Origin of the sequence: Salinisphaera sp. C84B14, from assembly GCF_040361435.1 — a bacterium.
In the GTDB taxonomy this organism is placed as follows: domain Bacteria; phylum Pseudomonadota; class Gammaproteobacteria; order Nevskiales; family Salinisphaeraceae; genus Salinisphaera.
In genome coordinates, this window is the sequence record NZ_APNL01000005.1 from 114748 (window position 1) to 230090 (window position 115343).

General features: G+C 64.0%; 102 protein-coding genes and 1 tRNA gene (2 of these 103 only partly in view). 53 read left to right on the forward strand and 50 right to left on the reverse strand.

Features of this window, described 5'->3' with window-relative positions; all coding sequences use genetic code 11:
* On the forward strand, positions 1-104 hold the final stretch of the coding sequence (locus tag C84B14_RS05855; RefSeq protein WP_353222539.1) for a DNA ligase. The gene continues 790 nt to the left of window position 1, outside the view; only the last 104 of its 894 coding nucleotides appear in the window; its start codon lies beyond the left edge, outside the window; the stop codon is at positions 102-104.
* Here C84B14_RS05855 and C84B14_RS05860 read toward each other — a convergent pair.
* Both C84B14_RS05860 and hmuQ read right to left on the reverse strand, forming a co-directional pair.
* Positions 93-635 (reverse strand): MAPEG family protein, encoded by a 543-nt coding sequence (locus C84B14_RS05860; protein WP_348765141.1) that lies wholly within the window; start codon positions 633-635, stop codon positions 93-95. The two genes, C84B14_RS05855 and C84B14_RS05860, sit on opposite strands and share 12 nt — an antisense overlap.
* 18 nt (positions 636-653) lie before the next feature.
* Positions 654-956 (reverse strand): heme-degrading protein HmuQ, encoded by a 303-nt coding sequence (hmuQ, locus tag C84B14_RS05865; RefSeq protein ID WP_353222541.1) that lies wholly within the window; start codon positions 954-956, stop codon positions 654-656.
* A gap of 143 nt (positions 957-1099) precedes the next feature.
* On the opposite strand from hmuQ, the gene C84B14_RS05870 reads away from it, so the two are divergent.
* Positions 1100-1972 carry an AEC family transporter gene (locus C84B14_RS05870; RefSeq protein ID WP_353222543.1) on the forward strand — a complete coding sequence of 291 codons (873 nt, stop codon included), beginning with the start codon at positions 1100-1102 and terminating at the stop codon, positions 1970-1972.
* Between the two features lie 50 nt (positions 1973-2022).
* Here C84B14_RS05870 and C84B14_RS05875 read toward each other — a convergent pair whose 3' ends face one another.
* The 6 genes from C84B14_RS05875 to C84B14_RS05900 all read right to left on the reverse strand — a co-directional run bounded on the left by C84B14_RS05875 (position 2023) and on the right by C84B14_RS05900 (position 6125).
* A complete protein-coding gene (locus C84B14_RS05875) occupies positions 2023-2253 on the reverse strand; it encodes a type II toxin-antitoxin system RelE/ParE family toxin (RefSeq protein ID WP_353222544.1) in 231 nt (76 codons plus the stop codon).
* A 26-nt stretch (positions 2254-2279) separates the two neighbouring features.
* Positions 2280-2501, reverse strand: coding sequence for an addiction module protein (locus tag C84B14_RS05880; protein ID WP_353222546.1), 222 nt, complete (start codon positions 2499-2501; stop codon positions 2280-2282).
* A gap of 57 nt (positions 2502-2558) precedes the next feature.
* On the reverse strand, positions 2559-2933 hold the full coding sequence (locus tag C84B14_RS05885; protein ID WP_348765136.1) for a GFA family protein: 375 nt from the start codon (positions 2931-2933) through the stop codon (positions 2559-2561).
* A gap of 170 nt (positions 2934-3103) precedes the next feature.
* Positions 3104-4213, reverse strand: coding sequence for an alkene reductase (locus C84B14_RS05890; RefSeq protein WP_353222547.1), 1110 nt, complete (start codon positions 4211-4213; stop codon positions 3104-3106).
* A 162-nt stretch (positions 4214-4375) separates the two neighbouring features.
* A complete protein-coding gene (locus tag C84B14_RS05895) occupies positions 4376-4828 on the reverse strand; it encodes a plastocyanin/azurin family copper-binding protein (protein WP_348765134.1) in 453 nt (150 codons plus the stop codon).
* Positions 4829-5000: 172 nt separating this feature from the next.
* Entirely contained in the window at positions 5001-6125 is a 1125-nt protein-coding gene (locus C84B14_RS05900; protein WP_353222549.1) for a zinc-dependent alcohol dehydrogenase family protein, read from the reverse strand.
* Between the two features lie 199 nt (positions 6126-6324).
* On the opposite strand from C84B14_RS05900, the gene C84B14_RS05905 reads away from it, so the two are divergent.
* Positions 6325-6891 (forward strand): type I phosphoribosyltransferase, encoded by a 567-nt coding sequence (locus C84B14_RS05905; RefSeq protein ID WP_348765132.1) that lies wholly within the window; start codon positions 6325-6327, stop codon positions 6889-6891.
* Here C84B14_RS05905 and C84B14_RS05910 read toward each other — a convergent pair.
* From C84B14_RS05910 to C84B14_RS05925, 4 genes are all read right to left on the reverse strand, one after another.
* Positions 6888-7922, reverse strand: a complete 1035-nt coding sequence (locus C84B14_RS05910; protein WP_353222551.1) for a sodium:calcium antiporter — start codon at positions 7920-7922, stop codon at positions 6888-6890. The two genes, C84B14_RS05905 and C84B14_RS05910, sit on opposite strands and share 4 nt — an antisense overlap.
* Positions 7919-8731 carry a crotonase/enoyl-CoA hydratase family protein gene (locus C84B14_RS05915; RefSeq protein ID WP_353222553.1) on the reverse strand — a complete coding sequence of 271 codons (813 nt, stop codon included), beginning with the start codon at positions 8729-8731 and terminating at the stop codon, positions 7919-7921. The genes C84B14_RS05910 and C84B14_RS05915 overlap by 4 nt, the downstream gene beginning before the upstream one ends.
* A gap of 171 nt (positions 8732-8902) precedes the next feature.
* Positions 8903-9571, reverse strand: coding sequence for a dienelactone hydrolase family protein (locus tag C84B14_RS05920; protein WP_353222555.1), 669 nt, complete (start codon positions 9569-9571; stop codon positions 8903-8905).
* A gap of 98 nt (positions 9572-9669) precedes the next feature.
* Entirely contained in the window at positions 9670-10146 is a 477-nt protein-coding gene (locus C84B14_RS05925) for a hypothetical protein (protein ID WP_353222557.1), read from the reverse strand.
* 319 nt (positions 10147-10465) lie between these two features.
* On the opposite strand from C84B14_RS05925, the gene C84B14_RS05930 reads away from it, so the two are divergent.
* Positions 10466-10996 (forward strand): pilin, encoded by a 531-nt coding sequence (locus tag C84B14_RS05930; RefSeq protein WP_353222559.1) that lies wholly within the window; start codon positions 10466-10468, stop codon positions 10994-10996.
* A 19-nt stretch (positions 10997-11015) separates the two neighbouring features.
* Here C84B14_RS05930 and C84B14_RS05935 read toward each other — a convergent pair whose 3' ends face one another.
* Positions 11016-11414 carry an RNA-binding S4 domain-containing protein gene (locus C84B14_RS05935; RefSeq protein WP_348765126.1) on the reverse strand — a complete coding sequence of 133 codons (399 nt, stop codon included), beginning with the start codon at positions 11412-11414 and terminating at the stop codon, positions 11016-11018.
* A 42-nt stretch (positions 11415-11456) separates the two neighbouring features.
* Between C84B14_RS05935 and C84B14_RS05940 the strand changes: the two genes are divergently transcribed.
* Both C84B14_RS05940 and C84B14_RS05945 read left to right on the forward strand, forming a co-directional pair.
* A complete protein-coding gene (locus C84B14_RS05940) occupies positions 11457-11735 on the forward strand; it encodes a DUF3634 family protein (RefSeq protein WP_353222561.1) in 279 nt (92 codons plus the stop codon).
* A gap of 89 nt (positions 11736-11824) precedes the next feature.
* Positions 11825-12490 (forward strand): glutathione S-transferase, encoded by a 666-nt coding sequence (locus C84B14_RS05945; protein ID WP_353222563.1) that lies wholly within the window; start codon positions 11825-11827, stop codon positions 12488-12490.
* Positions 12491-12545: 55 nt separating this feature from the next.
* Here C84B14_RS05945 and C84B14_RS05950 read toward each other — a convergent pair whose 3' ends face one another.
* The 6 genes from C84B14_RS05950 to C84B14_RS05975 form a co-directional block, all read right to left on the reverse strand.
* The gene (locus tag C84B14_RS05950) at positions 12546-12833 is read right to left on the reverse strand and encodes a ComEA family DNA-binding protein (protein ID WP_353222565.1); all 288 of its coding nucleotides are present in this window, start codon (positions 12831-12833) and stop codon (positions 12546-12548) included.
* 566 nt (positions 12834-13399) lie between these two features.
* Positions 13400-14332 carry a histone deacetylase family protein gene (locus tag C84B14_RS05955; protein ID WP_353222567.1) on the reverse strand — a complete coding sequence of 311 codons (933 nt, stop codon included), beginning with the start codon at positions 14330-14332 and terminating at the stop codon, positions 13400-13402.
* Between the two features lie 232 nt (positions 14333-14564).
* Positions 14565-14954 carry a DUF3015 family protein gene (locus tag C84B14_RS05960; protein ID WP_348765121.1) on the reverse strand — a complete coding sequence of 130 codons (390 nt, stop codon included), beginning with the start codon at positions 14952-14954 and terminating at the stop codon, positions 14565-14567.
* 86 nt (positions 14955-15040) lie between these two features.
* Entirely contained in the window at positions 15041-16912 is a 1872-nt protein-coding gene (gene thiC / locus C84B14_RS05965; protein WP_353222568.1) for a phosphomethylpyrimidine synthase ThiC, read from the reverse strand.
* Between the two features lie 96 nt (positions 16913-17008).
* A complete protein-coding gene (gene pncA / locus C84B14_RS05970; protein ID WP_353222570.1) occupies positions 17009-17635 on the reverse strand; it encodes a bifunctional nicotinamidase/pyrazinamidase in 627 nt (208 codons plus the stop codon).
* Between the two features lie 7 nt (positions 17636-17642).
* Positions 17643-19115 carry a nicotinate phosphoribosyltransferase gene (locus C84B14_RS05975; RefSeq protein WP_353222572.1) on the reverse strand — a complete coding sequence of 491 codons (1473 nt, stop codon included), beginning with the start codon at positions 19113-19115 and terminating at the stop codon, positions 17643-17645.
* Between the two features lie 237 nt (positions 19116-19352).
* On the opposite strand from C84B14_RS05975, the gene C84B14_RS05980 reads away from it, so the two are divergent.
* Together C84B14_RS05980 and C84B14_RS05985 are read left to right on the forward strand one after the other, a co-directional pair.
* A complete protein-coding gene (locus C84B14_RS05980; protein ID WP_353222574.1) occupies positions 19353-19979 on the forward strand; it encodes a lysophospholipid acyltransferase family protein in 627 nt (208 codons plus the stop codon).
* A 12-nt stretch (positions 19980-19991) separates the two neighbouring features.
* The gene (locus C84B14_RS05985) at positions 19992-20753 is read left to right on the forward strand and encodes a lysophospholipid acyltransferase family protein (protein WP_353222576.1); all 762 of its coding nucleotides are present in this window, start codon (positions 19992-19994) and stop codon (positions 20751-20753) included.
* A gap of 278 nt (positions 20754-21031) precedes the next feature.
* Here C84B14_RS05985 and C84B14_RS05990 read toward each other — a convergent pair whose 3' ends face one another.
* On the reverse strand, positions 21032-22987 hold the full coding sequence (locus C84B14_RS05990) for a non-ribosomal peptide synthetase (protein ID WP_353222578.1): 1956 nt from the start codon (positions 22985-22987) through the stop codon (positions 21032-21034).
* Between the two features lie 9 nt (positions 22988-22996).
* On the reverse strand, positions 22997-24325 hold the full coding sequence (locus C84B14_RS05995) for a cytochrome P450 (RefSeq protein WP_353222580.1): 1329 nt from the start codon (positions 24323-24325) through the stop codon (positions 22997-22999).
* A gap of 80 nt (positions 24326-24405) precedes the next feature.
* On the opposite strand from C84B14_RS05995, the gene C84B14_RS06000 reads away from it, so the two are divergent.
* Positions 24406-25071: a 4'-phosphopantetheinyl transferase family protein gene (locus C84B14_RS06000; protein WP_353222582.1), complete on the forward strand. Its 666-nt coding sequence runs from the start codon at positions 24406-24408 to the stop codon at positions 25069-25071.
* Here the strand turns inward: C84B14_RS06000 and C84B14_RS06005 are convergent.
* Positions 25019-25543 (reverse strand): NUDIX hydrolase, encoded by a 525-nt coding sequence (locus C84B14_RS06005; RefSeq protein WP_353222584.1) that lies wholly within the window; start codon positions 25541-25543, stop codon positions 25019-25021. The genes C84B14_RS06000 and C84B14_RS06005 overlap by 53 nt on opposite strands.
* Before the next feature lie 83 nt (positions 25544-25626).
* Positions 25627-26439, reverse strand: a complete 813-nt coding sequence (locus C84B14_RS06010; RefSeq protein ID WP_353222586.1) for a UDP-2,3-diacylglucosamine diphosphatase — start codon at positions 26437-26439, stop codon at positions 25627-25629.
* A 185-nt stretch (positions 26440-26624) separates the two neighbouring features.
* Between C84B14_RS06010 and purD the strand changes: the two genes are divergently transcribed.
* The 4 genes from purD to C84B14_RS06030 are packed head-to-tail and all read left to right on the forward strand — an operon-like array spanning position 26625 to position 31114.
* A complete protein-coding gene (gene purD / locus C84B14_RS06015) occupies positions 26625-27941 on the forward strand; it encodes a phosphoribosylamine--glycine ligase (RefSeq protein ID WP_353222588.1) in 1317 nt (438 codons plus the stop codon).
* A 56-nt stretch (positions 27942-27997) separates the two neighbouring features.
* Positions 27998-28558 (forward strand): retropepsin-like aspartic peptidase RloA3, encoded by a 561-nt coding sequence (rloA3, locus tag C84B14_RS06020; protein WP_353222590.1) that lies wholly within the window; start codon positions 27998-28000, stop codon positions 28556-28558.
* A 16-nt stretch (positions 28559-28574) separates the two neighbouring features.
* On the forward strand, positions 28575-30116 hold the full coding sequence (locus tag C84B14_RS06025; protein WP_348765109.1) for an inactive transglutaminase family protein: 1542 nt from the start codon (positions 28575-28577) through the stop codon (positions 30114-30116).
* Entirely contained in the window at positions 30113-31114 is a 1002-nt protein-coding gene (locus C84B14_RS06030; RefSeq protein ID WP_353222592.1) for an alpha-L-glutamate ligase-like protein, read from the forward strand. Before C84B14_RS06025 ends, C84B14_RS06030 begins: the two co-directional genes overlap by 4 nt.
* 54 nt (positions 31115-31168) lie before the next feature.
* Here the strand turns inward: C84B14_RS06030 and C84B14_RS06035 are convergent, their stop codons facing one another.
* The 3 genes from C84B14_RS06035 to C84B14_RS06045 all read right to left on the reverse strand — a co-directional run bounded on the left by C84B14_RS06035 (position 31169) and on the right by C84B14_RS06045 (position 34552).
* Positions 31169-31786, reverse strand: coding sequence for a class I SAM-dependent methyltransferase (locus C84B14_RS06035; protein WP_348765107.1), 618 nt, complete (start codon positions 31784-31786; stop codon positions 31169-31171).
* A 95-nt stretch (positions 31787-31881) separates the two neighbouring features.
* Positions 31882-32457, reverse strand: a complete 576-nt coding sequence (locus C84B14_RS06040; protein ID WP_353222594.1) for a hypothetical protein — start codon at positions 32455-32457, stop codon at positions 31882-31884.
* Between the two features lie 163 nt (positions 32458-32620).
* Complete coding sequence (locus tag C84B14_RS06045) at positions 32621-34552, reverse strand: aconitate hydratase (protein WP_348765105.1); 1932 nt, start codon at positions 34550-34552, stop codon at positions 32621-32623.
* 300 nt (positions 34553-34852) lie between these two features.
* On the opposite strand from C84B14_RS06045, the gene ndhC reads away from it, so the two are divergent.
* From ndhC to C84B14_RS06115, 14 genes are all read left to right on the forward strand, one after another.
* On the forward strand, positions 34853-35302 hold the full coding sequence (gene ndhC, locus C84B14_RS06050) for an NADH-quinone oxidoreductase subunit A (protein ID WP_348765104.1): 450 nt from the start codon (positions 34853-34855) through the stop codon (positions 35300-35302).
* Positions 35303-35357: 55 nt separating this feature from the next.
* On the forward strand, positions 35358-36014 hold the full coding sequence (locus C84B14_RS06055; protein WP_348765103.1) for a NuoB/complex I 20 kDa subunit family protein: 657 nt from the start codon (positions 35358-35360) through the stop codon (positions 36012-36014).
* Complete coding sequence (nuoC, locus tag C84B14_RS06060) at positions 36014-37762, forward strand: NADH-quinone oxidoreductase subunit C/D (protein ID WP_353222597.1); 1749 nt, start codon at positions 36014-36016, stop codon at positions 37760-37762. Before C84B14_RS06055 ends, nuoC begins: the two co-directional genes overlap by 1 nt.
* Entirely contained in the window at positions 37759-38226 is a 468-nt protein-coding gene (gene nuoE, locus C84B14_RS06065) for an NADH-quinone oxidoreductase subunit NuoE (RefSeq protein ID WP_348765101.1), read from the forward strand. The genes nuoC and nuoE overlap by 4 nt, the downstream gene beginning before the upstream one ends.
* 23 nt (positions 38227-38249) lie before the next feature.
* Positions 38250-39566, forward strand: a complete 1317-nt coding sequence (gene nuoF, locus C84B14_RS06070; protein ID WP_353222599.1) for an NADH-quinone oxidoreductase subunit NuoF — start codon at positions 38250-38252, stop codon at positions 39564-39566.
* A gap of 14 nt (positions 39567-39580) precedes the next feature.
* On the forward strand, positions 39581-42265 hold the full coding sequence (nuoG, locus tag C84B14_RS06075) for an NADH-quinone oxidoreductase subunit NuoG (protein ID WP_353222601.1): 2685 nt from the start codon (positions 39581-39583) through the stop codon (positions 42263-42265).
* Complete coding sequence (gene nuoH / locus C84B14_RS06080) at positions 42265-43242, forward strand: NADH-quinone oxidoreductase subunit NuoH (protein ID WP_348765098.1); 978 nt, start codon at positions 42265-42267, stop codon at positions 43240-43242. Before nuoG ends, nuoH begins: the two co-directional genes overlap by 1 nt.
* Before the next feature lie 46 nt (positions 43243-43288).
* Entirely contained in the window at positions 43289-43804 is a 516-nt protein-coding gene (gene nuoI / locus C84B14_RS06085) for an NADH-quinone oxidoreductase subunit NuoI (protein WP_348765097.1), read from the forward strand.
* A gap of 13 nt (positions 43805-43817) precedes the next feature.
* A complete protein-coding gene (gene nuoJ, locus C84B14_RS06090; RefSeq protein WP_348765096.1) occupies positions 43818-44375 on the forward strand; it encodes an NADH-quinone oxidoreductase subunit J in 558 nt (185 codons plus the stop codon).
* The gene (gene nuoK, locus C84B14_RS06095; protein WP_353222604.1) at positions 44372-44680 is read left to right on the forward strand and encodes an NADH-quinone oxidoreductase subunit NuoK; all 309 of its coding nucleotides are present in this window, start codon (positions 44372-44374) and stop codon (positions 44678-44680) included. Before nuoJ ends, nuoK begins: the two co-directional genes overlap by 4 nt.
* A complete protein-coding gene (nuoL, locus tag C84B14_RS06100; RefSeq protein WP_353222606.1) occupies positions 44677-46527 on the forward strand; it encodes an NADH-quinone oxidoreductase subunit L in 1851 nt (616 codons plus the stop codon). Before nuoK ends, nuoL begins: the two co-directional genes overlap by 4 nt.
* 70 nt (positions 46528-46597) lie before the next feature.
* Positions 46598-48127, forward strand: coding sequence for an NADH-quinone oxidoreductase subunit M (gene nuoM, locus C84B14_RS06105; RefSeq protein ID WP_293623877.1), 1530 nt, complete (start codon positions 46598-46600; stop codon positions 48125-48127).
* Between the two features lie 12 nt (positions 48128-48139).
* Positions 48140-49591, forward strand: a complete 1452-nt coding sequence (gene nuoN, locus C84B14_RS06110; protein ID WP_348765092.1) for an NADH-quinone oxidoreductase subunit NuoN — start codon at positions 48140-48142, stop codon at positions 49589-49591.
* Positions 49591-50031, forward strand: coding sequence for a DUF4019 domain-containing protein (locus tag C84B14_RS06115; RefSeq protein WP_353222608.1), 441 nt, complete (start codon positions 49591-49593; stop codon positions 50029-50031). The genes nuoN and C84B14_RS06115 overlap by 1 nt, the downstream gene beginning before the upstream one ends.
* Before the next feature lie 12 nt (positions 50032-50043).
* Here C84B14_RS06115 and C84B14_RS06120 read toward each other — a convergent pair whose 3' ends face one another.
* Genes C84B14_RS06120 through C84B14_RS06130 form a run of 3 tightly spaced genes read right to left on the reverse strand, consistent with a single transcriptional unit; the run spans position 50044 to position 52871 of the window.
* Positions 50044-50559: a GNAT family N-acetyltransferase gene (locus C84B14_RS06120; RefSeq protein ID WP_353222610.1), complete on the reverse strand. Its 516-nt coding sequence runs from the start codon at positions 50557-50559 to the stop codon at positions 50044-50046.
* Positions 50560-50561: 2 nt separating this feature from the next.
* Positions 50562-51974, reverse strand: a complete 1413-nt coding sequence (locus C84B14_RS06125; RefSeq protein WP_353222612.1) for an FAD-binding oxidoreductase — start codon at positions 51972-51974, stop codon at positions 50562-50564.
* Positions 51975-52871, reverse strand: coding sequence for a TIGR01777 family oxidoreductase (locus C84B14_RS06130; protein WP_353222614.1), 897 nt, complete (start codon positions 52869-52871; stop codon positions 51975-51977). It abuts the gene before it with no gap.
* 182 nt (positions 52872-53053) lie between these two features.
* On the opposite strand from C84B14_RS06130, the gene C84B14_RS06135 reads away from it, so the two are divergent.
* A tRNA-Gly gene (locus C84B14_RS06135) sits at positions 53054-53129 on the forward strand.
* A 30-nt stretch (positions 53130-53159) separates the two neighbouring features.
* On the opposite strand, the gene C84B14_RS06140 is transcribed toward C84B14_RS06135, so the two are convergent.
* On the reverse strand, positions 53160-53702 hold the full coding sequence (locus C84B14_RS06140; protein WP_353222616.1) for a hypothetical protein: 543 nt from the start codon (positions 53700-53702) through the stop codon (positions 53160-53162).
* Between the two features lie 342 nt (positions 53703-54044).
* Here C84B14_RS06140 and C84B14_RS06145 point away from each other — a divergent pair, with 342 nt between their 5' ends.
* The 4 genes from C84B14_RS06145 to C84B14_RS06160 all read left to right on the forward strand — a co-directional run bounded on the left by C84B14_RS06145 (position 54045) and on the right by C84B14_RS06160 (position 58563).
* Positions 54045-55025, forward strand: coding sequence for an NADPH:quinone oxidoreductase family protein (locus C84B14_RS06145; protein ID WP_353222618.1), 981 nt, complete (start codon positions 54045-54047; stop codon positions 55023-55025).
* 186 nt (positions 55026-55211) lie between these two features.
* The gene (locus tag C84B14_RS06150) at positions 55212-56258 is read left to right on the forward strand and encodes a glycosyltransferase family 4 protein (RefSeq protein WP_348765085.1); all 1047 of its coding nucleotides are present in this window, start codon (positions 55212-55214) and stop codon (positions 56256-56258) included.
* On the forward strand, positions 56255-57448 hold the full coding sequence (locus C84B14_RS06155; protein ID WP_353222620.1) for an NAD-dependent epimerase/dehydratase family protein: 1194 nt from the start codon (positions 56255-56257) through the stop codon (positions 57446-57448). Before C84B14_RS06150 ends, C84B14_RS06155 begins: the two co-directional genes overlap by 4 nt.
* 80 nt (positions 57449-57528) lie before the next feature.
* Entirely contained in the window at positions 57529-58563 is a 1035-nt protein-coding gene (locus tag C84B14_RS06160) for a hypothetical protein (protein WP_353222622.1), read from the forward strand.
* 30 nt (positions 58564-58593) lie between these two features.
* Here the strand turns inward: C84B14_RS06160 and C84B14_RS06165 are convergent, their stop codons facing one another.
* The 6 genes from C84B14_RS06165 to C84B14_RS06190 form a co-directional block, all read right to left on the reverse strand.
* Positions 58594-59565, reverse strand: a complete 972-nt coding sequence (locus tag C84B14_RS06165; RefSeq protein ID WP_353222624.1) for an ArsA family ATPase — start codon at positions 59563-59565, stop codon at positions 58594-58596.
* Between the two features lie 128 nt (positions 59566-59693).
* Positions 59694-59954 (reverse strand): cory-CC-star protein, encoded by a 261-nt coding sequence (locus C84B14_RS06170; protein WP_293626578.1) that lies wholly within the window; start codon positions 59952-59954, stop codon positions 59694-59696.
* Entirely contained in the window at positions 59951-60448 is a 498-nt protein-coding gene (locus C84B14_RS06175) for a hypothetical protein (RefSeq protein ID WP_353222626.1), read from the reverse strand. Before C84B14_RS06175 ends, C84B14_RS06170 begins: the two co-directional genes overlap by 4 nt.
* Positions 60445-62151: a carbon starvation CstA family protein gene (locus tag C84B14_RS06180; RefSeq protein WP_353222628.1), complete on the reverse strand. Its 1707-nt coding sequence runs from the start codon at positions 62149-62151 to the stop codon at positions 60445-60447. The genes C84B14_RS06175 and C84B14_RS06180 overlap by 4 nt, the downstream gene beginning before the upstream one ends.
* Before the next feature lie 143 nt (positions 62152-62294).
* Positions 62295-63395: a molybdopterin-synthase adenylyltransferase MoeB gene (gene moeB / locus C84B14_RS06185; protein WP_348767093.1), complete on the reverse strand. Its 1101-nt coding sequence runs from the start codon at positions 63393-63395 to the stop codon at positions 62295-62297.
* Positions 63385-64752 carry a DNA recombination protein RmuC gene (locus C84B14_RS06190; protein ID WP_353222629.1) on the reverse strand — a complete coding sequence of 456 codons (1368 nt, stop codon included), beginning with the start codon at positions 64750-64752 and terminating at the stop codon, positions 63385-63387. The genes moeB and C84B14_RS06190 overlap by 11 nt, the downstream gene beginning before the upstream one ends.
* Positions 64753-64899: 147 nt before the next feature.
* On the opposite strand from C84B14_RS06190, the gene C84B14_RS06195 reads away from it, so the two are divergent.
* Positions 64900-66807, forward strand: a complete 1908-nt coding sequence (locus C84B14_RS06195; protein ID WP_353222631.1) for an ATP-binding cassette domain-containing protein — start codon at positions 64900-64902, stop codon at positions 66805-66807.
* Between the two features lie 171 nt (positions 66808-66978).
* On the opposite strand, the gene C84B14_RS06200 is transcribed toward C84B14_RS06195, so the two are convergent.
* The 3 genes from C84B14_RS06200 to htpG all read right to left on the reverse strand — a co-directional run bounded on the left by C84B14_RS06200 (position 66979) and on the right by htpG (position 70129).
* Entirely contained in the window at positions 66979-67473 is a 495-nt protein-coding gene (locus C84B14_RS06200) for a DUF2489 domain-containing protein (protein ID WP_353222633.1), read from the reverse strand.
* 6 nt (positions 67474-67479) lie between these two features.
* A complete protein-coding gene (locus C84B14_RS06205; RefSeq protein WP_353222635.1) occupies positions 67480-68052 on the reverse strand; it encodes a hypothetical protein in 573 nt (190 codons plus the stop codon).
* 157 nt (positions 68053-68209) lie between these two features.
* Entirely contained in the window at positions 68210-70129 is a 1920-nt protein-coding gene (gene htpG / locus C84B14_RS06210; protein WP_353222636.1) for a molecular chaperone HtpG, read from the reverse strand.
* Between the two features lie 189 nt (positions 70130-70318).
* Here htpG and C84B14_RS06215 point away from each other — a divergent pair, with 189 nt between their 5' ends.
* On the forward strand, positions 70319-70735 hold the full coding sequence (locus C84B14_RS06215; protein WP_353222637.1) for a hypothetical protein: 417 nt from the start codon (positions 70319-70321) through the stop codon (positions 70733-70735).
* 6 nt (positions 70736-70741) lie between these two features.
* Positions 70742-71071, forward strand: coding sequence for a VOC family protein (locus C84B14_RS06220; protein ID WP_353222638.1), 330 nt, complete (start codon positions 70742-70744; stop codon positions 71069-71071).
* A gap of 88 nt (positions 71072-71159) precedes the next feature.
* Here C84B14_RS06220 and C84B14_RS06225 read toward each other — a convergent pair whose 3' ends face one another.
* Positions 71160-72176, reverse strand: a complete 1017-nt coding sequence (locus tag C84B14_RS06225) for an alcohol dehydrogenase (protein ID WP_353222639.1) — start codon at positions 72174-72176, stop codon at positions 71160-71162.
* Positions 72177-72302: 126 nt separating this feature from the next.
* On the opposite strand from C84B14_RS06225, the gene C84B14_RS06230 reads away from it, so the two are divergent.
* Positions 72303-73364 carry a DUF429 domain-containing protein gene (locus C84B14_RS06230; RefSeq protein WP_353222640.1) on the forward strand — a complete coding sequence of 354 codons (1062 nt, stop codon included), beginning with the start codon at positions 72303-72305 and terminating at the stop codon, positions 73362-73364.
* A 236-nt stretch (positions 73365-73600) separates the two neighbouring features.
* Here C84B14_RS06230 and C84B14_RS06235 read toward each other — a convergent pair whose 3' ends face one another.
* Complete coding sequence (locus tag C84B14_RS06235; RefSeq protein WP_502949895.1) at positions 73601-74815, reverse strand: TraB/GumN family protein; 1215 nt, start codon at positions 74813-74815, stop codon at positions 73601-73603.
* Positions 74816-74875: 60 nt separating this feature from the next.
* The gene (locus tag C84B14_RS06240; protein WP_353222642.1) at positions 74876-75334 is read right to left on the reverse strand and encodes a hypothetical protein; all 459 of its coding nucleotides are present in this window, start codon (positions 75332-75334) and stop codon (positions 74876-74878) included.
* A gap of 194 nt (positions 75335-75528) precedes the next feature.
* Here C84B14_RS06240 and C84B14_RS06245 point away from each other — a divergent pair, with 194 nt between their 5' ends.
* The 3 genes from C84B14_RS06245 to C84B14_RS06255 all read left to right on the forward strand — a co-directional run bounded on the left by C84B14_RS06245 (position 75529) and on the right by C84B14_RS06255 (position 83077).
* Entirely contained in the window at positions 75529-77682 is a 2154-nt protein-coding gene (locus tag C84B14_RS06245) for a TonB-dependent siderophore receptor (RefSeq protein ID WP_353222644.1), read from the forward strand.
* A gap of 400 nt (positions 77683-78082) precedes the next feature.
* Positions 78083-80608 (forward strand): PepSY domain-containing protein, encoded by a 2526-nt coding sequence (locus C84B14_RS06250; protein WP_353222646.1) that lies wholly within the window; start codon positions 78083-78085, stop codon positions 80606-80608.
* A gap of 267 nt (positions 80609-80875) precedes the next feature.
* Entirely contained in the window at positions 80876-83077 is a 2202-nt protein-coding gene (locus tag C84B14_RS06255; protein WP_353222647.1) for a TonB-dependent siderophore receptor, read from the forward strand.
* Positions 83078-83116: 39 nt separating this feature from the next.
* On the opposite strand, the gene C84B14_RS06260 is transcribed toward C84B14_RS06255, so the two are convergent.
* Complete coding sequence (locus C84B14_RS06260) at positions 83117-83710, reverse strand: GNAT family N-acetyltransferase (protein ID WP_353222649.1); 594 nt, start codon at positions 83708-83710, stop codon at positions 83117-83119.
* A gap of 234 nt (positions 83711-83944) precedes the next feature.
* On the opposite strand from C84B14_RS06260, the gene C84B14_RS06265 reads away from it, so the two are divergent.
* The 10 genes from C84B14_RS06265 (at position 83945) to C84B14_RS06310 (ending at position 102376) form a co-directional block, all read left to right on the forward strand.
* Positions 83945-86323, forward strand: a complete 2379-nt coding sequence (locus tag C84B14_RS06265; protein WP_353222651.1) for a hypothetical protein — start codon at positions 83945-83947, stop codon at positions 86321-86323.
* A complete protein-coding gene (locus C84B14_RS06270; protein ID WP_353222653.1) occupies positions 86320-87915 on the forward strand; it encodes a hypothetical protein in 1596 nt (531 codons plus the stop codon). The genes C84B14_RS06265 and C84B14_RS06270 overlap by 4 nt, the downstream gene beginning before the upstream one ends.
* 174 nt (positions 87916-88089) lie before the next feature.
* Positions 88090-89634, forward strand: a complete 1545-nt coding sequence (locus C84B14_RS06275) for a hypothetical protein (RefSeq protein ID WP_353222654.1) — start codon at positions 88090-88092, stop codon at positions 89632-89634.
* 121 nt (positions 89635-89755) lie between these two features.
* Positions 89756-92113 (forward strand): P-loop NTPase family protein, encoded by a 2358-nt coding sequence (locus C84B14_RS06280; protein ID WP_353222656.1) that lies wholly within the window; start codon positions 89756-89758, stop codon positions 92111-92113.
* The gene (locus tag C84B14_RS06285) at positions 92110-93384 is read left to right on the forward strand and encodes a toxin-antitoxin system YwqK family antitoxin (protein WP_353222658.1); all 1275 of its coding nucleotides are present in this window, start codon (positions 92110-92112) and stop codon (positions 93382-93384) included. Before C84B14_RS06280 ends, C84B14_RS06285 begins: the two co-directional genes overlap by 4 nt.
* Before the next feature lie 29 nt (positions 93385-93413).
* Positions 93414-95153 (forward strand): toxin-antitoxin system YwqK family antitoxin, encoded by a 1740-nt coding sequence (locus tag C84B14_RS06290; RefSeq protein ID WP_353222659.1) that lies wholly within the window; start codon positions 93414-93416, stop codon positions 95151-95153.
* A 112-nt stretch (positions 95154-95265) separates the two neighbouring features.
* Positions 95266-97635 carry a hypothetical protein gene (locus C84B14_RS06295; protein WP_353222661.1) on the forward strand — a complete coding sequence of 790 codons (2370 nt, stop codon included), beginning with the start codon at positions 95266-95268 and terminating at the stop codon, positions 97633-97635.
* Positions 97632-99374, forward strand: coding sequence for a toxin-antitoxin system YwqK family antitoxin (locus tag C84B14_RS06300; protein ID WP_353222663.1), 1743 nt, complete (start codon positions 97632-97634; stop codon positions 99372-99374). The genes C84B14_RS06295 and C84B14_RS06300 overlap by 4 nt, the downstream gene beginning before the upstream one ends.
* A 696-nt stretch (positions 99375-100070) precedes the next feature.
* On the forward strand, positions 100071-101267 hold the full coding sequence (locus C84B14_RS06305) for an SO_0444 family Cu/Zn efflux transporter (RefSeq protein WP_353222665.1): 1197 nt from the start codon (positions 100071-100073) through the stop codon (positions 101265-101267).
* Positions 101264-102376, forward strand: coding sequence for a DUF6607 family protein (locus C84B14_RS06310; RefSeq protein WP_353222667.1), 1113 nt, complete (start codon positions 101264-101266; stop codon positions 102374-102376). Before C84B14_RS06305 ends, C84B14_RS06310 begins: the two co-directional genes overlap by 4 nt.
* 70 nt (positions 102377-102446) lie before the next feature.
* Here C84B14_RS06310 and C84B14_RS06315 read toward each other — a convergent pair whose 3' ends face one another.
* The 4 genes from C84B14_RS06315 to C84B14_RS06330 are packed head-to-tail and all read right to left on the reverse strand — an operon-like array spanning position 102447 to position 106095.
* Positions 102447-103316, reverse strand: a complete 870-nt coding sequence (locus C84B14_RS06315; RefSeq protein WP_353222669.1) for a metal ABC transporter permease — start codon at positions 103314-103316, stop codon at positions 102447-102449.
* On the reverse strand, positions 103313-104215 hold the full coding sequence (locus C84B14_RS06320; protein WP_353222671.1) for a metal ABC transporter permease: 903 nt from the start codon (positions 104213-104215) through the stop codon (positions 103313-103315). Before C84B14_RS06320 ends, C84B14_RS06315 begins: the two co-directional genes overlap by 4 nt.
* A complete protein-coding gene (locus C84B14_RS06325) occupies positions 104212-105147 on the reverse strand; it encodes a manganese/iron ABC transporter ATP-binding protein (RefSeq protein ID WP_353222673.1) in 936 nt (311 codons plus the stop codon). Before C84B14_RS06325 ends, C84B14_RS06320 begins: the two co-directional genes overlap by 4 nt.
* A 39-nt stretch (positions 105148-105186) precedes the next feature.
* On the reverse strand, positions 105187-106095 hold the full coding sequence (locus C84B14_RS06330; protein WP_353222675.1) for a metal ABC transporter substrate-binding protein: 909 nt from the start codon (positions 106093-106095) through the stop codon (positions 105187-105189).
* Positions 106096-106309: 214 nt separating this feature from the next.
* Between C84B14_RS06330 and C84B14_RS06335 the strand changes: the two genes are divergently transcribed.
* Both C84B14_RS06335 and C84B14_RS06340 read left to right on the forward strand, forming a co-directional pair.
* Positions 106310-107554: a carbohydrate porin gene (locus C84B14_RS06335; RefSeq protein ID WP_353222677.1), complete on the forward strand. Its 1245-nt coding sequence runs from the start codon at positions 106310-106312 to the stop codon at positions 107552-107554.
* 66 nt (positions 107555-107620) lie between these two features.
* Positions 107621-108517 (forward strand): metallophosphoesterase, encoded by an 897-nt coding sequence (locus C84B14_RS06340; RefSeq protein WP_353222679.1) that lies wholly within the window; start codon positions 107621-107623, stop codon positions 108515-108517.
* A gap of 79 nt (positions 108518-108596) precedes the next feature.
* On the opposite strand, the gene C84B14_RS06345 is transcribed toward C84B14_RS06340, so the two are convergent.
* The 3 genes from C84B14_RS06345 to C84B14_RS06355 all read right to left on the reverse strand — a co-directional run bounded on the left by C84B14_RS06345 (position 108597) and on the right by C84B14_RS06355 (position 113278).
* Positions 108597-110822 carry a TonB-dependent siderophore receptor gene (locus C84B14_RS06345; protein ID WP_353222681.1) on the reverse strand — a complete coding sequence of 742 codons (2226 nt, stop codon included), beginning with the start codon at positions 110820-110822 and terminating at the stop codon, positions 108597-108599.
* 183 nt (positions 110823-111005) lie between these two features.
* Complete coding sequence (locus C84B14_RS06350; RefSeq protein ID WP_353222709.1) at positions 111006-112274, reverse strand: MFS transporter; 1269 nt, start codon at positions 112272-112274, stop codon at positions 111006-111008.
* Positions 112256-113278, reverse strand: coding sequence for a bile acid:sodium symporter family protein (locus C84B14_RS06355; RefSeq protein ID WP_353222683.1), 1023 nt, complete (start codon positions 113276-113278; stop codon positions 112256-112258). Before C84B14_RS06355 ends, C84B14_RS06350 begins: the two co-directional genes overlap by 19 nt.
* A 119-nt stretch (positions 113279-113397) precedes the next feature.
* On the opposite strand from C84B14_RS06355, the gene mutM reads away from it, so the two are divergent.
* Positions 113398-114213, forward strand: a complete 816-nt coding sequence (gene mutM / locus C84B14_RS06360; protein WP_353222685.1) for a bifunctional DNA-formamidopyrimidine glycosylase/DNA-(apurinic or apyrimidinic site) lyase — start codon at positions 113398-113400, stop codon at positions 114211-114213.
* A gap of 45 nt (positions 114214-114258) precedes the next feature.
* A protein-coding gene (locus C84B14_RS06365; RefSeq protein WP_348765901.1) for an FMN-binding glutamate synthase family protein crosses the window boundary here: on the forward strand, positions 114259-115343 show its 5' portion. It continues 505 nt past the right edge of the window; 1085 of the gene's 1590 nt are visible here — the first part of the coding sequence; its start codon is at positions 114259-114261; its stop codon lies off the right edge, out of view.

The following is a 115343-nucleotide window of genomic DNA, read 5'->3' on the forward strand; positions in this document are numbered from 1 at the left end:
ACGGCGAAACCGCGACCGGCCTGCCGCGGTTTGCCCGTTTTCTCCGGCGACGACCCGACGGGCCACCGCCCGAACCGCAATCAAGCCCTGGCTCAAGCGAATAGCCACCGCGAAGTGCCGACCACCGCAACCGTGGCCAGCATCAGCGCCGTGGGGTAGAAACAGGCAGTGAAACCCAGCGAGCGCGCCGGCGCGCCGCGTTCGTAGCCGGTGAAAAACAGAATACGGCCGAGCACGAACGCGATGGCCGCGAGCACCACGGACGACAGTGTGTCGATAGGCATGAGCAGCGCCCAGGCAAAATACGCGACCACGGCCAGCATCACCTGCTCGTGCGTGTTCTGGGCCAGCGCGCGCAACAACTGCACGCGCGACGAGCCCTCGGTGAGACCGGCGCCGTCGATATCTGCCGCATGAAAGAAGCGATGCTTTGCGATGCGCCCAATCGCGACCATAAGGCAGAGTGCCGGCAATAAGGACGCACCGCTGGCAATCGACAACCGCGTGGCCAGGTCGTTGTCGAACGGGCCGAATACATCGACGAACGCGCCGCCCCACACCACGACAGCCGCCACGATGGCACCTGCGGCCATGCCGCGAAGCACGCCGCGCTGATGGGCCGATAAGTGCCGCATAGAAGCGCCGGACGCGTATTAGATTTTGACGTCGAATCCCTCGAACTGGGGCGGGCCGAGATAGATATCGCGGCGTGCGCCCGCATTCGCATGGGCCTTGCGAAAGGCCTCGCTCTGGGTCCAGGCCTCGAAGGCCGCGCGCGATTCCCACTCCGAGTGCGAAGCAAACAGGGTGTACTCGTCGTTGGTCGCGCCCTGCAACATATTGAACTGCTTGAAGCCAGGTACGCCCTCCAGATGACTGTCGCGCTCACGCCAGATCGCGAGAAACTCTTCTTCGCAGCCGGGCTTGATCTTGAAACGGTTCATGGCGATGAACATGGCCTGCTCCCATCTATGAAAAACCGTTGCGAGTATACGCATCGCCCGGCGGCCCATGACACGACGATCATTGCGCAATACAGCTACAATGGCGCGCTTTGTGAACGGGCCTCGCCGTCGCGCCTGCCCTACCAGGAGCCGTTTTGCTGATTCGTATTCTCGAAATCACGGTGCCGGTGTTCGGCATCATCGCCCTGGCCTATGCCTACGGTCGCCGGCGCCCGACCGATCTACGCGACGCGAACCGGCTCAACATCAACATCTTCACCCCGGCGCTGATCTTTCATGCCCTGACCGAGCGCTCACAGGGCGGGGACCACTTCATCAGTGCCGCGATCGGCGCCACGGTCATCGTACTCGGCTCGGGCCTGCTGGCCTGGGCCTGGGTACGATTCACGAAACGTGACCCGGCGGTCTATATCGGCCCGACAATGTTCAACAACTGCGGCAACCTGGGCCTGCCGCTGGCCATTCTCGCCTTCGGCGAAGACGCCCTGCCGTTGGCCGTGGTGCTGCTGGTCACCGAAAACCTGCTGCAATTCACCGTTGGCCTGTGGCTGCTGGGCGACTCGATTCATATCAAGCGTCTGGCGACCAACCCGATGCTGGTGGCCACCTTTGCCGGCGTGCTCGGCATGGTCATGGACTGGCATGCCCCCGCGATGATCGAGCCCGGTATTCGCATGCTCGGCGAGATATCCATCCCGCTCATGCTTGTCGCGCTGGGCGTGCGCCTGGCCGACGGCGCGCCGGGCCAGTGGTCTGCCGGCTTCTGGGGTGGGCTGGCCTGCCCGCTCACCGGCCTGATCGTGGCCGTGCCCTGGGTATTGATCACCCAGCCCGCCCCGCCGCTGGCCGCCCTGCTGATCGTATTCGGCGCCCTGCCGCCGGCCGTGCTCAACTACATGCTCGCCGAACAGTTCGAGATCGCCCCGCAACAGGTCGCCGCAATCGTGGCCGTTGGTCATGTAATCGCGCTGGCGGTCATACCGATTGCGCTTTATTGCGTGCTATAGCGCCTGGATTGCGATCGCTTGCCCGGTTACGCTTCATGCTGGAAAAGACGTCAGCGAAGCCGCGAGGGTAATTTGCTCGGATTCGCCTTGCCGTGCGTACACGCGAGTATCGTAATTCGGCTTTCTTGCACCTGATACCAAACCAGAAACGGAAATCGGCGCAGCACTGCTCGCCGTATACGGCGGTATTTCTGCGGGTCCATTAGGGCGTCGAATTCAGCGTTGAACTCGGCTGCCAAGCCGGCCTGCTGCTGTTCGTACCACTGCTGCGCTTCAACCACATCGCGTCGACGCTAGACGTTGTAGATCAAGGCAGCTGGCGTTTGAGGCGCTCGCGAACGTCGGACCACGGACTTTCGTCAACCGGATCAGCTTCAGCATCGGCGATACGCGCGTCCAGTAACGACTGCTCGGCAGCTGTTACAGGCACCTCTTCCGTACCAATCGTTTCCCACACCGCCTCAATGAACTCCAATCGTTCAGCAAGCGAGAGTTCTTTGACCTTGGATATTAGGTTCGTATCGATCATGGGTAGCGAATAGCGTAATCAACGCATCCGCAATACGCCCACAACGGACTGCCCGATTCAAACCGGCGGCAGCGCACGATTCATGTGGCCATTACCGATCGGCACGGGGTCGAACGCCAGCGCGTTCACGCCCTCGATACAGGCAATATTCAGCCCATACTCCGACGGGTTGCTACGTCGTTTGTGGTGGGTATACACGCCGCACAGGCTGCAGAAGAAATGTTCGGCCACCCGCGTGCCCCAGCGATAGACCGAAAGTACGTCTTCGCCTTTGACGACGGTGACATGGGTCGTGGGCACGCTGGCCATCACATACCCTTTTCGGCTGCAAAGCGAGCAATCACATCGTCTGAGATTCTCGAGGCCGTTATCGAATTCAATCGTCAGCTCGACCGCGCCGCAATGGCAGGCGGCCTTTCGAAATTCCGTCATGACGTTTCCTCACGGGCACTAACCTTCAACCGCGTCAAGATAGCGCATGTGTACCCGCACGCCGCAGCTCGGCTGCGACCGGGCGCTGTCATACCTGAACAACTGACATAAAAAAACCGACCGATCACACGACCGGCCGGCTTTTTTGACGTGGGCTGTGAGTTAACCGATCAGTTCTGTTCGCTCAGGAACGGATAGTCGGTATAGCCCTTTTCGTCGCCGCCGTAGTAGGTGGCTTCGTCCGGCTTGTTGAGTTCGGCCCCTACTCGGAAGCGTTCGACCAGGTCCGGGTTGGCGATATAGGGACGACCGAAGGCCGCACCGTCGCCGAGACCCTTCTCGATAAGCGCCTCGGTGCTTTCGGCGGTGTAGTGGCCGCAGAAGATCAAGGCGCCGTCGGCGAAGCGTTCACGCATGGCCTGGCGGAACTCGTCGGTGAGCTTGATATCGCCGCCGGCCCAGTCGGGCTCGTTGATATGCAGATAGGCCAGACCGCGCTTGTTGAGCTGTTCGGCCATGTAGAAGGCCATCGCCTTGGGCTCGTCGTCGGTGAGCCCGAAGATTTCGATGAACGGCGACAGGCGAATACCCACGCGATCGGCGCCCATCACTTCGACGACGGCATCGACGACTTCGAGCGGCAGACGGGCCCGGTTTTCGATCGAGCCACCGTAAGCGTCGGTACGCTTGTTGGAGCCGGTGGCCATGAACTGCTGGAGCAGATAGGCGTTGGCGGCATGCACTTCGACCATATCGAAGCCGGCCCGCTTGGCCCGGATGGCGGCCTGGCGATATTCCTCGACCACTTCGGGGATTTCCTTGGTTTCCAGCGCGCGCGGCGTGGAGGAATCCTGCAGGCCTTCGCTGCCGTCCTCGAACTGGACATAGGACTGGGCGCCTTCGCCACGAATGGCGCTCGGCGCGACCGGCTTGCGCCCGTCCGGATGCACCATTTCATGGCCCACGCGCCCGACGTGCCACAGCTGCAGGCACATGCGACCGCCAGCGTCATGCACGGCGTCCACCACGCCTTTCCAGCCGGCTTCCTGTTCGTCGGTGAAGATGCTCGGCGTGAATACATAGCCGCGCGCGGACTCCGAGATGTTGGTCGCCTCGGAGATGATCATGCCCGCACCGGCGCGCTGGGAATAATAGGTGCGCTGCATTTCGCCCGGCACCTGATCGCGACAGCGCGCGCGAGTCAGCGGCGCCATGATCACGCGGTTGGGCAACTGGAGGGCGCCGAAATCGATCGGCGAGAGAAGTTTGTCGACAGCCATTGGATTTCCTTGATCGAAAGATCGTGTGATAGCCAAGGAATTGGTGGTCGCGAATGACAAATCAAGTCGGTCGTGCACAACGCTTTCTTGCGCCGAACGCAAAGCCGGGCACAAAAAAGGCCCTGCCGCAGCGCGACAGGGCCTGAACTCGCCTGGCTGCGCTTATTCGGCCTTAACCGTCAGCGTGCCCTTCATGCCGGCCTGGAAGTGGCCCGGGAAGGTGCAGATATAGGTGTAGTCGCCCGGCTCTTCCGGCGCGGTGAACGTCACCGTATCGGATTCGCCGCCGCCGACGAGGCCGGTATGGGCGACGATCTGGTCGCTCATTTCTTCCGGCACATAATCGTTGGCCTTGGCGCTCATCGCGGCTTCGTCGACCTTGGCCGCATCGGCATCCGCCTTGAGCAGAATCCAGTTATGCGCCATCGCCGCAGCCGGCAGCTTGCTGTTGTTGACCAGCTTGACCGTGACTTCTTCACCCGGCTTGACGGTGATCGATTCCTGGCTGAAACGCAGGCTGTTGGTGCCTTCGATCTCGACCGTCTTGGCCTGGGCAGCAACCGCCAGGGTAGACAGCGCAGCGAACAGCGTGAACAGGATCGTCTTCTTCAACATGTCGTTTATCTCCATTGATTTTGTTTATGCACAATGCAAGCAATACCGGCGATACGCAAGCTGTGACGGGTTCGCCACGGCATCAGCAAAGGCCACCCTATCGCCGCCCCAATCGCAACAAAGTCTAGTGAAGGCGGCTGAATCGGGGCTGACGCATCGCCATTGACCGCGGCTAGAACACGATCACTTGGCGGATGGCCTCGCCGGCCGCCAGCCGTTCGAAGCCGGTATTGATTTCGTCGAGCGTGAGCCGGTGCGTAAGCAGCCGATCCACCGGCAGACGCCCGGCCTGGTAGAGCGCGATGTATTCGGGGATATCGAGCTTGGGCACATGGCCACCCAGATACGAGCCCATGAGGGTGCGCTCCTGGGCCACGAGCTGCGTCGGGGACACCGGCAGGCGCACGTCCGGATGCGGCAGGCCGGCGGTGACCGTCTTGCCGCCCTTGCCGGTCGCGGCGAAAGCGAACTCCAGGGCTGGCTGTACGCCGGCGAATTCCGCGGCCACGTCCACTCCGCCGTTCGTCCATTCCTTGATCTTGTCGAGGGCGTCCTCGTCCTTGGTATTGACCGTGGCGGTGGCGCCCAGCTCGCGCGCACGCTCGAGCTTGTCGTCGTCGATATCGGCGGCGATCACCTGCGCGGCGCCGCCGGCAATGGCACCCAGCACCGCGGAAAGCCCCACACCGCCCAGGCCGACGACCAGCACCGTCTGGCCCAGCCTTAGGCCGGCGGTATGGACCATGGCGCCCACGCCGGTCAGCACGGCACAGCCGAAGATAGCGGCGATCTCGAAGTCGAGGTTCTTATCGATCTTGACCAACGATTCGGTGCGTACCACGGCATGTTCGGCAAAGCCGGACACACCCAGATGGTGATACACGTCGTTGCCCTGCTCCTTGATACGAATGCCGTCATCGAGGAGCGTGCCGGCATTGTTGGCCTGTGCGCCCGGCGTGCACAGCGCGGCGCGGCCGTCGGCACAGTAGTCGCAGTGGCCGCAGCTGGGCACGAAGGAACACACGATATGATCGCCGACCTCGAAGCCCTTGACGTTCGGGCCGACTTCGATGATTTCGCCGGCCGCTTCATGACCCAGCACCATGGGCGTGGGCCGGGGACGGTTGCCGTCGATGGTGGATAGATCGGAATGACACAGCCCGGCCGCATGAACCTTGATGAGCACTTCGCCCGCCTGCGGCGCATCGAGCTCGAAGGTCTCGATCTTGAGCGGCTGGGAATCACTGTAGGGGCGTTGCGCGGACATTTCGCGCAATACGGCAGCTCGGGTCTGCATAAGAACTCCTGGTCCTGGGAATAAGACGGCGCCGGCGGCAGCCTGTGCCCAAATCTATCATTTGAAATGACGTTTCGGGGGTATGGATTTTACCGACGGGCTTCGAGTGCGGGCAGCAGTCGTGCAAGACTATGCGCATCACGACATCACCCGACGATCGCTGCGCTTTGCGTGTGCAGCGTTTCGCAAAGGCTTTGACATGACCCCCAGCACCGAAACCTACCCCATTGATATTGCCGGCCTGCACCGCGAACTGCCCCTGTTCGAAGTGGCCGCGGGTACCCGTATCGCGGTGCTCAACGTACTCGGCGATACCGAGCTGGTGGAGACCGCCAGCCGGGCGCTGGCGGCAAAGCTCGAAGCCGTGGACTACAGCGTGCTGGTCACCGCCGAGGCGAAGTCGATCCCGCTGGTGCATGCGCTGTCGGTCGCCACGGGCAAGCCCTATATCGTGCTGCGCAAGAACTACAAGCCGTATATGGGCGACGCGCTCAAGGCCGAGACGCTGTCGATCACCACCGGTCAGCCACAGACGCTGTTCCTCGACGCCAAGGATCGTGCGCTGGTCGACAGTGCCAATATCGTGCTGCTCGACGACGTGATCAGCTCGGGCTCCACCCTCCAGGCCATGCGCGCGATCATGGATCGCGCGGGCGCGCACGTGGCCGCCGAAACCGCGATCCTCACCGAAGGCGAGCGCGAAAACTGGCACCACATCATTTCGCTGGGCCATTTGCCGGTTTTCACCGACGAGACAGCCCGCTAGGCTGCGAACACGGCGGTGGCGATGCCAAAACCGTAGAGCACGATCAACGCCGCACTTTCGAAACCGATATTCCCCACCCCGTTCTTCTCGCGCCGGATCAACCCCAGCAGCAGAACGCCCGTCATCAGAATCGACAGGCCCATCCAGAGCAGGGTCTGCTCGGGAATCGCGTGGTAGATCGAGCCATCCCGATAGGCCAGATCGGCGGCGCCGGCAAACAGGCAGTCGAAGGCATTGCCGCCGATGATGCCGCCCACCGCCAGCTGTAGCGCGCCCCGGCGTACTGCGGCGACCGAGGTCACCAGCTCCGGCAACGAGGTGCAGATGGCGGTGAGTATCACCCCCACCGCGGTCGCTCCGAGCCCGGTTTGGGCGCCGATACGGCTGGCCACGATCTCCAGCACGAAACCACTCACACCGAGCAGCGCCGCGAGTGCCAGAAAGCTCAGCCAGAGCGAGGCCAGCGGGCGCGCCAGCGCTTCGTCGTCGGGTTCGTCATCGCGGGTTTCGCCGGTTTCGCGCGGGGCCCACATGCGCAGCTGCTGGGCGTCGTTGACCACGCGCAGACCAAAGCCATAGCCGGCAAACAGCACCAGCGTAGCCGGGTGAATGCCGGCCACGGTATAGGCCGGCGTATAGGGCGCGACCAACAGCAGGGCCAGCAGGCAGATCAGCAGCGCGCTCTGGGCAAGATTGGCGGTCGAGGCCGCCGCATGTTCGAGATTGGCGCGCTGGTAGACGGCATCGGCGATGGCCAGGAACACCGTCTGTACCGCGATACCGCCCAGCGCATTGCTCATCGCCAGCTCGGGCTCGCCCTTGAGCGCCGCGGTGACCGATACGACGATGCCGGATAACGACGTGGCCGCCCCCAGCAGGACCGCGCCGGCGATCGCTTCGCCCAAGCCCGTGCGATCGGCCAGATCGTCGGCGATATGGGTCAGGCGGGTGCCGACCACGGCGATCACCGCCGCGATCAGCGCAAAGACCCCCAGGCTGGCTTCGAGGCCCAGCGTCGACAGCCAGCTCACTTGCTCACGCTTCGCCGTTTGAAGGGTTTGTCGCTGTCCTTGCCGTTACGCATCACGCTGATGCGTTGGTTGGCGCGGCCGATCAGCCGGCGTTGCCAGCGCCGCTCGGCGGCGGTGACCGACGACTCGCTGGCATCCCAGGATTCCTGCAGCAAGAACTTGCTCGCCGCGACCGCATCGGGCGAATAGGCGCTCATCTCCAGCGCGATATCACGCGCGGCCTCGGCGGGGTTGTCGTCGAGATGGGTGACAAGGCCGAGTTCGTGCGCTTCGCGCGCGCTGATGATCTTGGCGCTCATGACCAGTTGCTTGGCTACGTCGATACGCACCAGCTCGCGAAGCAGGGCCACGCCGCCCATATCCGGCACCAGGCCCCATTTGGTCTCCATGACCGACAGGCGGGCGTCGGGCGCGGCCACGCGCACATCCGCCCCCAGCGCGAGCTGTATGCCCGCACCGAAGCAGTTGCCATGAATAGCGGCCACCACCGGCACGCCGATATCCCGCCAGGCCAGGCTCCAGCGCTGAAAGCGATTGGCGTAGGGCAGCCACAGCTGAGCCATCAGGGGCGCGACCGCCAACGGCCCGTTCATCACCGACCCGAAATCCAACCCGGCACAGAAAGACGGCCCGTTGCCCTGGATGACGATCGCGCGCACGTCGCGATCCTTGGCCAGCGTGCTCGCGGTGTCGTTGACCGCATCCAGCATGGCCATGTTCATGCCGTTGTGCTTGCGCGGGCGATTCAGACAGACCCGTGCCAGCCTGCCCTCGTGTTCGACGACAACGGTTTCGTCCGATTCGCTCATGCGCATTCTCCGGCGTAAAAGCACACACTCTGCAGGGTTTTACCGCAATCGACCAGCGCGCGCCGGCCCCACGACGTGCCGGTTTCGTCAACCGGACAAGCAACACGGCAAGCGCAACAAAAAGGCGGCCCCTGAAAGAGGCCGCCCTGATCGCCGTTCAAGCGGGGCCGTTCAGCCTTTCAGATGCTTTTCGAAAAAGGCCATGCTGCGCTCCCACGCCTTTTTGCTCGCTTCGGGATCGTAGTAGTCCCAGTCTTCGTTGCCGAAAGCGTGCGGCGCATCGTAGCGATAGGCTTCATAGGGGACGTTCGCCGCCTTGAGCTTCTGTTCGAACGCGTCGGCCTGGTCGATGGGGAAGAACGTGTCCTGCTCGGCGAAATGACACTGCAGCGGGATGGCGATCGAGCTTGGGTCCCCGGCCTCTTCCGGCGGAATGCCATACCAGGACACGGCCGCGCCGGTTTCGTCGTTGTGCATGGCCGAAAGCACGGCCAGAACGCCGCCCATGCAAAAACCAATCACGCCGACCTTGTCGCTATCGGCCTTGAGATACTGCAGCGCGCCGCGAATATCCTGGGTGGCCGCATCGCCGAAGTCGAGCTCGTTCATCTTGTGCTCGGCTTCCTTTTCATCCAGCGCTTTGTCGCCGTGGTACAGGTCCGGCACCAGCACGCGATAGCCGGCTTCGGTCCACTGCTGGCCCACACGCTTGATCTGGTCGTTGAGGCCCCACCATTCCTGGATGACGACGATGCCGGGCGCGTTCGCGCTCGCCGGTTCGGCATAAAAGCCGCTGGCCGTACCGCCGTCAGGGCGCTTGTATTCGATCTGTTGAGACATGAGTACGTTACTCGATGAGGATACGTACCCGCATGCTACCGCGCCCGACCGCCGTTTTTAAACGCGGCCATGCCGGGCACGCGCCGCGGAGCGCGCGATCATCGCGCTGCCTGTTGACGAACGCCGGTGAGCGCCGCGAACTGGGTATCGTTGAGCATGGCATCCAGCGGCAGCCAGGCCTGGCTGTCCGGGCGGCGGGCACGCAGCGCCGGGTCGGCCAGCGACACTTTCTCGCCGGTTTTTTCTTCGATCATGCGTTCGATGGTCGCGGCATCCATCTCGCCGTTTTTGAGCTTGACCAGTTCCGCCTCGTCCAGGTCCAGCGTGGTGTTGCTGGCACTGCCCGGCAGGTAGATGGCACCCGTCGCGAAATCCACCGCAAAGGCAATCACGCCCGGCACGATGAAAAACAGCAGGCCGATACCATCGAGCACCGCCACGGCCGGATCGATACGGCCATCGACCTGGCCCTTGCGTTCGGGGTAGAGGATCACGCCGCAGGCGGTCGTGCCAACGAGCGTGACTGCCATCGCGGCGGCGATACCGAGACGGCGGGCATTTCTAAGATCGGCCATAGCATGTTCTCCTCAGTGGACCGGGTGGGCTCGACCTCCAAGGTCGTCCACGATTTCGCAATTATTAACCCAGTATAAAAATACACAATTTTCCGGGCTGATAACGCGTGTATGCGAATGCCCGCACGCGCCGCGGCCGTGAAGCCATTGGAGCAAACGACGGCCAGGCGCCGGCGTTTCAGTCGATGGCATTGAAAACAGCTGACACGGGCAGCCGTCTTGTTGCCGAATCAATAATAAATAACCCTACACCTACTCAGGATTGCCGCCCGCGGCCGATGCAGTAGAGACGGGCCCGCGAGTCGACCTACCCAAGATCATGGCAGCATTCCATCTGGCGGCAACACCGTGCACCGACACGTTCACCCGCCCGCCGCCGGCCCGTCGAGCGGATAGCGGTTTTACGCTCGTCGAGCTTATGATCGTGGTCGCGATCATCGGTGTTCTGGCCGCGATCGCGACGCCCGTTTATATCGACTACGTTGCCCGCGCACGTGTCAGTGAAGGACTGGCATTGGCAGCGCCGGTGAAAACGGCCGTCGGCGAGTACTACAGCGTCAACGGCGAGCTACCCACGGTGGCCAACAACAACTGGACCGACGTGCTCGCCGCGCTGAACCTGCCTAACAGCTCCGATACCGGCGCGGCCTCGGGTAACAACGTCAAACGGATCTGGTGGCATAACAGCGCCGATGATCCGTCGATCCGGATCCGCTACAGCGGCTTGCCGATCGAAGACGACCTGCTCTATCTGGAAGCGGATTTCAACAACGGCTCGATCAGCTGGAACTGTGTGGCGCCCGCTAGCGGCGGTGTGCCCGATCGTTATCTGCCGGCAAGCTGTCGCTGAGCCGAGCACGCGGCTTGCTTCATTCGCCCTGCTTGAAGCGCCGTAGCTCGCGACGCTGTTTCTTGTCCGGCCTGAGCGACGGTCGCGGCATGGTCATGCGCGCGGCGCGTCGTTCGCCGGCCTGGGCCTCACGATGCTCGCGACTGGCCGGCGTTTCCTCATACAGCTGCACGGCCTGGGCGGCCGGGCCGCGCTGCTCGGACAGCGCGCGCACATCCACCTCGAACGCCGTCTCGCCCTTGGTGATTTCCAGGCGATCGTCGATCTTGACCCCGGTGCTGGCCTTGGCCCGATTGCCGTTGACGTGCACCTTGCCGCCCTTGACCGCCTTGGCGGCCATGGAACGGGTCTTGAAGAACCGGGCCGCCCAGAGCCATTTATCGACCCGGACGGGGTTATTGTGCGCGGATTGCGTCATCCGCAGACTGTGACATCAAATTCACGGCTGGCAAACCATCGCGTGTTCGACCGATTTCGTCTGATCTACCGACTTCGCGCCACGCCCGAGGGCGTCGAGGTCGTAGCCGGCCGTGTGCCACCACGCTTTCTTGCCGCGGTCCGCGATGTGGTGCGCCTGCACGGCATCGACCGGGGAGAAATCGAATGCAAGGGTGCCGGGCGCAAGGCACGCCTGCGCTTTTCCAGCGATTTTCCGAGCAAGGGGCGCCAGGCCATACGCAACGTATGGTCGCCGCCGACCACGCCTGGCCCCGGCGGCGGTCGTCGCGCAAGCGGCTAGAACCGTCTCGCGCTTTAGACCAAGGTCTGACACGCCGATACCGAATGCCGTATGTTTACGCCCGGTGTCTTTTCGGCAGGAACAATCGCATGATCACGGTTCACCATCTCGAGGACTCGCGCTCGCAGCGGGTGCTCTGGCTACTCGAAGAGCTGGAACTGCCCTACGAGGTTCGACACTACAAGCGCGATCCCAGGACCATGCTGGCACCGGCCGAACTCAGGAAAGTGCACCCACTGGGCAAATCGCCGCTGATCACCGACGATGACCGTACCGTGGCCGAAACCGGCCTGATTATCGATTACATCGTCGAAACCCACGGCAACGGCCGGCTGGCCCCGCCGCGCGGCAGCGACCAACGCATGAATTATGACTACTGGCTGCATTACGCCGAAGGATCGGCCATGCCGCCGCTATTGCTACATCTGGTGTTCGATACCGTCGAGAAGCGGGCGCCGTTTCTCATAAGGCCCATCGCCAAGGCGATTTCGATGAACGTAAAGAAACAGTTCATCTGGCCACAGCTCAACCTTCATATGGACTATATCGAGCACAAGCTACGCCAGAAGGAATGGTTCGTGGATCACCATTTCACGGCCGCCGATATCATGATGAGCTTTCCCCTGGAGGCCGCTTGCGCACGCGTAGATCTCCAGGCCCGCTGTCCGAATATCACCGCCTTCCTCAAACGCATTCACGAGCGCCCGGCCTATCAGCGAGCGCTCGAAGCCGGCGGGCCCTACGCCTACGCCTGATGCGACAAGGCCCGCGCGTCGGCGGGCCTTGTCGATCTCTTTGGGCGTTGCCGTATCAGCTACCGCCGTCGGTCGTAGCCGTACTGGCGTCGACCGTAACCTCATCTCGAATACGATCGACCGTCGCGCTGCCGATACCGCTGACACGGGTCAGATCGTCCACGGATTCGAAGTCGCCGTGTGCCTCGCGCTCTTCGATGATCGCAGCCGATTTGGCTTCACCGATATACGGCAGTTCGCTCAGCGCTTCGGCATCCGCGGTATTGACGTTGACAGCCGCCATGGCGACAGCGCTCATCACCAAAGCACAGACGAGAACCAGAACCTGTAACAAATTCTTCATTTTAAAAACCCCAATTTTCAAAAGAAGCTTTAACCTAGCGAGGCTGGTTCGAGGACGCAAATTGAACCTTTGTTACACCTGGAACAGCTTTTCATTGAACGAAGCATCAATTATTTAGCGCGATTTTCAATTCAATATCGAAACAGCGTTCCGAAGCGACAACTTGTCACCGCGCATCGTTGGCGGTTTCAGGCCGCGGCGACGTCCCGAGCGGGCAATGTCTTGAGGGTATCCCGGCGCAGGGGCATATAACCCGGCTCGGCGCAGGCCAACAGCCTGGATTGCGGCGGGATTTCGAAGGTGCGTTCGTCAGGGCTTCGTACACGCGCCGAACCGGTACGGACTATCAGCACCATGCGAATGAGGCACCTACGACGGTGCTTCGTGATCTGGTGGGATCGTGTTCGAGATCGCAAGCTCGCTTGCGATCAGCCTTCAGCTGCAGCCGATCGCGTCTGGCGCGTCTTATTCTACCCTGGCTTTGCGCGTGCTGCCCCGATGTCCACTATGAGCCGCGTCAGCACACCCGGCCCCTCGCTGCACACGACAGGCCGCAAGTGAAGCCGTCAGCGCTCTCCGGCTTCGCACAGGGCCTGGATATGTACCGCCGCGCTGGCGGCGAGTGCGTCGAGAGCGTAGCCACCTTCCAGCGTGGACACTACCCGCCCGTCGCAGAGACGATCGGCGGCCTCGACGATGCGCTCGGTCACCCACTGGTAATCCTCGGCCTCGAGCATGAGGTCGGCCAGCGGATCCGAGCGATGGGCATCGAAGCCGGCCGACACGAAGATCATCTCGGGCGCGAATGCATCCAGGGCCGGCAGCCAGTCACGCTCGACCGCCTGGCGGAACACGCTGCCCGGGGTGCCGGCCTTGAGGGGCGTCTTGACCAGCGTGTCGTGGCCGTTGTCATCCGAAGTGAAGGGAAAAAGCGGGCTCTGATAACTGGAACAGAACAGCGCGCGCGGTTCGTTGCCGAGCACGTCTTCGGTGCCGTTGCCGTGGTGCACGTCGAAGTCGAGAATCGCCACGCGCCGCAGCCCGTGGGCATGCAATGCGTGCGCCGCGCCCACCGCGACGTTGTCGAAGAAACAAAAGCCCATCGCCCGGTCGCGCTCGGCATGGTGGCCGGGCGGGCGCACGGCACAGAAGGCGTTGGCCGCCTCGCCTGCCAGCACGGCATCCGTCGCGGCCACCACCGCACCGGCTGAATGCAGCGCGGCGGTCAGGCTATGGCCATTCATGTAGGTGTCGTCATCCAGACGCACGCGGCCACGCGTGGGCGCGAAAGTCACGAGTTCGTCGACGTAGGCCGGACTGTGCACCCGTTTGATGGCGTCCAGGGGTGCCTGCGGCGCATCCCGGCGGGCCACACGGCGGTCTGCCCCGACCACGCTCATGCCTTTTTCGATAGCGACCAGTCGTGCCGGCGCCTCGGGGTGGCCACGCCCCATATCGTGCAGCGGGCAACTCGAATGGCTGAAGTACGCAGTGGTCATAGAGGAATCGTCCGAATACCGACAGGTAGTACGGCGCCAGACTTCGGCGCCGAGATATCCTGCGCATCGAACAACACCGCACGGCGCAATGCAAGTCAGCCGAAAGTCGGTACGGGCCTGGGCAAAATCCGCCGGCCCTGCTCCGGCCATAAAAAAAACGCCGCACAAGGCGGCGTTTTTCGGCTGACGCTTACCCGGCTCGCGCGTTCGCGGCCGGCGTTGGCGTCACTGGCTAACGCATGGCCACGATACGATCGACCACGTTGCTCTCAGCCGCTACGTCAGGGCCATACAGCGTGCTGTAGTTGCTCTGCATCCACTGGCCGAAGGCGTCCGGGTTTTCTTCGTGCAGCAGGGCCGCGAGCGCATCGAGATTCTCGCCTTCACCCGTGGCTGCTTCACGGCGCAGGGCCACCGACTGCGTATCGGCGAAGTCCTGGGCCTGGGCGAAATCGTCGTCGATGTTCTTGCCCACGATATAGGCCGTGGTGCCGGCCGTGCTGGCGGTGGTGATCAAATCATCGCGATCACGGGCGGAACTGCTGGTGGCAAGGCCGAGGCCTATCGCGGCCACGCCGCAAAGGGCAAGACCACGCGTCCAGCTGCTGGTTTTTTTATTCATTCGTTACTCCCACTAGGCTTTTGGCGATTACGCAGGCGAGGCTAGGCACCTGCGCATGAACTATTACTGAATCGGCCAGCATCGACTCACTTGTACAGCGCGTTGCCGCCGTCGCGAAATTCTTCGGCCTTTTCCGCCAGGCCGGCATCGATCGCATCCTGCGGGGTTTCGATACCGCGCTCGGCCGCGAATTCGCGTACTTCCTGCGAGATACGCATGGAACAGAACTTAGGCCCGCACATGGAACAGAAATGCGCCACCTTGGCGCTGTCCTTGGGCAGGGTTTCGTCGTGGAACTGACGCGCCTTCATCGGGTCGAGCCCGAGATTGAACTGATCCTCCCAGCGGAATTCGAAGCGTGCCTTGGACAGCGCGTTGTCGCGAATCTGCGCCCCCGGATGCCCCTTGGCCAGATCCGCGGCGTGGGCGGCGATCTTGTAGGTGATGATGCCTTCACGGACATCGTCCTTGTCGGGCAGCCCCAGATGCTCCTTGGGCGTGACGTAACAAAGCATCGCGGTGCCATACCAGCCGATCTGGGCCGCACCAATCGCCGAGGTAATGTGATCGTAGCCGGGGCCGATATCGGTGGTCAGCGGGCCGAGCGTGTAAAACGGCGCTTCGTGGCAGTCGGCCAGCTCGGCGTCCATGTTCTCCTTGATGCGCTGCATGGGAACATGGCCGGGGCCTTCGATCATCACCTGCACGTCGTGCTTCCAGGCGATCTGGGTCAGCTCGCCGAGCGTACGCAGTTCGGCCATCTGGGCTTCGTCGTTGGCGTCGGCAATCGCGCCCGGGCGCAGGCCGTCGCCCAACGAGAAGGCAACGTCATAGGCCTTCATGATTTCGCAGATCTCTTCGAAATGCGTATAGAGAAACGACTCGGTGTGATGGGCCAGACACCATTTGGCCATGATCGAGCCACCGCGGGAGACGATGCCGGTCACCCGATTGGCGGTCATCGGCACGAACGGCAAGCGCACGCCGGCATGGATGGTGAAGTAATCGACGCCCTGCTCGGCCTGTTCGATGAGCGTGTCGCGATACATCTCCCAGGTCAGTTCTTCGGCCTTGCCGTCGACCTTTTCCAGCGCCTGGTAGATTGGCACCGTACCCACCGGCACCGGCGCGTTGCGGATGATCCATTCGCGAGTTTCGTGGATGTGCTTGCCGGTGGACAGATCCATGATCGTGTCGCCGCCCCAGCGCGCGGCCCAGACCATCTTTTCGACTTCCTCGGCGATCGAACTCGTCACCGCCGAGGTGCCCATATTGGCGTTGATCTTCACCCGGAAATTGCGGCCGATAATCATCGGCTCGGATTCCGGGTGGTTGATGTTGTTGGGAATGATGGCCCGCCCGGCGGCGATCTCGTCGCGCACGAATTCGGGCGTGACATGTTCGGGCAGATTGGCGCCGAAGCCCTCACCCGGATGACGACGCAGCAGGCGCGAGTCCTTTATCGCGTCGATCTTCGCGTTTTCGCGAATCGCCACGAACTCCATTTCCGGGGTGACGATCCCCTGACGCGCATAGTGCATCTGGCTGACGTTGGCGCCGGCTTTGGCCTTGCGCGGCACCCGCACATCGGGAAAGCGCAGGTGGCCGGTCGAGGCATCCTCGGCGCGGGCGCGGCCGAACTGCGACGACAGGCCCTCGAGTAGCTCGGTATCGCCCCGCTCTTCGATCCAGGCTGCACGCAGTGCGGGCAGACCGCGGGTGAGATCGATGGCGGCTTCGGGGTCGGTATAAGGCCCGGAACAGTCGTAGATGGTAATCGGCGGGTTCTTTTCCACGCCGAACGTCGCCGGCGTGTTCGACTGGCTGACCTCGCGCATGGGCACACGAATATCCGGCCGCGAGCCGGTTTCGTGAATCTTGCGGGAATTGGGAAACGGCTCGCGCATTTCGTCGGCCAGACGCGCGGACACCGCCAGATCTTTGGGAACAGCGCTCATATCGGTTTGCCGTCGGGGGAGTAGTCTTTCAATCTACCAACCTGCAATGTGCAATAAAAGCCGCGCACAAGCGTGTGGGCGCCGCTGTGCGGGTCATTAGCCGGCGCGCGACAGGCTCGCACTGTCCACGATTGCCGCCCCGGCGGCCTGCATGGCCTCGATCGCGGCCTCGCAATCGCCGGGCTGCATATCCACGCCGCGTACGCCATCGCGCACCAGCGTCACGCCGAATCCTTCGGCCAGCGCATCCAGCACGGTGAACTTCACACACACATCGGTGGCCAGCCCGAGTACCACCACATGATCGATTTGCGCGTTGCGCAGATGCGCCGTCAGCCCGGTGGCCTGGCGGTGGTGGTTGTCGTAGAAGGCGGAGTAACTGTCGATCCGCGGGTCCGTGCCCTTGCGCACCACGTGATCGATACCGGCCACATCCAGCGCTGCTGCAAAGCCGGCCCCGGGCGTGCCCTGCACACAGTGCTCGGGCCACAAAATCTGGTCGTAGCCGTCCAGCTGCGTGACCTGAAACGGCTCGTAGCCGGCATGCTCGGCTGCGAACGACAGATGGCGCGGCGGATGCCAATCCTGGCTCGCCACCACGTGGTCGAAACGCGGCATCAGGGCATTGGCCACCGGTACCACCGCATCGCCTTCGGCGACCGCGAGCGCGCCGCCTGGCAGGAAATCGTTCTGGATATCGACGAGTAGCAGCGCCTGTTTCATATCGGATTCACTCCGCAATCTTGCCGGAACGCGAGGCCGGCGGATTGTCTCTGCGTGCCAGCCAGTCACGCAGCGCGTCCGTCGATTCTTCCAGATAACGATCGATCAATGCCGGGTAGTCGCTACGCTCGGCGAAGTAGGCAAACTGTTCTGCCGCGTGGGCACGTACATCGGCCAGAGCCGGCGCGCTGCCGGTACGCTGGCCGTTACGCACCACGCCGGTGAGCAGGTCGATATGTGGCGCCTGCGGGTCGAACTGGTGGCAGCTTTCGCCCGACGTGCCGGCCCAGGCGGTTTTCGGCGCGGCCTCGTCGAACAGCAGATCGGCAAACGGCGCGCCCTCGTCGGTAAAGCGGCGTACCTGATGCACGCCGGGACGGGTGAGCTTGCCGGGCGTGTCCGAGAGCTTCATCCGATACGACCAGGTGCCGCGATCGCTGCGAATCGCGGCCAGCTTGTAGACGCCATCGAGGGCAGCATCGGGCTGGGCGGTGGTCAGACGCGTGCCGACCCCCCAGAGCACGATCGGCGCGCCTTCGCGCTTGAGCTCGGCGACGACGTTCTCGTCCAGGCTCGAACTGGCCGCGATGCGTACGTTCTCGAAGCCGGCCGCATCGAGCATGCGCCGCGCGGTTTTCGACAGCTCGGCCAGATCGCCCGAATCCAGGCGGATTCCGGCCATTTCGTGGCCGCTTTCGCGCAGCTTCAAGCCGGCGCGAATCGCGTTTTTGATGCCGTCGATGGTGTTGTAGGTATCCACCAGAAAGACGCAGTTTTCCGGCAGCGCGGCCGCATAGGCATCGAAGGCATCGATTTCGTCGTCGAAGGCCATGACCCAGCCGTGCGCATGGGTGCCGGATACCGGAATGCCGAAAAGCTGCCCGGCCAGCACGTTCGAAGTGCCCGCACAGCCGCCGATATAGGCCGCCCGTGCCGCCGATACGCCCCCGTCGATGCCCTGGGCCTTGCGCAGCCCGAAATCGAGCACCGGATCGTCGCCGGCGGCATGGGCTATCCGGGCAGCCTTGGTCGCGACCAGGGTCGGGAAATTCATCATGTTCAACAGCGCGCTTTCGAGCAGCTGCGCCTGCAGGATGGGCGCACGCACGCGCAGCATCGGCTGATGCGCGAATACCGCCGTGCCCTCGGGCACGGCGTCGATATCCCCGGTAAAACGCAGATTGCGCAGATAGTCCAGAAATGCCGGGTCGAACAGCGCGCCGCCGGCGTTGTCCTCAAGCGTTGCCAGATAGGCAATATCGGCCTCGGAAAACGACATCTGGGTCACGTATTCGACCGCCGTTTCCAGCCCGCAGGCGATCGCAAACCCGTTGTCGAACGGTGCTTCGCGAAAGAACAGATGAAACACGGCTTCACGTTCGCTCGAGCCGTTATGCCAGTGGGCATAGGCCATGGTGAGCTGATACAGGTCGGTCAGCAGCGCGGGCGCACGACCATAGAGTTGCCCCAGCAAGGACATAAGCGAAACATTCCGGGATGGTCCGATTAGAATGCGAACGTTTGCCGGCACTTTCAACTCGCCATCCGGCACACGAACTTGCACGGGCTACGCTCGAGCCGCAAGCTCGCTGCGATGGAGAAAAACAAACGCAGCCCGGCCGCGATCGATCGACCGCAATCGCCGCCTCGAAAGGCGCGTAAGCGGCGCCCCCCGACGCGGTGGCAACGCCTGACCCGAGCAGCGGCGCAATGGGGCATGGCCGGCTATATCTGGCTGCTGCGTCTGAGCTGTCGCATCGAGATCGTGGCCGGCGGCGAGTACCTGGAAAAAGTGCTCGCCGATGGGCGGCCCGTGGTGCCCTGTGCCTGGCATCAGCGCCTGGTCCCCAGCGGCCTGTTTCTGCGCTCGCTGGTGGATCGAGGCATGAATATCGGCTTTCTGATCAGTCCATCGCGAGAAGGCGAATTCATGTCGCGCGTCGCCCACAACCATCGCGTGACCCCGATCCGAGGCTCCTCCAGCCGAAGCGGCCGCGAAGCCATGCAGGCACTCACCGCTGCCGTGGCCGAGGGCATATCGCCCATGATGTACGGCGACGGCCCTCGTGGTCCGGCCCGCGTGTTCAAGACCGGTGCCGTGATCCTGGCCAGTCGAACCGGCTCACCGCTGTTGCTCGTGGGCGCTGCCAGCAGCCGTTTCTGGCAGGTGAACTCCTGGGACAGTTTTCAGGTGCCCTTGCCGTTCTGTCGGTTTAAAATCGCCTTGGGCGAGCCGTGGCCCATTGGCCCGCTGCACGACAAGCACGAGGCCGAGGCCATTTCAGAACAACTCGGCCGGCGCCTCGATGCGCTGTGCGAAACCGCCCGGAATGCACCCCCGTAGGATCGGTTATCGATGAATCAAGACAGTGAGCGCCAGGCCGGCGTCGCCCGCCGGCTTGGCCTGGGTATTGGCGTATCCCTGCTCAGGCCCACCGCGCGTGCCCTGCTGGCAAGCTGGCGTATCCAGCATGTCAGCGGCGACGCCCAGCTTTCGCAGGCGATCGATAGCGGGCGGCCGCTGCTGGCGTGCTGCTGGCACCAGCGTTTGAGCGCAAGCGTGGGTTATCTGCTGCAGGCACGGGCACGCGGACTGCGACCCGGATTTCTGGTATCGCCCTCACGCGATGGTGAAATCACGGCGCGCGTGGTCGAGGGCATGGGCGCACATATCATCCGCGGCTCGGCCACGCGTACCGGCGCCCGCGCTATGCGCGATCTCTACGGCGTAATGAAAACCGGCGTGTCGCCGATCATCCATCCGGACGGGCCGCACGGGCCGGGCTTCGTTGCCAAGCCGGGCACGCTCATGCTCGCCCAGATGACGCAGGCCACCCTGTTGCCGCTGTCGTTTTCGGCCGACCGCTACTGGCAGCTCGACTCATGGGATCGATTGATCATTCCCAAGCCCTTCGCGCGGGTGACGATCACCATTGGCGAGCCGTTCAGCATTGCCCGCGGCGACAACATCGAGGCCGCCGCCGAGTCCCTGGGCTCGCAATTGGACGCGCTGACCCGCGAGGCCGATCGTTTGGCCGGAACGACGCCGCGGCCGCCGAAGAAACTGGGCAAGCCGCGCAGCTCCACCTCAGGCGCCGAAACCACCCGCAACGACTAGGGCGTGTGAACGCGGACGAAATCGCCGCGCCGCGGCCCGCTTTCGTGCAAGACACTGCGCGGTGAGCGGGCTGTCGCTTTGCGACATGAGCGAGCTGCAATGCCTGATGGCGCGCCTTGAATAACGACGCGGGGGCCGCGTCCCGACGGCTCGCGTCCGAAAAATCCACGACGCAACGTTGCGCGTCGCTCGTTTGGCGCACCCAACATCTGGCCTCTCGCCTTGCCCGGCGAATGTCTGCAGGGCAAGGCGACGATTGGCGCTCGGGTTAACCGGCCCTACGCCGTGGCGGTATCGGCCTGCAGGTAGGCTGCCAGGGCGTTGATGGTCGGGTAATCGAACAGATCGGTCATCTCCAGCCGGTTCGGCCAACGCGTTTCGATGCCTTCGTGAATCTGGGCGAGCTCCAGCGAGGACAGGCCGATTTCGAACAGATCGTCTTCGAAACCGATGTCCCGGCCGGGCACGACTTCGTCGCAAATCGCCTTGAGCTCGACGGCAAGATCGGTGCTCTCGGCCGCCGTGTCGCCGCCGTCTTCGCAATCGAGCAAGGTATCGAGTTGCTCCGCGATCTGGTCGAATTCGCCCTCGGCATACTGGCGTGCGAGCAGCGAACGCTGCAGTTTGCCGCTGGTGGTCTTGGGCATGCGCGCAATCGGCAGCACCTGCGATGCCACGAGGCCCGCGCGCTGGTTGAGCGCACCCCGCAGCCCCCGGGCGATGTCGGCGAAATCCTCCAGATGACCGCGAAACACCACGAACAGCACCAGCGCCTGCTCGGTGGTGCTCGGCGCCTGTACGCCAGCCGCCGCAAGCTTGTTGAGCTCTGCGCCGGGCAGATCCTGCAGCAACGCCTCGATATCCTGCGGATAGTGGTTCTGGCCGTTGACGAAGATGATTTCCTTCGCCCGGCCGGTGATCACGAGTTCGCCCTCGTGACGAAAGCCCAGATCGCCGGTATCCAGCCAGCCGTCGCCCATCAGCGCCTCGGCGTTCGCCCGCGGATTGTCGTGATAGCCGCCGGTGACGTTGGCACCGCGAATAAGTACCCGGCCGACCACGCCGTCGGCGACGGCCTGGCCCTGGGCATCGGCGAGCGCCAGCTCGGTCGATTTAACCGGCGTGCCCAGGCATACGAGTTCCAGCGCATGCGCGCCGTCGTCGTAGCGCACCGTATCGCCCACGCCCAGTTCACCACGGGCCACGGATACGCTGCGCAGGCCGCGCCCCGGCTTCGGGAATGTGGCTGCGAGACTCGCTTCGGCCAGGCCGTAGACGGCGAACATGGTCGTCGCCTTCAGGCCGGTGGGCGCCAGCGTATCGAGGAATTCGCGCACCAGCGCCGGCGCGATCGGCTCGGCACCGTTGTAGATCAGGCGCACGTACGACAGGTCCAGATCCGGCCGCCCCTTTGCCGAAATCGCCCGCAGCGTGTGGCGATAGCCGAAATTCGGCGAACACAGCAGCGTGGCCCGCGTTTCGGCCGCCTTTTCGAGCCATAGCAGCGGGCGGCGCGCGAACAGATCCGGCGTCATCAAATAGTGGGCAAAGCCGTTGCAGACCAGGGTGAGATGAAAACCGATCAGCCCCATATCGTGGGTAAGCGGCATCCACGACAACGCCACCTCGTCGGCGCCGAACCGGGAACCGCTGCTGATCGCCTCGATATTGGCCAGCACGTTGGCATGGGTGAGCACGACGCCTTTCGGATCGCCGGTGGAACCCGAGGAAAACTGGATGAACGCCGTATGCTCGGGCGTCAGCGTAGCCCGCCGGGCCGGAACGTCCACGGCCGGCGGCTCATCGGAGAGTGCGCGCTCGCCCAGGCGCTCGCTCGCGGCCTGCTCGCCGCGCTGTTCGAGCAGCTCACGCAGGCGCTCGATATGTTTTGGCGCGGCCACCAGCCGCGGTTCGTCGAGATGCCGCCAGACGCGCAGCAGCTTGTCCATCTGGGCCGCGGTCGCGCCGGCCGCGATCGGTACCGGCACGATGCCGCCATAGATCGCGCCCCAGAAGAACTGCAGGAAACGTAGGTTGTCTTCCACGAACAGAATCAGCGGCTCGCCGGTCGTCATGCCCAGCTGCTGCAGCACGGCCAGACGGTCCTCGGCTGACCGGGTCAGCATGCGGTAGTTGAGACCGCGCTCTTCGTCGGCGCCGTCGATGAAGACAATGCCGTGCGGCGAGTCGTTATGCGTATCCAGTGCGTCGGCGAGCGTATTGAAAACGGGCATGAGAAACCTCTAGGACAATTCCTGTCTGACGCGCCAACGAATTGGCACGCCGTCGCCGGGCCGCAGATTGATCCGCGATTCCAGCATGGGTGGATGTTCGCCGGCATAAACCGGCGTAAAACGGCGCAGCATCGTGACCAGATGCGCCCGCATTTCGGTCATGGCCATATGTTCGCCCACGCAGTGGCGCGGGCCGGCGGCAAACGGCATATAGGCAAAGCGTTGTGAAGGCACGCCCTGTTGTAGAAAACGCGCCGGCGAAAAGCAATCCGGCATGCTCCAGTAGGTCGGATCGCGATGCAGAACATAGGGGCTGATCAGAATCTGATCGCCTGCCGCGATCTCGTAATCACCGAATGCGTCGGCTTCGACGGCGCGGCGCGACAGCAGCCAGCCCGGCGGATACAGCCGCAGCGTCTCATGGATCACGGCATCGATGAAGCGCAGCCGATCACTGGCGTGGTCGACCAGACCGGGGATGTCCTGCTCGTCCAGCGCGTCGACCTCTGCCTGAGCCCGCGCGCAGACCTCGGGGTGGCGCGCGATTTCGTACCAGGCCCAGGCCAGAGCGCTGGCCGTGGTTTCATGGCCGGCCACGATCAGCGTCATCACCTCATCGACCAACGCACGCCGGCTCATGGCCTCGCCATCCCGGTCGCGGGCAGCCAGCAGATGCCCCAGAAAATCGAAGGGCCGCTCGTCGCTGTCTTCGCGCGTATCGATAATCGATTCCACGACCCGGCCGAGCCGATGAAAGCGGGCGGCGAAACGCAGATCCCGGGTCGCCTCTTCGCTGAGCAGCGAAAAGGGGTTGCTCGCGCCCTCGACCAGCCGGGAGTAGTCGGCGCCGAAGATGGATTTGAGCACGATCACCAGCGTTAGTTCACTGATATGCGCAGCGACATCGACCGCTGTATCGTCGCATGCCGCTGCACGCCATCGCTCGGCCAGGGCAAGGTTCTCGTGCCCGATCATGGCGTTGAAGTCGGCCAGCCGACGCGGCTTGAACGCAGGCTGGATGAGCCGACGCTGGCGCGTCCAGAACGCGCCCTCACTGACCATGATGCCTTCGCCGAGCAGCAGCCGAACGCGATCCAGACCCAGGCCCTTGCCATAGCGTGCGGCGCGCCGAACCATGATGTGCTGCACGAAGGCCGGGTCATGCACGACCCAGCGGCGCGCGCCGCCCTGCGGCGCGGGGATGCGATACACCGGCCCGTATACGTGCTGCCAACGCACGAGCATGCGCCGCGTTGCATCATCCGGCGCGACATCGAACGGCGCGCCCGGGCCGGCCTTATCGGCGGCGCAGACAATATCGGATAGGCTGCTGGACATCTGGGTACGACCCGGTCGATACGCGGCCCCTGTCTCCTGGGCAAACGGCTGCGCGGCTTGGACTCAAATCGATTGTTTTTATGTTACGTGTATTTTACACCTTCCTGGGTACGCACGATCAAGTACTGCTGGCCGAACGGCGACGGTACGACCCGCCGGCCTACCGAGAACGCATCGATCGCATGGCAGACGACGGCGCACGCAGCCGCACGCGGGCCGGGCTTTGGTTACTGGATCAGCTGCTGACTGCGGCCGGCCATGCCGAGAACACGCTAGAACACATCGGTTTCAGCGCCAGTGGCCAGCCGCGCATTCACGGCGTCCCGTCATTCAGCATTTCCCACAGCGAGCGGCTCGTCGCCTGTGCGCTGAGCGATGAGGCAAGCATTGGTCTGGACGTGGAATACCGGCGCCTGCGCGACATGAAGCGCATGGCGCGACTGCTCGACACGGCTGAACGCGCCCACGTCGAACATACGCCGCTGGCGTTCTTCGACTACTGGTGTGCCCGCGAGGCCACGGTCAAGGCCAGTGGCCGGGTCGGCCTCAAGCGCATTCGGGCATTGAAGCTGGCCGGTGAGACGGCCAGGCTCGACGAACGGGACTGGCACCTGCAGGCGCTGGATCTGGATGCCGGCTATGCGGCCTGTCTGGCCAGCGACCGCCCGATCGGACCGGTCGATCTACGTGAACTCAGTCTTCCCGGCCGAGAAAATACAGGCCCGCATAAATCTTCGGATCAATGATCTTGCCCTGGGCCTCGCATTCGACCAGCCAGGCCTCCACCTCGCCCAGCGGTATCGCATGCGGAATGATGTCTTCGCTGTCATCGCCGCCGCCGGCATCGACCCGCGTGACCCGACCGGCCCGATAGAAGCTCAGTGTTTCGCTGGACAACCCGGCGCTGGGCGGGCCTTCGGCAAGAAACGTCATGCCCTGCGCGCGATAGCCGGTTTCCTCTTCCAGCTCGCGTATCGCGGCCAGCTCCATGGCTTCGTCTTCGGCACCCGCGATGTCGCCGACCAGACCGGCTGGCAGCTCGATCACATCGGCCTGAAGCGGCAGCCGCGGCTGCTCGACGAGCAGCAGTTCGTCATCATCGGTCACGGCCACGATCACGACCACGCCGCGGGCATTGACGCGTTCCACATATTCCCAGTGGTCGCGCCGTTTGAGACGCAGGAATTCGCCTTCATAAAGGGTGCGATCGGCAGACATATCGGTGTTGGGCTCGTGAACAACACCGCCAGTTTAACCGCAGCCGCCCGCGCGTTGGTGCTGCTAGGCCGTGCCGTGCGTGGTCAGGCCACGCGCAGCGGGTGGACGTTGCTGGGCTTGATCATGTCCTTGATATCGTTCCAGTAGACGATTTCCATGCGCCCGTCGAAGTGCTCGACCAGCGCGCTGGCCGATTCCACCCAGTCGCCGGAGTTGTAATAGCTCACGCCTTCGATGGTCTTCATCTCGGCATGGTGAATATGCCCACAGACCACGCCGTCGAAGCCGCGACGCCGACACTCGTGGGCCACCGCCTTTTCGAACTCGCTGATGAAGTTCACTGCCGACTTGACCTTGTGCTTGGCATAGGCCGACAGAGAGAAATACGGGTAGCCCAGCCGTGCCCGCGCATTGTTGAAGTAGCGATTGACGCGCAGCAGCGTCACATAGGCAACGTCGCCGATACGGGCCACCCAGCGGTGGTAGCGGGTCACCACGTCGAACAGATCGCCATGGATGATGAACAGCTTGCGGTCGTCGGCGGTCACGTGGACGGCATCGTTGACGATCTGGATATTGCCCATCTTCAGTTCGTAGTCGACGAACTTGCGCAGGAAATCGTCGTGGTTGCCGGTTACATAGTAGACCTGCGTACCGCGTCGCGACTTGGTCAGGATACGGCGGATGACGTTGGTATGCTCCTGCGGCCAGAAGAACGTCGAGCGCAGCCGCCAGCCGTCGATGATATCGCCGACCAGATACAGCTTCTCGCACTCGCAGTGCTTGAGAAACGACGACAGCGCCTCGGGCTGGCTGCCGGCCGTGCCCAGATGTGCGTCCGAGATGAATACGCTGCGATAACGTAGCGGCGGGCGTTGCGTGTTGTCTTTTGGCATGGCCTGTTCCGGTAACGGATTCGGTTGCAGCCTAGAACGCACAAATCACGGTTCGGTGACGCTTTAATGGCGTTTTCATGACAGGCCGGAACGAACTCTTTCAGAAACGCTTTTGCTAAGCTTCGCCGCAGGCGCCGCTCGGGCCGCGCCGCGGCAGCATTTCTTTCTCGACGACAAGACAACAGATGACAGCGAAACGACACCGGGTTCTTATCGTGGGTAACGGCGGGCGCGAACATGCGCTGGCAACCAAGATCGCGGCCTCGCCGCGGGTCGATCAGCTGTATGTGGCACCCGGCAATGCCGGCACGGCCCGTATGCCCGGCGTCGAGAATATTGCGCTTGCCGCCACCGATATCGATGCGCTGCGCGATTTCGCCCTAGACAACGCCATATCCCTGACCGTAGTCGGCCCCGAAGCGCCGCTGGCCGCGGGCATCGTGGACTGCTTCGAGCAGGCTGGCCTGGCTTGTTTCGGCCCGGGCCGCGACGCGGCGCGCCTGGAAGCCAGCAAGGCGTTCTCGAAGGATTTCCTGGCCCGCCACGCGATTCCGACCGCCGACTATGCGGTTTTCAGCGAATACGATCAGGCGGCCGCCTATATTCGCGACGTGGGCGCGCCCATCGTGGTCAAGGCCGACGGCTTGGCCGCCGGCAAGGGTGTTTTCCTCGCCGATAGCGAACAGACAGCCCTCGCCGCGGCGCGCGACATGCTCGAAGACAACGCCTTTGGCGACTCCGGCGCCCGTATCGTGGTCGAACGCTTCCTCACCGGCGAAGAAGCCAGCTTCATTGCCCTGGTCGACGGCAAGAACATCCTGCCGCTGGCCAGCTCCCAGGATCACAAGGCCGCCTACGATGGCGATACCGGCCCCAATACCGGCGGCATGGGCGCCTATTCTCCGGCCCCGGTCATGACCGACGCCATTTTCGAGCGCGTGATGGCCGACGTCATCGAACCGACCGTGGCCGGCATGGCGGCCGACGGCAACGCCTTTACCGGCTTTCTCTATGCCGGCCTGATGATCGACGAGGCCGGCGACGCCCGCGTGCTCGAATTCAACGTTCGTCTGGGCGACCCCGAAACCCAGCCCATCCTCATGCGCCTGCAAAGCGATCTGGTAGACCTTATCGAAGCGGCACTGGATGCCCGACTCGACCAGGTAGAAGCCGAATGGGATACGCGCGCCGCGCTGGGCGTGGTGATGGCGGCCGGCGGCTACCCCGGCAGCTATGACAAGGGTGACGAAATCACCGGCCTGGAGGCCGCCGAGGCGGCCGGCGCACAGGTATTTCATGCCGGCACCCGACTGGCCGATAACGATAGGGTGGTGACCGACGGTGGACGCGTACTATGTGTCTGCGCCCTCGGCGATGACGTTGCCCAGGCCCAGTCACGCGCCTATGCTGGGGTCGAAAAAATAAGCTGGCGCAAGGCGATGTATCGTCGTGATATCGGTCATCGGGCGATATCGCGCGATGACTCGTCGGCGCCACAATGAACGATAATCAACAAGACCTGCCTTTTCGCGATCAGACTGTTCCAAGGAATCTAGCGATGAAATCGACTCGTTTCGTGAGCCGTATGTGCCTCTTGTGTGTTCTGCTCGTTATGGCAGCAACCAGCCAGGCAGCCACCGAAAAGACGGTCTACGGCTGGGTGGAGAAGGCGCAGCTCGTGCCCTGGGGCGTGACCCTCAAGGCCAAGCTCGATACCGGCGCGCTCACTTCGTCGCTACACGCCACGAATATCGAAAAGTTCGAAAAGGACGACGACACCTGGGTGCGATTCACGACGCGCGTGGAAGATCAGCGCACCAAGGAAATGGTGGAAAAGAAGTTCGAGCGCCCGCTCTATCGCGAACTCGAGGTTACCGGCGCCGGCGGTAGCGACGAGCGCCCGGTCGTGCTGCTCGATGTCTGCATGAACAACACGATCTACGAAGAACAGTTTTCTCTGCGCGATCGCGGCGACATGATCTACCCGCTGCTGCTGGGCCGGCGCACCATTCGCCATCTCGGGCTCATCGACGTCAGCAAGAGCTTTCTCAACGAGCCCGAATGCGACCACGACTCCAAGGTCGTCGAACACAAGAAAGATTCCGATTCCGACGACTGAACGGCCCGACATTTAAGTGAAAGACCTTCATCTCAAGACGCTCGCGCTGTTTCTCAGCGTCGTTGCCATCGCGCTGTGCTTCTACAAGACGGAACGTCTCGGCGTGCCGCTGACGCCGCAGTCAAGCGCCCAGGTGTGGACCGCCGAAGCCACGGTTCGATTCGATGGCCAGGATCGATCCGCCAAGATCAATCTGGCGGTGCCCAAGGCGCCACCGGGTTTCTCGGTACTCGACGAGAACTTCATCTCGGCCGGCTACGGCCTGGCCACCAACGATCTCGGCGCCAATCGGGTGGTTCAATGGGCCGCACGTAACCTCAGCGGCCAGCAGACGCTCTACTACCGCGTCGTGCTCACCGAAGACAGCGACGCGCATCGCGATCGAACCGAGCCTACGCCGACCTATCCCGACATTCCCGAGTATTCGGACCCGGAACGGGCAGCGGTGTTCACCCTGCTCGACAGCGTGCGCTCGCGCTCGGCGGATACGGCCTCCTTCGCCCACGAGCTGCTGCGCCGCTTCAACGATCCCACCCCGGAAGCCGAGGTGAAGGTTCTGCGCGATGAGTCCTCGGATGCGACCGCCCAGGTCAAGCAGATCCAGCATATCCTTGCCGGCGCCCGCATCCCCTCGCGTATCGCCCATGTGCTGCCGCTGGCCGGCAGTCTGCGCCACGGCAGCCTGACGCCCTGGCTCGAGGTCTACAACGGCGAACGCTGGCTGGCCTTCAACCCGCGCACCGGCGCCGCCGGTTTTCCGGCCGATGCGCTGGTGTGGTATTCCGGTGACATGCCGCTGGTGGATATCGAAGGCGCCGACAACGCCAGCGTACAATTCTCGGCCCTGCGCACGTCCCGCGATGTGATGGGCCTGGCACAGCAGCGTGCCCGGCTGATCAACTCCGACGTGCTCGAATACTCGCTGCTGTCGCTGCCGATCGCGACCCAGAACACCTACAAGATTCTGCTCACCGTGCCGCTGGGCGCGCTGGTGGTGGTACTGCTGCGCAACTTCATCGGCCTGCGCACCTTCGGCACGTTCATGCCGGTACTTATCGCGCTGGCCTTTCGCGAGACCGAACTGCTCTGGGGCTGCATCCTGTTCACGGTGCTCGTCGCCCTGGGTCTGATCGTGCGCTTCTATCTCGAGCGGTTGAAACTGCTGCTCGTGCCCAGACTGGCCTCCATGCTCACGATCGTGATTCTGCTCATGGCCGGCGTGTCGGTCATCAGCCACAAGCTCGGCATGGAGCACGGGCTCTCGATCGCGTTGTTCCCGATGGTGATTCTGGCGATGACCATCGAACGCATGTCGATCGTCTGGGACGAAAACGGTCCGAAGGATGCCCTGCTGTCCGGCTTCGGCAGCCTGGCGGTCGCAGCCGTCGGTTTCGTGGTGATGACCCACCCGCTGGCGGAGTATCTGGCCTTCGTCTTCCCCGAGCTGCTGCTGCTGGTACTGGCGTTCACCCTGCTGGCCGGGCGCTATACCGGCTATCGTGTCTCCGAGCTGTGGCGCTTCCGCGCCTCGGCCCGGGCGATCACGAACAAGCAATGAGCGGCTTGGGACGCGGTTGGCGCAGCCGGCTGCGGCTGCTGCGGCGCAACCCGCCGCTGCGCATGCCGTCGACGCTCAGGGAGCTGGGCATCCTCGGAATGAACGAGCGCAACGGCGACTACATCAGCATCTACAACAAGCGCAAGTACTATCCGCTGGTCGACGACAAGCTCAAGACCAAACAGCTGGCGCTGGAAGCCGGCATCGCCACGCCGCAGCTGTATGGCGTAATCGAGATCGAACATCAGGTGCGCGAGCTCGACACGATTCTGGGCGATCACCAGGACTTCGTGATCAAGCCGGCCCAGGGCTCGGGCGGCAGCGGCATCATGGTTATCGGCGGCCGACGCGGCAATCAGTTCCTGCGCTCTTCGGGCGTGAGCGTGTCCCGCAGCGAGCTCGAGCACTTCATCTCGAACGTGCTGTCGGGCATGTACAGCCTGGGCGGCCTGCCCGACAAGGCGATCATCGAGTATCGCGTCAAACCGCATGCGGTCTTCGACGCCGTGAGCTTTCAAGGGGTGCCCGATATTCGCACGATCGTGTTCCGCGGCATCCCGATCGCCAGCATGGTGCGTCTACCCACGCGTCAGTCGGACGGCAAGGCCAATCTGCATCAGGGCGCGATCGGCGCCGGCATCGATCTGGCCAGCGGCTGCACGGTCGACGGGGTATGGTTCAACAGCGTGCTGGATTCGCACCCGGATTCGGGCAACGCCGTACGCGGTATCCAGGTACCCGACTGGCAGCTGCTGCTGGAACTGGCGGCGCGCTCCTACGACCTCACCCAGCTGGGGTATCTGGGCGTGGACGTGGTGCTGGATGCCGAGCACGGGCCGCTGGTACTCGAGTACAACGCCCGGCCGGGCTTGAATATCCAGCTGGCCAACCAGATGGGCCTGCGTCACCGGCTCGAGAAAGTGCGCGCGATCGAAAAGATACCCAGCTCGGCGGCAGCACGCGTCGCCCTGGGCCAGAAATTGTTCGGGGAAGGCTAGCCCGGCGCCGTCGTTGATCGACGAGCGCCGGGCCACGTCTGCGGCGGTCCGGCTTCAGCCGGCCCGATTACGCGCGTGAATGAACGTCCAGTAGCCGAAGGCGTTCACCGGGCGGGTCTCGACCACGTCGAGATCGGCCATTTCGAGGAAATCGTCCAGCGGGAACGAGGGCCGGAAACCGACCAGCTTCGACAGCGGCGATACCATCCGCTCTAGCGAGGCCATCGCCCCCTTGCCCTGGCTGAAGTGGTTGACGATGAACAGGTCGCCGCCGGGCTTGCAGACGCGCTTCATCTCCTCGACCACCTTCTTCGGATCCGGGGCGACGGATACGACGTACATCGCCACGACCTTGTCGAAGCTGTTGTCGGCGTACTCGAGCGCCTGTGCATCCATCAACGCCAGCGAGATGCGATCGGCGTTGCCGTTGACGCGCGCCTTGGCGTACTCGAGCATTTCCGGCGACACGTCGATACCCACGACTTCGACATCGTCGGCGTAGTGGTCGAGCGACAGCCCGGTTCCCACGCCTACCTCGAGTACGCGATCACCGGCGTTGCAGTCCATCTTGCGCACCGCCACTTCGCGCCCCTGCTCGAACACCGGGCCGAAGAAACGATCGTATTGTCGCGACAGACGGCGATACGCGGTTACGACGGATTTTTCATCCATGAATAGGTTCCCGTAGATTAGTCGTGCGGCCAGTCAGGCGAGCGAAGAATACGCCTGTGTCGTCGCCGACACAAAAATCGCGCGCACAACGAAGCCTAGAGCGCGCCGCGCGACGTTGCGCGCACCTTTTGTCCGACGAGTTCGAACAGCCCACGCATATCGCCACCGCGATGACAAAGCCGCGGACGTGTTTCGTGCTCGAAGAAACGGATGGTGCGAAAAGAGCGTGCCGGGTCCATACGAAACCAGTGTCTGAGCCCGGCCGGTATGCGCACGTAGTCGCCCGGCTCGCAGGACAAGGCGAAGACCACGCCCGACGCCCGCATGAACAGGATGCCGGCGCCGTGTACGAGCAGCTGCGACTCGACCGCATCGTGCGCATGTTCGATCATGAGCTCGCGCTCGATGGTGTCGCGACGCGGATGCGAAATCGGCACGCTGGCAACATCGAGGGCAACGCGCGGCATGTTGGCCATGAGCCGATCGAGCGGCGCGATATAACTGCCGATCACCTCGTCCGGGCGCGATTCTTCATCGAAGAGCACGCTGGGCAATTCCACATGGTCGTAGTGGATGCCCACACCGGCCAGACGCCCGGCGATACAGCTGCGCTCGGTATCGCACAGCTTGAGCTGATAGGCATGGTCGATGTCGCGGTAGAGCTCGGTCATGATCGTTGTCGTTGCGCAGGGGGCATTGACCCCCGAAAAGAACACGCCGCACAGCGCAGCGGCTGGCAAGAATCCGCCGCGCTCCATAAAAAGCGCCGGCATGGTAACCGGCGCCGCGTGACAGCGAAATGTCGGGCCGACTACGAAGCCGGCCCGCGGGGGCTCACCCCTGGTCGCGCTTCCAGTTGATCAACCCGCCGGCGCGCAGGATGTCGATCTGACGATCGGACAATGCGTGCTTGCAGGTGATCGTTTTACCGTCTTCGGACTCCACTTCGACAGTATCGCCCGCCGCCAGTGCCTCATGTAGACCGCTGATCTTGAGTTTGGTGCCCTGCTTGAGCTTGTCCAGATCTTCGCCGTCAGCAAAGGTCAGCGGCAACACGCCGAAGTTGACCAGATTCTGCCAGTGAATACGCGCATAGTCCTTGGCGATAACCACACGCAGCCCGAGATAGCGCGGCGCGATCGCCGCATGCTCGCGTGAACTGCCCTGGCCGTAGTTCGATCCGCCGATAATGGCGTGATCGCCGGTGTCCTTGGCGCGGTCCGGGTAATCCTCGTCCACCACGTCGTAGACGAACTCGGCGATCGCCGGGATATTGGAACGAAACGGCAGCACCTCGGCGCCCGCACGCATGATCTCGTCAGTCGAGATATCGTCGCCGACCTTGAGCAGTACCGGCAGTTCGAACTCGTCCGGAATACCGTCGAAATCGGGCAGCGATTTGATGTTCGGCCCCTTGACGAGTTCGACCTTGCGCGCCTCCTCGATCGGCAACGGCTCTTCGAGCATCTTGTCGTTGACGACGGGATCGTCGGGATTTTTCACCTTCGGGTACTCGAAATCGAGCGTACGCGGATCGGTGATCTTGCCCATCAGCGCCGAGGCGGTGGCTGTTTCCGGCGAGCACAGGAACACCGAATCTTCCTTGGTGCCGGAGCGCCCGGGGAAGTTGCGCGGCGTGGTGCGCAGGCTGTTGCGGCCCGAGGCCGGGGCCTGACCCATGCCGATACAGCCGTTGCAGCCGGCCTGATGCAGGCGCGCGCCCGAGGCGATCAACGGCCCGAGCAGGTTGTCCCGGGCCAGCGTCTGCAGCATGGCCCGCGATGACGGGTTCACGTCGAAGGAGACATGCTTGCTCACCTCACGCCCACGCACCATCTCGGCGGTGATCGCGAAATCGCGGTAGCCGGGGTTGGCCGAGGAACCGATATAGGCCTGATACAGCTCGTCTCCGGCAACCTCTTCGACCGGCACGACGTTGCCCGGCGACGTCGGCTTGGCGATCAGCGGCACGAGCGTCGACAGGTCGATCTCGTCGTGCTCGTCGTATTCGCAGCCCTCGTCGGCGAGCAATTCCTCGTATTCGTCTTCGCGCCCCTGCGACTTGAGAAAGCGCTTGATCTCGGCGTCGGCGGGGAAGACCGTGGTGGTCGCGCCGAGCTCGGCGCCCATGTTGGCGATGACGTGGCGATCCATGGCCTCCAGGTTATCCAGCCCCGGGCCGTAGTATTCGATGATCTTGCCGACACCGCCGGATACGCCGTGGCGACGCAGCATTTCCAGAATGACGTCCTTGGCCGAAACCCAGTCCGGAAGCTCGCCGGTGAGCTTGATGCCGAAAACCTTCGGCATCTTGGTGTAGAGCGGTTCGCCGGCCATGGCCATGGCCACTTCCAGGCCGCCCGCACCGATCGCCAGCATGCCCATCGAGCCGCCGGCCGGCGTATGACTGTCGGAACCGAGCAGGGTCTTGCCGGGACGTCCGAAGCGCTCCATGTGCACGGCATGGGAAATGCCGTTGCCCGGCCGCGAGTAGTAGGCGCCGAAGCGCTCGCAGGCCGACTGCAGGAACAGGTGATCGTCCGGGTTCTTGTTGTCTTCCTGGATCAGGTTATGGTCGACATACTGAGCCGAGATTTCGGTCTTGACGCGGTCGAGCTCCATTGCCTCGAGCTCGAGCATGACCAGCGTACCGGTCGCATCCTGGGTAAGCGTCTGGTCGATTCGCAGCGCGATCTCTTCGCCTGGCGTCATCTCGCCGTCTATAAGATGCGACGCTATGAGTTTCTGGGCAACGTTCTGGGCCATGGATCCCTCCGGCGTGTTTGATGCCCTCACCATAGCTTGCGGCAACCGGTTCAGAAAGCCGCTACGGCATGTCCAAGCAAAAAATATGCCGTGAATGAGACTTATTATTATTTGCGGCTATTTTTAGTTCGCATGTGAGGGGCCAAATCGGCTACCGTTAGCACGGCGATGCAGCAGGCATCGACTCGCCACGAAGAAACGCCGACGTCGGCAACTTGTGTAAACTACATGGATTATATCTGCGGCCTGTACGCGATACGGATCCATACACGAGTGCTTCGCGTAGAATAGGAACACGCAATGAACGCTGCTACCGAACAAGCCGTCGTGATCTGGCCGCTGCTGCTATTCGCCGCCGGCGCGCTGGGGCTCATCGTGTTCATGCTCGGCGTTTCTGCCGTGCTGGGCGGGCGCCATAATTCGCGGTTGGGCAACCAGCCGTATGAATCGGGCATCAAGCCCACGGGTAGCGCCAGAATGCGCTTCTCGGCCAAGTTCTATCTGGTGGCGATCATTTTCGTGCTTTTTGATCTCGAAGTGGTCTTCATCTTCTCCTGGGCCATCGCGGCACCCGCGCTGGGCTGGCCCGGTTACTTTGCATTTCTGTTCTTTCTCGGGGTGCTGACCCTGGGCCTGATCTACGAGTGGCGCATCGGCGCGCTCGATTGGGCACCCAAGGCGCCGCGCCAGTACCGCCTGGAGGCGATCGAAAGCAATCGTCGCCGTAACCAGGCCGACGCGCCGCGATGAGAATCTCGCGCGTTGTACGCCCGCTTGGATTGAACACTCGACAGGACGATCATTAATGGGATGGTCACTGACTAGCACCGACAAGAATCCGAAACCCGGCTCGGCCGGTTCGGACGACGGCAGCGCGAACACGATCGAGGATGCGCTGGCGCGCAATGTCGTCACCGCCAAGCTCGACGACATGATCGCCTGGGGGCGCAAGCACTCGATGTGGCCGTTCAACTTCGGCCTGTCCTGCTGCTATGTGGAAATGGCCACGGCCCTGACCGCCCCCCACGACATGGCGCGCTTCGGCTCGGAAGTCATTCGTGCCACGCCGCGCCAGTCGGACGTGATGATCATTGCCGGCACCTGCTTTCTGAAGATGGCGCCGGTGATTCAGCGCCTCTACGACCAGATGATGGAGCCGCGCTGGGTGATTTCCATGGGTTCCTGCGCGAACTCGGGCGGCATGTACGACATCTATTCCGTGGTCCAGGGCGTGGACAAGTTCCTGCCGGTCGACGTCTACGTGTCGGGCTGCCCGCCCCGCCCGGAAGCATTCCTCGAAGGCTTGTTGCTGTTACAGGAAAACATCGGCGCGGAAAAACGTCCGCTGTCGTGGATGATCGGCCCGCAGGGCGTAACCCAGCGGCCGAAACTGTCGATGCGCGATCGCAAGCGCAGTGAGCGCCTGTCGGTCACCACCCTGCGTACGCCGGATTCGGTCTGATGCTCGATCGCGTGGATATCAAACAGCAGCTGTTCGAGCGTTTCGACGAGCGTACGTTCACCGAGCAGATCACCGCCGACGGCATGCCCACCTTGTGGGTCGGCCGCGACCGTATCTGCGACGTGCTGAAGTTCCTGCGCCAGGACAGTACGCCGGCCTACCGCATGCTGTTCGACCTGACCGCGATCGACGAGCGCGTCCGCGAGCATCGGCTCAACCAGCCGGCCGCGGACTTCACCGTCGTCTATCACCTGCTCAGCCTGTCGCCGGTCGCCGAGATTCGGCTCAAGGTGGCGCTGTTCGATGACGACCTGAACACCCCAACCGCCACCGGCGTATGGCCCAACGCCAACTGGTACGAGCGCGAAGTCTGGGACATGTTCGGGATCACCTTCGACGGGCATCCGAACCTGCGCCGCATTCTCATGCCGCCGACCTGGAAAGGGCATCCGCTGCGCAAGGATCATGCCGCGCGCGCGACCGAGTTCGAGCCGCTGCATCTGGACCCCAAGCGCCAGGACGAAGAAGAGAACGCCCTGCAGTTCAAGCCCGAAGACTGGGGCATGAAGCGCGAATCCGGCGATACCGAGTTCATGTTCCTCAACATGGGCCCGAACCACCCCTCGGTACACGGCGTATTCCGGATCGTGCTGCAGCTCGACGGCGAGGAAATCATCGGCGCGGTGCCGGATATCGGCTACCACCACCGTGGCGCCGAGAAAATGGCCGAGCGCCAGTCCTGGCATACCTATATCCCCTATACCGACCGGGTGGACTATCTCGGCGGGGTGATGAACGAGCTGCCCTACGTCATGAACCTCGAGCACGTGCTCGGCATTCAGGTGCCGGAACGGGTCAAGGTCGTGCGCGTGATGCTCTGCGAGTTCTTCCGTATCACCAGCCATCTGATGTTCTTCGGCACCTATGTGCAGGACATCGGCGCGATGAGTCCGATCTTCTGGATGTTCTCCGATCGCCAGAAGGCCTATGACGTGATCGAGGCGATCACCGGCTTTCGCATGCACCCGGCGTTCTTCCGTATCGGTGGCCTGACCATGGACCTGCCGAACGGCTGGGATCGCAAGGTCAAGGAATTCCTCGACTGGTTCCCATCGCGCCTGGCCGAGTACAAGAAGGCGATGGCGCGCAACAGCGTGCTGGTCAAACGCTCCAAGCATATCGGCGCCTATTCCCAGGACGAGGCGATCGACTGGGGCATTACCGGCCCGGGGCTGCGTTCGACCGGCGTGGATTTCGACCTGCGCAAGGCGCGGCCCTATTCCGGCTACGAGAACTTCGACTTCGAGATCCCGACCGGCACCAACGGCGACTGCCAGGACCGGCTCGACGTACGTATCGAAGAGATGTTCCAGAGCTGTCGCATCATCGAACAGTGCATGAAGAACATGCCCGCCGGTGACTACAAGGCCGATCATCCCTTGACCACGCCGCCGGTCAAGGAACGCACGATGCAGGATATCGAAACCCTGATCGCGCACTTTCTGACCGTGAGCTGGGGCCCGGTGGTGCCGGCGATGGAATCGGCCTGCATGGTCGAAGGTACCAAGGGCCTGAACGGCTATTACAGTATTTCCGACAAGCATGCGATGAGCTATCGCACGCGTATTCGCACGCCCAGCTTCGCCCATCTGCAGCAGATCCCGCTGATCTCGCAGGGCGGCCTGGTGGCCGATCTGGTGGCCATCATCGGTGCGATCGATTTTGTTATGGCAGACGTGGACCGATGAAGCTCAGTCAAACCGAAATTGAGGCCATCCAGCACGAGATGACCCTGTACGAGGATCCGGGCGCGGCGACTATCGAAGCGCTCAAGATCGTGCAGGAACATCGCGGTTGGGTATCGGACGAGTCGCTGGAAGCGGCCGCCGCCGTGGTCGGTGTCACGCCGACCCAGATGGAAGCGGTGGCAACGTTCTACAACTTGATCTTTCGCCAGCCGGTGGGTCGGCACGTGATCATGATCTGCGACTCGATCTCCTGCTATCTGACCGGCTACGAGGAAATCCTGGCCTATCTGAAGAAGACGCTGGGCATCGAGTTCGGCCAGACCACGCCGGACAATCGCTTCACGCTGCTGCCGATCTGCTGCCTGGGCAACTGCGATAACGGCCCGGCCATGCGTATCAACACCGACTATCACGGCCGGCTCACGCCCGATAAGGTCGACGCCATTCTGGCGGAATACCCCTAGGCGCGGCGCAAGGACGAACAGTCATGGAAAAGGTTCTTACCAAAAACATCCGCGACAATCGCGAGCCGATGACCATCGGCGAGTACGAGCAGGCCGGCGGCTGGGAGGCCTACAAGAAGGCGCTTCATGAAATGAAGCCAACCGAGGTGGCCGGCCTGGTCAAGGAAGCGGGCCTGCGCGGACGCGGCGGTGCGGGTTTTCCGACCGGCGTGAAATGGTCGTTCATGCCGCGCTTCGAAGAGAATCCCGAGAAGCGTCCGGCCCATGTATATCTCGTGGTCAACGCCGACGAGATGGAGCCCGGCACCTTCAAGGATCGCCTGCTCATGGAAGGCGACCCGCATCAGCTGATCGAAGCGATGGCCATCGCCAGCTATGCGATCGGCGCGGATATCGCCTACGTGTTCATCCGCGGCGAATACACGGAATGCCAGCGCAAGCTCCAGCGCGCGATCGACGAGGCCATGGAAGCCGGCTATCTGGGCCAGGACATCCTGGGCACCGGCTTCAACCTCAAGATGTATCTGCACATGAGCGCGGGCCGTTATATCTGCGGCGAGGAATCGGCGCTGCTCTCCGCGCTCGAGGGCCGTCGCGCCGTGCCGCGCCACAAGCCGCCCTTCCCGGCGGCTTCCGGCCTGTTCGGCCAGCCGACGACGGTCAACAACGTGGAAACGATCTGCAACGTCCCGCATATCGTGAAAAACGGCGCCGAGTGGTACAAATCGCTCGGCCTGCACAAGGACGGCGGCACCAAGATCTTCGGCGCCTCGGGCCATGTCGCCCGCCCCGGACTGGTCGAACTGCCGCTGGGCACGAAGCTGTCCGATCTGCTCGATCATTTCGGCGGCGTGCGCGGCGGGCGCAAGCTCAAGGCCCTGCTGCCGGGCGGCGGCTCCACGCCGCTGTTGACCGACGAGCATCTGAATACGCCGATGGACTACGAGGGCGTGGGCGCAGTCGGCAGCCGCCTGGGCACGGGCACGATGGTGGTCATCGACGACCAGACCCCGATCGTGGGCGTACTCAAGAATCTCGAGCATTTCTATGCGCAGGAATCCTGTGGCTGGTGCACGCCCTGCCGTGACGGCCTGCCCTGGGTGGAGCGCATTCTCACCAATCTGGAAGCCGGGCACGGCAAGCCGGGCGATATCGAGCTGCTGGATCTACACGTCAAGCTGCTCGGCCCGGGCAAGACCTTCTGTGCCCATGCCCCCGGCGCGATGGGCCCGCTCGAATCCGGCCTCAAGTATTTCCGCGACGAACTGGCGGCCCTGATTCCGCCCGAGGCGGATACGCTGGATCTCATCCAGCCGGCCAACGCCGCCTCGAACAACTAGCGCACGGTTTAGCGATGGCAACGATCAAGATCGACGGCAAGCAGTTCGAGGTGGACCCCACCGACAATCTGCTCAAGGTCGCGCTTTCAAAGGGCTTCGACCTGCCCTATTTCTGCTGGCACCCGGAGCTGCATTCCGTGGGCGCCTGTCGCCAGTGCGCGGTCAAGCAGTACAAGAACGAAGACGACACCCAGGGTCAGATCGTCATGGCCTGCATGACGCCGGCCTCGGATGGCGGCTGCTTCTCGATCGAAGACAAGGAAGCCAGCGATTTTCGTGCCCAGGTCATCGAATGGTTGATGATCAACCACCCGCACGACTGTCCGGTATGCGAAGAAGGCGGCGAATGCCACCTGCAGGACATGACCCTGATGACCGGGCATACGCGCCGGCGCTATCGCGGCCCCAAGCGCACCCATCGCAATCAGGAGCTGGGCCCGTTCATCAATCACGAGATGAACCGTTGTATCGCCTGCTATCGCTGCGTGCGCTACTACCGCGACTATGCCGACGGCGACGACCTGCGCGTGCTCGGCTCGCATTCCAACGTCTATTTCGGCCGCGAGGCCGACGGCGCCTTCAACAGCGAGTTCTCGGGCAACCTGGTCGAGGTCTGCCCCACCGGCGTGTTCACCGACAAGACGCTTGGCGCCCACTACAACCGCAAATGGGACATGCAGAATGCCCCGGGCATCTGTACCCATTGCTCGCTGGGCTGCAACACCAGCCCCGGTTCGCGCCAGGGCATATTGAAGCGTATCCAGAACCGCTATCACGGCGAGATCAACCACTACTTCCTCTGCGATCGCGGTCGTTTCGGCGCCGGTTTCGTCAACCGCGAGGACCGGCCGCGCCAGCCGCTGGTGCGCGCGGAAAACGGCGTGCTCGAGCCCCAGGACATGGACGTGATGCTCGCCTCGCTCAAGAGCGTGCTCGCCGAGGCCAAGGGCCTGGTCGGCATCGGCTCGCCGCGCGCCTCACTGGAAGACAACTTCGCGCTGCGCCATCTGGTCGGCGCCGACAACTTCCATAACGGCATGAGCGGGCCGGAAAGCCATGCCAGCCTCGCCGCGCTCGCGCTGTTGCAGGAGCACGCCGGCCGTTTGCCGACGCTGCGCGATGTGGAATCCTGCGATGCGGTATTCGTGCTTGGCGAGGACGTAACCCAGTTCGCGCCGCGTCTGGCGCTGTCGCTGCGCCAGGCCGTACGCAACGAACATCACGTGCTGGCCGAGGCCGCCAATATCCCGAAGTGGCATGCGCGTGCGGTACGCGACGAGGGCCAGCATTTCTACAGCCCGCTGTTCATGGCCGTACCGGCGGCCACACGTCTGGACGACGTGGCCACGGAACTGTTTCATCTGCGCCCGGCGCGTATCGCGGAGCTGGGCTTCGCGGTCGCCGCCATTCTCGACGACGCTGCGCCGATGCCGGCCAATATCGACGAACAGACGCGCGCGCACGCCGAAACCATCGCCAACGCCCTCAAGACGGCGAAAAAACCGCTGGTGGTCGCCGGTACGAGCCTCGGCAGCGAAGCCGTGCTGACGGCCGCCGGCAACGTCATGCGCGCGCTGGAATCGGTACACGACGACGCCGGGCTGTTCGTTACGCTTAACGAGGCGAACAGCCTCGGCATGGCGATGATGAGCGATCGCGACGTCGATCACGCCTTCGAGGCCATCACCAGCCGCCGTGCCGATACGCTCATCGTCATGCAGAACGATCTCTACGAGCGGGCCCAGCATGGCAAGGTCGATGCCGCGATCAAGGCCGCCAAGAACCTGATCGTGCTCGATCACAGCATGACCGCGACCATCGCCAAGGCCGACTACGTGCTCCCCGCCGGCAGCTTTGCCGAGGCGGACGGCACCCTGGTCAACAACGAAGGCCGCGCCCAGCGCTTTTTCCAGGTCTTCATTCCGGAAGCGCCGTTGCAGGAAGGCTGGCGCTGGTGTGCCGATCTCAATCGTGCGATCGGCAAGCCGGTCGACTGGTACGGCATGGACGATCTCATCGACGCCATCGAAGCCGCCTGCCCGCAGTTCGCGGGTATCAAGACGGCCGCGCCGAGCACCAGTTTCCGCAAGGCCGGCATGCGTTTTCCGCGCAGCCCGCATCGGTATTCGGGGCGTACCGCGCTCTATGCCAACGTGGACGTACGCGAGCGTCGTCCGGAAGTGGATGTGGACTCGGCGCTGGCCTATTCGATGGAGGGCTACCACGGCAGCGATCAGCCGCCGGCGCTGATGGCCTATGCCTGGGCGCCAGGCTGGGATTCCAACCAGGCCGCCATCACCCGTTTCCAGGATGAAGTCGGTGGCCATCTCAAGGGCGGCGATCCCGGCACGCGGCTGCTCAAGGTCGATGCCAACGTACCCGACTATGCGCCGGCCGAGCCCAAGCTGGTCGAAGGCTGGCAGGCGATCCCGCGCTACCACATCTTCGGCAGCGAATCGCAGTCCGCCAAGGCCCCGGCGATTCAGCAACGCATGCCGCGTGCCTGGTTCACCCTCAACGAAGCCGGTGCCAAGGCGCTGGGCCTGGCTGCGGCGGATACGCTGCGCCTGACCATCGACGGCGAGATCCATGCCCTGCCGGTCACCATCGACCCCAGCCTGCCCGACAAGACCATCGGCGTGCCGGTCGGCGCCCATGGCCTGATGGGCGTGCGTCTGCCTGCAGCGGTGTCGCCCTGATGTTCGGCTTCAGCACAGACACACTGCTCGATTTCGCGTTCACCGCCTTCGAGACCATTGCCATCCTGCTGGCGGTGGTGATTTCCGCTGCCCTGCTGATCTGGGTGGAACGTCGCCTGCTGGGCGTCTGGCAGGATCGCTACGGGCCGAACCGCGTTGGCCCGTTCGGCATCCTTCAGGTGGCCGCGGACATGATCAAGATCTTCTTCAAGGAAGACTGGATCCCGCCGTTCGCCGACAAGGCCGTGTTCGTCATCGCGCCGGCCATCATCATGTTCACCACGCTCATGGCGTTCGCAGTGGTGCCGTTCACCGAGACCATCGGCGTGGTCGACCTGAACATCGGCATTCTGTTCGTGCTGGCGATGAGCTCGCTGGGCGTGTATTCGGTGATTCTGGCGGGGTGGTCCTCGGACAATAAATACGCCCTGCTTGGCGGCATGCGTACCGCCGCCCAGATGATTTCCTACGAGGTCTTCATGGGCCTAAGCCTGCTGGGCGTGGTGCTGCTGGCCGGCAGCTTCGATCTGCGTACCATCGTCGAATCCCAGGCCGGCATGTGGAACGTGATCCCGCAGTTCCCGGCGTTCGTGATCTTCTTCATTGCCGGCATCGCCGAAATCCACCGTGCGCCCTTCGACCTGCCCGAAGCGGAACAGGAACTCACCGCCGGCTATCACACCGAATATTCGGGCATGAAGTTCGGCATGTTCTTCGTGGGCGAATATCTGGGCATCGTGCTGATCTCCTGCCTGACCACGGTGCTGTTCTTCGGCGGCTGGCTGGGTCCGATCCTGCCCGGCTTCGTATGGTTCGCGCTCAAGGCCGGGTTCTTCATCTGCTTTTTCGTGCTGCTGCGTGCGGCCACCGTGCGCCCGCGCTACGACCAGCTCATGGCCTTCGGCTGGAAGATTCTGCTGCCGATTGCGCTGGTCAACGTCGCGATCACGGGCGCTGTCGTGGTGGCCATGGCATGAGCACGTCGTACTCTCTTCTCGATTTCACCGGTTACGCGAGTCACCTATGCTGAGTGTTCTGCGCACCATCTGGATGACCCTGATGCACACCTTTCGCAAGCGCGAGACGGTGCTGTATCCGGAAGAAAAGCCTTATCTGCCGCCGCGCTATCGCGGGCGTATCGTGCTCACGCGCGATCCGGACGGCGCCGAGCGCTGCGTGGCCTGCAACCTGTGCAGCGTGGCCTGCCCCGTCGACTGCATCAGCGTGGTCAAGGCCGAGGACGAAAGCGGACGCTGGTATCCGGAAACCTTCCGTATCAACTTCTCGCGCTGCATCTACTGCGGCTACTGCGAGGAGGCCTGCCCAACCTACGCGATCCAGCTCACGCCTGACTTCGAAATGGGCGAGTTCGATCGGCAGAACATGGTCTACGAAAAATCCGATCTGACCATTTCCGGCGTCGGCAAGCGGCCGGGCTACAACTTCTATCGCGTCGCCGGCATGGCCGTGGGCGGCAAGGACAAGGGCGAAGCCGAGAACGAGGCCGCGCCCATCGACGTCAAGACGCTGCTTCCCTGAGGCCGGGCCGACTATGGAAATCGCTTTCTATCTCGCTGCCATCGTCGCCGTCGCCGCCACCGCGCGGGTGATCAGCTGTGCCAACGCGGTGCATGCGCTGCTCTACCTGATCGTGTCGCTGCTGTCGGTGGCGATCGTGTTCTATACCCTCGGCGCACCTTTCGCGGCCGCACTCGAGGTGATCGTCTACGCGGGCGCGATCATGGTGCTGTTCGTGTTCGTGATCATGATGCTCAACCTCAATCAGGAAACCGTGGCCCGGGAGCGCAGCTGGTTGGCGCCCCGGGTATGGATCGGGCCCGGCGTGCTGGGCGTCGTCCTGCTCGGCGTTCTGGCCGTGGCGCTTGCCAGCGGTGGCTCCATGGGCAACGTCGACAGCACGCCGCTGATGGCCGAACGCATCGGCATGACCATGTTCGGGCCCTATGTACTGATCGTGGAACTGGCCGCCTTCGTGCTGCTGGCCGCCCTGGTGGTCGCTGCCCATCTGGGCCGCGACGATCGTGACGTGGCCGAAGAAAAACGCGTCGCCGCCGCGCGCGGGCGTCGCCACCCGGGAGGCGAACAATGAACGGCATCCCCATGGAACACGGCCTGATTCTGGCCGCCCTGCTGTTCACCCTCGGCCTGGTCGGGCTGGTGGTACGGCGCAATACGCTGTTCATCCTCATGTGCCTTGAGATCATGCTCAATTCCGCAGGCCTGGCCTTCATCGTGGCCGGCGCTGCCCACAGCGCACCCGATGGCCAGGTGATGTTCATCCTCGTGATCACCCTCGCTGCCGCCGAGGCCAGCATCGGGCTCGGCCTGCTGCTGCAGCTGCATCGCCGTTTCAAGACCATCGACATCGACGCCGCCAGCGAGATGCACGGATGAATTTGCTAGCCCTGACCATCGTCTTTCCGCTCGCCGGCAGCCTCGCGCTGTCGTTCTTTCCGCGCATGGCCGATCGCGCCGCGGCGACCATCGGTGCCGGGTCGGTGGGCCTGTCCGCGCTGGTATCGGCGTGGCTGATCTATACCTTCGTCACCGGCGACGGCGCGGCCTATACGCAAACCCTGTGGACCTGGGTTTCGGTGGGCGACTTCACGCCGGCGTTCGCGCTTTATTTCGACGGGCTGGCCGCGACCATGCTCGGCGTGATTACCGGCGTGGGTTTTCTCATCCACGTGTTTGCCGGCTGGTACATGAAGCACGACCTCGACGGCGGGCCGGGCATGGGGCGCTTTTTCGCCTACATGAACCTGTTCATCGTCGCCATGCTGCTGCTCGTGCTCGGCGACAACCTGTTCCTGCTGTTCCTCGGCTGGGAAGGCGTAGGCCTGTGCAGCTATCTGCTCATCGGCTACTACTACCGTGACGAGGCCAATGCCTGGGCGGCCTTCAAGGCGTTTCTGATCACCCGTATCGGCGACGTGTTCCTGGCCATCGGCCTGTTCCTGATGTTCGCCACCTTCGGCACGCTCGATATCCAGACCCTTCTGGAACAGGCACCCCGGGCCTGGGCCGAAGGCGACCCGATGGCCAGCCTCGCCGCGCTGCTGCTGCTGGGCGGCGCCGTGGGCAAGTCCGCACAGCTGCCGCTACAGACCTGGCTGCCCGACGCCATGGCCGGCCCGACGCCGGTGTCGGCGCTGATCCACGCGGCCACCATGGTCACCGCAGGCGTGTATCTGATCGCGCGCATGCATGTGATATTCGAGCTTGCCCCGGCCGTGCTGGCCCTGGTGGGCGTCGTGGGCGCGGTCACGCTGCTGCTGGCCGGCTTCGCAGCGCTGTGCCAGACCGATATCAAGCGCGTGCTCGCCTATTCCACCATGAGTCAGATCGGCTACATGTTCCTGGCGCTCGGCGTGGGCGCCTGGGATGCGGCGATCTTCCATCTGATGATCCATGCCTTCTTCAAGGCCCTGCTGTTCCTGGCCTCGGGCTCGGTGATCATCGCCTGCCACCACGAGCAGAACATCTTCAAGATGGGCGGGCTGCGCAAGAGCCTGCCGCTGGATTACGCGGTATTCATCATCGGCGGCGCGGCGCTGGCCGCCCTGCCCCTGGTCACGGCCGGCTTCTATTCCAAGGACGAAATCCTGTGGCTGTCGTTTGCAAACGGCCACCACGTGCTCTGGTTCGCCGGCCTGGTCGGCGCGTTTTTGACCGCGCTCTACACCTTCCGCATGATTTTCATCGCCTTCCATGGCGAAGCCCAGATCAAGGCCCATGCGGGCCGCGGCATTGCCCATCATCTGCCGCTGATCGTGCTGGCCGTGCTGTCCACCTTCCTGGGCGCCTGGATCCACCCGCCGCTGGCCGACGTGCTGCCGGTCCATGAAGGCGGCGATCACGGCACCACGAAACTGATCGTGGAAGTGCTGTCCGCTGCCGTGGCCATCGTCGGCCTCGGCGTGGCCGCTGCGCTGTACCTGGGTAGCCGACAGACCGCCGAGAAACTGGCATCCAATCCGCTTGGCCGTGGCCTGTGGCAGCTCTGGCACAACGCCTGGGGATTCGACACGCTCTACGACCGCGTCTTCGTGCGCCCCTATCTGCTGCTGACCCGCCTGCATCGTCGCGACTGGATCAACTCGACCGTCAACGTCGCGCCGCAGATCGCGCTCATGCTCAACAGCGCGCTGGTCACCACCCAGAGCGGGCGCCTGCGCTGGTATGCGCTGTCGTTGTTTGCCGGTGCCGCGGTGCTGCTCGTCGCGCTGCTGTTCGGGTAATGCGCATGAATACATACGATAACGGCGTGACGACGGCGCGCTCATTCACAGGTCCCAAGGAACGTTCTCAATGATCCTGTGCTGGCTTCTATTCGTCCCCTTCATCGGCGGCCTGCTTTGCTGGCAGCTGGAAAGCCGCCATGCCCCCGCGCAGGCGCCGCGCTGGATCGCGCTGCTGACCATGCTGCTCGTGGTCGGCCTGGCGCTCTGGCTGTGGCTGACGGGCGACTATTCGCTGGCCGGCGGGGCGGTGGGCGACGCGCCGAACTGGGCCCACCAGATCCGCCTGCCCTGGATCGATCGCTTCGGGATTTCCTTTCACCTGGCGCTCGACGGCCTGTCGCTGATCATGATCATGCTGACCGGCTTTCTCGGCGTACTCGCCGTGGTGTGTTCCTGGCGCGAAATCACCAACCGGATCGGCTTCTTCCATCTGAACCTGCTCTGGATCATCGGCGGCGTGGTCGGCGTGTTCCTGGCCGTGGATCTTTTCCTGTTCTTCTTTTTCTGGGAAATGATGCTGGTGCCGATGTATTTCCTGATCGCGCTGTGGGGACACAGTGGCTCGAAAGGCAATACCCGCATCGGCGCCGCGATCAAGTTCTTCATCTATACCCAGGCCAGCGGCCTGTTGATGCTGGTTTCGATTCTGGGTCTGGTGTTCGCCCACTACAGCCAGACCGGCACCTTCACCTTCGACTATATGGTGCTGCGTGAAACCCCGCTGACCGGCACTATCGCCTACGTGCTGATGCTGGGCTTCTTCATCGCCTTTGCGGTGAAGCTGCCGGTGGTCCCGCTGCACGGCTGGCTGCCGGACGCGCATGCCCAGGCGCCGACCGCCGGCTCGGTCGATCTGGCCGGCATTCTGCTCAAGACCGCGGCCTACGGCATGCTGCGTTTCGCGATTCCGTTGTTCCCCGAGGCCTCGGCCCAGTTCGCGCCTGTTGCCATGGCGCTGGGTTTGATCGGCATCTACTACGGCGCGCTGCTGGCCTTTTCGCAGACCGACGTCAAGCGCCTGATCGCCTGCTCCAGTATTTCGCATATGGGCTTCGTGCTGATCGGCATCTATTCCGGCACGCTGCTCGCGCTGCAGGGCGTGATCGTGCAGATGGTGGCCCATGCCTTCTCGGCGGCGGGTCTGTTCATCATCTCCGGCCAGATCTACGAGCGTATCCATACCCGCGACATGCGTCAGATGGGCGGCCTGTTCGGGCGTATGGGCGCGCTGCCGGGCTTTGCGCTGGTGTTCGTGATGGCCTCGCTGGGCATGCCCGGCACCGGCAACTTCATCGGCGAGTTCCTGATCCTGTTCGGCGCCTTCGATACGGTGCCCTGGGTCGTGGTCGCGGCCAGTGGCGGCCTCGTCATGGCAGCCATCTATTCCCTGGTGCTCATGCACCGCGTTTATTGGGGCACGCCCAAGTCGGAGGCCTCGCTCGGCGGGCTCGACCCGCGCGAATACAGCATGATGCTGCTACTGCTCGTGCTCACGCTCTGGCTTGGCCTGTTCCCGAATACCGTGCTCGATATCTCGCATACGGCGATGACCGAAGTCACCGACTGGTTCGCCGTTGCTCCGTTGCCGTCCCGTTAAGCGAAAGGCGTCATGACCGACTTTTCCACTCAGATGCTCGCCCTCGCGCCGTTGCTGATCCTGTGCGCGACCGTTGTCGGCGTGATGCTGTCGATCGCGGTACACCGCCACCACTTCACGGCGGCCACAATGACCGTGGTCGGCCTGAACGCGGCCCTGCTGTCGCTGCTGGGCGTGCTCCAGATCACGCCGATCCAGGTCACGCCGCTGTTCATCATCGATGATTATTCGCTGCTGTTCGGCGCCATCGTGCTGGTGGCATCGCTGGCCTGTACCACGCTGGCCCATGCCTATCTGGATACCCTGCCGGACCGGCGCGAAGAGTTTTATATCCTGCTGCTATGCTCGGCCGGCGGCGCCCTCGCGCTGATCGCCAGCCGGCACTTCGCGTCGCTGTTCATCGGCCTCGAGCTGTTGTCGGTGCCGCTGTACGGCATGGTCGCCTATGCTTATCGCGACCGTATTTCGCTGGAAGCCGGCCTGAAGTACATGGTGCTCTCGGGCGCGGCTTCGGCCTTCCTGCTGTTCGGTATGGCGCTGCTGTACGCGGCATCGGGCAGCCTCGAATACGCCGGCCTGGTGGATACCCTGGCCGGCAACAGCGGCTCGCCCTGGCTGCTGGCCGGCGTGGGCATGATGGTCGTCGCACTGGCCTTCAAGCTGTCGCTGGTGCCGTTCCATGTCTGGACGCCGGACGTCTACGAAGGCGCACCGGGGCCGGTCTCGGCCTTTCTGGCCACGGTGAGCAAGGTCGCGGTCTTCGCGCTGCTGCTGCGATTTTTCACGCTCGCACCGCCGGCCGCCAACGGCTGGCTGCTCACGCTGATGGGCGTAATCGCCATGGCGTCCATGCTGGTCGGCAACCTGCTCGCGCTGCGCCAGCGCAACGTCAAGCGGCTGCTGGGTTATTCCTCGATTGCGCATCTGGGCTATCTGATGACCGCGATCGTGGCCGGCGGCACCTTCAGCATCGAAACCGTGGGCATCTATCTGGCCACCTATGTCGCCACCACGCTCGGCGCATTCGGCGTGGTCACGCTCGTATCCAGCCCCTACTCCGGTACCGACGCGGGGGCTCTGCACCACTATCGCGGGCTGTTCTGGCGCCGGCCGTACCTGGCGACTGTGTTCACCGTCATGATGCTGTCGCTGGCCGGCATCCCGATGACCGCAGGCTTTCTCGGCAAGTTCTACGTGATTGCCATCGCCGTGCAATCCGGCCTGTGGTGGCTGGTCGGCGGCATCGTGCTCGGCAGCGCCATCGGCCTGTACTACTACCTGCGCATGATGGTCATCCTGTTCCTGGACGAGCCCGGCGAAAGCCGTCGCGACGCGGTTTCCGGCTGGGGGCAGCAGTCCGGCGGCATCATGGTGCTGTTGCTGGCGGCCGCGGTGATCTTCTTCGGCATCTATCCGCAGCCGCTGATCTCGCTGGTCAGCGCTACGGGCATGGCCGGCGGCTGATGCAGACGGGCCGGTATCGCGCCGCTGTTTCGAGCATATGGCTCGCGGGCCTGATACTGATCATCGCCGGCTGCGCAACGCACGCCCCCGCCCCGCAGGAGGACGCCCGCGCCGACCGAGCTGCCCGCCAGTGGCTCGCGCTCGTCGATCGCGGCACTTATGAGCGCAGCTGGCAGCAGGCATCGGCAATGTTTCGAAACGGTATCGATCAGAACGCGTGGATCGAGGCGGTTGGAAACGCGCGGGCCGACACCGCTGCGCCAAGCAAGCGCGAACTCGTATCCATCGCCTACACGCTAAAACTCCCCGGCGTGCCCGACAATGACTATGTCGTACTCGTCTATGCCAGCCGTTTCGATGACCGCCCTCCGATTCAGGAAACCGTCACCCTGGTACGAGAAGAAGGCGAGCTGAAAACCGCAGGTTATTTTCTGCGCTAGCGCTTGGCCGGCTCAACGCAGCCGCGCGGCGGGCCAGACATAGCGCCGTTCAGCCAAGCGCGTGCCGTCGAGGGTGAGCGTCTTGTGCTGGCCATCGGCGACGAAACCCTGCGCCTGATAAAACCGCTGTGCCGCACGATTGCCCTGCAACACCCAGAGAGTGACCGCGGCGCCGTTCCGGGCGGCTACGCCCCGGCGAACGGCCAGCCATAGCCGGCGACCGATGCCCTGCCGGCACGAACGCGGCGCGACATAGATGGCATACAGCTCCATCGTCGCAGCATCCGTATCGTCATCCCGGCTGGGGCCATAGCTGGCCAGCCCCACGAGTGTCTGCTCGTGTCGGGCCACCAACACCTCGATCGCGGGATCGGCGAGCGCCCGAGTCCACTGCGCTTTCCTGGCATCCACGCTGAGCTCGTCCAGATAGGCCTGCGGCAACAGACCACGATAGGCGTCGCGCCATGCCGCGACGTGCAGCGCGGCGATCCGGTCGACATCGTCGTCGCAGCCCGGCCCGACGTTCATTTCTAGGCCTTCACGATCACGCCCGGATTGAGCCGGTTGTGCGGGTCCAGCGCTGTCTTGATCGCGGCGAGCATGTCGCGCTCCACCTCGGATTTGTAGCGATCCAGGGCGGCGACCTTGAGCCGGCCGATGCCGTGTTCGGCCGCGATCGAGCCGCCCATCTCGGCGACGATATCGTGCACCACGGTATGGGCGGCCTCGGCCTGGGCCAGAAAGGCCGGGCCGTCGGCGTCCACGGGCTGGGACAGATTGAAATGCAGGTTGCCGTCGCCCACATGCCCGAACGGGCAGGGGCGCACACCGGGCAGCGCATCGCGAACGGCCGCCAGCGCGCGCTCCAGAAACGCGGGCAGTTTCGATACCGGCAGCGAAATATCGTGCTTGATCGAGGCCCCTTCGGCGACCTGGGCCGGCGGAAGCGACTCGCGTAAATGCCATAGCCGACGACTGGTTTCGACGTCGTGGGCGATGATGACATCCGTCAATTCGTGCGCGTGGCGGGCCTGTTCGACGACATGGGCCATGGCGTCAAGCAGCCAGTGGCCGTCGGCAGAGCTGGCCAGCTCGACCAGCAGGTACCAGTCATGATCGATATCGAAAGGCTCTTCACAGCCCTCGATATGGCTGCAGGCCAGCGCCACCGCCTGGCGCGACATCAGCTCGCAGCCGGTCAGGTTATGCCCCGAGGCAGCGGTCAGCCGACGCTGCAGTCGTACCGCCTGGGCCGGGGACTCCAGCGCGAACAGCGCACTGACCTGCTGTACCACCGGCTCGTAGAGCATCATCACCGCAGCGGTGATGATGCCCAGCGCGCCTTCGCTGCCGATGAACAGGTCGTCCAGGTCGAAACCGCTGTTGTCCTTGCGCAGCCCGGTGAGATTGTTCCAGATACGCCCGTCCGCGAGCACCACTTCCAGGCCCAGCGCCAGATCGCGGGTGTTGCCATAGCGCACCACGTTCAGCCCGCCTGCATTGGTAGCCAGATTGCCGCCGATCCGACAGCGATCGCGCGAGGCAAGCGTCAACGGGAAAAACAGGCCAGCATCGGCCGCGGCCTGTTGCACGTCGGCGAGAATACAACCCGCCTCGACGGTAATCGTGGCGTTGTCGACGTCGACTTCGCGTACGCGATCCATGCGCTCGAGATTGACGATGACATGGCGCTGGGCGTCGTCTGCGGCGGCCCCGCCCACGAGCCCGGTATTGCCGGATTGGGCGATTACCGCACAGTTTGCCTCGGCACAGGCGGTGACCACCGCTGCGACCTGCCCCGTATCGGCCGGTCGTACCACCGCGAGCGCGGTCGGGCGGAACGCGCCCCGCCATTCCACCAGAAAGGGTGCAGCCGCATCGGCCTGCAGCACGTCCGCTGCGCCAACGATTTCGGTCAGTTTCGCAAGCAACGCATCACGCATTCAGCGATCTCCGAGCAGGTCTTCCAGGGCCGGCTGAAGCTTGCGAAACTCGAAGGTGAAACCGGCCTTCTCCAACGCGCTGGGAATCGCGCGCTGGCCGGTGAGCAGCAAATGGGCCATCTCGCCGACCATCAGCTTGAGCACCGGGCCGGGCACCCAGGCGAACTTGGGCCGGTGCAACACGCGCGCGAGCGTGGTCGTGAATTCGCGATTGGTGGCCGGCTCCGGCGCGGTGAGGTTGAACGCCCCGCTACAATCCGGGTTGTCGATGAGAAAACGAATCGCGGCCACCTCGTCGCTGATGTGTATCCAGGGCATGTACTGCTTGCCGGTGCCGAAATGCCCGCCCAGCCCGAACCTGAACGGCGTGACCATCTGTGCCAGTGCGCCGTCCTCGGCCCCGAGCACGATGCCGGTACGCACACGACAGACCCGGATGTTGGCGGCCTCGGCACGGCGGGCGGCCTGTTCCCAGGCCACGCAAAGCTCGGACTGGAATTCGTCGCCGGGCGATTCGTTTTCGTCGAGCACGTCGTCCCCGCGCGCGCCGTAATAACCGACCGCAGAACCGCTCACCAGCACCTGCGGCGGCGTGTCCCATTCGCCAATCGTTTCGGTAAGCTGGCGCGTGATCCGCAGGCGGCTTTCGCGCATTTCACGCTTGCGCGCCTCGGTCCAGCGGCCGTCCGCCAGATTCTCGCCGGCGAGGTTGATCACCGCGTCGGCCGGCGCCGCGGCCTTGATATCGGCCACCGGCACGACCCCTGCCGGCAACACCTTCGCCGCGGCTGCGGTATCGCGGGTGACGACCTGCACGGCCCAGCCATCGGCCAATAGCGATTCACACAGATGCCGGCCGATAAAGCCGGTGCCCCCGGTCAACAACGCCTTGTTCATCACAAGCTCCGCGAGTAAAAGACAAAGAAAAATGCCAACTTGCAGACTAAAGCGCCGGCGAGGGCAGCGCCAGTCCAGATAAAACCCTATTCCACAATACGCCGATCGCGCGCTCGGCGCCGAATGGTTTTTACCTGCCTATTGCAAAAAGCCGACAGATCGCGTTAGCTGTGCGGGTCGTGGCGGCGGTAGCTCAGTTGGTAGAGCGCGACCCTCCCACGGTCGAGGTCGCGAGTTCGAATCTCGTCCGCCGCTCCACTTCTTCCCGCCCACGGCTGCATGCATGCGCTATCGCTGATAGAGCAGCGATTCCGCCTGGAGTGCGGAAACGATCCGCCGGGCGAGCGCGTCTGCCTGTTTCGGAACCGATCGCCGTGCGCTTTCTGCGGTATCGAAGGCGAACTGCGCGGTGACCTGCTGGCCCGCGTTGTCGATCACGCGCACGTTATAGGCGACCCGCCCCTGACCGATCACGCGGCGCGACGTGGTGTGCATATCGGCCAGTTCGATCACGATCGTGGCCTGGGCGCCGCTGGCGCGACTGGCCGCATGACGGCTCGCGGCATCCTGCTGACGGGTGGGCGGCGCAGCGGCGAGCATGGACGTACAGGCATGCCCGGCCGCAAACAGTCGGTCGCAGAGCGCCTGTTCGAAGGCGGCTTCGATGGCCACGTCGGCAAAGGCACCATAGGCCAGAAATCCGTCGTAGCGCATGTCCTTCTGCGCGGGATCAACGAACCGATACGACGGCGCACTGGCACAGCCGGCCAGCGCCGCGGCCGCGCTTAGAACGACGCAGGTCAGCGCGACAAAACGGCGTAGATCAACCAAGATGGTGTCCAGATAAACGAATGGTGCGTCAGAGATTATCCGGCGCGATCGGCACGAACAACTACGCGCGACAAGGCTTCAAGGCGAAACGTAGGCACGGGCCGTGATCGAGCCTCGCCGCATGCGTCGCAACGGCAACGCCCCGGCGCGCCCTGTGCTAAGCAACGGACGCGCGCGGCCGAGTCTCGGCACCTCGTCTACACGGTGTCTGATTTGTAGGAATACCCGGGACAAGCGACGATCGACGGGGATTCAGGCAGAATGCCGGAACGAACGTCCGTTCATTGCGCTGCCTTGCAGCAGCGTGTGGACAATACAGTGCCAATAAAGAGGAGACCCCTGATGCGAGCATTGCTCTGCAAACAATTCGGCCCGCCGGAAACGCTGGTAGTCGAGGAACAACCCACGCCTAAAGTCGGCCCCAAGCAGGTTCTTATCGACGTACAGGCCGCGGCGGTGAATTTCCCCGACAGCCTGATCATCGAAGACAAGTACCAGCTCAAGCCGGAGCTGCCCTTCTCGCCGGGCGGCGAGCTCGCGGGCGTGGTCAATACCGTGGGCGATGAGGTCAAGCATCTCAAGGCCGGCGACAACGTGATCGCCTTCACCGGCTATGGCGCCATGGCCGAACAGATCGCCACCGACGCCAACCGGGTGATCCCGATGCCCGACGGCGTGGACCACGTCACCGCCAGCGCGTTCGTGATGACCTATGGCACCACCTACCATGCGCTGGCCGACCGGGCCGAACTCAAATCCGGCGAAACCCTGCTCGTACTCGGTGCCGCCGGCGGCGTGGGCCTGGCCGCGATCGAGCTGGGCAAGGCCTTGGGCGCGCATGTGATTGCCGCTGCCTCCAGCGAAGAAAAACTGGCGGTCTGTCGCGAACACGGCGCGGATGAAACCATCAACTACGTCGAGGAAGACCTCAAGGACGCGATCAAGGCCCGTACCGACGGGCGCGGCGTGGACGTGGTCTATGACCCGGTCGGCGGCGACATGACCGAAAAAGCCCTGCGCGGCACGGCCTGGCGCGGGCGTTTGCTGGTGATCGGCTTCGCCGCCGGCGAGATCCCCAAACCGCCGCTCAATCTCGCCCTGCTCAAGGGCTGTTCGATCGTGGGCGTGTTCTGGGGCTCGTTCACCCAGCGTGAACCCGAAGAGAACCAGAAGCAGCTCAAGCAGATCTTTGCCTGGCTGGCCGAAGGCAAGCTGCGCCCGCATGTGTCGGGAACCTACCCGCTCGAACGCGGCGGCGAGGCAATCAGCGTGCTGGCCTCGCGCAAGGCGGCCGGCAAGCTGGTCATCAAACCGCAGGAATAGTCTGATCGGCCGGCCCGGCCGAACCGCGCCGGGCCGGCACTGCCCTATTTCGTTCACGCGGCAACGCGGCGATGTTGTCATGCAAACGACATCGACGCGTCATCCCAGCGTTATCTGTACGACCCACACTGCGCTCCATTGCAAGCCGGCTGTCATATCAATGACAGCCCCGCAACGAGGAGCCGCATGCGTATCGCATTGCTCACCGACGCGTGGAAGCCGCAGGTCAACGGGGTGGTCACCGCCCTGACGGCCCTGGTTCGAGAACTGGAAGCCGCCGGACACGACGTGCTCGTCATTCATCCGGGCCTGTTCGTGACCGTGCCCTGCCCCACCTATACCGAAATCCGGCTCGCGGCCGCGCCGCTGCCCGGCGTTGCACGCCGCCTGCAGCGCTTCGTGCCGGACGCAGTGCATATCGCCACCGAAGGCAGCGTCGGTCTGGCCGGCTGGCTGTACTGTCGCCTGCGCGGCTGGCGTTTCACCACCTCTTTTCATACCCGCTTTCCGGAATATATCAACGCGCGCTGGCCGCTGGTGCCGGTGGGCCTGGGCTATCGGGTGCTCAATCTGTTTCATAGCCATAGCGTGCGCACCATGGTGAGCACACGCCCGTTGGCCGACTATCTGAGCGATCGCGGTTTCTCGCGGCTGGCCCTGTGGGGACGCGGCGTGGACACCCGCCTGTTTCGCCCCGTGCAACCGGCCACACTCGATCTGCCCGGCCCGGTGTTCATGTATTTCGGCCGGGTGGCACCGGAAAAGAACGTGGAAGCGTTCCTCCAGCTCGACCTGCCCGGCAGCAAGCTGGTGGTCGGCGACGGCCCGGCCCGCGCCGACCTGGAACGCCGCTATCCCGAGGCCTGTTTCGTGGGTATGCGCCTGGGCGAAGACCTGGTGCGCCATATCTGTGCGGCCGACTGCATGGTCTTTCCCAGCAAGACCGACACGCTCGGGCTGGTGCTCATGGAAGCCATGGCCTGTGGCGTACCGGTCGCCGCCTATCCGGTCACCGGGCCGCTCCAGGTGGTACAGCCCGGCGTCACCGGCGTGCTCGACGACGATCTGCAGGCCGCCGCGCTGGCGGCGCTCGAACTCAACGGTGAGGCCGGCATCGCCTATGCGCGAGCCAACAGCTGGGCAGCCTCGGCGGCCGAATTCGCCGCACAGCTTGCCCCGGCGCGTCGACCCCACCTGCGCTTTACCCCCCCGACCCTGGAGAACGCGCAATGAAAGTCCTCATACTCGGCGGCGACGGCTTCTGTGGCTGGCCCACGGCATTGCACCTGTCCGGTCAGGGCCACGATGTGACCCTCATCGACAACCTTTCCCGACGACATATCGACAACGAGCTGGGGGTGAGTTCGCTGACCCCCATATCGCCCATCGATATCCGACTGGCGGCCTGGAAGGAGCTGACCGGGCGCACCATCGCCGCGCTGCATATGGATGTCGCGCGCGAATACGATCGCCTGGAAGCGACCATCGACCGGCTCGCCCCGGATGCCATCGTGCATTTCGCCGAACAGCGCTCGGCGCCCTATTCCATGAAGCATGCACGAGCCAAGCGCTACACCGTCGAAAACAACCTCGCTGCGACCCAGAACGTGCTTTGCGCGCTGGTGGAAACCGGTATCGACGCCCATCTGGTGCATCTGGGCACCATGGGCGTCTACGGCTATGGCGGCGGGCTGCGTATTCCCGAGGGCTATCTCACTGTCGAGGTCGACGACAGCACCGGTGCGCGTACCCAGCGCGAGATCCTGTTCCCGCCGGACCCGGGCAGCATCTACCACATGACCAAGACCCAGGATCAGCTGCTGTTCTATTTCTACAACAAGAACGACGGCCTGCGTATTACCGATCTGCATCAGGGCGTGGTCTGGGGCACCCAGACGCGCGAGACGCGGCTGGACGAACGCCTGATCAATCGCTTCGACTACGACGGCGATTACGGCACCGTGCTCAACCGCTTTCTCATGCAGGCCGCGGTTGGCCACGACCTGACCGTGCACGGCAGTGGCGGCCAGACCCGCGCTTTCATCCATATCCAGGACACGGTGCGCTGTATCGAAATGGCGATCGGCAACGCCCCGGCCGCCGGCGAACGGGTACGCATCTACAACCAGATGACCGAAACCTGGCGCGTAGGCGAACTGGCCAAACTGGTGGCCCGCATGACCGGCGCGAAAATCGCCCACCTGCCCAATCCGCGCCGCGAAGCGCCGGAAAACGATCTGTGTGTGGAAAACGCCTGCCTGCTGGACCTGGGCCTCGACCCGACCACCCTGCGCGACAGCTTGCTCAGCGAAATAATCGATATCGCGCAGCACTATGCCCACCGCTGCGACGAAAGCCGTATTCTCTCGACCTCACAGTGGGTACGTCCGCGAACGGCGCAATCGCAGGCGGTCGCCTCCTGAGCAAAAAACAGGTCGCGTTCAATTGAGTGGCGCCCACACTGACCTATAATCTGGGCTCGTCTCGAACCCGGTACGCTGCTGTGCAAACCGACGGTCGCTGGACCCTCGCCGCGCTGACCACGGCGCTGCTGCTGCTCTACTTCACGCCGTGGCTGGCGCTGGGCCACGGCGTCGAATCTTCCGGCCTCGGGCTATGGATCGAATTGCCCGCGCTACTGCGGCCAATCGACCGCTTCGGCATCGGCGAATACGCAGCGCCCGTGCTGGGCTGGTCGATCCCGCTGATTGGCGCGGTCGGCGTCGTCCAAAGCGCCCGCGGCAGGGTCAGTCTCTGCGCATTGGCGCTCGCCGCGAGCGTGTTCAGCCTGATCGCCTTCGGCCTATGGCTGTCGCGCTGGCCGCAAACGCCCAGCCTGGCCACCCTGCCGCTGACCCATGCCGGACTCGCGGTGGTCGCAGGCGCCGTGCTCGTGCTCGGCTTGAACGTTCTCGGCGCGCTACTACGGCCGCGCCTGGAAGAAAGACTGGGCATCAGCGAGCGGCGTCGCCGCGACGGCACCGTCGCAATCGATGTCGACCGGCAGCGCTGGCGGCCACTATGGCGTTTACTCTATTCCGTGGCCAACGTCGCCATCGTCTACGTGGCCGCCGTGCTCTGGACGCGTTACCACCTGTTCGCGCTCGCCGATCGCTTCGCCCTGCCGGTAACCGCCGGTATGACCGTCGTGATCGCGCTGGCCGGACTTTGGGTGGTTCGATCCGCGCTGGGGCGCGCACCCTATGCCCGAATCGTGATCGACTATGACTCGTTGCGCGTGATTACCGGCGGCGAACGTGGTCGCTACGCCCGTGGCCATATCGGCGGACTCTACGTGCCGCAGCAGGCCGAAGACGGGGTCCGCGACTACTACAACGATGCGCCGAACGCACAGACGCTAACCCTGCCGGTCACCACGAGCGGCTCGCCCACGCCGCAGGCCGGCGGGCTGTTACGTACCCCGCGTGCCAGCGTCATGATGCGCATGCGTGATCGTACGGTCGCACTCGCCCATCATCTGCGCCCGGCCCAGGCCAAGGAACTGGTACGTCGGCTTACGATTCGCCTGCTGGACTGAGCCGGCCGCAACAATGGCCGGCCAAGCGAATCACCGATGGCTCGCGGGCGCCGCCAGGCGCTCGGCCAGCGCATCGAGCTGATCGCGGCCAACGATATCGCGTGCGCTCTGAGCGACCTCGATGAGTTCATGGCCGGCGAAGCGCTGCCGTATCTCGGTGAGGTATTCGTTCTGCTGTGCCACCCGTTCGGTTATGAAGGCGCTGCTCGCATCGGCCGGCCAGAGCCGATTCACGTACAGCGCGCCCACCGGGATATGCGTATCGCTCAGCTGCTCGATGACCCGCGCTGTTTCCTCGATCGGCAGCCGTTCGGCCTGCAGCACCGGATGGAAAACCGATTCGTCGTGCAGGCGCTGACGGGCCTGGGCGAAGCGTTCGGCACGCTGGCGCAGGCGGGTGAGCACCCGATCCTCGCGCTCGGGCTCGCTCACCCCGGCCATCGAACGCCACATGCCCTGAAGCTTGTTGACCTTGGCGCGCTGGGCCTGCAGACCTTCCACCCAGGCACCCAGCATGGAGGGCAGCGTAAGCAGGCGCAGGGTATGACCACTCGGCGCGGTATCGAACACCACCCGGTCGAAACGCTGCGGACACCATTCCATGATCCGGGTAAAGCGATCGAACAAGGCCGATTCGGCGGTACCCGGTGCCTGGACGGCGAGCTTCAGGTGCCGGTCGAGCGCCGGCAGCACAGCCTTGGACACGGCGGATTCCGCATCCTCGCGAATGCCCTCGACGTAGGCCTTCGCATCGGCCTCGGGGTCGATTTCCATCGCCCAGAGATTGTCGCCCGCCGCGCTCGGCTCGCCGCTCAGTCGCGTTTCGAGCAGGTCGGACACCGAGTGTGCCGGATCGGTCGATACCAGCAGCGTACGCTCGCCAGCGGCCGCCAGCCGCAGCGCGTTGGCCGCGGCAAGCGTGGTCTTGCCGACCCCGCCCTTGCCGCCGAACAGATAGAACCGCGTGGGCAGATCGTTGCGATGTGTATGCGAGTGCGCCATGGCGATAGTCTGCCAGTCGGCCGGGCGTTACGGGGCCAAGCTAGAGGTACAACGGTGCTTGCAGGCAGGCGTTTCGCGCCATGCGGGCCCGGCAGGCAGACCGTCACCGCGCCCGGGCAGGCCTTGGCTCAGCAGCAAACGCCCGCTTCGGGAAACGTTTCCATACCCATGCGCTGATGCCAGCGATGAAAGGCCTCGATCAGGTCGGGATAGAGCTCGAGGGCATAGTAGTCGGCGGGCCCGGGAATACCCAGGGCCTCGAGAAACAACAGCGCCACCAGCACGTCTTCTTCCGAACGCGCTTCGCGGGCGATGCCGGCACGCCAGGGCGCCATGAACAGTTCGTCGTGATAATCGGAAAAACGTTGCCAGAGGCTCTTGTCGGTCATGGCTGTCGCTGCGTGTCTGCGGTAGGGCGAGCCGGCGAAGGCTGTTGCACCCTTGCCAGCACGGCGGCCATCACGCTCTGCGTATCGGGCAGGCGGCCCGAATAGAGCGTATTGCCGTCCACGACCACGGCCACCGGCGCGCCCGCCCGGGCCACGGCCCGCAGCGCGGTGAATACGCCCGCGCCATGGGCACGGGCGGCCCGCCAGACCGCAGGGTAGAGCCAGACGAGATTCCGCGGGTCGACCACGGTCAGTTCCAGATCCGGCACGGCGGCGGCCAGCGCCCGATAGATCTCGCCGACCTGTTCCATGCGTGCCCGGCTGTGGCTGAAATCGGCGGCGCCGCCGAGCGCCGTATGGCGTTCGCCCAGCCGGCCACAGCAACCCGAGCCGCTATGCTGGGCATCCTGTTCGCGCACCAGAATCACCTGGTGCACGCGCCCGCCCGCCAGCCTGCCGCGCACGGCAGGGTCGACGACGGACGCCGAACTCACGATTCCTCGGCAGCCGCGCTCGGGTTGCGACGTTCACGGTTGAACGCCGTGAACGCTTCTACCACCAGCCAGGCCGCGAGCACGAAGATCGCGGCATCCATCACCAGCAGCAGCCAGTCGCCCTTGGCAAAGAAGTCGCCCAGGTTGAGCAGCAGCGCCCAGGTGGTCATGAACAGCAGGAACACCAGCGGAATCAGGGCTGCCAGCGGGTTGCGATTGCGGGCCAGCAGCCATACGCCGATGATCGACAGCGCGAGCCCGGCGGTGAGCTGGTTGGTGGTACCGAACAGCGTCCACAGACGGCCGAAGGCAAAACCCTTGCCGCCGGAACTGTCGCCGCCGGGCAGCAGTGCCAACCCCAGCGGAATCAGCACGGCGAGCGTGGTAAGCAGATTGACCCGGCCCACCAGCGCCTTGACCCCGGCCAGCTCTGCGATCTCTTCCAGGATATAGCGCTGCAGGCGCACCCCGGTATCCATGGTGGTGCCGGCGAAGGTGATGACCACCACCGCCGCGAACGTCGCGCCCAGCGTTGCCGGGATGCCGAGGTTGCTCAGAAAGTGGCCGGTGCCGGTCACGAAATGGCCGAGCGCGCCGCCGGAGGCCGCGCCGAAATCAGCGTACGCGGCGTTCCAGTCGCCGGCGGCGCCGAGGCCCGCGGTACAGGCCAGAATCGCGGCCAGCGCCAGTGCGCCTTCGCCCAGCGCGCCGCCGTAGCCGACGAAACGCGCCTCGGTTTCGTTACCCAGCTGTTTCGAGGTGGTCCCGGACGCGACCAGGCTGTGGAAGCCGGAAATCGCCCCGCAGGCCACGGTGATGAACAGATAGGGGAACCAGTGCGGCGAATTCGGCGCGACTTCATTGACCGCCGGCGCGCTGATCGTATCCCAGCCGATGAGTACACCGAGAAAGATCACCACCAGCGCGACGATCAGCTGCTGGCCGTTGATGTAATCGCGCGGCTGCAGCAGCACCCACACCGGCAGCCGTGAGGCAATCCAGGTATAGGCAAAGATCAGGATGATCCAGGTCGTGCGCACCGACAGCCCGACCGCCTCGGCCAGCCCGTCGACGTAGATCGGATAGGCCTGGCCGACCGGGATTGCGGCATAGAGCAGCAACAGCCCCAGGATCGACGGGATGACGATCGATCGGCCCATGCGATAGGCCCACTGGCCGATGAACACGGCGATCGGGATCACGATCAGCGCCGGTACCACCGCGCCCGGATTCTTTTCGAACAGAATCGCCATGACCACGCCGAACACCGCGTTCACGAGCGTGAGCAAGAAGAAGATGATGAGCAGAAACAGCGTACTCGCGCGCGCCGATACCACCTTGCCGGACAGGGTGCCGATATTCTGGCCGCGGTTGCGCGCGGAGACGACGATAGAGCCGAAGTCGTGCACGCCGGCCGCGAAGATCGTGCCCAGAATCACCCAGGTGAGTGCCGGCAGCCAGCCCCAGTAGACCGCAATCGCCGGGCCTACGATCGGCGCCGCACCCGCTACCGAGGTGAAGTGATGGCCAAGCAGTACGTGCTTGTGCGTGGGAACGAAGTCCACGCCGTCGCGCATGGCATGCGCCGGGGTGACGAAGTTCGGATCGAGCCGATAGACCTTTTCTGCCAGATAGCGCGAGTAGAACTTGTAGGCGAAATAGAACGCCACCAGCGTGATCACGATTAGAAGAAAGGCCGGCATATCGTCTCCTCACGCTTTCGCGCCCCGCGTTCGGGCGCTGTACAGTCGGCAAATGCTAGCAACGCGCCCGACCTCGACGATAGTCGACTATCGTCGGTCGTTATTGCCCTGATGTGTCAAAGGCCGAGCGGATATCGCCCGTCTCACCCGCCGCAGGCGACGCAGCTCGGGTCGGCCGGAACCTGCAGGCTGTGCCAGCGCTGGGTGCGGGCATCCAAAGTCAGCAGCCGCGCGGAGAGCGTATCCGCCATGCCGACGATAAGCTTGATGGCCTCCAGCGCCTGCAGGGTGCCCACCAGACCGGGCACCACGCCAAGCACGCCGGCTTCGGCACAGGTCGGCGCGGCCCCGGCCGGCGGCGCGCTGGCGAACAGGCAGCGATAGCAGGGCTGGCCGCCGGCCGGGAATACCCCGACCTGGCCGGAAAAGCGCTCCACCGCGCCATACACCAGCGCAATGTTCGCCGCCACGCAGGCGTCGTTGATGGCATAGCGCGCGCTGAAGTTATCGCTGCCGTCGACCACCAGATCGTAGCCGGCCACCAGCTCGGCCGCGTTATCTGCGCTCACCCGCGTTTCGATCGGCTCGATATCGATGCTCGGGTTGAGCGCGCTCAGGCTGGCCATGGCCGAACGCACCTTGGGCTGGCCGACGCTGGCATCGCGATGCAGGATCTGACGATGCAGGTTGGAACGATCGACCACGTCGTGATCGACGATGCCGATATGCCCCACCCCGGCCGCGGCCAGATAATAGGCCGCCGGCGAACCCAGCCCGCCCGCGCCGATGATCAGCACGCGCGCATCGCGCAGCTTTGTTTGCCCTGCCTCACCGACTTCCGGCAGCGTGAGCTGGCGCGCATAGCGGGCCCGATCGGCGTTATCCAGCATCGCCGGCGTTTCGAACGCCAGCCCGGCGTCTTTCCAGGCATCGAAGCCGCCCTCGACCGAGCGTACGTCGCCATAGCCCAGTCGCGTCAGTTGATCGGCAGCCAACAGCGAACGCGAGCCCGAGGCACACAGCAGCAGAATCGTATGGTTCGGATCACCGACCTGCTGTTCGAGACGCATTTCCAGAAAACCACGGCCCAGCGGCTTCGCCCCGACCGGCGTGCCCTGGGCGATTTCGTCAGCCTCGCGAATATCCACCAGCAGCGCACCGTCTCGCGCCAGCTCGGCCGCGCGTTCGGCGCTGACCGGCGGGATACGCTCACGCAGCGCTGCAAGCTCGTCTTTAAGGCTCATGGCGTTCGTCCAGGTCGTCGTTGTCGTCGCGATCATCTTCGATCGCTTCATCCAGGTCGGCTGCGGCGCCCAGCTCGGCTTGGCGCGTCCAGCCCGCACCGATCGACTTGCTGGTATTCGCGCCCATCTTTTTCAACTGTTCGCTACGCCGCACGATATTGCCGCGCCCGCTGACCAGCTTGTTGCGCGCGCCGTCGAAGGCCTTGTTGGCGGTATCCATGGCGCGACCGAGCTTGTCGAGATCGTCCACGAATCCCACGAACTTGTCGTAGAGCGCGCCGGCTTTATTGGCGATCTCGGCCGCGTTTTCTTCCTGCTGCTGAAGCTTCCACAGATTGGCGATCGCCCGCAGCATGGGCATGAGCGTGGTCGGCGACACCAGCGCGATGTTGGCGTCCAGGGCCTCGCGCTGCAGATCGAAATCGCCGCGTAACGCCTCGACATAGGCTGCTTCCGAGGGGATGAACATGAACACGTAGTCGAGCGTTTCGATACGGTCGATGTTCTGATAGTTCTTCGCCGACAAACCTTTCAGATGACGGCGCACTGAAGCCACATGATCGGCCAGCGCGGCACGGCGCGTGGCCTCGTCCTCGGCCTCGTGTACGCGCAGATAGGCGGTCAACGACACCTTGGCGTCGACGACGATGCTGCGCTGTTCGGGTAGATGCACGACCGCATCCGGCAGCTGGCGATTGCCGTCCTCGGTCGTGGCGGCGAACTGGGTTTCGTACTGCACGCCTTTTTCCAGTCCCGAACGCTCGAGCACGGTTTCCAGAATCATCTCGCCCCAGTTGCCCTGGGTCTTGGATTCGCCGCGCAGCGCATTGGCGAGATTGGTCGCATCCTCGGCAATGGCCTTGTTCGACTGCTCCAGAAGCCGCACCTGCTCGGCCAGCGCCGAGCGCTGGCGATTTTCCTGGTCGTAGGCTTCGCGCACCTGTTTTTCGAAGCGGCCGATATGCTCGCGCAGCGGATTGATCAACGGTTCGAGGCTGGCCTTGTTCTGCTCGGTAAAGGCCCGGCTTTTTTCTTCCAGAATCTCCTGCGACAACGTCTTGAACTGGTGGGTCAGTGCTTCGCGTGCTTCTGTCAGCGTCTTGAGCTTGTCCTCGGCATGGCGCCGTTCGCCGTCCAGCCGGGTTTCCAGCCGTGCGTTTTCGGCGCGTGCATCATCGAGCGCGGCGCGGGTCTCGGCCAGTTCGGCTGCCCGGCTATCGGCTTCGCGCTGCGCGCTGGCCCGGTCGGCGACCAGCTGGGCCTGTTTCGAACGCGCCCAGAGCCACACGAACACGCCGCCCAGCAGCGCGCCGGCCAACAGGGCACAGCCAAGATATAGGGTGCTATCGGATGTCATCGTGGAGGGGATGATCTTCGCGGTTCCAAAACTAAAGACGCCAGTCTAAACCCGCAGCGTCGATCGCCGCGCTGCTGCCCAACAGGGGCGCCCGCCAGGGCGTACAATACGCGCCTCGATTTCCCAGCTCGCGATATGGTCGCGCCCATGATCCTGCAACTGCGCAACCTGCGTCTGGCCTACGGCACCCATCCCCTGCTCGACGATGCCGAACTGAGCATCGATCGCGGCGAACGCGTGGCGCTGGTCGGGCGCAACGGCACCGGCAAGTCCACGCTCATGCGGATCGTTTCGCAGGAGATCGAGCCGGACGAGGTCATTCGCGAGCAGAAGCCGGATCTGCGTATCGCACGGCTCGAACAGGAGGTGCCGGCCGGTACCGCGGGGGCCGTGTTCGACGTGGTCGCCGGCGGCCTGGGCGATGTCGGTGCGGCGCTGGCCCGCTTTCACGAGCTGACCGCGCGCCTGTCGGCCGGCGAGGACGTGATGGACGCCTTCTCCAAGGCCCAGGCTCGGGTCGAGGCCATGGACGGCTGGACGCTCGCGCCCCAGGTCGAATCTACCCTATCGCGCCTCAATCTGGACGCCGACTGGCAGTTCGAAGCCCTGTCGGGCGGCCAGAAACGGCGCGTGCTGCTGGCCCGCGCGCTGGTACAGGAGCCCGACCTGCTGCTGCTCGACGAGCCCACCAACCATCTGGATATCAGCGCTATCGCCCAGCTCGAGGAGATGCTGCTGGCCTGGAACGGCGCGCTGTTGTTCATTACCCATGACCGCGCGTTTTTGAAGAACCTGGCTACCCGCATCATTGACCTGGATCGCGGCAAGCTCACCTCCTGGCCCGGCAACTACGACAGCTTCATCGAGGGCAAGGAAAAGATGCTGGCCGACGAAGAGAAGGCCAACGCCTTGTTCGACAAGCGCCTTGCCCAGGAAGAAGTCTGGATTCGCCAGGGCATCAAGGCCCGGCGTACCCGTAACGAAGGCCGTGTTCGTGCCTTGAAGGCCATGCGCGCCGAGCGTGCCGAACGTCGTGAACGCGGCGGCACCGCCAACATCGTCACCCAGGACGCCGCGCGTTCGGGCAAGCATGTGATCGTGGCCGAAAACCTGGCCTACACCTGGCGCGACGCCGGCAACGAAAAACCGATCGTTAACAATCTGTCGACGGTGATCCAGCGCGGCGACAAGGTCGGCATCATCGGCCCCAACGGCTGCGGCAAGACCACGCTCATCAACCTGCTGCTCGGCCGTATCGAGCCCGATGCCGGCACCATCAAGCTGGGCACCAATCTCGATATCGCCCATTTCGACCAGCATCGCGCCGCGCTCGACGACTCCATCAGCGTGCTCGATAACGTGGCGCAGGGACGCTCCTCGATCACCATCAACGGCCAGGACCGGCACGTGATGAGTTATCTGCAGGACTTTCTGTTCTCGCCCAAGCGCGCGCGCAGCCCCACGCACGTACTCTCCGGCGGTGAACGTAACCGGCTGCTGCTGGCCAAGCTGTTCACCCGCCCGGCCAATCTGCTGATCATGGACGAGCCCACCAACGATCTCGACGTGGAAACCCTGGAGCTGCTCGAAGAACGGCTGATGAGCTACGAAGGCACCCTGCTGCTCGTTTCGCATGATCGTGCCTTTTTGGACAACGTGGTCACCAGCAGCCTCGTGTTCGAAGGCAATGGCGAGGTCAACGACTATGTCGGCGGGTATACCGACTGGCTACGCCAGCGCCCGCGCGCGGGCGAGCCCGCGCCAGCAGCCAACAAGAAGGCCAAACCCGCCGCCCAGGCTGCCCCGCCCGCACCCAAGCCCAAGCCGGCCAATCCGCTGAGCAGCGCCGAGCGCAAGGAGCTGCGCGCCCTGCCGGACACGATCGAAAAGCTGGAAACGAAAATCGAAGGCTTCGAAGCCGAGTTCGGTGAAGCCGGCTTCTACGATCGCCCGGCCGACGAGATCAAACGCAAGACCGAAGCGCTGGGCAAGGCGCAGAGCGATCTGGAAAACGCCCTGGAGCGGTGGGAAGCTTTGGAGGCACGCCAGGGCTGATTCGCGGGCAGCCATTTCCGGCGTTTGTTCAGCAACCACTGGAATGGCTCAGCCTGAGCGTTTCTCCCGCACTCTCGTAGTGGCTTCGAAACATGGGCCTCAGGAAAGCCCGTGGTTTCGAGCCCAGCCTGAGAGATCTTCAAGACAGGCCGGCATTCGGCCCGCCTGCTGTCAGGCGGCATCAACCGGCCGCGCCGAGGCCAGCCCTTCCCGGCCGCTGGGCACTCCGAAGCGCTGACGCAGTCGGGCCGCTTCGTCGAGCACGGCATCCTTGGCCGCCACTTCGAGCATTTCGCGTTCACGATCCATACGCCGTATCTCGGCACGCGGCCAGGCATCGCGTGCTTCACCGCGCGGCATGTTGGACGTGGACAGAAACAGGCTGTAGATCGCCGGATAATCGGCCTGGGCACCACCCGGCGCGTGGTAGTGGTCAAGCAGTACCTTGAGCCGTATCGCGCCTTCGGAGAGATTCAGCTCGCCGGTGAGCAGGCTGTCGGCAATGATGGCCATGCTGTGTTCCAGGTCGGCCTCGGTTTCGGCGAGAACCGCCGCGTTGTGGGTTTCGCGCTCTTTTTGCTGATTGAGCACGCGCCACCACAGCCAGCCGGCATAGCCGGCGAGTGCCACCACCACGACGACCGCAAGCGCGGCGAGCCAGCCCATCACCGCCTAGCGCTGCTTGCGAGCGTTGCCGACCGTACCGGGACGCAGTGCGTACTGCTCGGTGATATCGATCGTCGCCAGGCCAGAGCGATTGTTCGGCCGGTAGAGCACGATCTGAATCGCGCGATCCGGATAGCTGAAGTACACGCGCGAGGTACTGGCGTCGCCGCTGACACCGGTATCGGTGCGAACTGCAGGCGTATCGCCCTGGTTGGGCGCACGTGCGAAGGTGGCGATCAGATTCTCGATGGCCTGTTCGCCGTCTTCGCTTCGAAACGAGCCGAGATTGCGCGACACGCGGGTGAGCCGATCATCGCGAATGGTCAGCGTACCCACCGGTTTGCCGTAGGTGTCGCGGCCGACGATCACGGGGCCCTGCTTGGGAAAGAGCATGTACTGGCCGTCGGCCTGGGCCGGCACCGTATTGAAATGGGCATTGGCGATGGCCAGCGTATCCGCACGCGAGGCGCCAAGTTCCAGACTGGTGCCGCCGATCGAGACCGTCTGGGCCGAAGCCAGCGGCGCAATACAAAGCGCCAGCAAACCAAGCGCCGCACAAGTCCAAAGATGTCGTGCCATGTTCGTTCTACCTCGTTGTTGCTCGAACCCACTCGTGCATCTAACACGCACTATGCCTGCAACGTGGCCAACGAGCGAGGCCCGCGGATGCGGGCCTCGTGTACAGCGGGGTCGTATGTCGTTCATACCAACCGACTTGCGGCCGGTACGACAGGCCCTATGCGGCCGCGCCCTTGGATACCGCCAGCAGCATCTGGTTCATCCGGCGCACGAAAGTGGCCGGGTCGTCCAGTTCGCCGCCTTCGGCCAGCACGGCCTGTTCGAACAGCAGCTGCGAAAAGGCATCGAACTCGTCTTCGCCCTGCTCGCTGGCCAACTTCTCGACCAGCGGGTGCGTCGGGTTGATTTCCAGATGCGGCGCGGTATTGGGCATTTCCTGACCGGCTTCCTTGAGAATCCGTTCCAGATGCGCCGAAATACCGTGCTCGTCAGCCACCAGGCAGGCGGGCGAATCGGTCAGACGATGGGTCACGCGCACTTCGTTGACGCGTTCGCCCAGCGCCTTCTTGACGCGCTCGACCAGGTCCTTGGATTCCTCTTCGAGCTTGGCCTGCTCGGCCTTTTCTTCCTCGGTCTCGGCATCGCCGAGATCGAGCGCACCCTTGGCAACCGACTGGAAGGTCTTGCCTTCGTATTCGGTCATATGGGCCATGACCCATTCATCGACGCGGTCGGTGAGCAGCAGCACCTCGATATCCTTCTTCTTGAAGATTTCGAGATGCGGGCTGTGCTTGGCCTCGGCCAGCGTGTCCGCGGTGATGTAGTAGATCTTGTCCTGGCCTTCGGCCATGCGGGCAATGTACTCGTCCAGCGCTACGCCCGGATCCGCGCTTTCGTCGCGGGTGGTCTTGAAGCGCAGCAGCTTGGCGATCTTGGCCTGGTTTTCGTGGTCTTCGACGATGCCTTCTTTCAGCACCTGGCCGAATTCGTTCCAGAACGTCTTGTACTTCTCGGGCTCTTCGTCGTCCCTGGCCATCGACTCGAGCAGGCCGAGCACCTTCTTCACCGAGCCGGCCCGAATCTTGTCCAGCAGCTGGTTGTTTTGCAGGATTTCTCGGGAGACGTTCAACGGCAGGTCATTGGAATCGATGACGCCCTTCACGAAGCGCATATAGCGCGGCATGAGCTTCTCGGCATCGTCCATGATGAATACGCGCTGCACATACAGCTTCACGCCGTGCGCCTTGCCGTTCGGGTCGAACAGGTCATAGGGCGCGCGCTTGGGAATATAGAGCAGGTTGGTATATTCCTGGCTGCCTTCGACCTTGTTGTGGGTCCAGGTCAGCGGGTCTTCGTAGTCGTGGCAGGTGTGTTTGTAGAACTCGGCATAGTCTTCGGCCGAGATTTCGGACTTGGGCTGCGTCCAAAGCGGCGCACCGCGGTTGACCTGTTCCCAACCGGCTTCCTTGCCCTCTTTCTCGTCTTCCTCGGACAGTTGCTCGCGCATCATGATCGGAAAGGCGATATGGTCCGAATAGGTGCGCACGAGATGGCGTAGACGCCAGTCGTCGAGGAACTCGTCCTCGCCTTCGCGCAGATGCAGCGTGACTTCGGTACCGCGTTTTTCCTTGGGAACGGCTTCCAGCGTGTATTCGCCGCCGCCGTCCGAAGTCCAGCGCACGCCTTCGGATTCGCCGCCGTGGCGGGTATCCACCACGACCTTCTCGGCGACGATGAAGGCCGAATAGAAACCGACACCGAACTGGCCGATCAGATGCGCGTCTTTTTTCTCATCGCCGGACAGCGAATCCAGGAACGCACGCGTGCCGGACTTGGCGATGGTGCCCAAACGGTCGATGACCTGCTCGCGGGTCATGCCGATGCCGCTGTCACCGATGGTGACGGTACGGGCGTCCTTGTCGTAGTCGATCCAGATCTTGAGTTCGGGATCGTTTTCGAACAGGGCATCGTTCTTCAGGCCCTCGAAGCGCAGCGTATCCAGCGCGTCGGAGGCGTTGGAGATCAGCTCGCGGGCGAAGACCTCCTTGTTCGAATACATCGAATGGATCATCAGCTGCAGCAGCTGCTTGACCTCGGCCTGAAAGCCACGGGTTTCGGTGTTCTGGTTTTCGCTCATGGCGGTATTGATTAGTTGTTGAACGGTGTATGGGCGGCGATCACTCGACAAACTATCGCCTTGATAGCCTTGAGTGTGGCCCGTCAACGCCATTTTCAAGCGCTACGTGCTGCACAGCGGCATTCGGCGCTTGCACTCACGGGCCCGTGTCCGGATGATGCGCGCTCCCAGTTTTCAGCCGGCGTGCCCATGGCCTATACCGAAGACACCCCCATGAACAGCCTGCTGGCCGGCATGGCGAGCGTGGACGCCGAGGCCTGCCAGGAGTTCGCCCGGCGCCAGCACGCGGCCGGCCACGGCGCGGACCTGCAAACCGCGGCCCGGCTACTGCACGATCAGGCGTTTGCCGCCCAGCTCGATCGACCGGCCGAACTCGTGGCCTGGAAATATCCGGAGCGCTTCGAGCCGCTGGATCAGACCCTGCTCACCACGACGCTGCAGGCGGCCTCCGATAACGAGCGCGAGCGGGTGCACGGCCTGATCGCCGAACTCGACTTTGCCGATATCACCGCGCTGTCGAGCATCGCCAACCATCTGGCGCGCGCCTGCGAGCAATTCGGCCGCTTTGGCGCCTATCGGCCCGATCCGCAGCAGTCGCTGTTCTAGGACCTCATGCAACTCGACCTGCTCGTATTGCGCTGCCAGCAACTGGAAACGAGCCGTCAGTTCTACGAAAGCCTCGGCTTTCGCTTCGTCGCGGAAAAACACGGCACCGGGCCGCTTCACTATGCCGCCGAGGACGCTGGTTTCGTATTCGAGCTATACCCGGCGGCGGCGAACGAAGCACTCGGCAACACCCGCCTGGGCTTTAGGGTAAAACACGTACCGCAATCGCTAGCGCAGGCGCCGGAAACCACCACGCGCGAATTCGATGGCACACGGATTTATATCGTGCGCGATCCGGATGGCCGCAAGGTCGAGCTGCGTGAACCGGCGTCGTAGGGCGACGCTTGTCGATTTCGACTAAGCCGGCACCCCATGCCGATATCCAGGGGCGCGACAGCTACGCCGCGCCCCGCATGCGTACGCCTCAGCCCATCGTCAACACCACGCGAAAACGCGCTTCGTTGCTGATCATGCGGGCATAGGCTTCGTTGACGTCGGCCAGCGGATAGGTCTCGATCCGGGTTTCGATATCGCGCAGCGCCGAAAAACCCAGCGTGTCCTGGGAATCCTGGGGTGCGCCGCTCGGATGCCCGGCCACGCTGCGCCGTGCCATGAGCAGCTGGAACGGGGATACCTCGATCGGCTCGGGCGAAGCCCCCACCACCAGCAGCTGGCCGTTCACGCCCAGCCCGTCGATAACCGAACTCATCAGCTTGGGGTTCGGCGCAGTGGCCAGAATCACCCGCGCGCCGCCAAGCGCCTGCAGTGCCTCGGCGGCGTCCTGTGCTTCGGTATCGATATAGGTATCCGCGCCGAGGTCGAGCGCCAGCTCCTTTTTGTCGGTTCCACGCGACAGGGCGACGGTATGAAAGCCCATCGCATAGGCATATTGAACGGCCAGATGCCCGAGCCCGCCCACGCCGAGCACCGCCACCACGTCGCCGGGCTGCGCGCCCGAGTTGCGTAGCGCATTGTAGGTGGTCACCCCGGCACACAGCAGCGGTGCGGCCGCGACCGAGGACAGGGCATCGGGGATGGCAACCAGCGCCTCGGCCGGCGCGATCATGTATTCCGCGTAGCCGCCGTCGTAGGAAATGCCGCAGATCTGCTGATGGGCACAGGTCACGAAATCGCCGCGCCGGCAGGAGTCACAGGCAAAACAATGTCCACCATGCCAGCCCACGCCCACGCGCTGGCCCACCTGCCAGTGGTCGACATCGTCGCCGACCGCGTCGATCACCCCGGCGACTTCGTGGCCGGGCACGCGTGGATAATCGAGCCCCGGAAAACCGCCTTCCTTGACGAACGCATCGGAATGACAAATCCCGCAGGCTTCGATACGAACCCGAACCTGGGCCTCGCCCGGATCGGGAATATGCCGATCGACCAGTTGGAAGTCGCCGCCCGCCGCATTGATCTGAGCCACCTTCATTTGCGCCATGTCACCCAGCTCCTGAGTTTTGGTTGAACGCTTTCGACCATACCACCCCGCGCGACGAGCGCACCGCCGGGCGCCGTCCGAAATACAGTGCTTGCCTCCAATCCGAGGGCGTCGCACTATCTCGCCATGTCGATACGTCAAATCAGTGCCGTCACGCTGTTCGTGACGGACATGGCACGCAGCTGTGCCTTTTATCGGGGGCTGGGGTTCGAGCTGAAATTCGGCGGCGAGGAGGCGGGTTTTTCCAGCTTTCATGCTGGCGAGAGCTTTCTTAACCTCAGCGCGGGGGACAAGGCACGGCCGGGCGGCGGCCTGACGATATTTTATGTCGACGACGTCGATACCCAGTACGAACGGGCGCTCGCGGCAGGACTCAAGCCGGATTTCGAGCCGGCCGATGCGCCCTGGGACGAACGCTATTTCCATATCCACGACCCGGACGGCTATACGCTGTCGTTCGCCACGCCGCTGGCCGAGTACCGACGCCACAAGCGGCGGCTGCGTGAATGCGTGGGCATCGATGGCTGTCCGGGCGGCTGGATCGCGGTGTCGCACGAAGGTGCCTTCGTCGATCGCGATCTGGCCAACCTGCTCAACCGCCTGGCTCCGGCCGTGGTCGCGATCGACATGCCCATCGGCCTGGCCGACGAACAACAGACCCGCGGCTGCGACCATGCCGCGCGCCAGCTATTGGCCGGCCGGCGCGCGACCAGCGTGTTTCCAACCCCGGTACGCGCGGCGTTGCTCGGCCGCGATCACGGCGAGGCCAGCGCCATCAACGCCGAATACTGTGGCAAGCGCCTGTCGGCCCAGACCTACAACCTGCTGCCCAAGATTCGCGAACTCGACGACCTGCTGCGCCGTTCGGCCTACTGGCAGGCGCGTCTGTACGAAACCCATCCCGAAGTCAGCTTTGCGGCCATGAACGGCGGCGAGGCGCTTGCCGACCCCAAGCGCAGCAGCACCGGCCACCTCCAGCGACGCGAACTCATCGCCGCCCACTTCGGCCGCGATGCCTTTGCCAACGCTCGCGCCCTGGTGTCGAAGCAGCAGGCCGGCGACGACGATATCGCCGATGCCTTTGCCTGCCTGTTCACCGCCGAGCGTATTGCCAACGACGAGGCCGTCACGCTGCCCGAAGCGCCGGAATACGACAGCGAGGATCTGCCGATGCGTATCGTCTATTGAACGCGCCGGCGCCATCAGTCCGCCAACGCACGCCAAACGAACGCATGCCCGGTATGAACCGTAGGCCGTAGGTGGATTAGCGAAGCGTAATCCAACATGGAACGCGGCAGCCAAGCCGCGTCTCGTCCCTCGGCTGCTAACACCCCCTCGGCAGTTCTTGTTGGCTTACGGCCTTCGGCCTAAGCCAACCTACGCGCCCGGGCCAAGCGCGGCGGCACCGGCCCCCGCAAACCGCTTCAGCCGCCGCCGAACAGCTGCCCGACGATACGAAAACCGGCGATATAAGTGCCCGCCGCCGAGCCGATGGTGGAGAACACGAACACCAGCAGCGTGCGCGACACGCGGTTCTTCCACCAGCCGGTGGCTTTCGTCACGTCGCTTTTCAACGTGGAGAAATCGCCCACCCGCGGCTTGCGCAGCCACAGCTCGGCGGCCGCCGTGACCATGCCGGCCCCAATGGTGGGGTTGAGCGAGGTCAGCGGCGCCGCGATAAAGGCGGTGACCACCGTCAACGGATGCGCAAGCGCCGCGGCTGCACCCAGCGCGGACAGCGCGCCGTTGATGATCACCCATTCGATCACCATCTGCTGGCCCAGGCCCGCGCTGCGCGAAAACCCGATCGCGAAGCCGGTGAACACCAGCGCGACCACGACCCAGGGAATCCATTTCACCCAGCGCGCGCCGGGCGGCACGCGATCGAGCTCGGCGACCACGGCGTTCGGATCGTCCATGCCGTTTTCGAGATAGTGCGCCAGGCCTTTCAAGTGGCCGGCGCCGACCACCACCAGCGTGTGCCGCGCCGGTGCCAGCCTGAGCAGCTGGGCGGCCATATAGCGGTCGCGCTCGTCGATGAGCGTTTCGTGCATGGTGGCGGATTCGGCGGCGAACTCGTTGAAGGTCGATTCGAGCATGTCGCCTTCCTTGAGCCGCTCGATATCGGATTCCTCGATCTTTTCGCGCGACAACAGGCTGGCGAACAACGCGCCCAGCGTGCTCATGCGCTGCCACCAGGGAATACGCCGATAGACCCGTTTCAGGGTGATACCGATATTGCGATCGACCAGTTCGAGGGGCAGATCGGCCGCCGCACAGCTATTGATCGCGGCGCGCATTTCCGCCCCCGGCTCGATGCCGAACTGGTCGGCCAGACGCTGCTGATAGGCGCCCAGCGCGAGATTGGCCGCCACCATGCCGGCCTTGCCCTGGCGCAGTACCTGGAACAAATCCATCTGCTCGAGTTCGCCGGCGCGGGTGAGCGCGGCATGGCGAGCGTCGCAGAGTTCGATGGCGACGCTGTCGTAGTCGCCGGATTCGATTTCGTGCTGCACTTCTTCGGCGCTGGCGCGCGAGACGTGGGCGGTGCCCAGCAGCGTGTATCGGTGCTCGCCGCGCATGACCACGCGCCGTGGGCCGCCGCTGTGCGCATTGGCCGCGCTGTCGATTTCCGTCATATCTGACCTTGTCGGCGCTCTCGGGCGCGCGCATGCCACCGCCTCATGTGGGCGGTGCCACTAGAAGTTGTTCGGATTGCCCTCGACGAGCGTGCCCTTGCCTTCGACTTCGCCCTGGCGATGCCATTCCAGCGCGCGGCCGTCGATGGCCACCCGGTAGCAGTCGATCTGCGGCGACTCGTCGTAGTCGAAGCACATCTGGTCGTCTTCGATCGTCCAGCGTGCCTGATAGCCGGGCCCGCGAATCGTGCCGTCCGGGGCATAGAACTCGGTATAGGCACTTTCGGGGGACATGGTGCCGGTTACGGTATTGCCAATCACCCGTTCGCGAATGGTATCGGCGTCGGCAAAGCCGCTCGCCGTGGCGGTTTCCGCTTTCGCGTTCGCGCTATCGGCGCTCTCGCCGTCGTCGTTGTTGCCACAGCCGCCGAGCACGAGCGCGACGGTGGCGGCGATCGCGAAGGCGGCATATCGGGTACCGCCCGAACGGGCCGATACGAAGCTCGATGTCTGCTGCACGACGATTCTCCAAAAGACGGTTTTCACGATGGTAGCGGTTTCGCGGGCGAGCGTCAGCGCAAACGCTATACAAGGCGACGGCTGCACACTATTATTGCGAATCGTTCTCAATAACAATCTTCGGCTTCGGCTTTATATCCTGGGGGATTATCTTGCGGTATTCATCTACACGCCTAACGCGTGCGCTTGGCTTCGTGTTCTTGCCGAGCCTGGGCGCCGGCCTTCTGTATAGCGGCATCACGCTGGCGCAGGACGCAACGGGCACGACCGGTAGCGAAACGCTTTCCACCATTCAGGTTCAGGGCGAATCGGAGGTGGAGACGGCAACGAGCCCTGTGGACGGGTATACCGCCAAGCGCACGCGTTCGGCCACCAAGACGGACACGTCGATCGCCGAAACGCCGCAGTCGATTTCGGTGATCGCCGCCGACCAGATCCAGGCCCAGAACGCACGCGATATTCGTCAGGTGCTGCGCTATGTATCCGGCGTGGTACCGGAACTACGCGGCAACGTCGCCAGCCGCTACGATCAGCTCACGCTGCGCGGCTTCCAGCCCGATACCTATCTCGACGGGCTCAAGCAGCTGGGCTATTTCTATACCATCCCCAAGACCGACCCCTACCTGCTTGAACGCGTCGAGGTCATCAAGGGGCCGGCATCGGTGCTTTATGGCCAGACGCCGCCGGGCGGGCTGATCAACCTGGTATCCAAGCGTCCGACCGAGGATCAGACCAACGAGTTCTATCTCGAAACCGGCAACGACAGCCGGCTGGGCGCGGGCTTCGATATCGGTGGCACGCTCGACGAAGAAGGCGATGCTCTGTACCGCGTGGTTGCCACCGGCAGCCAGCGCAACGGCCCGCAGAAGACCGTCGAGACGTCGAACTTCTCCATCGCGCCGTCGCTCACACTGCGCCTGTCGGATGCGACCGAGCTCACCCTGCTGGCCAAGTATCGCAACGATCCGGATTCCGGCTCCTACGGCGCGCTACCGTATCAGGGTACGGTCGATCCGCTCAGCAACGGCAGCAAGCTGCCGCGCGACTTCTACGACGGCGACGAGAACTTCGAAAGCTTCGATCGCAAGACGGTTCAGCTCGGCTACGAATTCTCGCACTGGTTCAACGACAGCCTGCAGTTTCGCCAGAATTTTCGGTTTCGGGATGCCGAAATCGATTACCGCAGTGTCTACGGCGCCGGGCTGAGCGATGACCAGACCACGCTCATTCGTGGCACGGCAGCCTCGCAGGAGAACGTCAACGGCATTCTCATCGACAACCAGCTGCTCGGATACGTTGATACCGGCCCGGTCAAACACACCCTGCTGGGCGGCTTCGACTATCAGAATCTGGATGCCGATCGCTACTACGGGCTTGGGCAGCCGGGCACCGCCACCGCACCGCCAACGCTGTCGCTCGACAACCCCGACTACGACCAGGTCATTCCGGAAATCGAGCGCAATCGCTTCGAATTCGATCAGGATCAGGTCGGTTTCTATCTTCAGGATCAGGCCAAGCTTGGTCGGCTGACCCTGCTCGCGGGCGGTCGTTACGACGTAATCGACACCACCGCCCTTGGCCCCGATGGCAGCAATCGCGATACGCGCACCGACCGGGCCTTCACCGGCCGTCTGGGCACGCTGTATACCTTCGACAACGGCATCGCGCCGTTCTTGAGCTATACCGAATCGTTCCAGTCACCGGCGACCAGCGGCACCCGCAACGACGTGCTGGACCCGACCGAGGGCGAGCAGTACGAGGCCGGGATAAAATTCCAGCCGCCCGGGACCAATACGCTGGTCACGCTGTCCGCGTTCGAACTCAAGCAGACGAACGTCACCGGGTCACTGCAGCCGGACGGCACCCGTTCGCAGACCGGCGAAGTCCGAGTACGTGGCCTGGAGATCGACGGCAAGGCCAGTCTTGCCAACGGCCTGGACCTGTCGCTCGCCGCAGCCTATCTGGATTCGGAAATCACCAGCGCCGAGGATGACACCCAGGGCAACGAATACCAGCGTACCCCGGACTACACGGCTTCGGTTTGGCTCGACTACACACAACCCGCCGGTGCCTGGAAAGGCGCGGGCGGCGGCATCGGCGTGCGCTATGTCGGTGAGCAACAGGTCAGCAACGACAATCAGGACCAGGTGCCCGACTATACGGTGGCCGATGCGGCCCTGCACTATGAGCTGGGCGGCCTCGATCCGGCCTACGAGGGCTGGCGTGTGGGCCTGAACATGCAGAACGTGTTCGACAAGAAGTACGTGGCCTCCTGCCTGAGCTCGAACTTCTGCTACTACGGCTACGGCCGCGAGACGACCGCCACGGTCAGCTATCGCTGGCAGTAGGCGTCGGCCATATCGGCGGATATCCGCGAAAGGCGGTCCTTCGGGGCCGCCTTTTTATTTGCGCACAACCTAATCGCCTGCTCACGGCGCTTGCACTCCCCGTTTTGTTATATAAAATGAGAATCGTTCGCATTTGCATCCAAGCGGTTGCTGATGGAACGGAGGGAAACCTTCATCTCGGTGGATTGCGCGGCCCGAATCGGGCCGCGCTCTTTTAATGACCGCCGGATGAGCAGTCATCGGTAGCGTCAGGCCGGCGTCGACCGATATTCGATTCGGGGGCCACCATCATGTATTGCTCGCTCGTCCCGCGGGACGCAGTCGTCTGCCCGTGCAGCACACGCGGCTGCAATCCGCCTGCGGTCAGCCGCCGCGCGCCCCATAGCGCGGTTCAGTCCACATGACGCCCCTTGCCCGACTACGGGCGCTCGACCCGATCTTTCAGCTGCACTGGCTGCTCGGCATCACCGCCGGCGTGGTGCTGATGCTCATCGGGGTGACCGGCGGCCTCATGTCGTTCCAGGAAGACATCCTGGAATGGATCAACGCCGACCAGGTCGCGCACTTCGAAACCGATCAGCGGCTTAGCCCGCCGGCACTGGTCGCTCGTTACGAAGCCAAACATCCCGATCACACGGTGAGCAGCCTGTTCTGGCGTCAGGATCGCCCCTACCCCGTCTTTCTGGGCTATCGCACGCCGGACACCACCGGCCGGCGCGGTGAGCGCGCCATGGTCGACCCGACCACCGCCGAGCCGATCGGCATGCTGCGCGGCCAATGGACGTTCGGGCTGATTCGCCAGCTGCATCAGCGCCTGGCCGCGGGTGCGACCGGCAAGCTCATCGTCGGCATCTCGACGATCGCACTGGTGGTGCTTTCGATCAGCGGTCTGTGGATTCGCTGGCAACGACGCCCGCGCCAGGGCTGGCGCTGGCTATGGCCGCGCGCGCTCGGCGGCAAGCTCGCCGGCGAATGGCATGCGGTGCTGGGCCTGTGGGCGTTGCTGGCTTATCTGCTGGCATCGCTGACCGGCCTGTGGTGGTCGTTCGACTGGTATCGAAACGCGGGCAAGGCGCTTTTCGAAAGCGATACGGCTGCCCGGGTCGAACTCGAGCAGCCCGCCGAGACCGTCGATATCGACCGGCTGTGGGCATCGGTCGGGCCGCGGCTCGTGGATGCAAAGTCGGTGTTCATGCGCCTGCCGGACGAGCCCCGCGCGCCTGTGGAGATCCATTACGTGCCCGGCGACGCCTTCCATCGCTACGCCGACGACGAGCTGTTCGTGCACCCGACCACCGGCGAGATTCTCGGCGCGGCCCGGTTTGCCGACGAACCCGCAGGCAACCAGCTGCTGGCCAGCCTGTATGCGCTGCATATGGGCGCGTTCTTCGGCACGCCGGGCGTGATCGTGATGATGCTCGCCAGCTTTTCCCTGCCGGTTTTCTTTATCACCGGCCTGTTGCTGTACCTGCGCCGCCGGCGCATGAAACGCCAGGTCGCCGCTCCGCCGGCCGTGCAGGCGAACGCCCCACCCGGCACGGATACGCTGCTGGTGGCATACGCCAGTCAGAGCGGGCTGGCCCAGCGCATCGCCAGCCAGACCACGGCCGCGCTGCAAGCAACCGGACGCGCGGTGCGCATGTCCGGCCTCAACGACATCCAGCCGCTCTCGCTGGCCGAGCATCGCCAGGCGCTGTTCGTGGTGAGCACGCACGGCGAAGGCGACGCGCCGGTGGCGGCCCGTGGCTTCGATCGCCGCTTCTGCAGTGCCACCCAGCCGCGCCTGGAAGCCCTCGACTATGCCCTGCTATCGCTCGGCGATAGCGATTATGGCGATAGCTACTGTGCCTTCGGCCGGCGGCTCGATCGCGCGCTGCGCGAGCACGGCGCGCGTACCCTGATCGCGCCGATCGAAGTGGACAAGGCCGATGCCGCGGCCCTGGCCGACTGGCATGCCGCGCTCGCCGGCCTGTTCGGCACGGCCCATACCGCCGTTGAACCGGCATTCGATCGCTGGCGGCTGGCCGCGCGCACCATTGCCAATCCCGGCAGCCTCGGCGGGCCGACCGCCTGCCTGCGACTCGAGCCTATCGGCGCCGGCACCCCGGACTGGCAGGCCGGCGACATTGCCGAAATCCGGCCGCGCCAGCCACAGGCCATGATCGATGCCTGGTTGCAGCGTCATGACATCGACGGCCGGATATCCGTGGTTCGGGACGGGCAAGCCTGGCCGCTGGAGCAGGCACTGGGCGATCGGCAGCTGCCGGATACCCCGCCCGACACGGGCAACGAACTACAGCACTGGTTCGACGGCCTCGCGCCTTTGGCAGCCCGCGATTACTCGATCGCCAACGTCGGCGACGGCGCAATCGAGTTGCTTGTCCGTCTGGCCCGCCACGAATACGGCACCGGCCTGGCCTCAGGCTGGCTGATCGAGCGGGCCGCAATCGGCGATGTCATCGAACTGCGCCTGCGCGCCAACCCCGGCTTTCGCGGCGACGAGAACAGTCACCAAAAGCCGGCGGTCTTCATCGGCAACGGCACCGGCATGGCGGGACTGCGCAGCCATCTGATCGCTCGCATCGGCGCCGGGCAACAGGCCAACTGGCTGTTGTTCGGCGAACGCCAGCGCGCGGTGGATTTCTATTACGGCGACGCGATCCGCGCCTGGCACCAGGCCGGTGCCCTGACCCATCTCGACGCGGTGTTCTCGCGCGACGCCGACGATGGCCGCTATGTCCAGCACGCGCTGGCCGCGCACGCCGATCGCCTGCGCGACTGGATCGACCACGGCGCCTATCTATTCGTATGCGGCAGCCATGACGGCATGGCCACCGGCGTGACGGCAACGCTCGTGAACATCCTCGGCGCCGGCCTGTTCGAACAACTCAACGACGCCGGTCGGATCCGCATGGATGTCTATTAAGAAAGTTCTGCACAACCGGCCGCGGGTCGCGTTCGCGACCTCACAGACGACGCGGCAAGGCGTACCTGAGGCGGAACCCGTTGCCGGTCGCCGGCTTTGCGCGCGCTTGGTCTTCGCCAAGGCTCGCGGGCCTACAACGAGCACGCTACGCGCCAAGCAGGCCGGCGAGACCGCGACAGGTTGTGCAGAGCTTGCTCAACAACCTGCCCATTGTCGGGCGCGCCGTAACAAACAGTTTGCATAGCCATATCGTTCACAGGGGGATTCATGCACGAGAGTAAAACCGGGCTCCGGCTTCGAAACGTCGACATTCGTATTGCCAGCGCGCTTGCCCTGGCCCTGGCGGCTTCGGCTGCCGGCGCCCAGACCACTACCACGCCGACGCCGCTTGCGCCGATCGACGTGGAGGGTGGCCGTATCAAGGGGGCCGATGCGCCAGTGGAAGGCTATGTGGCCGAGCGCAGCGCAACCGCCACCAAGACCGATATTCCGCTCATCGAATCGCCGCAGTCGGTCAGCGTGATCGGCCGCGAACAGATCGAGGACCGCGGTGCCGATACGCTGGCCGAAGCGGTCGAATACGCGCCCGGCGTGAATACCGCCAACAGCGTGAACAACGACGTCATCGACAGCAATGGTATCCAGATCCGCGGCTTTTCTGCCGCGGATGCGACCTATCGCGACGGTACGCGTCTGTTTGCGGGGTTGCCCTACGATGCCCCCATCGAGGCCTACGGCGTCGAACGTATCGAGGTGCTGCGCGGGCCGGCCTCGGTGCTCTACGGCCAGGGCCAGCCGGGCGGCATCATCAACCTGGTGACCAAACAGCCCACCGACACGCCGCTGCGCGAAATCGGGCTCGAAATGGGTACGTTCCATCACAAGCAGCTCAAGGCCGACGTCAGCGACAGGCTCGATAGCGAAGGCAAGTGGCGCTACCGCCTCACCGGACTGGTGCAGGAGTCGGGCACGCCGATCGAATATATCGACGACGACCGCGTGTATATCGCGCCGGCGTTGTCATGGACGCCGAATGCAGCCACGAAACTCACGCTGCTGGCGCGCTATCAGAAATCCCAGTCCGACTATTACTGGACCGGCTTTCCGCTGGCGGGCACCAAGCGCCCCAATCCCGCGACCGGCGAACGCATTCCCGAAGATCGCTATATCGGCCAGCCCGGTCTGGGCGGCTACGATTCCGAGGTGTACGAAGTCGGTTATCTGTTCGAGCACCTGATCAACGACCGGCTCACCTTCGAGCAGAACGTGCGCTATCGCCAGATCGATTACGACGTGGTCGACGTCTTCCGCAACTACTTCGGCGCCAGTCCCCCATTCAACGACGATCTCACCACGCTCGAACGCGATATTCGCGTGCGCTACGACGACGCCGACACCCTGACCGCCGATCAGCGTCTGATCGCCGATGTCGAGTTCGGCGGTATCGACCACAACCTGCTGGTCGGTCTCGATTACAAGAGCCTGGATTACGACAGCCGTACCTCCGGCTTTCTGCGTCTTAGCGGCCAGGCGCCGGTGCCGGATCTCGATCTCTACGATCCCGACTACACGCAGTCGTTCACCATCCCGGACGCACCCAACCAGAACGGCACCGAAGCCAGCCAGTACGGGCTCTACGTACAGGACCACATGAAGTTCGCGGACAAGTGGGCGCTCACGGTCGGCGCCCGCCAGGACTGGGTCGACGAACAATCGCTGGGCGCCGACAAGAACGACCAGGACGAACTCAGCTGGCGCGCCGGGCTGGTGTATCTGGCCGACAACGGCGTGGCGCCGTATGTCAGCTATAGCGAATCGTTCGTGCCGCAATACGGCGTGAACGAGGTCACCGGCGAGACCCTGGACCCCATCAGCGGCAAACAGTACGAGGCCGGTGTGCGCTATCGCCCCGACGGCTGGGATGCCTCCTTCGAGCTGGCCGCGTTCGAGATCACGCGTCAGAACGAAACGGTGGCCCTACCCAGCAACCCGACCGTACAGAGCCAGATCGGCGAAACCCGTTCGCGCGGCGCCGAAGCCTCGGCCCAGATCGATCTCGCCCGTGGCTTGAAGGCCATTGCCAGCTATACCTACAACGAGGTCGAAGTCGTCGAGGCCGGCGGCAGCCAGACCACCAACGGCAACCGCGTACCGGACCGCCCCGACCACCTGGCCAAGCTGTGGGTCGACTACAGCTTCCAGCAGCCTGCGCTGGACGGCCTGGGCCTGGGCGCCGGCCTGCGCTACACCAGTTCCTCGTTTGCCGATGCCGCCAACGAGGCCCGCTATCCCTCGGCCACGCTGGTGGATGCCTCGGTGCGCTACAGATTCGACGACGTCACGCTGCAGCTGTCGGGGCGCAACATCTTCGACGAGGTCAAACTCTACTGTAACGGCTCGCAGGCGACGTCTTTCTGCGACTACGGCGTACCGCGTACCGTGGTCGGCAGCCTGACCTATCGCTGGTAGCAAACAGGCCGCGCCGGCCCGCCTCGCCGCGGGCCGGCCTTAGCCACGGCGTTCGAGCTTGAAATCCAGGTTCTGGCGAACCGCCGGCCACTCGTGCGCCAGAATCGAAAAGACCACGGTATCGCGCAGAATGCCGTCATCGCTGATCTGATGGTTGCGCAACACGCCGTCCTGTTTTGCCCCCAGGCGCGCGATCGCCGCCCGCGAGACCCGATTGTGCCAATGGGTACGGAACTCGATGGCGATCGCATCGAGTGTTTCGAAGGCATGGGCGAGCATCAGCCGCTTGCATTCGGTATTGACCACGGTGCGCTGAAAGCGCTGCGCATACCAGGTATAGCCGATCTCGGCCCGACGGTTGGCCGCGTTCACGTGACAGAAACGCGTCGAGCCAATCACCGTATCGCTGGCGCGATCGCGCACGGCAAAGGCAAGACCGCCCGCCGCCCGCTCGGCGTGGGCTGTATCGATATAGCCATCCACCGCGTCGGGGGCCGGCACGAAGGTGTACCACAGCCGCCAGAGTTCGCCGTCGCGTACCGCCTCGGCCAGCGCCGGCGCATGGGCGTGTTCGAGCGGCTCCAATACCACGCGATCGCCGGTCAGAACGCCTGGCTCAATCCACTTATTCATCTCGCCCCCAATATGATTGGACTACCGACTAATAGCTCCTACATACAACAACTTACCCGGCCCTGATATCATTTTATGCCATAGATCAGCCGGTTACGCAGAGTAACGTCTCATTGACCGGTGAGACGAACCGGGTTTCCTGCCATCGCCCTGACGGGCCGTGTTCTGCGGGACCGGTGCGACAGCCGTGACGCCGGCCTGTCGATACGTCCCACCCCAACGTTTCAGCGCTTGATGAACATACGTCGATGGCTTGCCGGCGCACTCCTGATCACTGCAGTGGGCGTGGCAGCGCGTATCGTCATAACACCGCAGGAACCACAGCTGGAATTCGATCCGGCGCTGGGCGCGCAGCATTATTACCGGGTCGGCAACCGCGTGGTGGTTGACGTCGACGGACAAGAACTCGACGACACGGTAACCAGCCACGGCATCGTCAACTATCGCGTGACCGGGCGCGAGCCCCTGCGTCTGCATGCCGCGATCGACCTGCTTGATATGGCGGTCAACGACCAGCCGACGCTGTCCAGCGTCGATATGGGCGGGCGCGATCGTGAGCTGGCCGCGGCGATACGCGACGGCTTCGACATGACGCTGACAGGCAACGGCGAAATGGATATACGTCCCACCAACGCCGCGGCTTTCAAACGCCTGTCCCGGCAGTTCGACAAGCGGGCAGAAAACCCTTTCCAGCAGGCCCTGCTCGGACCGATGCCGCCGGCGGATATTCCAGCGCGCGCGGGCGCCGAGATTACGCTCGACAACTTCCAGGGTTTCGAAGGCCTGACGCTCAGCGTGGACGCGCTCGACAGCGAACACGCCTGGCTGCGTATCGACGGCGAACTCGAAGAGCTGCCAAGCGACTCACCGTTGATCCGGAACATGGCCCCGCCGGGCCAGAACATCGACGTATCCGATATCCACGTGGCCGCGCGTATGACCGTGGAACGCGAACACGGCTGGCTGACCGACATGACGCTGGTGCTACGCCTGCGTATGGCCCTCGGCGATAAAGCGGCGACCATGCGCTCGATCACCTATGCCCATCGCCGCGACAATCTCCTGGCCGGCGCGGTGGACACACCCCTGAACGCCTTTCTACGCCTGCCGCCTGATTTCATCACGGCGAGCGATCTGATGATGGCCCAGTTCAGCCCTGCTTTCCTGGCGCCACCGCTGCATGCGACGCCTGACCGCTTCGATGCACCCGACAGCGCACAGGCGCTCTCTGCATATCACGACGGCGTGATCTTGTATCTGGATGGCGGCAACGCACGCAGGCTGCCATACGGCAGCCTCGAGCTGGAAAACGCGATCGCATACGACGCCCAGGGCAAGCGCCTCGACGGGACGCTGGCCTTCGACACCATGCACTACCAGACTGAAGGGGAAGGCGAAGGCGAAGGCGGGGGCGGCTGGCTGATCAATCTCGTACCGCTGGGCTGGAACGAAAACGATCCAAGCCGGATCGCCGAGGTACACGCCGATATCGGCTTTCGCCGACGCCCGCAGGGTGAACCGGTGACGCTCAAACTCGACGATCAGCGCCGTGTCCTCGAACACGGCGATGCGCGCGCCGTGGCACAACCGCTCGCAGACCGCGACAACGCCTGGCAGGTGGCGCTTTCCACCGGCGGCGAACGATTTTACTGGCTCGACCCCGGCGCATTGCCCGAGGGTGTGACCGGCCAGGGACTGTTGCCGGAGCCGGACAGTGGTTCAACCCCGGCCGAACAGATCATGCTCGCTCGCAACGACAATCCGCGTGCCTGGAAACACAGCCTGCGTATCGAAGCGGACCAACCTTCGCTGGAACTGCCCCTGCTCGACACCGACAACGGCGATATCGTGCAAACCGAGACCGTGCGTTTCGTGCTGCCCGGCAGCGCACCGGCAGCCAGGCCGGCAAAGACGCTGCATATCGATACGCCGGTACTCGACGAGCGCGATATCTCACTCGACGCAATCGATGCCCCGGTGCCAACCGCAACAGGCGGCCTGCGCATGACGCTGCCTGTCGAGCTGGCCGAGCCCTGCGGCTTGAGCGCCTGGCCCGAGGGTCAGAATGCACCCACCCTGCTGTGGCGCCGCGTGGCGCCTGACAGCAACGCCGGGCACGACAACACAAGCACCGACTGGCAGCTCACCGATGTCCAAGGCAAGGCCGTCGACGTACGCGAGCGTGCTGTCGAGACGGTCCTGACCTGTCCCGGCACGCCGGTCTGGCATCGAGTAACGATCGAGCACGACATGCCCTGGCGGATCGACCTGAAGCGTGCGACCGGTCGCTGGCCCAATGGATCGCTGCCGGCCACCGAGTATTTCCGCCGGGTCCAGTTCCTGGACGCCGACGGCCGACCGCTGCGACCGAGGCTCAAGCGCGGCAGCGAGGAACCCGCCACGGACTGGGCACAGGAGGCGGCCGCACATAGCGTCGGCGATTACGTGGATGACAGCGGCCAGATTCGTATCTGGGGCGACGTCGCCCAGCTGTTGGCGCTCGATTACCCGGCACCCAGCGTAAAACGCCGCTGGCCGCATGCGGCCGACGGGGCCGACACCTGCGACACAGCGGCGCGCGATAACGCGGGACAGGCCGAAAACACCCCATGAAACGATCGCTCGTATTCGCCGGCATTGCATTACCGGTCATCGCCTGTGCCGGCGCTGCCGGGTGGTTCGCAAACAACGGCCTGACCGGCACGGACGCATTCGATGCGGCAGCCGGCTCGAACACGACGTACGTCGTCGGCCACCGGGTGACCGAACACCGCCTCGATACCCACAGCTTCGATCGCTGGGTGAAGGCGATCGGCGTCCTGCGCTATCGGCTGGAGGATTTCGGCGACTCGCGTCAGCTCCACGTCGAGCCGCTGCTGACGGAAATTCACGGCGACGACCAGAAAGCGATGGCTCGAATCACGTATGAGGGCGATCTGGCGCGCCGAGTCGGCGGCTTCGATATGCCCATCGAAAACGGCCGCCCAACCTTCGATCACGCAGCGGCCGCGGCGCGGACCTCGCTCGGCGACGAACTCGACGCGCCCGCGGGCAATCCGCTCGTCGCGCCCATCGTGGTGCCGACACTGCCCCGATCCATAGAGGCACGCGAGGGCGCCGAATACACCCTCGCCACCTGGCGCGGGCTCAGCGATATCCGCTTTCGCGTAGAGGCGATCGACGACGACACCCTGAGCCTGCGTATCGAATCCACTGACACCACGCGCGCGCTCGATGCCGACGTCCAGCCCGCCGATGTCCGCCTGCTTGGGCGCATGCGTATACGCCGCGCCGACGGCTGGCTGGATGCGCTCACGCTCGTACGCCGCGACGTGGTCGAACGCGACGCCGGCCCGGTTGCCATCGATCGCGTCACCCGCGCCTATCGCAAGATCGATCTGCTCAGCGGTAATGGCGACGACAAGCTGGCGCCCTTCTTCGGGGCTACGGATAGCAACCGCCGCGAGATCGAGTTCGCGCAGGCGCCGGACGACATCGCGCGCCCCGCCCCGGCCATCAGCAATCCGTCGCTGGCGGACTACGACACCGCCCTGAGCGTCGATCTTCTAGGGCTGATCCTGCATATCCGCTACAACAAAAACGAGCGTGTTCCGGCCCTGTCGCTGGGCATCCGCGACGTCACCTTCTACGACGCCGACGACAACGCCCTGGACGTGCCGGCCGTGCTCTATGCGGACTCGCCGTTTTTCGACTACGAAACCTTCGACGACGGCCAGATGTTCATCTATGTGCCGCTGGGCGGCGACCGGTCCGTGCTCGAGCGCATCGCGCGCGCCGAAGCAACGCTGATCTATCACGAACAAAAGCCGCACTATTTCACGCTGCGCCTCGACGACCAGCCGCATACGCTCGAACACGCGGGCGCGCAGCTACAGGCCACGCCCGACCCGGCGCACGCCCACCGCTGGCGGCTGCGTGCCGACAACACCGCCGATACCCGCTATTACACCAGCCGTCACGCGATCGCGCCCGGGGTGACGGGCGCTTACGACCTCGCGCTCGACGACAGCTGGCTGAGCGTTGGCGAAGCGACCCTGCTCTCGCGCGTCGACGGGCTGGGTCGAGATGTCTCCAGTATCCGCATCAACGCCGACCGCTCGCCCGTCGACTTGCCGCTGGTGCGGCTGACCAACGGCAAGCGACATGAATACCGCGTCGAATTCAAACGCAGTACATCGCCATGAAAAACACCGCTCGAATTCGTGGACGAGCATTTTCTGATCGTGGGTCTCGACCAAGCCCTTGTCTGTTTTATCCAACCGGAGTTGCGCGTGCCGCATAGAAAATTCATTTCGGCGCTGGTCGTCGTGTTAGCGCTTAACACGTTTGCAGCAGCCGCGTTCGCGGCAGATTCAGCTGTGTCTTTCGACCCCGCGCAGGGCGACCATCGCGATTATCGCGTCAACATGCGCATGCAGTTCAAGGCCGACGACGAGCCGGCCGCCTCTGCCAGCCGCTGGTTCACGCTCCAGAGCGTGATGCGCTATCGCGTCGACGCGACCGAGCCCCTGCTGCAGATCAATATCGAACCCCGCTTCATGCAGGCCGAGAACAACGACGAGGTCCTGTTCTCCAGCGCACAGCCGGAAGCGTTCGAACAAAGCGACATTCCCAGCCTGATGGGTGCCGGCTTCGATCTGACCCTAAATCGCGAAAGCGGCGAAACACGCTTGCAAGACAACGGCCGCGCCGCCCTGCGAGCGCTCGCGGACCAAGCCGAGGCGCCAATCGATCAGTTCGAGCCACAGCTGTTCGCCCCAGCGCTCGCCCAGTCGGTACCGGCTCGCCAAGGCGAACAGGTCACGATCACCGGTCTCCAGAACCTGCCAGCGTTGCGGCTGACCGTCACGCAGGTCGATAGCAACAGCGTGACCGCCACCTTCAAGCGCGCCAAAGACAGCTCGGCGCCGGCCCACGCCATGGACGGCACCGCCTACGGCACCAGCGCACGTTTTACCGACATCCACGGGCGTGTGCGTATCGATCGCGACAGCGGGTGGATCGATGCCATGACGCTGATCAGCGAACAGGCGCTGACAAAAGGCGATCGTACCGCCCGTATGCGCAGCGCCATGACCATGCAGGCTGTCGATAACCCGACCACCGGCGCGCTCTATGACAGCCTGAAGCAGTTCAAGACCAATACCCTGCTTGCCGCCATGCCCGGCACCGAGCTGCATTTGCCCGACAGCGCGGACGCCGTGCCGGAAGACCAGGCCTTCGAAGCGTCGAAGCAGCCGCTGGCCCATGTCGACAGCAATTTTCATATCGACGATGAAGACGGCGCGTTGGTGCTCACGATCCGGTATGACGAGGACACCAACGCAGGCCTCGATGAGCTGAGGCTGGATACGCTCACGCTACGCGATGCAAACGGCAAGCGGTTGGACAAGAACTTCGTGCTGGAATGGATCGGCCCCGATTTCACCGAAGGCAACACCGCTGAGGTGCGTCTTCTTCCGCTTGGATGGCAGAAAGACGACCTGAACGATATCGCCGAGGTACAGGCAACGTTCACCTACCAGCCGATCGACGCCCCGGCCGATGTGGCACTGCCGTTGCAAGACACGCCGACCCAGCTCGACGACGGCCCGGCACATGCCCGTGCCGTACCGATCGACGGCGGCTGGCGAGTAACTCTGCGGGGAAGCTATACCCACTACTACACACCCGATCACGCCGCCGTGTTCGAAGGCGATTCGGCTGTCACCAGCGATCATGCCGACAGCGGCGTGCGTCCAACGGACCAGACCCTGCTCGATCATGTCGACAATACGAACGTGTGGCGCCAGCAATTCGAACTAAAAGGCGATATCGATGCATTCGATCTCGTGCTTTTGAGGCCTCGGGCCAACACCACCACGGCCACGATCAAATTCACCCGACGCGACCCGGTGCGCTAACCGTTGTGACCCCCCCTGCCTGGAGCCCATGTGCTCGACGCCCGCCTGCACGAATCACGGGCGGGCCCAGGTCGGGCCGCAATGAAACCGAGTTCGTCGTTTCTATTATCCGGAGCTGCGCGTGTCGAATAACAAACTGATTCTGGTCCTGATTGCCGTGGTGGCCATCATCGCGGCCGTCGCAGCGGCGATCGTGTTCTCGACGCCCTCGGATATCGCCTTCGACCCGGCCGAGGGCGATACGCGTGATTATCGCGTCGGCGTGATGACACGGATTCATGCCGAAGCCGATTCGCCCACCGGCTTCAACGACGTGTCGGTGGCCATGCAGAGCGTGATGCGCTATCGGGTGGACGCCGCCGGGCCGTCGTTGAAGGTTCATGTCCAGCCGCGCTTTATCGATGTCGAAGACGACAGCGGCTATACGATGTTTTCGAGTGCCAGACCACGCGATCGGCGCGACACGCCGATGGTCGATCTCATGCGTGACGGCTTCGACCTGATCGTGAATCGCGAAAGCGGCGACACCCGACTGAGCGCAGTCAACCGCGGCGCCTGGAATGCGTTCAGAGAACAGGCCGGCGACTCGCAGATGAATCAGTTCGAACAGCAGATGGCCGCCCCGGCGCTTACCCGGAACGTACCGGCCCGCGCGGGTGAACAAATCACGGTAGACGCATTTCAGGGCATGCCCGCGCTCACGCTTACGGTCGAAACCGTCGACGACGACAGCGTCACGGCTTCCCTGACGCGCGCCAACGACAAACCCACGGCCTACACCAAGGTCGGCGGCGCTCACAGCCGCGCCAGCGCGCGCGTCATTCGGGTACACGGGCGCATGCGCCTGGATCGCGATACGGGCTGGATCGAAGCCCTGACCCTGGTCAGTGAACAACAGATCAAAAACGGCGACAAGACCGGCCGCATGCACACGACGCTGACCATGCGCGCGGTGGACAATCCGGCCCTCGGTACGGCCGGCGACGGGCTGAAGGCGTTCAGCAACACCGCGTTCAGCAGCCAGCGCCCGAACGGCATGGAACTGCCCCTGCCGCACAGCCCCGCAGCGGCCGCAAAGCGGCCGATGGTCAAAGCGGCCCGGCAGCCCTTTGCCAACGTCGACGCCAGCTTTTTTGTCGACGACGACAATATGCTGGTGCTTACGCTGGGGCACGACATCGCCAGAGACGCGCATATGAGCGTGCCCTCGCTCACCGGGCTCACCCTGCGCGACGCCGAGGGCCAGGTGCTCGATATTCCGCTGGTACTGGACTCGATCGGCCCCGACTACGACCAGGGCCGTATCAGTACGAAGGTGCGCCTGTTGCCCATGGGCTGGCAGGACGCAAAGCTGGACCGGATCGCGAACGTCGAGGCCCGGTTCGACTATGTAACGCCGGTCGAGCCCGAGCATATCGAGCTGCCGCTGGCCGATGCCCCCACCGAGCTGCACGAGGGCTCGGCCCGGGCGCGTGCCGTGCCCACCGACGACGGCTGGCGATTGATCCTGACCGGCAGCGCGAAGGCGTTCTATATCTACGACATGAGCGCGATCTACGGCAAGGACCTGTCGGCCCGGATCAGCGACCGTGCCCACGAGGGCCTGACGCCTTCGGATCGCACGCTACTCGAACGGGTCGACAGGTCGGACGCCTGGGTGCAACAGATTCGGGTGACCGGAGAGAGCGACCGCTTCGCCCTTGCGCTGTACAACAACATGCCTGCGCCGAGCTCTCACCAGGTCAACTTCACCAGCCGACGGCAACGCTACGCCAACCGCGAACTGCCGCCGCCGGAAATCCGTCAGCTGTATATCGCGCCGGTGCCGGACAAGCCGTCGCTGGCGGTCGACGCCGAACCCGAAGGCGCGGACCAGAATCGCCTGAGCCTGCGCCTGCCGATCGGCGTGGGCTCGGCCTGCGAACTGGCCGCCGACGCACCGGCACAAGAGGGCCATGCCCTGGTCTGGCGCCCGGAAGACCAGCGTGCGTCCGGTTTCGGCATCGGCCAGCCGCGCACCGGCGAACACCCCGATACCGAGCGCTGGGTACTGATGACCGACGACGGCGTACGCGCCTATTTCTACGGCATCGATATCGCTACCACGCTGCGCTGCCCCGGCCAGCCCGCCTGGCAGACCCGTGAACTCGATAGCGACCGGGACAAACCCTGGCTGGTGGATATCGACGCCGTGGTCGAAGGCGAGATCGACCCCGACATGCAGGCAGCCCGCTTTTTCGACAGTCATCGTTTTATCGATACGCGCGGCAAGCCCGTGCGCCCCATGCTCGAGCACATGACCGCGGATACCCGGCTCGACGACTGGCGTGTCGAAGGGGCCAAACACCATGTGTCGGACTATCTCGACGAGTCCGGTCGTATCCGGTTCTGGGGCAACATCGCGGCCGTGAAATCGCTGACCTTCTCCGGCGCGCCGATCGAAAAACAATGGCGCAACCATCTGAAGGGCCTGCAATGAACCGTTCGACGCTATTACGTCCACGATTCGTCTTGGTCGCCGCCTATCTGTTCGTCCAGGCCGGCAGCGCCTGGGCACAGGGTACTTTCTGGCTCAACGATGACTTCGAAGTCGTCGCCAAGGCCAAGGCCAGTCGCAAGGCCACGGTCGCCGACGAACGCGAGGGCCCGGGCTGGCCGGTGGAAATTCGTCGCATCCGCTACGACCAGCTGAATTTTCGCAGCTATAGTTCGACGCCGGATCTGGCCGATCCCGAACAAAAATGGGTCGGCGCCTATCAGCTCTACCGCTTCGCCGGCGATTACAAGCTCGCGGAAGTAGGTACCCGCAACATGGCCGGCGAGCGCCACGGCCTGGCAGTGGGCTTCGAGCGGGATGGCGATCTCAGCTACGAAACACCGTATGTAAACGGCGTCATGCAGGGCATGGGGCGCCGCTATGTCGGCGGCGAACTGCGCGATCTCACCCCGCTGGTCGATGGCAAGCGTGAAGGCTTCGAAACCAGCTACTACGACGGGCGCATCCGCAAGCTCACCGAGCTGCACGACAACAAGATCGACGGCGTGGTCGAACAGTACGGCAGCCTGCATTCACCGCAGGTACTCACACAGCGCAGCCACTATCGCAGCGGCCGGCTCGACGGCTGGGAACGGATCTGGTCGCTCGAAGGCGCGTTGTTGCAGGAAACCCACTATGTGGACGGCCGCAAGAACGGCATCCAGCGCAACTGGACGGACCAGGCCGCCGGGCATCTCGCCTCCGTATACCACTATCGCGACGGCAAGGTGCGCGGGCTTCAACAGGAATATCGCGGCGCCTATCTCGACGAAGAGCGCGTGATCGGCGACGACGGGCAGCGGCTGCGCCGGACCCTGTTCTGGCCGATCGAGGGCAACCCGCGCAAGACCGAGAACCGGATCGAAACCGACGCACAAGGGCGCACCCAGCGCGTAGACGAAACCTTTTCCAATACCGGCCACCTGGTCACGCGTCACGTCAGCTTTCGCGATGCACCGCACTACATCAAAACGCGCTTTAGCGAAGACGGCCACGTCCTTTATCGAAAAGAAGTCGTGGACGGCAAACCGAACGGCCTACAGATCGACCAGACCCTGGACGGCCACTACGAATGGCGCCGCTACGACGACAGCGGGCGCCTGCACGGTGAGCAGGCCGATTATCGCAATGACCAGGTGGTTCGCCGCTGGACGATGGACCACGGCGAACCGGTCGGCGACAGCCAGGACAGCGGTTCGGACAGCGCCGACTGACGCACCGTGCCAGTACGAGAGGTTTTTACATGATCACGCGCTTGCGCTGCGTATTGGCTGCCGCCCTGTTGGCCGGTAGCGCTGCCGCCCATGCCGACACCCGCCTGTGGTACGACGCCGAACTCAACCCGGTCGCCGACCCGGCTGCGGCCAGCTATCGCGTACGCGTCGAGGATCAACGCGACGGCATCGGCTGGCCGGCCGAACTGCGCCGTATCGAAGACGATGCCCTGCGCATGCGCGGCTATGTCGCCCGACCCGAACCGGGCGATACGGATGTCACCTGGATCGGTCATTACGAGCTCTATCGCCTGAGCGGCGAACACCGGCTCGCCGAAGTCGGCACCGCCGATGCGCAGGCCCGTTATCAGGGCCTGATGACCAACTTCGACGCCCAGGGCCGGCTCGAACGCGCCGCGCTCTATCGCGACGGCGAACTCGACGGCAAGACCCGCCGGTATGTCGACGGCGAACTCGACAGCATCACCGACTACGAAAACGGTCAGCGCGAAGGCGTACATGCCCAGTATGTCCAGGGCGCGCTGTTTCGTATCGAGGAATATCACCACGATCGCCTCGACGGGGTCGCCGAGCAATACAGCACCGGCGACCGGGCCTGGCTGGTCAGCCGGGTCGAATACCGCGACGGCCGGGCGCATGGCTGGGCACGCGAATACAGCGCCGGCCAGACCGTGGCCGAAACCCGTTTCGTGAACGGGCGCAAGGACGGCCCGCAACGCCAGTGGCACGATCAGGAAAAGAACCTGCTCAGCGAGATCGTGCACTACCGCGACGGCAAACAGATCAGCAATGACGTGGTCACTCGCTACAACGTGAACGACCAGGTCACCGCTCAGATCGTGCTCGATCGCGACGGCCAGTTACGGGCCACGACCCATTACAACACCGCCACCGGTCAGCCGAAAACCCGGGTCCGCCATGTCCGCGATACCCATACCGATACCCCGAAGGAAATTCACGAGTATTTCGACCGCTACGGCTATGTCGAAGTCCGCCGCATCACATTCCCTGGCCAGGCCCACGAAATCGAGCTGCGATTTGCCTCCGACGGGGCGCTGACCTATCGCCGTGAACTGCGCAACCACCATCGGGTGGGTCTTTATATCGAAACCCTCGAACCCGACCACACCATGCGCACCCACTACGACGACAGCGGCAAACGTCAGGGCCAACAGCTCGAAACCCGCCACGGTAAAGTCGTGAAAATGACCACCTGGGCCGATGGCAAGCGCAACGGCCCCTTTTTCGAACGCGCCTATAGCGGTCGGCGTACCGAAGGCCAGTATGTCGACGGCAAGCTCGACGGCGAATACCGCGTGCTCGACAGCGACCAGCAACCTGTCGAAATCGCGCACTACGACCAGGGCACGAGAGACGGCCTGTACGAGCGCTACGATCGCTATACCGACGACGACAAGCCCGTCGAGCAGGGCCGCTATGTCGATGGTGCCCGGCACGGGCGCTGGATCGAGACATCGGCCAGCGGCGGCCCGACCTGGCACGGGGACTATCGCAACGGCCAGAAGATTGGCCGCTGGCAGGCCGTCAACGCGCAGGGGTATCCGCTCACCGAAGGTAATTTCGAGGCCGGCCAGCGCAACGGCCTATGGCGCAACTTCCGCGACGACGGCGCGCTCGACAGCTGTGCGCTGTATCGCAACGGCGAACGCGTCGACACGCCGGCCTACGACCCGAACGCCGGCCAGACCCGTATCGAATACTGCAACGGCCTGCGCGATATGCACTGACGGATTCTTACCGCATCGCTATCGCTGCTATCTGATTTTTCACCCTTAAACCCATACCGGCACGCACCGCGGCTGGCTGTCGCCTGCGTCGCCACGTCCTGATAGGTCTGTTTTGAACCGAAAAATTCTCTGGATCGCTTTATTGTTCGTCATCGGGGGCTTCGCTTTGGCGGCCTACACGCTGTACTCCCCCGGCAACGTGCGTTTCACCCCCACCGAAGGCGAGGTCCGCGATTATCTGGTCGCGACCCAGGTCGAGATCACGCCCGACGAGGATTCCCGCCAACAGCGCACGTACGAAACCGCAAGCCGGGGCGTGATGCGCTATCACGTGGACGATGCCGGCGAAACGATCAAGTTGCGTGTCGTGCCTGAACTGCTCGCGATCACGCGCGATAACGACACGTTGTTCGCCAGCAACGATACCGGCAGCCGCGCAACACAACCGATCGCCGACCTATTGCGCGACGGCTTCAAGCTCACCCTCGACGCGGACGGTAAAAGCCTCATCGAACTGGTCAATAAGGACAAGCTCGACGCCCTGGGCGCCGACATGCCCGACCTGACCGGCGATGCGTTCCAGACCCAGGTCATCGATCCGATGATCGCTCAGTCGTTGCCCGCCCGGGAAGGCGCCGAAGTCAGCCTGGACACGTATCGCGGCATGCAAAACGTGAGCGTGAAAGTCGTGCGTGTAGACGACGACTCGCTATCGCTGCAGATCACCGGCTCGGCCGACACACTGGACGAGGGCAACCCGATCGCCGGCCAGCTGTCGGGCCTGGGCCTGGACGCGCGTATTTCCGATGTGCGCCTGCAGGCACGCGTGCGCGTGGATCGCAGCAGCGGCTGGATGGAGGCGATGGCCGCGGTATCGGACATGCGTATACAGGTCCGAGACCGCACGGCCAACGTGCGCAGCCTGAGCTATGCGCTTCATCGCGATGACCTGGCGACGGGCGGCTACGGTGACGGCCTGTCGGGCCTGTTCGACAATCTGCCGGTCGCCGAGGATCGCGAATACCCGATCCCGCAATCGCCGGCGGACACCCACCCCGAGCCGCAGACGCCACCGACCGATCTAGAGCTCGCCTCGCGCAATCCGGCATTCATTGCCCAGGATCGTCGACTGACCCTTGCGCTGGACATGGACTCGTTCGACGACATCCCGTTCAGTTCGCTCGAGCTCACCGATATCACCCTCTACGACGACCAGGATCAGCGGCTCGATATTCCGCTGGTATTCGACACCATCGATTACGACTACGAGTCCACTACCAACAGCGACGGCCCGGCCCTGCTGTTCAAACTCGTCAGCCTGGGCTGGGATGACCCCGACCTCGATCGTGTCGCCCGTGTCGAAGCGCAGTTCGCCTACACACGGCCCGATGCCGGTGAGCCCCAGCAGCTCGAACTCGGCGACGAACCCAGCCAGCTGGGCGCCGGCGATATTCGTGTGACCGCGCGGCCGGTGCCGGATGAAGACAACAGCTGGTGGGTCGACTTGTATACGGACAGCAGCGCCTACTACTGGCTGGATGGCTCGACAGCCCAGCCGGGCCTGCAGGCGACGACGCTGGCCAAGCCGCAGGGCAGCTGGCTGACCACTCCCGAGGAAGTGGCCCTGGCACGCGTCGACCAGCCGATGGCATGGCGACAACATCTTAAGGTGCAGGCCGATCACACGCCGGCCGAACTGGCGCTGCGCCATACCCGTACCGATGCCGACAAGAAGGCCTACACCGTCTCGTTCAAGGACTATGCCGCCCGCTATAGCAATCGCGATCTGGCCCCGCCGCAGAAAAAGACGATCACCGCGGCCGCGCGCACGCATATGCCCGCCGAAGGCCCGATCGCGCTCGACGATATCCAGACCACGGATGCCGACAAGAACCGCCTGCGCATGGTGCTGCCCGAAGGCCTCGTCGGCGCCTGCGAACTGAGCGCCGACGCACCGGCCCAGGCCGGCCATGAACTGGTCTGGCAACGCCGGCCGGCGCCGAAGCGCTACTACGGCCGCCAGGAAAATGCCGACACGCCCGGTGAGCAAACCTGGGAACTGGCCACCGATGACGGCATCCGCACCTACTTCTACGGCATCGAGGTCGAGACCACCCTGGCCTGTACGGGCACGCCGCGCTGGCAGCGCACCTCGATCGACTCGGACAAACCCTGGCTTATCGATCTGAAAGCCGTGACCGGGCGCATGCCCGACCCGGACCAATCGGCAGCCGCGTTTTTCGACAGCGTTCGCATTGTCGATGCCGATGGCAACGCCCTGCGGCCGATGCGCAAGGACGCCGCGCCCGACCAGCGTCTGGCCGACTGGCCCGAGGAAGCCGCCGAGCACAGCCTGGGCGATTACATGTACGACGACGGCATCATCCGGCTCTGGGGCTCGGCCGATCAGGTACTCGCGCTGAAACTGGACGGCGAGCCGAACGAACGCCGCTGGAACGACAAGCTCGAGGCGCTGCCATGAGGCCGCTCACACACCGCGTACTGGCGCTGGCATTGCTGCTCGCGCCGGCCGCCGCTTTCGCCCAGAGCATCTTCTGGCTCGACGACGATTTCGACCCGGTACCCAAGGCCCAGGCCATCTACAAGGCCACCGTGGCCGACAAGCGCGATGGCCCCGGCTGGCTGACCGAAGTGCGCACGCTCGATGGCGATCAGCTGCGTTATCGCAGCTATCTGTCCGACCCGGACATGAACGCCGACGACAGCTACTGGATCGGCTATTACGAAAGCCACGACCCGGAAACGGGCACGCTGCAACAGGTGGGCACCCACGACAGCGACGGCCGCTTCAACGGTCTCATCGTCGGCTTTACCGACGACGGCAAGCTGGGCTTCGAAAAACCGGTCAAACATGGCGTGGTGGACGGCGAGGTGCGCTGCTACAACCGCGCTACCGGCCTGCTGCGCTGTCGTACGCCGTATGTCGACGGCAAGATCGAAGGCATCAAGCAAACCTATTCCGCCGGCTCGCTCTATCTTCTCGAACAGTACAAGGACGACGAGCGCAACGGCTGGGCCGAACGGTACAGTATCGACGGCGCCCATCTCACACGCCGCAGCCACTATCGCGACGATAAACTCGACGGCGAGCAACGCCACTGGAACGACGAAGGCCGTCTTGTCCGACTGTGGCGCTACGCTGACGGTCAGCGCGACGGCGAGCAACGCAGCTGGTTCAACAACGGCCAGCTCAAGAGCGTCGAACACTATCGCGACGGCCAGTACGTCGGCGAAAATCGATGGTACGACCAGAAAGGCCGGCCCGCGCGTTCGCGAACCTACGCCGACGACGGCAGTGGCGAGCTCATCGCCTCGAGGAGCTACAACGGCGGTATGCCCAGCGTCGTCATGCACCACGTCGAGCGCGACGGCGAAACGCTCAAGATCACGCGCTGGCACGACAAGAACGGCTATGTGATCTCGAAGCGTATCGAAAACCCCGACACCGGCTATCGCGAGAATATTTCGTTCTTCACCAATGGCCGGGTCCGCCGGCACAAAGTCGAACGAAACGGCCAACCGGTCGGCAAGCAGTACAAGGCCAACGGCTCGAAAGCCGGTCGCTACACCATCGAACGCTACGACGACAACGGCAAGCGCCACGGCAAACAGCAAAGCTATCGCGATTTCGAGCTGTACGCGTATTCAAGCTTTCGCCATGGCACCCAGGTGGGCGATGCGGTGGAATACGGCTACAGCGGCCAGCGCACCGAAAGCCACTACGACGACCAGGGCGAACGCCACGGCACCGTGACAAAAACCGACGCCGATGGCGAACTGCTCTCACGCGCGCATTACCGCCATGGCGTTCAGGTCGGCGACTACGTCGAATATCGCGGCTACGACCGCCGTTTGATCGCGCGCGGCCAGTACGAAAACGGCAAGCGCAACGGGCCGTGGCTGATGCACGAAAACAGTCAGGTCTGGAAAGGCCGCTATCGCAACGGTGTTCGGGTCGGACGCTGGGTGGCCATCACCGAGCAGGGCTATGCCGTCTCGGCCGGGTATTTCGACGACCAGGGTCGCCGCGATGGAACCTGGTACGGCTTCGCCGACAACGGCCGCATGACGGGGCTGGAAACGTACAGCCACGGCACGCGAGATGGGCGCAGCGCAAGCTACGGCGACGACGGGTCGCTGATCTACGAGCAGTACTATCGCGACGGCAAGTACGTGGACGCACCGGACGCGCAAAGCTGAACGCAAGGCCTGCCCGCGTCGTTTCTCGAACGATGCGGGCAGGCCATAGCGTCGAGCGGCCGCGCTGCCATAGAGCGGGCTGAAATCGGGTGCTTCGCGCAGGGTGAAGTTGCGCATTTGATGAGCGACGTCGTTGAACGACACACGCGCATCGACCGTCGTTTGGCCAACCTCGGTCTTGTGGCCGAGCTGGGCCCGCGTGGTATCGAAGAATTCGATATCCAGCGACAGCGCCGATGTGCCGGTACGGCCCGTGTCCTGATGCCGCAAAAAAACCGGTGGTTTCGCGCGCCGACCACCGCCGGCCGAAATCCAGGCTGTACGGGCGAGGGCCGTAGCTGGAAGCCCCAATGGTGCCCATCGGCGTCTTGGTATCGCCGGTCTGACCGGTCAGCGCGGACGGCGCATAGTGCAGCGGCGGCTCCATCCAGTTCGCGCCACCGCTGGTAATGCCGATACCGTCGATACGAACCGCGTTGCGATAACCTGCGCTGCCTCGATACTGCATCTGGCCGCTGATACCCCCGTTATCGAGCAGAGCGCCATTGGTACGTCGCGCGGGTCGCGGCCGTATCGGCAGTTGCATGCGGCAAATCGCCGCAGCGCAGCTGCGCACAGGGTGTCGGTGTGTCGCACCGGTATTGGCGTCGCGCACGCTGCTATGCTGTCAGCCGCTACGTTCGAGACGCTATTCACATGTCCCTCGTCGTCGATATCGTCATCAACACCTGGCTGTTGTTTCTCAAGGCAGCCCCCTGGTTATTGCTCGGTCTGGTAATCGCCGCCTGCATCCGCGCCTTCGTGCCGCAGGCACGCATCGCCGGCTGGCTGGGCGGGCGCGGTGCCTGGCCAACGATCAAGGCCGCGCTCATCGGCGCGCCGCTGCCGCTATGTTCCTGCAGCGTGATCCCGGTGGCGGTGGGCCTGCATCGCAGCGGCGCGTCGCGGGCATCGACCACGTCGTTTCTGATCGCCACGCCGGAAACCGGCGCCGACTCGGTGGGTGCGTCCTATGCCCTGCTCGGGCCGTTTTTCACCGTGGTACGACCCGTCGCGGCAATCGCCAGCGCAATCATCACTGGCCTGGCCTCCCATCTGATGCCGACCTCGGGCCGCAGCGGCGCGGCCGCAGCCGCAGCCGCTGGCTGCTGTGCCAGCTCGAACATAGACAGCGAGTGCTGTGCCTCAAAACCGGCGCAGACGTCGGCCGTCGGCGATTGCTGCAGCACGGCCGCGCCCGCCACGCATCGCTCGGCCGGCGCGGCGGCGGCGACGCGACCAGCCGACCCCTCAACGGGCGCCGGCTGCTGCGGCTCGCGTGAGACGTCGCCGGGCGTTGGCGCACGTCTGGCCGAGGGCATTCACTACGCCATCACCCGGATTCTCGACGAATTCGGGCTGTGGCTACTGATCGGGCTGGTGGTGGCCGGGGTCACGCTCACCGTGGTGCCGCCACAAACCCTGTCCACCTACGGCAGTGGCTTTCCGGCCATGCTCATCATGCTGGCGATCAGCGTGCCGCTGTATGTCTGTGCCACCCAGTCCACGCCGATCGCCACCGCCCTGCTCGCGGCCGGCATGTCGCCGGGGGCCGTACTGGTCTTTCTGCTCGCCGGGCCCGCGACCAACCTGGCCACGATCGGCGCCGTGCGACAGGAGTTCGGCACCGCCTTTGCCGGCTTCTATGTCGGCTGCATGGGCGCCTGTGCACTGGCGTTCGGGCTCGCTACCGATGCCGCGGTCACCGCCCTCGGTATCGATCTGGTCACCGGCGTCGATGCCGAGCATGCGCTTACCCCGTTATGGCTGTCGTTGCCGGCCGTCATCGTGCTGGTCATGATCTCGATCAGGCCGCTGCGCGCGCCGCTGCTGCAACGGCTCCAGCAGGCATGAGCCGTCGCCGCGAACACGGGCGTCTGAGTCGCCGGGTGCTGCTCGTGCTGGCCTGTGTCTTCGCGCCCGGGTTGCACGCCGCGACGCCCTATGTATTCAGTTACGTTTTCGATAACGCGTCGCAACAAACGCCGGCACCGCGCGGCGGCACCACACGCGGCGCGCCGGTCGAACTCGACACGCGCGTGCCCGCGGCTTATGACGCCATCCAGGCGCCGGATATCGAAGCGCGCGAGCGCGATGCCCGCGCTATTCGTGCGCTGGCCGGTGACTATCGCGCGACATTCGAATTCATCGAAACCGCGGCGCTTGCGCCCGGCATAGAACGCGACGCCCGACCCTATCGCTCCTGGGCCACCGAGCGCGTATTCGTAATCGCCGATACGCCCACCGAAATCGAGCTGCAGCACATCATGGTGATGCGTTTCATCGACGATGCGGGTGAGATCAGCGCGCCCATGGTGATGAAACACTGGCGCCAACGCTGGCAGTGGCAGCCGGCCACGATCTGGCGCTACGACGGCGATCGCCTCTGGCACAAGCAGAAGCTATCCGATCGCGAGGCGGCCGGGCGCTGGAAGCAGACGGTCTATCAGGTCGACGACTCGTTGCGCTACGAAGCACTCGGGCGCTGGCACTACGAGGACGGCGTGGCGAGCTGGCACAGCGAACGCTTCGGCCGCCCCCTGCCACGCCGCGAGTCCAGCGTGCGCGACGATTACGATGTGCTCGAGGGTCGCCACCGCATCACCCACACCCCGCACGGCTGGCTGCAAGAACAAACAGCCCGCAAGATCGCCCATGCCGACGGCGATGCCACGGCACTGGCGCAGGAAATCGGGCTGGTGCGCTACCAGCGTATCGTGAATACCGATTTCCAGCCGGCCGCCGACTATTGGGCCGAAACCGCCCCGTTCTGGGCCGCGGTACGACGCTACTGGGATCACGCCCTGGCCCAGCATGACCACCTCGAAATCTGCGCGAGCGTCGACGGCACGCCGCTGTTCGCACGGCTGTTCGACGCAGCAGACAAGGCCGATAGCGACGACTCCGACGCGCTTGCCAGTCAGGTCGAATCCTTGATGGCTCCCTATATCGATTTGCGGTGATTGCGTCGAATCGCGTATGCCACTCGCCGGGCTCGGCATCGCCCGAAGCCTGGCCTACGTCGCTGTCGATTCAATAATCGGCTATGCGATCCGCGGCCTGTAAGACCTTGCGGCGCGAATTGCGACGGCTGACATTCAGCCGGTAAACGAAGGCCAGGATGAACAGCAGGGTCAGCATCAGCACGATGGTCGGCGCGGTGGCGCTATCGATGAAAAAACTCACATAGGCCCCGCCCAGCATCGACAGCAGACAGACGGCCACGGAAACGATCAGCATCCGCCCGAAACTGCGCACGGTGAGAAAGGCAATCGCACCGGGTGTGATCACCAGCCCCACGGCCAGAATCAGCCCCACCGACGTCAGCGTGGCAACGATGGTCAACGACAGGCATACCAGCAGGCCGTAGTGCAGCAGCGTGGTATTCAACCCCGACGCCTTGGCCTGGGCCGGGTCGAAGGCATGCAGCACCAGGTCTTTCCACTTGAGCAGCAACAGCACGGATACGCCCGCGCCGATCACCCCTGCCGTAATCAGATCGCCGCGGCCGATACCGAGCATGTTGCCGAACAGCACATGGCTGAGATGCTCGTTGGTGGGCACCCAGGCATACATGACGATGCCCACGGCGAACATGCCGGAGAACACCACGCCCAGCACCGTGTCCTGCTTGACCCGGCTGTTCTGCGACAGATAGCCGGTCGCCAGCACGCAGGCCATGCCGGCCACGAAGGCGCCCACGATCAACGGCGCGCCCAGAATCCAGGCCAGCACCACGCCGGGCAGCGTGGCATGGCTGGTGCCGTCGCCCATCAACGCCCAGCCCTTGAGCACGAGAAAGCAGGACAGCAGCGCGGTCGGCGGCGCCACGCATAGCGCGATCCAGAACGCGTTGCGCATGAACGAGAATTCGAACGGCAACAGCAGGGTATCGACGCTCATGCCGAGCGCCCTGGTTGCACGCCGTCTTCATGGGCCGCGGCGCGATGCGCGCCGAGCGCGCGTGCGGCCTTGCGACGGCTGGCGAGTAGCCCGTGCTTGGGCGCAAACACAAAGGCGGCCAGAAACACCAGCGTCTGTAGGGTGACGATGATCCCGCCGGTGGCGCCGTCGAGAAAATAACTGATATAGGCACCGATAAAGCTGGTGAGCGTGCCGATGAGCACCGACAGCGCAATCAGGCGCGGAAAGCGATCCGACAGCAGATAGGCGGTGGCCCCGGGGGTGACCACCATGGCAATCACCAGAAAAGCGCCCACGGTAATCATCGCCGCGACGATCGCGGCCGACAACAGCGCGAAGAACAGCAGCTTGAGCAGGTCGGGTCGCAGACCGATGGAGCGGGCATGGTTTTCGTCGAAGAACGTCACCATCAGGTCTTTCCACTTCATCAACAGCACCGCCAGCGACACGAAGCCGATGATGGCCAGCTGCAACGTATCCTCGGGCGTGATCGCCAGAATATTGCCCATGACGATGGTCTGAATGCTCACCGCCAACGGGTTGAGCGACACCATAAACAGGCCCAGCCCGAAAAACGACGTAAAGATGATGCCGATGATCACGTCGATCTTGAGGCCCGAGCGTTCGCTGAGAAACAGCATCGCGCCCGCGGCCAGCCCGCCGGCAATGAACGCGCCCACCGAAAACGGCAGGCCGAGCATGAAGGCGCCGGCCACGCCGGGCACCACCGAATGGCTCAACGCATCGCCGATCAGCGACCAGCCCTTGAGCATGAGATAGGCCGATAGAAACGCGCACACGCCGCCCACCAGCGCCGATACCCACATGGCGTTGAGCATGTAGCTATAGGTAAACGGCTCGATGAGCGTATCGATCATGCGTCGCGTTCGCGCGGTTCGCGGGTCAGCGGCGCCTGGCGATGGCTGTCGTGCGCGCCCGGATCGCCGTAGTGCACGAAGGGACGCTCGTCGTCGGTGATGATGGACACCTCGCGCGGGTCGTCGTCATCGTGCAAGGTCGCGCCGCCAAGGCTGAAATGACGCAGCACGCCGCCGAAGGCGCGCTCCAGGTTGGCGCGGGTAAAGGTGGTATCGGTCGGCCCGTAGGCGAGCACGGTCTGCTTGACCAGTACGCTCTGATCGCAGAACTCCGGCACGCTGCCCAGATTATGGGTGGATACAAGCATCACCCGGCCTTCGTCGCGCAGTTCGCGCAGCAATTTGACGATGCGCTCTTCGGTGCCGACATCCACCCCGGTGAACGGTTCGTCGAGCAGAATGATCTGGCCGTCCTGGGCGAGCGAGCGGGCCAGAAACACGCGCTTGCGCTGACCACCGGACAGCTCGCCGATCTGGCGCTGCCGGAAATCGGCCATGCCGACGCGATCCAGCGCGCCCGCGACCGCCTCGCGATCGGCCCGCTTGGGCCGGCGCAAAAAACCCATATGGCCGTAGCGGCCCATCATCACCACGTCTTCGACAAGCACCGGAAAGCTCCAGTCCACGTCCTCGGACTGCGGCACGTAGGCGACCATATTGCTGGCCAATGCCTGCTTGACCGTGTGCCCGAGCAGACGAATATCGCCCTCGGCCACCGGCACGAAGCCCATGATCGCCTTGAAAAGGGTGGACTTGCCGGCGCCGTTCACGCCGACCAGCGCCGCGATCGAACCGCGCGGCGTGGTAAAGCTCGCGTCGTAAAGCGCGGTATGGCCGTTGCGATAGGTCACGGTCACATGGCGGGCCACGATGCCGTCGTGCGTACTGTCTCGCGGGGCGGCTCGGCCCGAGTTCGCGGCAGACTCAGCCATGGTGCATGCCGTTAGAGAGGTGCGAACGCCGATCATGGCTCATTGGCCACGACCGTGCAGACCGTCGGCAATGGTTTGTGCGTCCACGCGCAGCAGGTCGAGATAGGTGGGCACCGGCCCGTCGGCCTTGGACAGGGAGTCGACATACAGCACGCCGCCGTAGTGCGCACCCGTGTCGCGAGCCACCTGACGCGCCGGCGAGGTATTGACCGTGCTTTCACAGAACACGGCCGGGATATCGTGTTGCCTGACCGCGTCGACCACCTTGCGCACTTGCTGCGGCGTGCCCGTACGCTCGGCGTTTATCGGCCACAGATAAAGCTCCTTCATGCCGAAGTCGCGGGCCAGATAGCTGAACGCGCCTTCGCAGCTGACCAGCCAGCGCTGCGACTCCGGAATACGCCCGATACGCTCGCGCAGTGGTTCGATGGTGTCGCGGATCTGTTTTTTGTAGACCGCAGCGTTGTCGCGATAGGCCTGGGCATGATCGGGATCCTGCGCGATAAGCGCGTCGCGGATGTTGTCGACATAGACTTCGGCGCCTTCGAGCCCCATCCAGGCATGCGGGTTCGGCATGCCTTCATAGTCGCCGGCCGCGATGGCAATCGGGCGCACGCCGTCGCTGAGGGTGGCCGAAGGCACATCGCCCAGATGATTCAGAAACTGCTCGAACCAGCGTTCCAGATTGAAGCCGTTGTAGAGAATCAGATCCGCATCGCTGGCACGTACGATGTCTTGCGGTGTGGGCGAATAATCGTGGATTTCAGCGCCCGGCCGGGTAATCGACACCACCTGCGCATGCTCGCCGGCCACGTTACGTGCCATATCCGCAAGGATGGTGAACGTGGTGGCCACCTTGAAGCGGGCCTCGTCACTGGCGAAAGTGGGCGCTGAAACCGCCCAGCAGCCCACGGCCAGGAGAGCCGTCATCCAGCGTCGAATTCCCATGCGTATCTCCGGCACGAATTGAAAACGAAACCAAGACGCTGTCAAACCCGCATGACACTTGGCCCTAAAGTTTAGCCGATGCTAATTTTTCGCGCCAAGGCTGTCAATTGCGTTTGAAGGCCCGCTGGATCGAACACCGAACAGTCAAGGAACACCCATGCCCAGCCACCGTTCACAGGCTACGCCGAAATCGTCGATGCACCCGGCCAGGCGCATGAGGCGCTGGTCAGGCCGCGCGCTGGCTCCCACCCTGCTCCTCGGCGCTGGCATAGCCGCCGCCGGCCCCTCCCAGACCGAATCCACGTACGACGCCGACGTAAGCGGGGCGCCGGATATCGCCACCCGCGATACGCTGCTCGGCGATATGGGCGGGCTGCGTCCCGCTGCCGAAGCCCGTGGGCTGAGCTTCGATGCGGTGGTCATCGGCGATTATTCGATCGTACTCGACGGCGGCGCAGAGCCACGCGCAACCGCGGCACGCTATCTGATCGAGGCCGGCATCGAGCTGGATACCGAGGCCGCCTTTGGCTGGCCGGGCGGCACGCTGCGTGCGTCCTACCTGGGCTTTCACGGCGACAACGGCAACCTCGACAGCGGCGATATCCAGGTCTATTCCAACATCGACGAAACGCCGCTGGATGCGTTCTATTCGCTCTGGTATCGCCAGAACCTGTTCGACGAGCGCCTGGCCATCAAGATCGGCAAGATGGATGCCAACGAAGACTTCGCCTATGTCGACAACGGCGATCAGTTCCTGAATTCCTCGCCCGGGTTTTCGCCCACAATCCTGGCGTTTCCCTCCTACCCCGATCCGGCCACCGGCATCGCGTTGTTCGCGGAGCTACCAGCCGGCGTCTATGCCCGTGCCGGCGTCTATGACGGCTCCAGCCTCAACGGCCGACGTACCGGCACCCGCGGGCCGGACAATTTTCTGGGCGACGACAGCGACCGCTTCAGCGTTGGCGAAGTCGGCCTCGAGTACCGGCTTGCCGAGCTGGACGGCCGGCTGGGATTCGGCTACTGGCGGCACGACGGCGACTTCCCTCGTTTCGACGGCGCCGTAAACGACAGCGGCGACGGAATCTATCTGGTCTGGGACCAATCGCTCTACGACGATCCGGCCTCGCCGCTGGCAGTCGACGGCTTTGCCCAATATGGCCGGGCCGACGAACAGGTGAGCGAATTGGCTTCGCATATCGGCGCCGGGGTTCAGGTCACCGGCCTGATCGCCGACCGTCCCGACGATCTCACCGGTTTGATGGTCAGCCGGGTGGATTTCTCCGACGCGCCGGGTGCCGGCTTCACCCAGGACCACGAAACCGCGCTCGAAGTCTTCCACGCCGTTCAGGTCACGCCCTGGATGGCGCTCAAGCCGGACTTCCAGTACATCGTCAACCCCGGCGGCATGGGACTGGACGACGCCAGGGTCGCGACCCTGCGCGGCGAGATCGCTTTCTAGCCACGGCCGGCCCGATATGACGGCACGCGTTTGACGTAGAAGCCCGGGCGGCCTAAAACGTTCGCCATGAAATTCGGCGTCATCGGCGACATACACGGCTTCTGGGACGAACGCGATACCGCGTTCTTCAATGCCAGCGACTACGACATGCTGTTGTTCGTGGGCGACTTCGCGCGCGTGGTCAACAGTCTTCCCGTGGCGCGCCAGCTCGCCGCCCTGACCAAGCCGGCCTGGGCCATTCCGGGCAATCACGACGGCGTAGGCCTGTGGCAGCTGCTTGCCGAGGTCAAGAACCGGCCCCTGGCGGCGCGGCTGGGCGCGCGCGGTATGCACAAACGCGTACGTCGGCTCGACGAGGCCCTGGGCGGCATCCGTCTGGGCGGCTATACCCTGGCCGAACTCGATCGCGACCTGGGCCTGCTTGTCGCCCGTCCACATGCCATGGGGCCCAACCGTTTCTATTATCGCCACTATCTGAAATCGGCTTTCGGTGTCACCGATTTCCAGGCCAGCGCGGACAAGCTATGCGCGCTCGTCGACGCCGCCCCCGAAAACCTCATCGTGCTGGCCCACAATGGCCCGGCCGGTCTTGGCGATACGCCGGGTGCGCCCTTCGGCTGTGATTTCGATCCCGAATACGGTGACTTCGGCGATCCGGACCTGCGTGCGGCCATCGACCATGCCCACGAAACCGGTCGCCGCGTGCGCACAGTGCTGGCCGGCCATATGCACCACCGCAGCAAGCATACCGGCGCCTGGCGCGATACCTGGGCCCACGACGGTCAGACGCTGTATCTGAATGCCGCATGCGTGCCGCGTATCGAGCGCGAAGGCGGTCGACGCCATCATATTTCACTGGTGGTAGAGGCCGATCGGGTACAAGCCGAAACCGTATTCGTCGACGGTGAAGGCCGTGATGTCAGCCGTCGATCGCTAGGCGCGCCGCCACTGTCCGAGCGGTGATCGCCAGCGGACCGACCCTGCCAAGGCCAGAAACGAAACCGGGCGCCGTGCACGGCGCCCGCACTATCATGGTCTACGGTCAGTCGAACCGGTAAGCCACACCGACGGTGAAGTTACGTGGCGCACCATAGAAATACTGGTCGTAGAAGCCGACCTGTGTGGTATAGGTCTCATCGAACAGATTGTTCACTTTCGCCTGGACGCTGACCTCGGGGCTGAGCTGATAGCGCGCCAGTAGATCGACCAGCACATAGCTGTCCTGCGAAACATCGACCGTAGCGCCCGAGGCATTGGTCGCATCGGTCGTGGCTTCACTCTGCCAGGCTACGCCGCCGCCCACGGTCAGCCCCTGCAAGGCCCCGGCCAGATCGTAGGTGGTGAACAAATCGAACGTTTGCTTCGACCGGCTGGTATTCAGGCGTTCGCCGTCCGGGCCTTCGGTATACGCGTAGGTATAGCCGGCATAGAGCTGCCAGCGGTCGGTGAGCGCGCCGTTGGCTTCGAGTTCGTAGCCGCGGGTGCGGGTACCGTCGACGCCGCGATACGCCCGCAGCGCGGTGCCGGCGACCACGCCGTCCTGTTCGGCAACGTTGTCTTGGCGAATCTCGAATACTGCCGCCGAGGCGTTGAGACGATCGCCGAACAGCGTGGCTTTGACGCCGCCCTCATAGTTGCTGCCGATCACCGGATCGAGCACCTGGCCGCTCTGGGAGAGTTCGGATTGCGGCTGGAATATCTCGGTGTAATTCGCATACAGCGAATAATCGTCGGTCAACACATAAAGCAACCCGGCATAGGGCGTGAATTCGCCGTTGTGCTCGAAATCGTTCGTGGTACCGAAATTGAACTGATCGGTGCTGTAATTCGTCACCCGTGCGCCCAACAACAGATCCAGTCGATCGCTGGCTTCCAGAAACGACGCCACGAAGGCACTGGTCTGTCGCGTTTCGCCGCGCGAGGTATAGCCGTCGACCGGAGTATCCAGATATTCCGGGTTCGGGTAATCGAACCCCGGATCCCGAAAATCGCCAAGCGGCGGGTTGGCGCCGCTGTAGGGCGGGCCCAGCGGCGGTGCCGGTGCGTAATACGGGTTGCTAAAATCCTGATCGCGATGCTGGGCGCCGAAGATGACTTCGTGGCTGCGTTCGAACGCCTCGAAGCGGCCGTTGAGCTTGAGATCGAAGGTATGCTGCGTACGGTTGCCGTCGATGCGATAGAAACTGCCCGGCGTCATGCCGCTATTGGTGATCGGATCGGGGTTGCCGACCGGAAACAACACCCGCTGATCGAGGGCGCCGTCGTTGTAGAGATAGTGTCCCGTCAAGCTCCAGTCCGGATTAAAGCGATGGGTCACGTCGGCGAACACGTTGGTGATCTCGGTCTGGTGCGTGGCCCAGTCGGGGGCCGTGTTCGTCGAGCGCTCGTAGTTGGTCCGGCTATCGTCGGAAAAGAACAGCGGCAGGCCGCCGCTCATCGAGGCATCGGCCTCCTTGCGCTGATGCACCGAGCCGAGCGACCACACCGTACGGCTGCCAATATCACCTTCGAGCACACCGTAGAAGGTGTTGTTGGTGTTGCCGTAGCGGTCGATGAACGAGTCTTGATCGTCATAGGCGTAGACGGCGCGCCCACGCAGCGATCCGGCCGCATTCAGCGGTCCCGTCACATCAACCACCGCGCGTTTCTTACTCCAGCTGCCGGTCGACAAGCGTAGCTCGCCTGCAAAATCGCGCCTCGGACGCTTGCGCACGAGATTGAGCGCGGCCGACGGTGTACCGGCGCCCTGCATCAGACCATTCGCGCCGCGCACCACTTCAATACGATCGTAGATCGCGGTATCGAGCGCCTTGTCGCCATAGGAAAAACGGTTGTCGTAGGTCACCGGCACGCCGTCGTAGATGATCGTGTTCACCGGCAGGCCACGCGACTGGATCTGGAACCGATTCGCGTCCGAGTTGCTGACGGTGATACCGGTGACACGGCCCACGGCGTCGATCACGCTTTCCAGATTCTCGTCTTGCATGCGTTGCTGGGTAAGCGTGGTGACCGACTGCGGCGTCTTTTCGAACGGCAGATTCATGCCGGTGGCCGTGTCCTGAGATGTCGCCCTATAGCCGACGTTTTCTCCGGACGCATCGATGGCAATAGCGTCATCGCTGACTTCTAGCGTTTCGAGCGTGACGGTTTCGGCGGCATCAGCGGTTTCGGTATCGCTTTGCGCATAGCTGACCCCACCGCTGGCGATAGCCACGGACAATACGAGATGCGCCGGCGTATACCGTGCGCGCAGATCCCTCAATAGCATTCAAATCCCCCGGATAGGCCGGCCTCTCCCAAGGCCGGCAGCGTTGAACCGATGCATCGACACAAGTCGTCGCATCGGGCAGAGCTCCGGGAATATAAATGATAATTATTCGCATTCAAATAATTGACGGCATTTCTTTCCGCAAGCGGTGCATTACGCGACGTGTGCGGGCCGGCCGAACCGTCAGTTGCGCGTGCTGGCGCCCGCCTCGCGCGCGATCAGCCAGCACAGCGGCACCGTCATCGCCAGCATCAGCAGGCCCACGCCGGCATAGCTCGGCCCGAAACCCAGCAGGCGGCCGAGCTCCAGACCGGCGGCCGGGCCGAGCGCGCCGCCGAAATCGCTCGACCACTGATACACCGACAACGCCCGGCCGTGCAGATGCGCAGGCGCGACATCGCCGAGCAGCGTCAGCAAGGGAATGGTCAGCCCGCCCGAGCCGACGCCGATCACCATCAGCGCCGCGGCCGCGGTAAGCGATGTACCGGCCAGGCCGAGGCCCACGAAACCGATGGCCACCAGGGCCATGGCCGGCAGCAGCAATCGCGTGCGCGATGCCGAGCGATCGAGTATGCGCCCCGCGGCCAGCGACGCACCCGCCCGAGCGGTCATGAGCACCGCCATCAGCAGGCCGGCACTGCCTTCCGGGCCCAGCCCGAATACGAACAGCCCGCGCTGATCCACCACCACCGCGATGGTGGCCAGCAGCACGCCGGATACGGCAAAGAACAACAGCGCGTTCGCGCCCCATATGATGCGCAGCGTCTTCACGCTTAGAAGCGCACGCCACTGTTCGCGCGTGCTTTCGCTGACCGTGCTGGGCCGTTTTTCCCCCGCCTGTGGCGCCGGCGTGGGTGGCAGCAAGAACAGCGTCAACGTGGCGGCAGCCACGCTCAGCGCGGTGGCGGTTAAAAACGCGGCGTTGGCCGAGGCCGCATCGGCGATCAGTCCGCCGATGACGAGCCCCGCGGGCAGCCCCAGGCTGATGGCCGTACGCACACGCGCGGTCATGCCACCTCGGCTGGCACGTGGCGCGATGGCCATCACCGCCGCCAGGGTGCCCACCAGCAGCAGCGAGGAACCGATACCCCAGATGACGCGCCCGGCAAGAAACCACAGGCCCGGCGAATCGGCCACGAGCCCCACGGAGAAGGCCAGCGTACCGGCGGCCTCGATGGCCAGGCCCACCGCTACGGGCCAGCGTGCGCCAAAGCGATCGAGCAGACTGCCGGTGACCGGATTGAAACCCAAGCGGGTGATGCGGTTGGCCGACAGGATCAGCCCGATCATGAACCCGGAAATACCCAGATCCATACCGATCACCGGGAGAATCGGAAACACAACGCCGCCGCCCACGCCGCCCAGAAAGGCGATGCCGGCAATCCCCCAGCCGGTCGCCGGGCTTTGTTTGGTTTGTACCGGCGCGCTGAAAATCAGCGGCTGGCCCCCGATACGGCTTCGGCAGTCTGTTTTTCAGCCGCATCCGCAACCCGGCCGTAGCGCGCGGCGACCAGAGCGCACACAATCAGCTGCAGCTGATGGAACAGCATCAGCGGCAGCACGGCACTGCCCAAGGCGCTGCCCGCGAACAGCACCTTGGCGATGGGAATACCGCTGGCCAGGGATTTCTTGGAACCACAGAACAGCAGCACGATTTCATCCTCGCGGGAGAAAAAGCGCCGGCCGACCGCGAAGGTCAGGCCCATCACGATCGCCAGCAGCACGGCACATACCACCGCGATGACCGCCAGCGCCGACAACGGCGTGCGCTGCCAGAGCCCTTCCACCACCGACGCACTGAAAGCGCCGTAGACCACCAGCACGATCGAGCCCTGATCGACGAACTTGACCAGCCTGGGGTGTGCGGCCACCCAGCCGCCGATCCAGCGCCGCGCGATCTGGCCGACAACGAACGGCAGCAGAATCTTGACCAGAATATCGACCACGGCGTTGAGCGAACCACCGCCGCTGATCGACTCGCTGCTGATCAGCAACCCGGCCAGCAACGGCGTGATGAAAACGCCCAGCAGGTTGGACAGGCTGGCACTGCACACGGCCCCGGGAATATTGCCGCGGGCCACCGAGGTAAACGCGATCGACGACTGTACCGTCGACGGCAGCAGACACAGAAACAGCACCCCTGCGAGCAGTTCCGGCGTGAGCCAGCCCGCCAGCAGGGGCTGCGACACCAGACCGATCAACGGAAACAGCGCGAACGTGGCCAGCAGCACCGCAACATGCAGTCGCCAGTTCGTCGCACCTGCGTAGATGGCATCGCGCGAGAGCTTTGCCCCGTGCAGGAAGAACAGCAGCGCGATGGCGGCGTTGGTGAGATAGTCGTAATAGATCGCCGCGGTGCCGTGGATCGGCAGAAAACTCGCGAGCGCGATGGCGCACAGCAGCGCAACGATGAATCGATCCGGCAGGATCCGCTTGAGCCAGCTTAATTTCTGCATAGCGCAATTATACCGGCCGCGCCCTGGCCTGTTCACGCTTCACGCCCGACGGCCCGAAACCGCGCCGGCCGAAGCCATACCGCGCCTGGCGTGCGTGCGGATCGTGGCAGAATGATGCGATGCCCGAGTTGCCCGAAGTCGAAACCACGCGCGCGGGGATCGAACCGCATGTGCGCGGCCAGCGCGTGCGTACAGTCGTCGTGCGCCAACCCCAGCTGCGCTGGCCGGTGTCCGAGGCGCTGGCGCGGGAACTGCCGGGCCAGCGCATCCGCACCGTCCATCGGCGCGCGAAATATCTGTTGTTCGAAGCCGAGACCGGGCATGTCTGCCTGCACCTGGGCATGTCCGGGCGGCTGCGTATCGTGCCCGCCGATACGCCTGTGGCCACGCACGATCATGTCGATATCGTGCTCGACAACGACTGGACGGTGCGCTTCAACGACGCCCGGCGCTTCGGTTCGATATTCTGGCTCGACGAGCCGCCGCAGACGTTCTCGCTGCTGGCCCATCTGGGCCCGGAACCGCTGGGCGATGCGTTCGACGGCGACTGGCTCTATGCCCGATCACGCGCACGCCGCGCGCCGGTGAAGACGTTCATCATGGACAGCGCGACCGTGGTCGGCGTGGGCAATATCTATGCCTGCGAAGCACTACACGCCGCCCGTATTCATCCCCGCCGGCCGGCGGGGCGCATTGGCAGGACGCGTTACCATGCCCTCGCAGCGGCCATACGGCAGGTATTGGCCGATGCCATCGTGGCCGGGGGCACGACATTACGCGACTATATCGGCGTGGACGGGGATACCGGGTATTTTCAGCTGCGCCTGGCCGCCTATGGCAAGGCCGGGCAGCCCTGCCCGCGCGGCTGTGGGCCGATCCGTCGTGAAGTGATCGGCCAGCGCAGCACCTTCTTCTGCCCGGTCTGCCAGAAATGAACGCGCTGTTCGGGCGCACCGCTTTCTACTGCCTGGATTGAGTCCATGCGCTATATCGCTTTAATCGCCTTCATTGTCGCCACCGTGGGGTTCGGTTATCTCACCCTCGGCATGCCGCGTTATTTCGGGCTGTTCTTTCTGATCAGCGTGGCCTTTCTGGGCATGGGGCTGCACGACTTCTTCCAGCGCGAACATGCGCTGCTGCGCAACTATCCCCTGCTGGCGCATTTCCGCTGGATGATCGAAGCGATTCGTCCCGAGATCCGCCAGTACCTGCTGGAGTCGGATACCGAGGCCGCGCCCTTTTCGCGTGAGCACCGCTCGCAGGTGTACCAGCGCGCCAAGAACGTCAACGACGCCGACCCGTTCGGCACCGAACACAACGTCTATGCCGAAGGCCACGAATGGCTGGTGCATTCGATCGCGGCCAAGACGCCGAGCGAGACACCGCCGCGGGTGCGTATCGGCGGCCCGCAGTGCAGCCAGCCTTATGAAGCCTCTACGCTCAATATTTCGGCGATGAGCTTCGGCTCGCTGTCGGCGAACGCGATCCGCGCGCTCAACCTGGGCGCGGCAAAGGGCGGCTTTGCCCACGATACCGGCGAGGGCTCGGTCAGCCGCCATCACAAGGAATTCGGCGGCGACCTGATCTGGGAGATCGGCAGCGGTTATTTCGGCTGCCGGCGCGCGGACGGCGGCTTCGACCGCGATCAGTACGTACAGGTCGCCAACGATGACCAGGTCAAGATGATCGAGATCAAGCTCAGCCAGGGTGCCAAACCCGGCCATGGCGGCGTACTGCCCGGCTCCAAGGTCACCCCCGAGATCGCCGAGGCACGCGGTATCGACGTGGGGCAGACCTGTGTTTCGCCGCCGTCGCATTCGGCATTTTCCACGCCGATCGAACTGATGGAGTTCATTGCCGATCTGCGCGAGGGTGCGAACGGCAAGCCGGTGGGCTTCAAGCTCTGCGTGGGCCACGGCTGGCAGTTCATGTCCATCGCCAAGGCCATGCTCAAGACCGGCATCACCCCGGATTTCATCGTCGTCGACGGCGCCGAGGGCGGCACCGGCGCGGCCCCGCTGGAGCTGGCCGACCATGTCGGCACGCCGCTGCGTGAGGGCCTGGT

What these genes read in the sequence shown, in the direction of transcription:
- C84B14_RS05860 (WP_348765141.1), bottom strand. Translation starts at nt 635, where the DNA reads ATGCGGCACTTATCGGCCCATCAGCGCGGCGTGCTTCGCGGCATGGCC.
- hmuQ (WP_353222541.1), bottom strand. Translation starts at nt 956, where the DNA reads ATGTTCATCGCCATGAACCGTTTCAAGATCAAGCCCGGCTGCGAAGAA.
- C84B14_RS05880 (WP_353222546.1), bottom strand. Translation starts at nt 2,501, where the DNA reads ATGATCGATACGAACCTAATATCCAAGGTCAAAGAACTCTCGCTTGCT.
- C84B14_RS05885 (WP_348765136.1), bottom strand. Translation starts at nt 2,933, where the DNA reads ATGACGGAATTTCGAAAGGCCGCCTGCCATTGCGGCGCGGTCGAGCTG.
- C84B14_RS05890 (WP_353222547.1), bottom strand. Translation starts at nt 4,213, where the DNA reads ATGGCTGTCGACAAACTTCTCTCGCCGATCGATTTCGGCGCCCTCCAG.
- C84B14_RS05895 (WP_348765134.1), bottom strand. Translation starts at nt 4,828, where the DNA reads ATGTTGAAGAAGACGATCCTGTTCACGCTGTTCGCTGCGCTGTCTACC.
- C84B14_RS05900 (WP_353222549.1), bottom strand. Translation starts at nt 6,125, where the DNA reads ATGCAGACCCGAGCTGCCGTATTGCGCGAAATGTCCGCGCAACGCCCC.
- C84B14_RS05905 (WP_348765132.1), top strand. Translation starts at nt 6,325, where the DNA reads ATGACCCCCAGCACCGAAACCTACCCCATTGATATTGCCGGCCTGCAC.
- C84B14_RS05915 (WP_353222553.1), bottom strand. Translation starts at nt 8,731, where the DNA reads ATGAGCGAATCGGACGAAACCGTTGTCGTCGAACACGAGGGCAGGCTG.
- C84B14_RS05920 (WP_353222555.1), bottom strand. Translation starts at nt 9,571, where the DNA reads ATGTCTCAACAGATCGAATACAAGCGCCCTGACGGCGGTACGGCCAGC.
- C84B14_RS05925 (WP_353222557.1), bottom strand. Translation starts at nt 10,146, where the DNA reads ATGGCCGATCTTAGAAATGCCCGCCGTCTCGGTATCGCCGCCGCGATG.
- C84B14_RS05930 (WP_353222559.1), top strand. Translation starts at nt 10,466, where the DNA reads ATGGCAGCATTCCATCTGGCGGCAACACCGTGCACCGACACGTTCACC.
- C84B14_RS05935 (WP_348765126.1), bottom strand. Translation starts at nt 11,414, where the DNA reads ATGACGCAATCCGCGCACAATAACCCCGTCCGGGTCGATAAATGGCTC.
- C84B14_RS05945 (WP_353222563.1), top strand. Translation starts at nt 11,825, where the DNA reads ATGATCACGGTTCACCATCTCGAGGACTCGCGCTCGCAGCGGGTGCTC.
- C84B14_RS05950 (WP_353222565.1), bottom strand. Translation starts at nt 12,833, where the DNA reads ATGAAGAATTTGTTACAGGTTCTGGTTCTCGTCTGTGCTTTGGTGATG.
- C84B14_RS05955 (WP_353222567.1), bottom strand. Translation starts at nt 14,332, where the DNA reads ATGACCACTGCGTACTTCAGCCATTCGAGTTGCCCGCTGCACGATATG.
- C84B14_RS05960 (WP_348765121.1), bottom strand. Translation starts at nt 14,954, where the DNA reads ATGAATAAAAAAACCAGCAGCTGGACGCGTGGTCTTGCCCTTTGCGGC.
- thiC (WP_353222568.1), bottom strand. Translation starts at nt 16,912, where the DNA reads ATGAGCGCTGTTCCCAAAGATCTGGCGGTGTCCGCGCGTCTGGCCGAC.
- pncA (WP_353222570.1), bottom strand. Translation starts at nt 17,635, where the DNA reads ATGAAACAGGCGCTGCTACTCGTCGATATCCAGAACGATTTCCTGCCA.
- C84B14_RS05975 (WP_353222572.1), bottom strand. Translation starts at nt 19,115, where the DNA reads ATGTCCTTGCTGGGGCAACTCTATGGTCGTGCGCCCGCGCTGCTGACC.
- C84B14_RS05980 (WP_353222574.1), top strand. Translation starts at nt 19,353, where the DNA reads ATGGCCGGCTATATCTGGCTGCTGCGTCTGAGCTGTCGCATCGAGATC.
- C84B14_RS05985 (WP_353222576.1), top strand. Translation starts at nt 19,992, where the DNA reads ATGAATCAAGACAGTGAGCGCCAGGCCGGCGTCGCCCGCCGGCTTGGC.
- C84B14_RS05990 (WP_353222578.1), bottom strand. Translation starts at nt 22,987, where the DNA reads ATGCCCGTTTTCAATACGCTCGCCGACGCACTGGATACGCATAACGAC.
- C84B14_RS05995 (WP_353222580.1), bottom strand. Translation starts at nt 24,325, where the DNA reads ATGTCCAGCAGCCTATCCGATATTGTCTGCGCCGCCGATAAGGCCGGC.
- C84B14_RS06000 (WP_353222582.1), top strand. Translation starts at nt 24,406, where the DNA reads ATGTTACGTGTATTTTACACCTTCCTGGGTACGCACGATCAAGTACTG.
- C84B14_RS06005 (WP_353222584.1), bottom strand. Translation starts at nt 25,543, where the DNA reads ATGTCTGCCGATCGCACCCTTTATGAAGGCGAATTCCTGCGTCTCAAA.
- C84B14_RS06010 (WP_353222586.1), bottom strand. Translation starts at nt 26,439, where the DNA reads ATGCCAAAAGACAACACGCAACGCCCGCCGCTACGTTATCGCAGCGTA.
- purD (WP_353222588.1), top strand. Translation starts at nt 26,625, where the DNA reads ATGACAGCGAAACGACACCGGGTTCTTATCGTGGGTAACGGCGGGCGC.
- rloA3 (WP_353222590.1), top strand. Translation starts at nt 27,998, where the DNA reads ATGAAATCGACTCGTTTCGTGAGCCGTATGTGCCTCTTGTGTGTTCTG.
- C84B14_RS06030 (WP_353222592.1), top strand. Translation starts at nt 30,113, where the DNA reads ATGAGCGGCTTGGGACGCGGTTGGCGCAGCCGGCTGCGGCTGCTGCGG.
- C84B14_RS06035 (WP_348765107.1), bottom strand. Translation starts at nt 31,786, where the DNA reads ATGGATGAAAAATCCGTCGTAACCGCGTATCGCCGTCTGTCGCGACAA.
- C84B14_RS06040 (WP_353222594.1), bottom strand. Translation starts at nt 32,457, where the DNA reads ATGACCGAGCTCTACCGCGACATCGACCATGCCTATCAGCTCAAGCTG.
- C84B14_RS06045 (WP_348765105.1), bottom strand. Translation starts at nt 34,552, where the DNA reads ATGGCCCAGAACGTTGCCCAGAAACTCATAGCGTCGCATCTTATAGAC.
- ndhC (WP_348765104.1), top strand. Translation starts at nt 34,853, where the DNA reads ATGAACGCTGCTACCGAACAAGCCGTCGTGATCTGGCCGCTGCTGCTA.
- C84B14_RS06055 (WP_348765103.1), top strand. Translation starts at nt 35,358, where the DNA reads ATGGGATGGTCACTGACTAGCACCGACAAGAATCCGAAACCCGGCTCG.
- nuoC (WP_353222597.1), top strand. Translation starts at nt 36,014, where the DNA reads ATGCTCGATCGCGTGGATATCAAACAGCAGCTGTTCGAGCGTTTCGAC.
- nuoE (WP_348765101.1), top strand. Translation starts at nt 37,759, where the DNA reads ATGAAGCTCAGTCAAACCGAAATTGAGGCCATCCAGCACGAGATGACC.
- nuoF (WP_353222599.1), top strand. Translation starts at nt 38,250, where the DNA reads ATGGAAAAGGTTCTTACCAAAAACATCCGCGACAATCGCGAGCCGATG.
- nuoG (WP_353222601.1), top strand. Translation starts at nt 39,581, where the DNA reads ATGGCAACGATCAAGATCGACGGCAAGCAGTTCGAGGTGGACCCCACC.
- nuoH (WP_348765098.1), top strand. Translation starts at nt 42,265, where the DNA reads ATGTTCGGCTTCAGCACAGACACACTGCTCGATTTCGCGTTCACCGCC.
- nuoI (WP_348765097.1), top strand. Translation starts at nt 43,289, where the DNA reads ATGCTGAGTGTTCTGCGCACCATCTGGATGACCCTGATGCACACCTTT.
- nuoJ (WP_348765096.1), top strand. Translation starts at nt 43,818, where the DNA reads ATGGAAATCGCTTTCTATCTCGCTGCCATCGTCGCCGTCGCCGCCACC.
- nuoK (WP_353222604.1), top strand. Translation starts at nt 44,372, where the DNA reads ATGAACGGCATCCCCATGGAACACGGCCTGATTCTGGCCGCCCTGCTG.
- nuoL (WP_353222606.1), top strand. Translation starts at nt 44,677, where the DNA reads ATGAATTTGCTAGCCCTGACCATCGTCTTTCCGCTCGCCGGCAGCCTC.
- nuoM (WP_293623877.1), top strand. Translation starts at nt 46,598, where the DNA reads ATGATCCTGTGCTGGCTTCTATTCGTCCCCTTCATCGGCGGCCTGCTT.
- nuoN (WP_348765092.1), top strand. Translation starts at nt 48,140, where the DNA reads ATGACCGACTTTTCCACTCAGATGCTCGCCCTCGCGCCGTTGCTGATC.
- C84B14_RS06115 (WP_353222608.1), top strand. Translation starts at nt 49,591, where the DNA reads ATGCAGACGGGCCGGTATCGCGCCGCTGTTTCGAGCATATGGCTCGCG.
- C84B14_RS06120 (WP_353222610.1), bottom strand. Translation starts at nt 50,559, where the DNA reads ATGAACGTCGGGCCGGGCTGCGACGACGATGTCGACCGGATCGCCGCG.
- C84B14_RS06125 (WP_353222612.1), bottom strand. Translation starts at nt 51,974, where the DNA reads ATGCGTGATGCGTTGCTTGCGAAACTGACCGAAATCGTTGGCGCAGCG.
- C84B14_RS06130 (WP_353222614.1), bottom strand. Translation starts at nt 52,871, where the DNA reads ATGAACAAGGCGTTGTTGACCGGGGGCACCGGCTTTATCGGCCGGCAT.
- C84B14_RS06145 (WP_353222618.1), top strand. Translation starts at nt 54,045, where the DNA reads ATGCGAGCATTGCTCTGCAAACAATTCGGCCCGCCGGAAACGCTGGTA.
- C84B14_RS06150 (WP_348765085.1), top strand. Translation starts at nt 55,212, where the DNA reads ATGCGTATCGCATTGCTCACCGACGCGTGGAAGCCGCAGGTCAACGGG.
- C84B14_RS06155 (WP_353222620.1), top strand. Translation starts at nt 56,255, where the DNA reads ATGAAAGTCCTCATACTCGGCGGCGACGGCTTCTGTGGCTGGCCCACG.
- C84B14_RS06165 (WP_353222624.1), bottom strand. Translation starts at nt 59,565, where the DNA reads ATGGCGCACTCGCATACACATCGCAACGATCTGCCCACGCGGTTCTAT.
- C84B14_RS06170 (WP_293626578.1), bottom strand. Translation starts at nt 59,954, where the DNA reads ATGACCGACAAGAGCCTCTGGCAACGTTTTTCCGATTATCACGACGAA.
- C84B14_RS06180 (WP_353222628.1), bottom strand. Translation starts at nt 62,151, where the DNA reads ATGCCGGCCTTTCTTCTAATCGTGATCACGCTGGTGGCGTTCTATTTC.
- moeB (WP_348767093.1), bottom strand. Translation starts at nt 63,395, where the DNA reads ATGAGCCTTAAAGACGAGCTTGCAGCGCTGCGTGAGCGTATCCCGCCG.
- C84B14_RS06190 (WP_353222629.1), bottom strand. Translation starts at nt 64,752, where the DNA reads ATGACATCCGATAGCACCCTATATCTTGGCTGTGCCCTGTTGGCCGGC.
- C84B14_RS06195 (WP_353222631.1), top strand. Translation starts at nt 64,900, where the DNA reads ATGATCCTGCAACTGCGCAACCTGCGTCTGGCCTACGGCACCCATCCC.
- C84B14_RS06200 (WP_353222633.1), bottom strand. Translation starts at nt 67,473, where the DNA reads ATGGGCTGGCTCGCCGCGCTTGCGGTCGTCGTGGTGGTGGCACTCGCC.
- C84B14_RS06205 (WP_353222635.1), bottom strand. Translation starts at nt 68,052, where the DNA reads ATGGCACGACATCTTTGGACTTGTGCGGCGCTTGGTTTGCTGGCGCTT.
- htpG (WP_353222636.1), bottom strand. Translation starts at nt 70,129, where the DNA reads ATGAGCGAAAACCAGAACACCGAAACCCGTGGCTTTCAGGCCGAGGTC.
- C84B14_RS06215 (WP_353222637.1), top strand. Translation starts at nt 70,319, where the DNA reads ATGGCCTATACCGAAGACACCCCCATGAACAGCCTGCTGGCCGGCATG.
- C84B14_RS06220 (WP_353222638.1), top strand. Translation starts at nt 70,742, where the DNA reads ATGCAACTCGACCTGCTCGTATTGCGCTGCCAGCAACTGGAAACGAGC.
- C84B14_RS06225 (WP_353222639.1), bottom strand. Translation starts at nt 72,176, where the DNA reads ATGGCGCAAATGAAGGTGGCTCAGATCAATGCGGCGGGCGGCGACTTC.
- C84B14_RS06230 (WP_353222640.1), top strand. Translation starts at nt 72,303, where the DNA reads ATGTCGATACGTCAAATCAGTGCCGTCACGCTGTTCGTGACGGACATG.
- C84B14_RS06235 (WP_502949895.1), bottom strand. Translation starts at nt 74,815, where the DNA reads ATGACGGAAATCGACAGCGCGGCCAATGCGCACAGCGGCGGCCCACGG.
- C84B14_RS06250 (WP_353222646.1), top strand. Translation starts at nt 78,083, where the DNA reads ATGACGCCCCTTGCCCGACTACGGGCGCTCGACCCGATCTTTCAGCTG.
- C84B14_RS06255 (WP_353222647.1), top strand. Translation starts at nt 80,876, where the DNA reads ATGCACGAGAGTAAAACCGGGCTCCGGCTTCGAAACGTCGACATTCGT.
- C84B14_RS06260 (WP_353222649.1), bottom strand. Translation starts at nt 83,710, where the DNA reads ATGAATAAGTGGATTGAGCCAGGCGTTCTGACCGGCGATCGCGTGGTA.
- C84B14_RS06265 (WP_353222651.1), top strand. Translation starts at nt 83,945, where the DNA reads ATGAACATACGTCGATGGCTTGCCGGCGCACTCCTGATCACTGCAGTG.
- C84B14_RS06270 (WP_353222653.1), top strand. Translation starts at nt 86,320, where the DNA reads ATGAAACGATCGCTCGTATTCGCCGGCATTGCATTACCGGTCATCGCC.
- C84B14_RS06285 (WP_353222658.1), top strand. Translation starts at nt 92,110, where the DNA reads ATGAACCGTTCGACGCTATTACGTCCACGATTCGTCTTGGTCGCCGCC.
- C84B14_RS06290 (WP_353222659.1), top strand. Translation starts at nt 93,414, where the DNA reads ATGATCACGCGCTTGCGCTGCGTATTGGCTGCCGCCCTGTTGGCCGGT.
- C84B14_RS06300 (WP_353222663.1), top strand. Translation starts at nt 97,632, where the DNA reads ATGAGGCCGCTCACACACCGCGTACTGGCGCTGGCATTGCTGCTCGCG.
- C84B14_RS06305 (WP_353222665.1), top strand. Translation starts at nt 100,071, where the DNA reads ATGTCCCTCGTCGTCGATATCGTCATCAACACCTGGCTGTTGTTTCTC.
- C84B14_RS06310 (WP_353222667.1), top strand. Translation starts at nt 101,264, where the DNA reads ATGAGCCGTCGCCGCGAACACGGGCGTCTGAGTCGCCGGGTGCTGCTC.
- C84B14_RS06315 (WP_353222669.1), bottom strand. Translation starts at nt 103,316, where the DNA reads ATGAGCGTCGATACCCTGCTGTTGCCGTTCGAATTCTCGTTCATGCGC.
- C84B14_RS06320 (WP_353222671.1), bottom strand. Translation starts at nt 104,215, where the DNA reads ATGATCGATACGCTCATCGAGCCGTTTACCTATAGCTACATGCTCAAC.
- C84B14_RS06325 (WP_353222673.1), bottom strand. Translation starts at nt 105,147, where the DNA reads ATGGCTGAGTCTGCCGCGAACTCGGGCCGAGCCGCCCCGCGAGACAGT.
- C84B14_RS06330 (WP_353222675.1), bottom strand. Translation starts at nt 106,095, where the DNA reads ATGGGAATTCGACGCTGGATGACGGCTCTCCTGGCCGTGGGCTGCTGG.
- C84B14_RS06335 (WP_353222677.1), top strand. Translation starts at nt 106,310, where the DNA reads ATGAGGCGCTGGTCAGGCCGCGCGCTGGCTCCCACCCTGCTCCTCGGC.
- C84B14_RS06340 (WP_353222679.1), top strand. Translation starts at nt 107,621, where the DNA reads ATGAAATTCGGCGTCATCGGCGACATACACGGCTTCTGGGACGAACGC.
- C84B14_RS06345 (WP_353222681.1), bottom strand. Translation starts at nt 110,822, where the DNA reads ATGCTATTGAGGGATCTGCGCGCACGGTATACGCCGGCGCATCTCGTA.
- C84B14_RS06355 (WP_353222683.1), bottom strand. Translation starts at nt 113,278, where the DNA reads ATGCAGAAATTAAGCTGGCTCAAGCGGATCCTGCCGGATCGATTCATC.
- mutM (WP_353222685.1), top strand. Translation starts at nt 113,398, where the DNA reads ATGCCCGAGTTGCCCGAAGTCGAAACCACGCGCGCGGGGATCGAACCG.